General features: G+C 70.0%; 104 protein-coding genes, 2 tRNA genes, 1 other RNA gene and 1 pseudogene. 65 read left to right on the top strand and 43 right to left on the bottom strand.

Annotation, left to right across the window (positions count from 1 at the left end):
• Positions 1-112: 112 nt before the first annotated feature.
• Both ACSEEN_RS21465 and ACSEEN_RS11815 read left to right on the top strand, forming a co-directional pair.
• Positions 113-529, top strand: coding sequence for a polymorphic toxin type 37 domain-containing protein (locus tag ACSEEN_RS21465; RefSeq protein WP_502260912.1), 417 nt, complete (start codon positions 113-115; stop codon positions 527-529).
• A 333-nt stretch (positions 530-862) separates the two neighbouring features.
• The gene (locus tag ACSEEN_RS11815) at positions 863-1645 is read left to right on the top strand and encodes a hypothetical protein (protein WP_440713262.1); all 783 of its coding nucleotides are present in this window, start codon (positions 863-865) and stop codon (positions 1643-1645) included.
• Positions 1646-2141: 496 nt separating this feature from the next.
• Here ACSEEN_RS11815 and ACSEEN_RS11810 read toward each other — a convergent pair whose 3' ends face one another.
• Entirely contained in the window at positions 2142-3395 is a 1254-nt protein-coding gene (locus ACSEEN_RS11810) for an Rv3212 family protein (RefSeq protein ID WP_440713261.1), read from the bottom strand.
• 16 nt (positions 3396-3411) lie between these two features.
• Positions 3412-5040, bottom strand: coding sequence for a DEAD/DEAH box helicase (locus ACSEEN_RS11805; RefSeq protein ID WP_440713260.1), 1629 nt, complete (start codon positions 5038-5040; stop codon positions 3412-3414).
• 297 nt (positions 5041-5337) lie between these two features.
• Between ACSEEN_RS11805 and ACSEEN_RS11800 the strand changes: the two genes are divergently transcribed.
• On the top strand, positions 5338-5997 hold the full coding sequence (locus ACSEEN_RS11800) for a ferritin-like fold-containing protein (protein ID WP_298446312.1): 660 nt from the start codon (positions 5338-5340) through the stop codon (positions 5995-5997).
• A 78-nt stretch (positions 5998-6075) separates the two neighbouring features.
• Complete coding sequence (locus ACSEEN_RS11795; RefSeq protein WP_440713259.1) at positions 6076-6306, top strand: DUF3107 domain-containing protein; 231 nt, start codon at positions 6076-6078, stop codon at positions 6304-6306.
• Between the two features lie 60 nt (positions 6307-6366).
• Here the strand turns inward: ACSEEN_RS11795 and fasR are convergent, their stop codons facing one another.
• Entirely contained in the window at positions 6367-7014 is a 648-nt protein-coding gene (fasR, locus tag ACSEEN_RS11790) for an HTH-type transcriptional activator FasR (protein WP_440713258.1), read from the bottom strand.
• 94 nt (positions 7015-7108) lie between these two features.
• Here fasR and ACSEEN_RS11785 point away from each other — a divergent pair, with 94 nt between their 5' ends.
• The 3 genes from ACSEEN_RS11785 to ACSEEN_RS11775 all read left to right on the top strand — a co-directional run bounded on the left by ACSEEN_RS11785 (position 7109) and on the right by ACSEEN_RS11775 (position 10190).
• Positions 7109-8077, top strand: coding sequence for a DUF3152 domain-containing protein (locus ACSEEN_RS11785; protein ID WP_440713257.1), 969 nt, complete (start codon positions 7109-7111; stop codon positions 8075-8077).
• Entirely contained in the window at positions 8074-9255 is a 1182-nt protein-coding gene (gene moeB, locus ACSEEN_RS11780; protein WP_247864843.1) for a molybdopterin-synthase adenylyltransferase MoeB, read from the top strand. The genes ACSEEN_RS11785 and moeB overlap by 4 nt, the downstream gene beginning before the upstream one ends.
• Positions 9256-9338: 83 nt before the next feature.
• Positions 9339-10190, top strand: a complete 852-nt coding sequence (locus ACSEEN_RS11775) for a TIGR02569 family protein (protein ID WP_247868085.1) — start codon at positions 9339-9341, stop codon at positions 10188-10190.
• A gap of 248 nt (positions 10191-10438) precedes the next feature.
• On the opposite strand, the gene ACSEEN_RS11770 is transcribed toward ACSEEN_RS11775, so the two are convergent.
• Positions 10439-10735 (bottom strand): MGMT family protein, encoded by a 297-nt coding sequence (locus ACSEEN_RS11770; protein WP_247864842.1) that lies wholly within the window; start codon positions 10733-10735, stop codon positions 10439-10441.
• A gap of 3 nt (positions 10736-10738) precedes the next feature.
• Positions 10739-11518, bottom strand: coding sequence for an alpha/beta hydrolase (locus ACSEEN_RS11765; RefSeq protein WP_440713256.1), 780 nt, complete (start codon positions 11516-11518; stop codon positions 10739-10741).
• A 44-nt stretch (positions 11519-11562) separates the two neighbouring features.
• Here ACSEEN_RS11765 and ACSEEN_RS11760 point away from each other — a divergent pair, with 44 nt between their 5' ends.
• From ACSEEN_RS11760 to ACSEEN_RS11725, 8 genes are all read left to right on the top strand, one after another.
• Positions 11563-14886 (top strand): ATP-dependent helicase, encoded by a 3324-nt coding sequence (locus ACSEEN_RS11760; protein WP_440713255.1) that lies wholly within the window; start codon positions 11563-11565, stop codon positions 14884-14886.
• Positions 14879-18235, top strand: coding sequence for an ATP-dependent helicase (locus ACSEEN_RS11755; protein WP_440713254.1), 3357 nt, complete (start codon positions 14879-14881; stop codon positions 18233-18235). The genes ACSEEN_RS11760 and ACSEEN_RS11755 overlap by 8 nt, the downstream gene beginning before the upstream one ends.
• Before the next feature lie 39 nt (positions 18236-18274).
• Positions 18275-19345 (top strand): potassium channel family protein, encoded by a 1071-nt coding sequence (locus ACSEEN_RS11750; RefSeq protein WP_298445121.1) that lies wholly within the window; start codon positions 18275-18277, stop codon positions 19343-19345.
• Positions 19346-19351: 6 nt separating this feature from the next.
• A complete protein-coding gene (nudC, locus tag ACSEEN_RS11745; RefSeq protein ID WP_247864837.1) occupies positions 19352-20293 on the top strand; it encodes an NAD(+) diphosphatase in 942 nt (313 codons plus the stop codon).
• Positions 20294-20538: 245 nt separating this feature from the next.
• Complete coding sequence (locus ACSEEN_RS11740; RefSeq protein ID WP_247868084.1) at positions 20539-20790, top strand: mycoredoxin; 252 nt, start codon at positions 20539-20541, stop codon at positions 20788-20790.
• Between the two features lie 71 nt (positions 20791-20861).
• On the top strand, positions 20862-22907 hold the full coding sequence (locus tag ACSEEN_RS11735) for an ATP-dependent DNA helicase UvrD2 (RefSeq protein WP_440713253.1): 2046 nt from the start codon (positions 20862-20864) through the stop codon (positions 22905-22907).
• A gap of 844 nt (positions 22908-23751) precedes the next feature.
• Positions 23752-23880, top strand: coding sequence for a hypothetical protein (locus ACSEEN_RS11730; RefSeq protein WP_440713252.1), 129 nt, complete (start codon positions 23752-23754; stop codon positions 23878-23880).
• 133 nt (positions 23881-24013) lie between these two features.
• The gene (locus tag ACSEEN_RS11725) at positions 24014-24310 is read left to right on the top strand and encodes a WhiB family transcriptional regulator (RefSeq protein WP_298445661.1); all 297 of its coding nucleotides are present in this window, start codon (positions 24014-24016) and stop codon (positions 24308-24310) included.
• Positions 24311-24435: 125 nt separating this feature from the next.
• Here the strand turns inward: ACSEEN_RS11725 and ACSEEN_RS11720 are convergent, their stop codons facing one another.
• The 3 genes from ACSEEN_RS11720 to ACSEEN_RS11710 all read right to left on the bottom strand — a co-directional run bounded on the left by ACSEEN_RS11720 (position 24436) and on the right by ACSEEN_RS11710 (position 27402).
• Positions 24436-25761 (bottom strand): ABC1 kinase family protein, encoded by a 1326-nt coding sequence (locus tag ACSEEN_RS11720; RefSeq protein WP_440713264.1) that lies wholly within the window; start codon positions 25759-25761, stop codon positions 24436-24438.
• The gene (locus ACSEEN_RS11715) at positions 25649-26686 is read right to left on the bottom strand and encodes a hypothetical protein (protein ID WP_440713251.1); all 1038 of its coding nucleotides are present in this window, start codon (positions 26684-26686) and stop codon (positions 25649-25651) included. Before ACSEEN_RS11715 ends, ACSEEN_RS11720 begins: the two co-directional genes overlap by 113 nt.
• Positions 26687-26775: 89 nt before the next feature.
• On the bottom strand, positions 26776-27402 hold the full coding sequence (locus ACSEEN_RS11710) for a TetR/AcrR family transcriptional regulator (protein WP_298445668.1): 627 nt from the start codon (positions 27400-27402) through the stop codon (positions 26776-26778).
• Between the two features lie 112 nt (positions 27403-27514).
• Between ACSEEN_RS11710 and ACSEEN_RS11705 the strand changes: the two genes are divergently transcribed.
• Positions 27515-28903, top strand: a complete 1389-nt coding sequence (locus tag ACSEEN_RS11705; RefSeq protein ID WP_440713250.1) for an MFS transporter — start codon at positions 27515-27517, stop codon at positions 28901-28903.
• A 19-nt stretch (positions 28904-28922) separates the two neighbouring features.
• Here the strand turns inward: ACSEEN_RS11705 and ACSEEN_RS11700 are convergent, their stop codons facing one another.
• The gene (locus ACSEEN_RS11700; RefSeq protein WP_440713249.1) at positions 28923-30323 is read right to left on the bottom strand and encodes a zinc-dependent metalloprotease; all 1401 of its coding nucleotides are present in this window, start codon (positions 30321-30323) and stop codon (positions 28923-28925) included.
• A 56-nt stretch (positions 30324-30379) separates the two neighbouring features.
• Between ACSEEN_RS11700 and ACSEEN_RS11695 the strand changes: the two genes are divergently transcribed.
• Entirely contained in the window at positions 30380-31423 is a 1044-nt protein-coding gene (locus ACSEEN_RS11695) for a YlbL family protein (RefSeq protein ID WP_440713248.1), read from the top strand.
• Between the two features lie 283 nt (positions 31424-31706).
• On the opposite strand, the gene ACSEEN_RS11690 is transcribed toward ACSEEN_RS11695, so the two are convergent.
• Positions 31707-32192, bottom strand: a complete 486-nt coding sequence (locus ACSEEN_RS11690) for a PPA1309 family protein (protein ID WP_371307027.1) — start codon at positions 32190-32192, stop codon at positions 31707-31709.
• 88 nt (positions 32193-32280) lie between these two features.
• Between ACSEEN_RS11690 and ACSEEN_RS11685 the strand changes: the two genes are divergently transcribed.
• Entirely contained in the window at positions 32281-35250 is a 2970-nt protein-coding gene (locus ACSEEN_RS11685; RefSeq protein WP_440713247.1) for a UPF0182 family membrane protein, read from the top strand.
• Positions 35251-35289: 39 nt separating this feature from the next.
• On the opposite strand, the gene ACSEEN_RS11680 is transcribed toward ACSEEN_RS11685, so the two are convergent.
• Positions 35290-35580, bottom strand: a complete 291-nt coding sequence (locus tag ACSEEN_RS11680; protein ID WP_247864828.1) for a hypothetical protein — start codon at positions 35578-35580, stop codon at positions 35290-35292.
• A gap of 181 nt (positions 35581-35761) precedes the next feature.
• Between ACSEEN_RS11680 and ACSEEN_RS11675 the strand changes: the two are divergent.
• The 6 genes and pseudogenes from ACSEEN_RS11675 to ACSEEN_RS11650 all read left to right on the top strand — a co-directional run bounded on the left by ACSEEN_RS11675 (position 35762) and on the right by ACSEEN_RS11650 (position 40567).
• Positions 35762-37008: pseudogene (locus ACSEEN_RS11675) on the top strand (MlaD family protein).
• An 88-nt stretch (positions 37009-37096) separates the two neighbouring features.
• A tRNA-Met gene (locus tag ACSEEN_RS11670) sits at positions 37097-37173 on the top strand.
• A 174-nt stretch (positions 37174-37347) separates the two neighbouring features.
• Positions 37348-38157: a carbonic anhydrase gene (locus ACSEEN_RS11665; protein ID WP_440713246.1), complete on the top strand. Its 810-nt coding sequence runs from the start codon at positions 37348-37350 to the stop codon at positions 38155-38157.
• Positions 38150-38317 carry a hypothetical protein gene (locus tag ACSEEN_RS11660; protein WP_247864825.1) on the top strand — a complete coding sequence of 56 codons (168 nt, stop codon included), beginning with the start codon at positions 38150-38152 and terminating at the stop codon, positions 38315-38317. The genes ACSEEN_RS11665 and ACSEEN_RS11660 overlap by 8 nt, the downstream gene beginning before the upstream one ends.
• 5 nt (positions 38318-38322) lie before the next feature.
• Positions 38323-38943, top strand: coding sequence for a class I SAM-dependent methyltransferase (locus ACSEEN_RS11655; RefSeq protein WP_247864824.1), 621 nt, complete (start codon positions 38323-38325; stop codon positions 38941-38943).
• An 82-nt stretch (positions 38944-39025) separates the two neighbouring features.
• The gene (locus ACSEEN_RS11650) at positions 39026-40567 is read left to right on the top strand and encodes an LCP family protein (protein WP_247864823.1); all 1542 of its coding nucleotides are present in this window, start codon (positions 39026-39028) and stop codon (positions 40565-40567) included.
• Between the two features lie 340 nt (positions 40568-40907).
• Here the strand turns inward: ACSEEN_RS11650 and ACSEEN_RS11645 are convergent, their stop codons facing one another.
• Positions 40908-41399, bottom strand: coding sequence for a ferritin (locus ACSEEN_RS11645; protein WP_247864822.1), 492 nt, complete (start codon positions 41397-41399; stop codon positions 40908-40910).
• A gap of 146 nt (positions 41400-41545) precedes the next feature.
• Here ACSEEN_RS11645 and ACSEEN_RS11640 point away from each other — a divergent pair, with 146 nt between their 5' ends.
• Positions 41546-41980, top strand: coding sequence for a hypothetical protein (locus ACSEEN_RS11640; protein WP_247864821.1), 435 nt, complete (start codon positions 41546-41548; stop codon positions 41978-41980).
• A 108-nt stretch (positions 41981-42088) separates the two neighbouring features.
• On the opposite strand, the gene ACSEEN_RS11635 is transcribed toward ACSEEN_RS11640, so the two are convergent.
• The gene (locus ACSEEN_RS11635; protein WP_298444672.1) at positions 42089-43471 is read right to left on the bottom strand and encodes an MBL fold metallo-hydrolase RNA specificity domain-containing protein; all 1383 of its coding nucleotides are present in this window, start codon (positions 43469-43471) and stop codon (positions 42089-42091) included.
• A 137-nt stretch (positions 43472-43608) separates the two neighbouring features.
• Complete coding sequence (locus tag ACSEEN_RS11630; RefSeq protein ID WP_298441410.1) at positions 43609-43935, bottom strand: transglycosylase family protein; 327 nt, start codon at positions 43933-43935, stop codon at positions 43609-43611.
• Positions 43936-44207: 272 nt separating this feature from the next.
• Here ACSEEN_RS11630 and ACSEEN_RS11625 point away from each other — a divergent pair, with 272 nt between their 5' ends.
• Positions 44208-46088, top strand: coding sequence for an acetate--CoA ligase (locus tag ACSEEN_RS11625; protein ID WP_440713245.1), 1881 nt, complete (start codon positions 44208-44210; stop codon positions 46086-46088).
• Positions 46089-46123: 35 nt separating this feature from the next.
• Here the strand turns inward: ACSEEN_RS11625 and ACSEEN_RS11620 are convergent, their stop codons facing one another.
• From ACSEEN_RS11620 to ACSEEN_RS11605, 4 genes are all read right to left on the bottom strand, one after another.
• Positions 46124-46759 (bottom strand): TetR/AcrR family transcriptional regulator, encoded by a 636-nt coding sequence (locus ACSEEN_RS11620; protein WP_440713244.1) that lies wholly within the window; start codon positions 46757-46759, stop codon positions 46124-46126.
• 25 nt (positions 46760-46784) lie between these two features.
• Positions 46785-48185 (bottom strand): lipase family protein, encoded by a 1401-nt coding sequence (locus tag ACSEEN_RS11615; RefSeq protein ID WP_440713243.1) that lies wholly within the window; start codon positions 48183-48185, stop codon positions 46785-46787.
• A 150-nt stretch (positions 48186-48335) separates the two neighbouring features.
• Complete coding sequence (locus tag ACSEEN_RS11610) at positions 48336-49553, bottom strand: acyl-CoA dehydrogenase family protein (RefSeq protein ID WP_440713242.1); 1218 nt, start codon at positions 49551-49553, stop codon at positions 48336-48338.
• Positions 49553-50929, bottom strand: coding sequence for an acyl-CoA dehydrogenase family protein (locus tag ACSEEN_RS11605; RefSeq protein ID WP_440713241.1), 1377 nt, complete (start codon positions 50927-50929; stop codon positions 49553-49555). The genes ACSEEN_RS11610 and ACSEEN_RS11605 overlap by 1 nt, the downstream gene beginning before the upstream one ends.
• 143 nt (positions 50930-51072) lie before the next feature.
• On the opposite strand from ACSEEN_RS11605, the gene ACSEEN_RS11600 reads away from it, so the two are divergent.
• Complete coding sequence (locus tag ACSEEN_RS11600) at positions 51073-51588, top strand: NINE protein (protein ID WP_247864814.1); 516 nt, start codon at positions 51073-51075, stop codon at positions 51586-51588.
• Positions 51589-51693: 105 nt separating this feature from the next.
• Positions 51694-52353 carry an MBL fold metallo-hydrolase gene (locus ACSEEN_RS11595; protein ID WP_247864813.1) on the top strand — a complete coding sequence of 220 codons (660 nt, stop codon included), beginning with the start codon at positions 51694-51696 and terminating at the stop codon, positions 52351-52353.
• Positions 52354-52405: 52 nt separating this feature from the next.
• On the opposite strand, the gene hisN is transcribed toward ACSEEN_RS11595, so the two are convergent.
• Positions 52406-53209 carry a histidinol-phosphatase gene (gene hisN, locus ACSEEN_RS11590; protein WP_440713240.1) on the bottom strand — a complete coding sequence of 268 codons (804 nt, stop codon included), beginning with the start codon at positions 53207-53209 and terminating at the stop codon, positions 52406-52408.
• A 20-nt stretch (positions 53210-53229) separates the two neighbouring features.
• Between hisN and ACSEEN_RS11585 the strand changes: the two genes are divergently transcribed.
• From ACSEEN_RS11585 to ACSEEN_RS11540, 10 genes are all read left to right on the top strand, one after another.
• Positions 53230-53583, top strand: a complete 354-nt coding sequence (locus tag ACSEEN_RS11585; RefSeq protein WP_298444578.1) for a hypothetical protein — start codon at positions 53230-53232, stop codon at positions 53581-53583.
• Between the two features lie 30 nt (positions 53584-53613).
• Complete coding sequence (gene prfB / locus ACSEEN_RS11580) at positions 53614-54732, top strand: peptide chain release factor 2 (protein WP_247864810.1); 1119 nt, start codon at positions 53614-53616, stop codon at positions 54730-54732.
• A gap of 46 nt (positions 54733-54778) precedes the next feature.
• Positions 54779-55642 carry a mechanosensitive ion channel family protein gene (locus tag ACSEEN_RS11575; protein WP_247868080.1) on the top strand — a complete coding sequence of 288 codons (864 nt, stop codon included), beginning with the start codon at positions 54779-54781 and terminating at the stop codon, positions 55640-55642.
• A complete protein-coding gene (locus ACSEEN_RS11570; RefSeq protein ID WP_298444575.1) occupies positions 55635-56156 on the top strand; it encodes an Rv3103c transmembrane domain-containing protein in 522 nt (173 codons plus the stop codon). The genes ACSEEN_RS11575 and ACSEEN_RS11570 overlap by 8 nt, the downstream gene beginning before the upstream one ends.
• Positions 56157-56271: 115 nt before the next feature.
• Complete coding sequence (ftsE, locus tag ACSEEN_RS11565; protein WP_247864808.1) at positions 56272-56958, top strand: cell division ATP-binding protein FtsE; 687 nt, start codon at positions 56272-56274, stop codon at positions 56956-56958.
• Positions 56959-56967: 9 nt separating this feature from the next.
• Positions 56968-57873, top strand: coding sequence for a permease-like cell division protein FtsX (ftsX, locus tag ACSEEN_RS11560; RefSeq protein ID WP_440713239.1), 906 nt, complete (start codon positions 56968-56970; stop codon positions 57871-57873).
• Between the two features lie 117 nt (positions 57874-57990).
• Positions 57991-58464 carry an SsrA-binding protein SmpB gene (smpB, locus tag ACSEEN_RS11555; RefSeq protein ID WP_247864806.1) on the top strand — a complete coding sequence of 158 codons (474 nt, stop codon included), beginning with the start codon at positions 57991-57993 and terminating at the stop codon, positions 58462-58464.
• Positions 58464-59228 carry a hypothetical protein gene (locus ACSEEN_RS11550; protein ID WP_298444570.1) on the top strand — a complete coding sequence of 255 codons (765 nt, stop codon included), beginning with the start codon at positions 58464-58466 and terminating at the stop codon, positions 59226-59228. Before smpB ends, ACSEEN_RS11550 begins: the two co-directional genes overlap by 1 nt.
• A 127-nt stretch (positions 59229-59355) precedes the next feature.
• Positions 59356-59729, top strand: a transfer-messenger RNA (tmRNA) gene (ssrA, locus tag ACSEEN_RS11545).
• Between the two features lie 258 nt (positions 59730-59987).
• The gene (locus ACSEEN_RS11540; RefSeq protein ID WP_247864804.1) at positions 59988-60848 is read left to right on the top strand and encodes an SDR family NAD(P)-dependent oxidoreductase; all 861 of its coding nucleotides are present in this window, start codon (positions 59988-59990) and stop codon (positions 60846-60848) included.
• Between the two features lie 30 nt (positions 60849-60878).
• Here ACSEEN_RS11540 and ACSEEN_RS11535 read toward each other — a convergent pair whose 3' ends face one another.
• Together ACSEEN_RS11535 and ACSEEN_RS11530 are read right to left on the bottom strand one after the other, a co-directional pair.
• On the bottom strand, positions 60879-62144 hold the full coding sequence (locus tag ACSEEN_RS11535; protein WP_298442529.1) for a sulfotransferase: 1266 nt from the start codon (positions 62142-62144) through the stop codon (positions 60879-60881).
• Entirely contained in the window at positions 62141-63328 is a 1188-nt protein-coding gene (locus tag ACSEEN_RS11530) for a DUF1214 domain-containing protein (protein WP_298442526.1), read from the bottom strand. The genes ACSEEN_RS11535 and ACSEEN_RS11530 overlap by 4 nt, the downstream gene beginning before the upstream one ends.
• A 126-nt stretch (positions 63329-63454) precedes the next feature.
• On the opposite strand from ACSEEN_RS11530, the gene ACSEEN_RS11525 reads away from it, so the two are divergent.
• Positions 63455-64237 carry a hypothetical protein gene (locus tag ACSEEN_RS11525; protein WP_371307011.1) on the top strand — a complete coding sequence of 261 codons (783 nt, stop codon included), beginning with the start codon at positions 63455-63457 and terminating at the stop codon, positions 64235-64237.
• A gap of 12 nt (positions 64238-64249) precedes the next feature.
• Here the strand turns inward: ACSEEN_RS11525 and ACSEEN_RS11520 are convergent, their stop codons facing one another.
• The gene (locus tag ACSEEN_RS11520; protein WP_298442522.1) at positions 64250-65494 is read right to left on the bottom strand and encodes a neocarzinostatin apoprotein domain-containing protein; all 1245 of its coding nucleotides are present in this window, start codon (positions 65492-65494) and stop codon (positions 64250-64252) included.
• Positions 65495-65953: 459 nt separating this feature from the next.
• Positions 65954-67600: a long-chain fatty acid--CoA ligase gene (locus ACSEEN_RS11515; protein ID WP_298442520.1), complete on the bottom strand. Its 1647-nt coding sequence runs from the start codon at positions 67598-67600 to the stop codon at positions 65954-65956.
• Between the two features lie 150 nt (positions 67601-67750).
• Between ACSEEN_RS11515 and ACSEEN_RS11510 the strand changes: the two genes are divergently transcribed.
• Genes ACSEEN_RS11510 through ACSEEN_RS11485 form a run of 6 tightly spaced genes read left to right on the top strand, consistent with a single transcriptional unit; the run spans position 67751 to position 71803 of the window.
• Positions 67751-68323: a QsdR family transcriptional regulator gene (locus tag ACSEEN_RS11510; protein ID WP_298442518.1), complete on the top strand. Its 573-nt coding sequence runs from the start codon at positions 67751-67753 to the stop codon at positions 68321-68323.
• On the top strand, positions 68323-68628 hold the full coding sequence (locus tag ACSEEN_RS11505) for a hypothetical protein (protein WP_298442514.1): 306 nt from the start codon (positions 68323-68325) through the stop codon (positions 68626-68628). Before ACSEEN_RS11510 ends, ACSEEN_RS11505 begins: the two co-directional genes overlap by 1 nt.
• The gene (locus ACSEEN_RS11500; RefSeq protein WP_298442511.1) at positions 68612-69694 is read left to right on the top strand and encodes an alpha/beta fold hydrolase; all 1083 of its coding nucleotides are present in this window, start codon (positions 68612-68614) and stop codon (positions 69692-69694) included. The genes ACSEEN_RS11505 and ACSEEN_RS11500 overlap by 17 nt, the downstream gene beginning before the upstream one ends.
• On the top strand, positions 69691-70215 hold the full coding sequence (locus tag ACSEEN_RS11495) for a GNAT family N-acetyltransferase (RefSeq protein WP_298442508.1): 525 nt from the start codon (positions 69691-69693) through the stop codon (positions 70213-70215). The genes ACSEEN_RS11500 and ACSEEN_RS11495 overlap by 4 nt, the downstream gene beginning before the upstream one ends.
• 21 nt (positions 70216-70236) lie before the next feature.
• Positions 70237-71001, top strand: coding sequence for an SDR family NAD(P)-dependent oxidoreductase (locus ACSEEN_RS11490; protein ID WP_298442499.1), 765 nt, complete (start codon positions 70237-70239; stop codon positions 70999-71001).
• 13 nt (positions 71002-71014) lie between these two features.
• Positions 71015-71803, top strand: a complete 789-nt coding sequence (locus ACSEEN_RS11485) for an esterase/lipase family protein (RefSeq protein WP_440713238.1) — start codon at positions 71015-71017, stop codon at positions 71801-71803.
• A 140-nt stretch (positions 71804-71943) separates the two neighbouring features.
• On the opposite strand, the gene ACSEEN_RS11480 is transcribed toward ACSEEN_RS11485, so the two are convergent.
• From ACSEEN_RS11480 to ACSEEN_RS11460, 5 genes are all read right to left on the bottom strand, one after another.
• Positions 71944-73713, bottom strand: coding sequence for an oleate hydratase (locus ACSEEN_RS11480; RefSeq protein WP_298442490.1), 1770 nt, complete (start codon positions 73711-73713; stop codon positions 71944-71946).
• 53 nt (positions 73714-73766) lie between these two features.
• Complete coding sequence (locus ACSEEN_RS11475; RefSeq protein ID WP_298442487.1) at positions 73767-74627, bottom strand: 3-hydroxyacyl-CoA dehydrogenase; 861 nt, start codon at positions 74625-74627, stop codon at positions 73767-73769.
• 107 nt (positions 74628-74734) lie between these two features.
• Positions 74735-75322, bottom strand: a complete 588-nt coding sequence (locus tag ACSEEN_RS11470) for an alpha/beta hydrolase (RefSeq protein ID WP_247864790.1) — start codon at positions 75320-75322, stop codon at positions 74735-74737.
• Positions 75323-75611: 289 nt separating this feature from the next.
• The gene (locus ACSEEN_RS11465; protein WP_440713237.1) at positions 75612-75785 is read right to left on the bottom strand and encodes a hypothetical protein; all 174 of its coding nucleotides are present in this window, start codon (positions 75783-75785) and stop codon (positions 75612-75614) included.
• 11 nt (positions 75786-75796) lie between these two features.
• Positions 75797-76090, bottom strand: coding sequence for a hypothetical protein (locus ACSEEN_RS11460; RefSeq protein ID WP_440713236.1), 294 nt, complete (start codon positions 76088-76090; stop codon positions 75797-75799).
• A 187-nt stretch (positions 76091-76277) separates the two neighbouring features.
• Between ACSEEN_RS11460 and pgm the strand changes: the two genes are divergently transcribed.
• The 3 genes from pgm to ygiD all read left to right on the top strand — a co-directional run bounded on the left by pgm (position 76278) and on the right by ygiD (position 79668).
• Complete coding sequence (gene pgm / locus ACSEEN_RS11455) at positions 76278-77927, top strand: phosphoglucomutase (alpha-D-glucose-1,6-bisphosphate-dependent) (RefSeq protein WP_440713235.1); 1650 nt, start codon at positions 76278-76280, stop codon at positions 77925-77927.
• A 19-nt stretch (positions 77928-77946) separates the two neighbouring features.
• Complete coding sequence (locus ACSEEN_RS11450; protein WP_440713234.1) at positions 77947-78696, top strand: DsbA family protein; 750 nt, start codon at positions 77947-77949, stop codon at positions 78694-78696.
• Positions 78697-78891: 195 nt separating this feature from the next.
• Positions 78892-79668, top strand: coding sequence for a 4,5-DOPA-extradiol-dioxygenase (gene ygiD / locus ACSEEN_RS11445; RefSeq protein WP_502260913.1), 777 nt, complete (start codon positions 78892-78894; stop codon positions 79666-79668).
• Positions 79669-79681: 13 nt separating this feature from the next.
• Here ygiD and ACSEEN_RS11440 read toward each other — a convergent pair whose 3' ends face one another.
• From ACSEEN_RS11440 to ACSEEN_RS11430, 3 genes are all read right to left on the bottom strand, one after another.
• A complete protein-coding gene (locus ACSEEN_RS11440; RefSeq protein ID WP_440713263.1) occupies positions 79682-80056 on the bottom strand; it encodes a MarR family winged helix-turn-helix transcriptional regulator in 375 nt (124 codons plus the stop codon).
• A 95-nt stretch (positions 80057-80151) separates the two neighbouring features.
• On the bottom strand, positions 80152-80571 hold the full coding sequence (locus ACSEEN_RS11435; RefSeq protein WP_440713232.1) for an SRPBCC family protein: 420 nt from the start codon (positions 80569-80571) through the stop codon (positions 80152-80154).
• Between the two features lie 43 nt (positions 80572-80614).
• Positions 80615-80989 (bottom strand): cupin domain-containing protein, encoded by a 375-nt coding sequence (locus tag ACSEEN_RS11430; protein WP_440713231.1) that lies wholly within the window; start codon positions 80987-80989, stop codon positions 80615-80617.
• 83 nt (positions 80990-81072) lie between these two features.
• Here ACSEEN_RS11430 and ACSEEN_RS11425 point away from each other — a divergent pair, with 83 nt between their 5' ends.
• Entirely contained in the window at positions 81073-81519 is a 447-nt protein-coding gene (locus ACSEEN_RS11425; protein ID WP_440713230.1) for a MarR family winged helix-turn-helix transcriptional regulator, read from the top strand.
• Between the two features lie 21 nt (positions 81520-81540).
• Here the strand turns inward: ACSEEN_RS11425 and ACSEEN_RS11420 are convergent, their stop codons facing one another.
• Entirely contained in the window at positions 81541-82026 is a 486-nt protein-coding gene (locus ACSEEN_RS11420) for a hypothetical protein (protein ID WP_440713229.1), read from the bottom strand.
• Between the two features lie 138 nt (positions 82027-82164).
• On the opposite strand from ACSEEN_RS11420, the gene ACSEEN_RS11415 reads away from it, so the two are divergent.
• Positions 82165-82237: transfer RNA gene (locus tag ACSEEN_RS11415), tRNA-Ala, on the top strand.
• A 91-nt stretch (positions 82238-82328) separates the two neighbouring features.
• Here the strand turns inward: ACSEEN_RS11415 and ACSEEN_RS11410 are convergent.
• On the bottom strand, positions 82329-83558 hold the full coding sequence (locus ACSEEN_RS11410) for a pyridoxal phosphate-dependent aminotransferase (protein ID WP_440713228.1): 1230 nt from the start codon (positions 83556-83558) through the stop codon (positions 82329-82331).
• Between the two features lie 105 nt (positions 83559-83663).
• On the opposite strand from ACSEEN_RS11410, the gene ACSEEN_RS11405 reads away from it, so the two are divergent.
• The gene (locus ACSEEN_RS11405; protein ID WP_440713227.1) at positions 83664-85079 is read left to right on the top strand and encodes an aminotransferase-like domain-containing protein; all 1416 of its coding nucleotides are present in this window, start codon (positions 83664-83666) and stop codon (positions 85077-85079) included.
• A gap of 126 nt (positions 85080-85205) precedes the next feature.
• Here the strand turns inward: ACSEEN_RS11405 and ACSEEN_RS11400 are convergent, their stop codons facing one another.
• Positions 85206-86144, bottom strand: coding sequence for an amidohydrolase family protein (locus ACSEEN_RS11400; protein WP_440713226.1), 939 nt, complete (start codon positions 86142-86144; stop codon positions 85206-85208).
• A gap of 145 nt (positions 86145-86289) precedes the next feature.
• Here ACSEEN_RS11400 and ACSEEN_RS11395 point away from each other — a divergent pair, with 145 nt between their 5' ends.
• Entirely contained in the window at positions 86290-87081 is a 792-nt protein-coding gene (locus ACSEEN_RS11395) for a helix-turn-helix domain-containing protein (RefSeq protein WP_440713225.1), read from the top strand.
• A 41-nt stretch (positions 87082-87122) separates the two neighbouring features.
• On the opposite strand, the gene ACSEEN_RS11390 is transcribed toward ACSEEN_RS11395, so the two are convergent.
• Entirely contained in the window at positions 87123-87476 is a 354-nt protein-coding gene (locus ACSEEN_RS11390) for a VOC family protein (protein WP_247868078.1), read from the bottom strand.
• Between the two features lie 102 nt (positions 87477-87578).
• On the opposite strand from ACSEEN_RS11390, the gene ACSEEN_RS11385 reads away from it, so the two are divergent.
• Positions 87579-88172, top strand: coding sequence for a hypothetical protein (locus ACSEEN_RS11385; RefSeq protein ID WP_440713224.1), 594 nt, complete (start codon positions 87579-87581; stop codon positions 88170-88172).
• A gap of 14 nt (positions 88173-88186) precedes the next feature.
• Here the strand turns inward: ACSEEN_RS11385 and ACSEEN_RS11380 are convergent, their stop codons facing one another.
• A complete protein-coding gene (locus tag ACSEEN_RS11380; RefSeq protein ID WP_440713223.1) occupies positions 88187-88582 on the bottom strand; it encodes a (R)-mandelonitrile lyase in 396 nt (131 codons plus the stop codon).
• A 323-nt stretch (positions 88583-88905) separates the two neighbouring features.
• Here ACSEEN_RS11380 and ACSEEN_RS11375 point away from each other — a divergent pair, with 323 nt between their 5' ends.
• The gene (locus ACSEEN_RS11375) at positions 88906-90363 is read left to right on the top strand and encodes an HNH endonuclease signature motif containing protein (protein WP_440713222.1); all 1458 of its coding nucleotides are present in this window, start codon (positions 88906-88908) and stop codon (positions 90361-90363) included.
• 207 nt (positions 90364-90570) lie between these two features.
• Here the strand turns inward: ACSEEN_RS11375 and ACSEEN_RS11370 are convergent, their stop codons facing one another.
• A complete protein-coding gene (locus ACSEEN_RS11370; protein ID WP_247864681.1) occupies positions 90571-91278 on the bottom strand; it encodes a TetR/AcrR family transcriptional regulator in 708 nt (235 codons plus the stop codon).
• A gap of 114 nt (positions 91279-91392) precedes the next feature.
• Here ACSEEN_RS11370 and ACSEEN_RS11365 point away from each other — a divergent pair, with 114 nt between their 5' ends.
• From ACSEEN_RS11365 to ACSEEN_RS11355, 3 genes are all read left to right on the top strand, one after another.
• A complete protein-coding gene (locus tag ACSEEN_RS11365) occupies positions 91393-92847 on the top strand; it encodes an MFS transporter (protein WP_440713221.1) in 1455 nt (484 codons plus the stop codon).
• 222 nt (positions 92848-93069) lie between these two features.
• The gene (locus ACSEEN_RS11360; RefSeq protein WP_440713220.1) at positions 93070-94671 is read left to right on the top strand and encodes an ABC-F family ATP-binding cassette domain-containing protein; all 1602 of its coding nucleotides are present in this window, start codon (positions 93070-93072) and stop codon (positions 94669-94671) included.
• Between the two features lie 42 nt (positions 94672-94713).
• Positions 94714-96378 (top strand): FMN-binding glutamate synthase family protein, encoded by a 1665-nt coding sequence (locus ACSEEN_RS11355; RefSeq protein ID WP_440713219.1) that lies wholly within the window; start codon positions 94714-94716, stop codon positions 96376-96378.
• Positions 96379-96414: 36 nt separating this feature from the next.
• Here the strand turns inward: ACSEEN_RS11355 and ACSEEN_RS11350 are convergent, their stop codons facing one another.
• The gene (locus ACSEEN_RS11350; protein ID WP_298442087.1) at positions 96415-97047 is read right to left on the bottom strand and encodes a heme-binding beta-barrel domain-containing protein; all 633 of its coding nucleotides are present in this window, start codon (positions 97045-97047) and stop codon (positions 96415-96417) included.
• Between the two features lie 147 nt (positions 97048-97194).
• On the bottom strand, positions 97195-97659 hold the full coding sequence (locus ACSEEN_RS11345) for a MarR family winged helix-turn-helix transcriptional regulator (protein ID WP_440713218.1): 465 nt from the start codon (positions 97657-97659) through the stop codon (positions 97195-97197).
• Positions 97660-97776: 117 nt separating this feature from the next.
• On the opposite strand from ACSEEN_RS11345, the gene ACSEEN_RS11340 reads away from it, so the two are divergent.
• Complete coding sequence (locus ACSEEN_RS11340; RefSeq protein WP_298442092.1) at positions 97777-98661, top strand: EamA family transporter; 885 nt, start codon at positions 97777-97779, stop codon at positions 98659-98661.
• Here the strand turns inward: ACSEEN_RS11340 and ACSEEN_RS11335 are convergent.
• Positions 98642-99664 (bottom strand): Atu2307/SP_0267 family LLM class monooxygenase, encoded by a 1023-nt coding sequence (locus ACSEEN_RS11335; protein WP_247864668.1) that lies wholly within the window; start codon positions 99662-99664, stop codon positions 98642-98644. The genes ACSEEN_RS11340 and ACSEEN_RS11335 overlap by 20 nt on opposite strands.
• Before the next feature lie 57 nt (positions 99665-99721).
• Here ACSEEN_RS11335 and ACSEEN_RS11330 point away from each other — a divergent pair, with 57 nt between their 5' ends.
• Positions 99722-100987, top strand: a complete 1266-nt coding sequence (locus ACSEEN_RS11330) for a glutaminase (RefSeq protein ID WP_440713217.1) — start codon at positions 99722-99724, stop codon at positions 100985-100987.
• Between the two features lie 147 nt (positions 100988-101134).
• On the opposite strand, the gene ACSEEN_RS11325 is transcribed toward ACSEEN_RS11330, so the two are convergent.
• Both ACSEEN_RS11325 and ACSEEN_RS11320 read right to left on the bottom strand, forming a co-directional pair.
• On the bottom strand, positions 101135-103222 hold the full coding sequence (locus tag ACSEEN_RS11325) for an AMP-binding protein (RefSeq protein ID WP_440713216.1): 2088 nt from the start codon (positions 103220-103222) through the stop codon (positions 101135-101137).
• Entirely contained in the window at positions 103219-104094 is an 876-nt protein-coding gene (locus ACSEEN_RS11320; protein ID WP_440713215.1) for a 1-acyl-sn-glycerol-3-phosphate acyltransferase, read from the bottom strand. Before ACSEEN_RS11320 ends, ACSEEN_RS11325 begins: the two co-directional genes overlap by 4 nt.
• A 92-nt stretch (positions 104095-104186) precedes the next feature.
• Between ACSEEN_RS11320 and ACSEEN_RS11315 the strand changes: the two genes are divergently transcribed.
• The 4 genes from ACSEEN_RS11315 to ACSEEN_RS11300 are packed head-to-tail and all read left to right on the top strand — an operon-like array spanning position 104187 to position 109256.
• Entirely contained in the window at positions 104187-105854 is a 1668-nt protein-coding gene (locus tag ACSEEN_RS11315) for an ABC-F family ATP-binding cassette domain-containing protein (protein WP_440713214.1), read from the top strand.
• Between the two features lie 27 nt (positions 105855-105881).
• Entirely contained in the window at positions 105882-106712 is an 831-nt protein-coding gene (locus ACSEEN_RS11310) for a Cof-type HAD-IIB family hydrolase (protein WP_247864657.1), read from the top strand.
• Positions 106709-108139, top strand: coding sequence for a hypothetical protein (locus tag ACSEEN_RS11305; protein WP_440713213.1), 1431 nt, complete (start codon positions 106709-106711; stop codon positions 108137-108139). Before ACSEEN_RS11310 ends, ACSEEN_RS11305 begins: the two co-directional genes overlap by 4 nt.
• Entirely contained in the window at positions 108129-109256 is a 1128-nt protein-coding gene (locus ACSEEN_RS11300; RefSeq protein WP_440713212.1) for an ATP-binding protein, read from the top strand. Before ACSEEN_RS11305 ends, ACSEEN_RS11300 begins: the two co-directional genes overlap by 11 nt.
• 17 nt (positions 109257-109273) lie before the next feature.
• Here the strand turns inward: ACSEEN_RS11300 and ACSEEN_RS11295 are convergent, their stop codons facing one another.
• Positions 109274-110305 (bottom strand): alcohol dehydrogenase catalytic domain-containing protein, encoded by a 1032-nt coding sequence (locus ACSEEN_RS11295; RefSeq protein ID WP_371306980.1) that lies wholly within the window; start codon positions 110303-110305, stop codon positions 109274-109276.
• Between the two features lie 104 nt (positions 110306-110409).
• Between ACSEEN_RS11295 and ACSEEN_RS11290 the strand changes: the two genes are divergently transcribed.
• Positions 110410-111138 carry a YoaK family protein gene (locus ACSEEN_RS11290; protein ID WP_440713211.1) on the top strand — a complete coding sequence of 243 codons (729 nt, stop codon included), beginning with the start codon at positions 110410-110412 and terminating at the stop codon, positions 111136-111138.
• A gap of 9 nt (positions 111139-111147) precedes the next feature.
• On the top strand, positions 111148-112080 hold the full coding sequence (locus tag ACSEEN_RS11285; RefSeq protein ID WP_298442111.1) for a hypothetical protein: 933 nt from the start codon (positions 111148-111150) through the stop codon (positions 112078-112080).
• The last annotated feature ends 128 nt before the right edge of the window (positions 112081-112208 follow it).

Raw genomic sequence — 112208 nt, 5'->3', positions numbered from 1 at the left:
CGGTCCTGAGACACCGGCCGATCCGTCCGACGGAACCGCAATCACTCCGGCGTTCTTCGGAATCGACGATTTCATTCTGGGCGACACGATTGCGCTCTTGCTCGCCTGGGCGATGGCTTCGCTCATCGCCGAGATGGGCTGGGATTGGGTTCTACACCACCGGGATCAGGTTCCCGACCTCCTCATTGGAAAGCTTCCCGGTTGGATTGGCGATAAGGTCGATAAGGTCAAGGACTGGGTCGGACACTTCTTTTCGGACAACAAGCCTCCTCCGTCTGCTGATCGACCGCACCCAGAATGGGGCAAAGCTGGACATGCGGATCAGCTCCCGAAGGATGGGGATCTTGCGTACGTACCTCCGAAACGAAATGGCGGAAAGCCGAAGTCGGGCAACCAGGGGTCGTATGTCGACGATAAGGGTAGAATTTGGACCTGGGACAAGGGGGCTCATGGCGGTCCGCACTGGGATGTGGTGGATCCTCGTACGAACAAACACGCCAACGTATATCCAGACGGACATGTACGTTAGAATTGGGAAATTATGAAAGATGTGCTAATGGATGATCATGATAACCACGGAGAGGGGGAGTTGGTTGTCTTCGTTCGGGTTAGCGGTTGCGGTGACGAGCTATTTGAAGTCATGGGAAATCCGCATACTTTCCGTGGACTAGTTACGGTTCGAGGACTGTCCGACGGAATTCCGATGTCAGTTCGTGTCGATAGAATTCGAACCGAAGGGTCACCTTATATCCAAGGATGGATTGACGGATATTCAAAGGGAAGTGAACCGCCTCCGGTATCGTCTGACTTTCCGGCCAGGACTCGTCGCCAACGTGAACTGGACTACTACTATTCTGAGCACATGGAACTTCCAGTTGAACGAGCCGGACGATACTCGTTCGAGTTCAAGTGGCTTCCGGGCTGGTCGGACTACACGGGCGATGTGTATGCGAGGGTGGCCGCCGTGCTATCAGGACTTGCCGATGCGAATTCCTGGTGGAGGGATGTCATGTGGACGCCGATCACTGAGCATGCGGCGCCGCCTCTTCCTCTGGAACTTCATACTCCAGACCAAATCCGAGCCGCCTTTGCATGGTTGAATTCACCGTACGAATTGAACTCATTGGTCTGTTCTGACGCGTGTATTCGTCTAGGGAACAGCGGGACTCTTGATGGCTCCGTTGAGCTACTGGTTAAGATTGGCATCGATGAAACGCCGGACCGGGCGGAATGCAGTATTTTTATCAATGTCGAAAATCCGAACGTATTTGGGTCGAGATCACTCCAGGGAGAAGGCGAGGTAGCTGAGTTCTTGCGGACTACGTTGTTCGCGGGAATCTCTGAAGCTCGAGACATCGACTGTGCCTCCGTTTCGTTCGGATCGGCCTTGCGAAACTCTATACTAATTCCAATGACTGACGGCTATGGAGATCAATGTTCTTTTGCCATGCCCGGCTGGTCCCTTTATTTGTCGGAGCGAGCGGGGAGGTTGGACGACATGGATAATCTAAGTCCTGACTACCGAGCCAGCCCACTGCTCAACGGAGCTCTTTTCGAATTTCGTCGAAAAATAGACGAGTTCGATGTCGATGCCGCGAACGCATTGTCGGCGGCACTCTCAGAATCAAAAGAAGGTGACTGCTGAGTCTGTTCCGACAACCGATGTCGGTGGGCGCTATCGGGGTTATTCGATGAGCGGTGGCGAGGTGCCCGCCAATCTATTTGTTCCTTTGATTCTTGGTACATCTGGAAATGGTGAACCTGCCCCCTGGTGGTCGGCGTGACGACCAGTAGGGAATTGAGACCGCCCTCTTCGTAATCGGTGACAACATTGGGCTCTTCAACCCTGAGAGTGCGGAGCTGACGGTGAGGCCGGGCTGGGAGTTCGGCGTCGATGTCGTCGTACTTGATCCGGCCGGCAGCGAGTGTGCGCGTCAGGCCTACGTGCAGGATCCAGACGTGGATCCGGCGCCGTCGACGGCGGCGCCGGCGATGACCGGCGCCTGGCCCGCCGCAGTTGCCGCGGGCGTTGTATGGGATGGAATCTCGATGATCGGCGCGGGGGTGCGTTTCGACTTGGTCTCGCGGGCTCGACCGGCTCAACGGCGGGCGACCAGAACGCGCGGGCGACCTGAACGAGATCAGGACGCGGGCGGGGGACCGAGCACGACCAGCTCGTCCCCGCGCTGCTCGGCCACGTACGGGCCGAGGGTGCGGAGGGAGACGACGCCGGTGTAGCCGCCGCGGTCGACCGGGAGACGGCGCAGCTCGTGGCCGTCGGACGGATCACGGACGCTGATCGCACCCGGGACCGGGACGAGCAGGCCGGTGGCCGTCTCACCCGGCCCGAGGGTGTCGAGAAGCTGCAGGTAGGGCATGCCGTTGGTAGCGTCGAGCACCACCGTCGACCGGCCGGTCCAGTAGGTGATCAGGCCGCTGCCGGTGATCGGATGACTGTCGGCCGGCGGGGTCACGTCACCGTCGACCGTCTTGACGGACTGCTCGCGGGCGTCGGTCCCGAACATCCGGATGGCCGGAACCTTGCCGGTATCGGCACCGCCGTCGTACACGGCGACATTCGTGTCGGTCGCCGACACCACGACCGGCGCCGCGCCGCGACTGGTCGGGGTGATGAGCTGTGAGCCCCACTCGCGGATCTTCTCGTCGCTGGTCAGCGTGGACGCGAGGATGGTGAGCCGGTAACCGGCGTCGCGCTCACACCGTTCGATCAGGGCGACACGGTCGCCGCCGGAGATCGCCGAGAAGATGTGGCACTGCCGCCGGTCAGGCGCCACACCCGGGTTCACCGGGGCGTCGACCCGGCCGTACTCGATACCGCGCACCAGATTGGATCCCCAGGTCTCCAGCCGCGTGTCGCCGGCGGCCAGCGCGAAGGTCCGGTCGTACGAGAGGGTGATCTGCTTGTCCGCGTCGCTGGTGCGGTTGCCCTTGCGGGAGCCGCGGTTCGCGTCGAGCGCCGTCACCTCGCTGCAGCCGCGGCTGTCGCGGTAGACGGCGAGCACGTCGTTGTCGCCGCCCGGCCAAGCCGCGACGGCCGCGCACAGCGCGGCGTCGCGGTGATAGCGCCACAGCTGCTTGCCGGTGAGCGGGTCGTGCCCGGTCACCGTGCCGCCGTCGGCGGTGACGATGGTGGCCTTGCCGATCGCCGGAACATCGGTGGCCGACGACTTCGCGCGCCACAGCTCACGCAGCTCGGTCGGGAGACTCTCGGTCGGCAACGGCTGTTCGGGGTCGGTGCCGGCGGTCGTCAGCTCGGTCGATCGGGCCGGACTGGTCCACCACACGGCGACGCCGCCGGCGATCACGAGCACCACCAGCACCGCCGTGATCGCGAGATCGAGGCGGGTGCGGCGTTCCGGCGCGAGGCGGGCCAACGTCGACGCTGCGGCGCTACTCGGCCGGGCCGGACGCGGCGGCCCCGGCGTCGGCGGTGGTGGCCGCGGTCGCGGAGGTGGACGCGGTCTTCGCGCCGGAACGACGGCGGCGGCGGCGCCGCGGCCGCGAGGCGCCCTCGCCCTGGCCGCCGGTGGCCTGCTCGGTCGCGGCGGTCGCGGCGGTCTCGGTGTCCGGGGCGCCGGTGGTCTCGTCCGGGGCGGCGGAGGCGTCGCCGCCGCGCTGGCCGCCGCGGGTGCGTCGGCGTTCCCGCTTCGGCCGATCGGACCGGGCCTCGCGCTCGCGGCGCGCGGCCTGACGCTCCTCCGAGCTCGCGCCGGCCGGACGGCCGACCCGGCCGGTCGCGTCGGCGGGCACCCCGAGATCGGTGCCGAGGTGCTCGGAGGTGGAGTAGGTCTCCGCCGGCTCCGGCTGGCCGAGGCCGAGGGCCTTGTCGATCAGTTCCCAGCGGTGCAGCTCGTCCCAGTCGACGAAGGTGACGGCGATGCCGGTACGGCCCGCGCGGCCGGTGCGGCCGATGCGGTGCACGTAGGTCTTGTCGTCGTCCGGGCACTGGTAGTTGATGACGTGGGTGACGTCGTCGATGTCGATGCCGCGGGCGGCGACATCCGTCGCCACCAGCACGTCGACCGAACCGTCGCGGAACCGGCCGAGGGCCTTCTCACGGGCCACCTGACCGAGGTCACCGTGCACGGCGCCGACCTTGAAGCCCCGCTCGGCGAGGTCGTCGGCCACCTTCTGCGCGGTGCGCTTGGTGCGGGTGAAGATCATCGTCGCGCCGCGGCCGTCGGCCTGCAGGATGCGAGCCACCAGCTCGGCCTTGTCCAGCGCGTGCGCGCGGTAGACGTACTGCGTGGTCCGCTCGTGCACGGCCGAGTCGTTGGCCTGCTCGGCGCGGATATGCGTCGGCTGGGTGAGGAAGGTGCGGGCCAGGGTGACGATCGGCCCGGGCATGGTGGCCGAGAACAGCATGGTCTGGCGCGGGGTCGGCAGCGCGCCCATGATGCGCTCGATGTCCGGGAGGAAGCCCAGGTCGAGCATCTCGTCGGCCTCGTCGAGCACCAGGATCTGCACCTTGCCGAGCACCAGATGACCCTGCTGAGCCAGATCGAGGAGACGCCCCGGGGTGCCGACCACGACGTCGACGCCGGACTGCAACTCGGCGATCTGCGAGTCGTACGGCCGGCCGCCGTAGATGGCGGTCAGCTTGATGGGCCGATCGGTGCCGTCGGCGGTGGTGACGCCGACGCCCTTGGCGGCGGTGGTCAGATCCTCGTGGACCTGGATGCACAGTTCGCGGGTCGGCACGATCACCAGCGCGCGCGGCGTGCCGTCGAGCGGCCGGAGGTTGTAGTCGGCGGCGTGCACCAGACGGTGCAGCAGCGGCACGCCGAAGCCGTAGGTCTTGCCCATACCGGTGCGGGCCTGGCCGATCAGGTCGGAGCCGGCCAGCGCGAGCGGCAGCGTCAGTTCCTGGATGGCGAAGGTGTGGGTCTTGCCGTCGGCCGCCAGCGCGGCGACGATCGCGTCGTCGATGCCGAGCTCGGCGAAGGTGGGGGACTGGTGGTCTTCGGCGACGATCGTGGTCTGGACGTCGTCGTTCGCGTCGACAGTGGGGGTGGTCATGGAGTTTTTCGTTGCCTCTCGTGTGCGTCATGCACGCACTCGTCAGGCTCCACGGGGTCCCCGGGCTCGGTAGTCGCGGCGGGGTCGGCCGGCGTGAGCGGATAGTCGGTGCGCGCTCAAGTACGACGGGCGCAGCGGGCCTTTCCGGCACGTTGCCGCCTCCGTCTGCCCTCGAGTGTACCGTGACCCACGCCCGGCCCCGGTGAACCGCCGTTCGACAGGCTCGGGAACCACCCTTCGACCTGGCCCGGGGCCATCCGTCGACAGGCTCGAGAACCACCGCCTAGGCTGACTGCCATGCCGAACACCTCCGCAGCCCCGGACAAGTCCGCCGTGACCAAGTTGTACGAGATCTTCCTGGCCGGCGAGTACGCCGCGGTGCACCGCCTGATCGACGAATCGGCGATGGCGCCGGCGGTGGCCGACGGGGTCGCCCTGATCCGGCTGATGGGCTCGGAGATCGCGCACCTGGAACTGCTGGCCGAGCAGGTCACCGGCGCCGGCGGCACGGTCGACGCGGCGATCACCGCGCACCGCGGGGTGTTCGACCGGTACCACCGGGTCACCACGCCGAGCACCTGGCTGGAAGTGCTGGTGAAGCTGTATCTGAGCGACGGCATGGTGGCCGACTTCTACGCCGAGATGGTCGAGACGCTGCCGGGCGAGGCGCGCGAGGTGTTCCGTGAGGTCCTGGCGCACACGGCGTCGTCGCAGTTCGCCCGCGACGAGGTGCGCGCGGCCGTGGAAGCCGATCCGGCGATCGCGGCGCCGCTCACGCTGTGGGGGCGGCGGCTGCTCGGCGAGGCGATCACCCACATGCAGTGGGTGCTGGCCGAGGACGACGACGTCACCGATCTGCTGTTCGCCAGCACCGGTTCGCTGGCCACCGCGACGGCCTTCTTCGACGCGATCGCCGAGCGGCACACCGAGCGGATGGCCGAACTCGGGCTCGGCTGACGACGCCGTTTGCGCTGTCAGTGAACGGGCCGTGGTCAGCGGAGATACACCCGGAACGCTGGCGTACGATCGTGCGTCATGAGCGTTGAGGTCAAGATCGGCATCGAGAACACCGCCCGCGAACTGTCGCTGACGTCCAAGGAGAGCTCCGACAACGTGCACAAGGCCGTGTTGGACGCGCTGGCCGACGGCGGCGTGCTGGAGCTGACCGACGACAAGGGTTCGCGCGTGCTGGTGCCCGTGGGCAAGATCGCGTACGTGGAGGTCGGCACCACGGAGAACCGCCGCGTCGGCTTCGGCCCCGCCTGAGCGACCCGCGACGACGAAAGGCCGCCCCGACGGGGCGGCCTTTTCCGTGTCGTATTCGGGTCAGCCGATGCGCGGCACGCCGGACAGGCCCTGCCAGAGCAGTGCGACGGTGATCTCGACCGCGTCTTCCTTCGGGATCGGACGGTTGGCTTCGAGCCAGTAGCGGGCGTTGACCTGGCTGGCGCCGACCAGACCGGCGGCCAGCATCCGGGAGCGGTGCGGATCCAGTCCGGAGTCGGTCATCACCAGGCCGTAGACGGCGTCGACACACGCCTCGGTGGCGCCCTCGACGCGGCGGATCACGGCGGGGTCCTTGGCGTCGGAGGAGAAGATGAGTCGGTAACCCGAGTTGTCCTCGTCGATGAAATCGAAGAAGGCCTTCACCGCGGCGCGGACCCGCTGATAGTTGTCGGTGGTGGTGAGCAGCGCACGGTTGACGTCGGACACCAGCTTCTCGGCATGCGAATCGACCACCGCGATGTAGAGGTCGAGCTTCGACGGGAAGTGCTGGTAGAGGACCGGTTTGCTCACACCCGCGGCAGAGGCGATCTCGTCCATGCCTGCGGAGTGGTAGCCGCGCTCCACGAAGATCTCGCTGGCGGCGTCGAGCAGTTGGCGGCGCCGCGCGCTCCGCGGCAGACGGGTGTTGGTCCGGCCGTGCGCAGTGGGATCTGCCCCGTGCACGGCGGAGGAACCAGCGGATGGCATGTAGAGCAGCGTACTCGGCCCGACACCTCGTTCGCGCGGGTGTGCCATGGGGTGGATGCACGGTATAGGTGCACGTCTGTGAGACAGTTGTGACGTGACCGGTACACCACCGCCGGGGCCGAGCCGCCCCCGGCGCCCGCGGCCCGACCAGCCGCTGCGCGCCCGATGGGACCCGATCGCCGACCAGTCCGGCACCGCACAGCAGTCGGGCGGCGCGATCGGGCGATTCTTCCGCACCTGGGGCTGGCGCGCCTGGGCGATCGGCGTGCTGGCGGTGCTCACCGTCGCGCTGCTGGTCGTGACCATCGTCGACGACGGTGGGCGCGCCGCGAACGCGGCGGACTCGGTGGATCCGCATTCCCGCAACCTGGACATCACCAAGGAGACGACGCCGGTCGGTGCGCCGTCGACCATCCCGGAGAGCGCCCTGCCGGTCGGGACGCTGCCGGACGGCGGCAGCTACACCACCAAGGGCGAGCAGACCTTCCACGTCGTGCCCGGCACCACCGACAAGATCGGCACCGGCGACGAGGTGTACACGTACACCGTCGAGGTGGAGGACGGCCTCAAGTCGTCGGACTACGGCGGCGACAAGGCCTTCGCCAAACTGGTCGACGCCACCCTCGCGAACCCGAAGAGCTGGATCGGCGGGGGCAAGGTGGCGTTCCGCCGGATCGACAAGGGTGAGCCCGAACTCCGGATCTCGCTGACCTCCACCGACACCTCGCGTGAGCTGTGCGGCTACCAGATCAAGCTGGAGACGTCGTGCTTCTACCCGCCGGAGGTGCGGGTGGTGCTCAACGAGGCGCGCTGGATCCGCGGCGCCACCGCGTTCGACGGCGACGACATCGCCTACCGGCAGTACATGATCAATCACGAGACCGGCCACGGCATCGGCTACGAGCACCACCTCCCGTGCGAGAAGGACGGTGCGCTGGCGCCGGTCATGATGCAGCAGACCTTCGGGACGGCGAACAGCGACATCCTCGCCCTCGATCCGGGGATGAAGGCCAATCGCACCTTCACCTGCCGGCCGAACCCCTGGCCCTACCCGGACAAGTGACCGCGCCGCAGGGACCGCTGCCACCGCTGGTGGAACCGGGTCCGGAGCTGACCGCCGAGGAGATCGCCCGGTACAGCAGGCACCTGATCATCCCCGAGGTCGGCACGGTCGGGCAGCGGCGTCTGGCGAACGCCCGGGTGCTGGTGATGGGCGCGGGCGGGCTGGGCTCGCCGACCCTGCTGTACCTCGCCGCCGCGGGGATCGGCACGCTCGGGATCGTCGACTTCGACGTCGTCGACCGGTCGAATCTGCAGCGTCAGGTGATCCATTCCACCGCCGATGTGGGCCGCCGGAAGACCGCCTCCGCGGCCGAGTCGATCGCCGCCCTCAATCCACTGGTGCGTACCCGGGTGCACGACCTCGCGCTGACCGCCGACAACGCCGTCGAACTGTTCTCCGGCTACGACCTGATCCTCGACGGCACCGACAACTTCGCCACCCGGTACCTGGTCAACGACGCCGCCGCGCTGGCCGGCAAACCGTACGTGTGGGGCTCGATCTTCCGGTTCACCGGGCAGGTCTCGGTGTTCTACGACGACGCCCCCGGCGGTCGTGGACGCAACTACCGGGACCTGTACCCGGACCCGCCGCCGCCCGGGCTGGTGCCGTCGTGCGCGGAGGGCGGCGTCCTCGGCATCCTCTGCGCGACCATCGGCTCGCTGATGGGCACCGAGGCGATCAAGCTGATCTGCGGCATCGGGGAACCGCTGCTGGGCCGGCTGCTGGTGTACGACGCGCTCGCGATGACCCAGCGCACGGTGCGCTTCGGGCGCGACCCCGAACGGGCGCCGATCACCGCGCTGGCCGACGACTACGAGGCCTTCTGCGGCGTCGCCCGGCCGGCGGTGGAGCCCGCGGACGAGGTGACCGCCGAACAGCTGCGGGCGGCGCTGGATTCGCCGTCGCCGCCGGTGCTGATCGACGTGCGCGAGCCGGTGGAGTGGGAGATCGTACGGCTGCCCGGGGCCCGGCTGGTGCCGAAGGGCGCGGTGACCTCGGGTTCCGGGCTCGGTGAGATCCCGCACGACGCCGATGTGGTGCTGTACTGCAAGACCGGGGTCCGGTCGGCCGAGGCGCTGCTGGCCCTGCGGGCGGCCGGCCTGCAACGGGTGCGGCACCTGCGCGGCGGCATCGTCGCCTGGGCCGAGCAAGTCGATCCGGCCATGCCCATCTACTGACCCGCCGTCCGCGGTGTGCGGCGGCGCACGGTGTGGCTTCACCGGGCCGCGGCCTGGTCGTGGGTAATGTTTCGAGGGTGACCATGATTGCCGAGCCGCCGGAGCAGGTGCTGACCACCTTCGGGCTGACCGCGCATCCCCCCATCGCGATGGAGGGCAGCGGGGTGGTCGGCTGGCGCGTCGGGGAAGTCGTGCTGACGCTGGTGCCCGATCATGCGCGCGCGGCGTGGTCCGCCGCGGCCCGGGAGAACCTGTACGTCGAGGGCATGCGGATCGCGCGCCCGCTGCGCGCGAGCGACGGCCGCTACGTGGTCTCCGGCTGGCGCGCGGACACCTACGTCGCGGGCAGTCCGGAGCCCCGGCACGATGAGGTCCTGGCGGTCGCCGACCGCCTGCACGGCGCGCTCGCCAAGCTCGAACGGCCGCGCTTCCTGCTGCAACCGCCGGCCCCGCCGTTCGGCGACGTCGACGTCTTCAACGCGGCCGACCGCGGCGCCTGGGAAGACGTGCCGTTGCGGTCGGCGCGCGCCGCGGGCATGGCCGAGCCGGACACCGAGGACGCGCTGCAATCACTGGCCGCGCTGAAGACCCTCGCCGGCCTGCGCCGACCGGTCACCGCGACCCCGCAGGTGGTGCACGGCGACCTGTTCGGCACGGTGCTGTTCGCCGGTGCCGCGGCCCCGGCGATCACCGACATCGTGCCGTACTGGCGGCCCGCGTCATGGGCGTCGGCGGTGGTCGTCGTCGACGCCCTCGCCTGGGGTGGCGCCGACGAGGATCTGATCGACCGCTGGTCGGACCTGGAGGACTGGCCGCAGATGCTCCTGCGCGCCACCATGTTCCGGCTGGGCGTGCACGCGCTGCATCCGCGGTCCACGTCGGGCGCGCTCCCCGGGCTGCTGCGTGTCGTTGATCGGGTCCGCCTGCTGGTGTAGGGCCGGCCGATCGCAGACCGTCGCACAAGCGGGAATAATGACCGCATCCGCGACAGTCTGCCGCCCGACTCCCCACCCGCTTGGCCGCCCGACCACTCGGTGAGCCGATGACCGCCTATCAGCCGGTTGAGCCGGCGACCGCCTGACCGCCCGTCGAATCGACGATCGCCTCGCCGCCCGTTGAGCCGACGAGCCGCTAGGCGAGTCGTGTCGAAACGCCGCTAAAGCAAGCGCTCCGTCTCGCTACCTCAACCCAGCTGAGCCCGGCACTTCCGCAGGACCACCCGGTCACCGTCGATCGGGGCGCCCTCGGCGCGCAGGAGCTCCAGTTGCTCGCGCGCCTTGTGAACGGCGGGGCGGCCGGAGGCGGCGATCACCCGCTGCCACGGCAGGTCGGCGCCGTCGGTACGGAGGATCCAGCCCACCTGGCGAGGGTTGGTGAGGCCCGCGGCGTCGGCGAGGTCGCCGTAGGTCGATACCTGACCCGGCGGAATGGCGCGGATCAGCGCGCGCACCAGCTCCACCTGTTCGTCGGTGATCGGCACGGCTTACAGCACTTCCCGGATCAGCCCGGCGACCGCCTCCGGGGCGAGGAACGGCACCATGTGCTCGGTGTCGACGTGGTGGACGGTCGTCTCGGGCCGTTCGGCGGCGCAGCGCGCCAGGAAGTCCGCGGTGACGAACGGGGGCTGCACGCGGTCGGCGACGACGATCCGGGTCGACACCCCCTCCGGCGGCAACTGAGCGGGCCGGGCCATCTCGCTCCACGCGGTGGCCGCGGCGGGCAGGCACACCCGCCAGACGACGCCGTCGCCGTCGGGGACCAGGTGCTCGGCGAGTTCGTCGGTCAGGACGTGATCGGGGACTTCGAGCCAGCCCTCGGCGCGCTTGGCGGCCCCGGCGGTCTCCGCGTCCGGGTAACCCCAATGGTCCACCGAGGCCTGCGCCATCTCCAGCGCGAACGACGGATCGAGACCCTGCGCCGGATCGAGTAGCACGAGGGCGCGCACCAGATCGGGACGGGTGGCCGCCAGTCGTAACGCGACCGTGCTGCCGAAGGAGTGGGCGACGGCCACCACCGGTCGCCGGTCGACCGGGATGTGCTGTTCCACGGCGGCGGCGACCGCCTCGGCGTGGTCCTCGATCCGCCACGGCGGCGACCATGGTGAACGCCCGTGACCCAGCAGATCCGGCGCCACGACGCGCACGCCCGGCAGGTCGTCGGCGAGGAGGCCCCACCGCTTGCCGTGCCCGGTGAGTCCGTGGAGGGCGAGCACCGTCGGGGCGTCGTCCGGGCCGAAGAGATGGGTGTGCAGCTCGGCGGTCATGGGCTCCAGACTAGGTTGTCGGAGGCTCGTGATTCCATGTGCACATGGCCACTCCGCAGACTCGACTGATCGCCGCCCCGGCGTCAGCCGGCCTGCCGGTCCGCGAGTGGCCGGAGGCCGCGTCCCGGCTGTTGCGGCCGGGGCACCGGAGCGATCCGGAACGGCCGTGGCATCCCTATCGGGTGCGGGGCGGGCCGGGCACCGGGAAGACCGCGCTGCTGGTCGACGTCGCCGTCGCGCGACTCCTCGACGACGGCGCCGATCCGGAATCGGTACTCGTGCTGACGGCCAACCGGCGGGCGGCGACGGCGGTGCGCGGTGAGATCACCCGGCGCGTCCTGGCCGCCGGGCGGTCCGGGAGCGGTGCGGCGCTGCGGGAGCCGCTGGTCCGCACGGTTCACTCGTACGCCTTCGCGGTGCTGCGCCTGCAGGCCGCCGCGCACGGCAATCCGCCGCCTCGGCTCATCACCGGTTCCGAACAGGACGTGATCCTGCGCGAGTTGCTGGCCGGCGACCTCGAGGACGGCGCCGCCTACTGGCCGGAGTCGCTGCGGCCGGCGCTCGCGACGGACGGCTTCGCGCAAGCCCTGCGCGACCTGCTGATGCGCGCCGCCGAGCGCGGTCTCGGCCCGGAGGATCTGACCGAGCTGGGGCGCCGGCATCGGCGTCCCGAGTGGGTGGCGGCGGGAACGGCGTTCGCCCAGTACGAGGGGACCATGCTGCTGCGGGAGTCCGTCGGCGTCGATGCGCCGGAGGCCGGGCCGCAGGCCGTCGACGCCGCCGAACTGGTGGGCTCGGCGCTGTCGGCGCTGGTCCTGGAACCGCAGCTGCTCGCCGATCAGCGCGCCCGGTTGCGGTGCGTGCTGGTCGACGACGCGCAGCACCTCGATCCGCAGGCCGCCCGCCTCGTGGAGTTGATCGGCACCGGCAGCGATCTGACGGTGATCGCCGCCGACCCGGATCAGTCCATCTACTCCTTCCGTGGCGCCAGCCCGCGCTTCTTCGCCGAACTCCCCGGCGGACGCGACGTGACGCTCACCCGGGGACACCGCGCCGCCGGCGAGGCCGGGCTGGTCGGTCGGGCGCTCGCCGCACGACTCCCCGGCGCCCGGCCGCAGCCCTACCCCGAGGCGGCGCCCGGCGACGGCCGGGCGTCGGTGCGGGTGTTCTCCTCGGCCGCGAAGGAGGCGACCGCGGTGGCGGACCTGCTGCGCCGGGCCCACCTCTTCGAGGGCGTGCCGTGGTCGGAGATGGCGGTGATCGTCCGGTCCGTGCCGCGCGCGCTGCCCGCGCTGCGCCGGGCATTCGCCTCGGCGGGGGTCCCGGTGGCGACGCCCACCAGCGACCTGCCCCTGTACCGTCAGCGCGCCGTCGAAGCCTTCACCGTCGCGCTGGCCGCCGCGGCCGGCACCGAACCGCTCGAGCCGGACGCGGTGCTCACGCTGCTGTCCGGCCCGATCGGTGCCGCCGGCCCCGGCCAGCTCCGGCGACTCCGCCGCGGTATCCGGCGGCTCCACGAGGACGCCGCGGCGGCCGGAGAACCGCTGGTCCCCGGTGCCTCGGAGTCCGGCGGTCCGACCGACTCGCTGACCGCCCTGGCCGCCGCGCTGGGGGATCCGGTGGTCGCCGACGCCTACGTGCGCGGACTCACCGAGTTCGAATCCGAGCCGCTGGTCCGCACGCTGAAAGTGGTGCAGGCCGCGCGCATCGCCGATCGCACCGGGCAGGGCGTCGAAGAAACCCTCTGGCGCGCCTGGCAGGCCTCCGGCCTCGAACGCACCTGGCTGGGCCGGTCGCTGCGCGGCGAGCGGTCGGGCGCGCAGGCCGATCGGGACCTCGACGCGATGCTGGCGCTGTTCGAGGCGGCAGCGTCGTACACCGACAACCTCCCCGCGGGAGGTCTTGACGGATTCCTGCACTACCTGCGGCAGCTGCAGATCCCGCGTGAGTCGCGGACCCCGACGGCCGCCGCCGACGCCGTGCAACTGCTGTCGGCGCACTCGGCGGCCGGCCGGGAATGGGAGGTGGTCGCGGTCGCCGGGGTGCTCGACGGCCTGTGGCCCTCGCTGCGCAGCCGCGGCAGCGTGCTCGGCACCCCCGCGCTGATCGACCTGCTCGACGGCGTGGACGCCGGCGCCCTCGACACGGTGTCGCGCAATGCGGTACTGCTCGCCGATGAACGGCGGCTGCTGCTGGTGGCGTGCAGTCGTGCCCGGCGCACCCTGCTGGTCACCGCCGTCGAGGACGGCACGGGCGACGAGTCGCCGTCGCGGTTCATCCCGGAGATCGCCGACGTCCTCGGCGGGTACGGGGCCGACCACGAGCTGACCGGCGAGGCCGCCGACGAGGTGCCGCTCGACGCCGGGCAGCGTCGCCTGCTGTCGCTGCCGTCGATGGTCGCCGAACTACGGTCGGCGCTGGTCGACCCGGGGACACCGGAGGAGCGACGTGCGGCCGCCGCCGATCTCCTCGCCGAACTCGCCGCGGACGACGTGCCCGGTGCCGCGCCGCACGAGTGGTACGGCCTGCTGGATCCGAGCAGCGACGACCCGCTCTGGACCCCGGAACTGGGACCGCGCACACTCTCGCCGTCGAACGTCGACGCGCTCAGCCGCTGCTCGCTGCGCTGGATGCTGGAACGGCACGGCGGCCGCGACGGCGACGCCGAGCCCGCCGTCACCGGAACCCTGGTGCACACGCTGGTGCAGGCCGTCGCCGGCGAACTCGACCACGCCGAGGTCACCCGGGCCCTGCACGAGATATGGGACCGCGTGTCGTCGCCGGCCGCGTGGTTCAGCGACCGGGAACTGGCCCGCGCCGAGTCGATGCTGGTCAACTTCCGGAACTGGCTCGACTACTCGCGCAGCGAGCTGCGGGAGGCCGCCGTCGAGGTGGGCATCGAGGCCGCGGTGCCACCCGCATCGGAGAGCCCCGACGACGACCTGCCGGTGCGACTCGTCGGCCGGATCGACCGCCTGGAGACCGACGACCTCGGCCGCCCGGTGGTGATCGACGTCAAGACCGGCAAGACGGTGATCACCGCCAACGACGCCGCCGCGCACCCGCAGCTCGCGGCCTACCAGCTGGCACTGCTGCTGGGCGGCGTCGAGGGCTTCGCGCCGGGGACCACCGGCGGCGGGCGCCTGGTCTACGTGGCGTCGGCCAACCGCACGACCGGCGCCGCCGAGCGGGTGCAGGAACCGCTGACCCCGGAACAGGTGGACGAATGGATCGGCGTGGTCCGGCGGGCCGCGCGCGCCAGCATCGGGCCCGGCTTCGTGGCCGCCGTCAACCCCGGCTGCCAGCACTGCGCGCTCACCACGAGCTGTCCGGCCCAACTGCGCGGGAAGGCGGTCACCGATGACTGAGCCGTCGTCCGCCGTTCGCCGGGTCTCGGCGCGGTCGCTCGCCGCGGCCCTCGGACTGCCGTCGCCCACCGACGAGCAGGTCGAGGTGATCGAGGCACCGCTGGAACCGATGCTCGTGGTGGCGGGCGCGGGCGCGGGCAAGACCGAGACCATGGCCTCGCGGGTGGTGTGGTTGGTCGCCAATCGCCTCGTGGCCCCCGACGAGATCCTCGGTCTCACCTTCACCCGCAAGGCCGCCAGCGAGCTCGGCGCGCGTATCCGCCGTCGGCTGTCGATGCTCGCCGGGTCACCCGCCCTGCTCGACTGGGACCCGGGCGGCGACCTGGCCGCGGTGCTGCGCAGCGCCGACGCCGAGGTCAGCACCTACCACGCCTACGCCGGCCGGCTGATCGCCGACTACGGACTGCTGCTGCCGGTGGAACCGTCGTCGACGCTGCTGAGCGAGACCGAACTCTGGCAGCTCGCGTTCTCGGTGGTCACCGCCTGGCCGCACGAGCTGGCCACCACGAAGGTGCCGTCCAGCGTCACCGAGGCCGTCCTGAACCTGTACTCGGAGATGGCCGAGCATCTGGTCGACGACGACGCCCTCGCCGCCGCGGGCAGTGACCTCTACTCCTTGATCGACACCCTGCCGAAGGGGCCCCGACAGCGGGCCGAACCGAGCAAAGCCCTGCGCGCGATACAGGACGTGATCGACGAACGTCGCGCCTTGCTGCCCCTGGTCCAGGCGTTGCGCGCCAAGATGACCGAGCAGGGCGCCCTCGACTTCGGCAGCCAGATGTCGCTGGCGGCGCGGTTGGTCACCACGCATCCGGAGGTGGTCGCCGCCGAACGCGCCGGGATCAAGGCCGTCTTGCTCGACGAGTACCAGGACACCGGCCACTCGCAGCGGCTGCTGCTGTCCGCGCTGTTCGGCGGGACGCGGAACGCACCGCTCGCGGTGACCGCCGTCGGCGACCCGATCCAGTCGATCTACGGCTGGCGCGGGGCGTCGGCCGCCAACCTGCCGCGCTTCGCGATGGACTTCCCGCGCCCCGACGGCGCCGGGTCGTGGGCCGGAGCCCACCGCCGCGAACTGCTCACCAGCTGGCGCAACTGCCGCGGCACCCTCTACCTCGCCAACGAGGTGTCCGCGCAGCTGCGGGCGCGCGGTGTGCCGGTCAGCACGCTCCGCCCGCGCGACGACGCGCCCGAGGGCACCGTGCGACTCGCCCTTACCGAGACGGTCGACGACGAGCGCGCGTGGCTCGCCGGCCACGTCGAAGACGCCTACCGGGCCGCCGAGCGCGACGGCCGCGCGCGGCCGACGGTCGCGATCCTGGTGCGCCGCAACGAGGATTCGGCACCGCTCGCCGCGGTCCTGGAAGCCCGGGGCATCCCGGTCGAGGTGGTCGGCATCGGCGGACTTCTCCATGTCCCGGAGATCACCGACATCGTCGCCACCCTCACCCTCATGGCCGACCCGATGGCCGGCACCGCCGCCATGCGGCTGCTCACCGGGGCGCGCTGGCAGCTCGGCGCCGCCGATCTGGCCGCACTCTGGCGGCGGGCCCGCGAACTCGCGGCGGGGGCCGCCGACCCGGTCACCGGTGTGGTCGCCACCCGCGCGGAACTCGACGCCGCGCTGGAATCGGCGCTGCCCGCGGAGTCGGTGGATGCCGCCGGGATCGGCGATGCGCTGGTCGACCCCGGCGACCGCGACCGCTATACCGCCGCCGGATACCAGCGCATCCGGGCGTTCGGTCGCGAACTCGAACGACTGCGCCGTCGCATCGGGCAGCCGCTGCCGGAGCTGGTCGCCGACGTCGAGCAGACCATCGGGGTCGCGGTCGAGGCGCAGATCCGGGCCCGCCGGATGCGCGGTGCCATCACCGGCCGGGAACACCTCGACGCCTTCGCCGAATACGTCGCCGCCTACGCCGAACGTCCCGGCGCCACCCTGCCCGGGCTGCTCGCGTTCCTGGACACCGCCGAATCGGTGGAGAAGGGCCTGGAAGCCGGTCAGGTCGAGGTGGCCGAGGAACGCGTGCAGATCCTCACCGTGCACGCCTCCAAGGGACTGGAGTGGGACATCGTGGTGGTCCCGCACCTGGCGAAGGGCATCTTCCCGAGCGCCAAGGCCGACACCACCTGGCTGGGTTCGGCCCGCGAGCTGCCGGCACCGCTGCGCGGCGACCTGGCGAGCGGCGACGGCGACGAGGGCTTTCCACCGCTGCCGCTGGGCGCGGTCGGTGACCGGAAAGAACTCGAAGAGGCGATCACCGCGCACAAGGAAGCGATCAAGCAGCGTCGCCTCGACGAAGACCGGCGCCTGCTCTACGTCGCTCTCACCCGCGCCAAACAGACGCTGCTGGTGTCCGCCCACCACTGGTCGGCCACCGGCGACAAGCCGCGCGGCGGATCGGAGTTCTTCACCGAACTCGCCGAACTGGTGCGCGCCGCCGGGTCGCCCGGGCTGGTGATCGACGTCGATGCGCCGCCACCGCCCGAAGGGGCGGAGAACCCGATGACACTCGAACCGGTCACCGCGCCGTGGCCCGTCGACCGGCTGGGGGAGCGGCGCCCGGCGCTGCGCGCGGCGGCCGCGGCCGTCGAACAGGCCCGCGCCGACCGGGCACTGGTCCCCATCGATCCGCCGGACACCGACGACCCCGAGGTCGCGGCCTGGCGGGCCGAGGTCGCGGCCCTGCTCGATGAACGACGCCGCACCGGCGCCGCCGAGGTCGGCGTCGAGTTGCCCGGCCAGCTGTCGGTGAGCCAGCTGGTGGAACTCGGTACCGACGAGCAGGCCTTCGCCGCGCGGCTGCGTCGTCCGGTGCCGTTCCGGCCGAACCCGATGGCCCGGCGCGGTACCGCTTTCCACGCGTGGGTGGAGCGCCGCTTCGGTGCCACGCGGCTCCTGGACCTGGACGAACTTCCCGGTGCCGCCGACGAGAGCGCCGTCGACGACGACCTCGAGGTGCTGCGTGCGGCGTTCCTGGCGTCGCCGTGGGCCGACCGGACACCGCTGGAGGTGGAGGTCGGTTTCGAGACGGTGATCGGTTCGACGGTGGTCCGCGGCCGGATGGACGCGGTGTTCGCCGGCCGGCGTGCGGCGGGCGGCGAGGAGGGCTACCTCGTCGTCGACTGGAAGACCGGTGCGGTGCCCGAGCCGGCGAAACGACCGGCCCTGGAACTGCAGCTGGCCGCCTATCGGGTCGCCTGGGCCCGGCTGCGCGGTGTCGACGTCGACCGGGTGCGGGCGGCCTTCGTCTACGTCCGGCACCACTTCACCCTGGAACCGGAGAATCTTCCCGATGCCGACGAGCTGGCGGAGTTGCTGGCGGTGGGGCAGGCGCCCATCGAGTAGCCTTCGCTGATGTGAGGACGTGCACCCCGGCGGTCGCCGATGCGTGAGCGATTGCGCCGCGCCCGGCGCGGCGACGGAGACCTGCTGGACAAGCCCGATTACGCGCTCGTCGGCATCGTGCGCATCCCCGAACTGGAGCGCAGCCCGGCCCGGGCCATCGGCCGCCGCGTGCTGTGGGCGCTGTTCTCGCTGTTCCTGTGCTCGCTGGTGGTCTACGTCGACCGTTACGGCTACCGCGACGCCAAGGGCTCGACGCTGTCGTACCTGGACTCGCTCTACTACTCGGCGGTCACCCTCTCGACCACCGGCTACGGCGACATCACGCCGATCACCGAGTCGGCGCGGCTGATCAACGTCCTCTTCATCACGCCGCTGCGTGTGCTCTTCCTGATCGTGTTGATCGGAACCACCCTGGAGGTGCTCACCGAGCGCTCGCGGCAGGCGATCAAGATCCAGAACTGGAGGAATCGGGTGCGCAATCACACCGTCGTCGTCGGCTACGGCACCAAGGGCCGGACCGCGACCGCCGCCGTCCTCGCCGACGGCGTGCGGCCCGGCGAGGTGGTGGTGGTCGACGACGATCCCACCGCCCTCGAAGAGGCCGCCGCCGACGGTCTGGTGACCGTGCGCGGCGACGCCACCAAGTCGGACGTGCTGCGCCTGGCCGGCGTCCAGCACGCGGCCGCGCTGGTGATCGCCGCCAACCGCGACGACACCGCCGTGATGGTGACGCTCACCGCGCGCGAACTGAACCCGCGGGCCAAGATCGTCGCCTCGATCCGCGAGTCGGAGAACACCCACCTGATGCGCCAATCCGGTGCCAATTCGGTGGTCGTGTCGTCGGAGACGGCCGGCCGGCTGCTCGGCATCGCCACCATCACCCCGTCGGTGGTGGAGGTGGTGGAAGACCTGCTCAGTCCCGAGGAGGGCTACGCCATCGCGGAGCGGGAGGTGGAGCCGACCGAGACCGGCGGCTCGCCCGCGCACACCAAGGACCTGGTGCTGGGCGTGGTCCGCGACGGCAAGCTGCACCGCGTCGGCGACGCGGAGGTCGAGGCCATCGAAGTCGGTGACCGGCTGCTGTACGTGCGCCAGGGCGAGCGGAGCTGAGTGGCGATGGCGACCTTCGAATTCGTCGAACCCCCGCTGCTGTCGCAAGCCGGCTTCGACCGGGCCGACCATCTCCGTGACGCGACCGACCGACTCGCGCAGGGCTGGTCGACGGCGCGGGTACTGCTGGTCGACGGCGCCGGACGTTACCCGGTCGACGGCGCCGGTGCTCTCCGCTGGGTCACGGCTCCCGGTCTCGGCGCGACGCCGCCGGACGGCGCGGTGTTCCTCGGCCTCGCCGGTGACACCGACGTCTGGGCACTGCGCACCGACGCGGTGCCCGGCCCGGCCGGCGATCCCCGCTCCGGGGCCCATCTGCTCAGCGCCGACGACGCCGGTCTGCTCGCCACCGCGCTCGGTCTGCTGAACTGGCACCGCGGCGCGGCCTTCTCGCCTCGCGACGGCAGCCCCACCACCGTCGGCCGGGCCGGCTGGGTGCGGCTCGGGCCCGACGGCGCCGAGGAGTATCCGCGCACCGATCCCGCCGTCATCATGGTGGTGCACGACGGCGCCGACCGCGTCCTGCTCGGTCGCCAGCACGTGTGGCCGTCGCCGATGTTCTCCACGCTGGCCGGGTTCGTCGAACCGGGCGAGTCGCTGGAACAGTGCGTGCGGCGCGAGATCGCCGAAGAGGCCGGCGTCGATGCCCGCGATCCGGCCTACCTGGGCTCGCAGCCGTGGCCGTTCCCGCGGTCGCTGATGCTCGGTTTCGAGGCGATCGCCGACCCCGAGCAGCCGATCGTCCTGCGCGACGGCGAGCTGGCCGAGGCCCGCTGGTTCACCCGCGATCAGGTGCGGACCGCCCTGGACACCCACGCGGACTGGGGCACCGACACCGAGGGCGCCGACCTCATGCTCCCGCCGCCCGTCTCCATCGCGCGGTCGCTGATCACCAGCTGGGCGCTCGCGCGTACGCATCCCATGGAGTGGCCGGTCCCGCTCGGCTGATCCGCGGCGTCGCCGGGCTTCCACCCGCTCTCCCCGGGCCGCGCCGCCGCTCCCGGCGCCCCTGCTCCGGCGTCGCAGGCCGGTTACCCGGATTCCGTCCCGCCACCGGCATTCCGTTCCATCACCTGGTTTCCGTTCCACCACCTGGAATAGAGCGTGTGGTGCAACGGAATTCGAGTGGATGGACGGAATGCGTCGTCGGTGCGCCGCGGTGCCCGGCGGGATCGGGCCGGGCTGGCGTTAGACTGGCCGACGTGGCCGATCTGACTGTCTACACGACTTCCTGGTGCCCGTTCTGCGTCCGGCTGAAGGCGAGCCTGAACCGCAACGAGATCCCGTACACCGAGATCGACGTCGAAGCCGACGCCGATGCCGCGGCCTTCGTCGAGAGTGTGAACGGCGGGAACCGGGTGGTCCCCACGGTGAAGTTCGCCGACGGCTCCACCAAGACCAATCCGGGCATCGGTGAGGTCATGTCCGCGCTGGGCCTGCTCTGAGCTGTCCGCCGTCATTCCGCCGGGCCGATCGGGCCGCCGCGGTTGTCGGTACCCCGTGAGACGGTGAACGCATGACCCTTCGACGGAGCTCAGGGAGCGAGCGGAGTTCAGGGGGCGAGCGGAGTTCAGGGGGCGAGCGGAGTTCAGGGATCCGGGACGGGCTCGACCCCCAGCAGCTCGAGGCCGTCCTCGCGCCGCGCGGCCCGGTCTGCGTGCTCGCCGGTGCCGGCACCGGCAAGACGCGCACCATCACGCGCCGGATCGCCTCGCTGGTCGACTCCGGACAAGTGAATCCCGGCCAGGTTCTCGCGGTCACCTTCACCGCCCGCGCCGCCGCCGAGATGCGGCAACGACTCGCCGCGCTCGGGGTCTCGGCACCCGGGCAGCAGGTCTCCGCGCTCACCTTCCACGCCGCGGCGCTGCGGCAACTGCGCTACTTCTGGCCGCGGGCGTTCGGTGACGTCCGCTGGGAGTTGATGGACAGCAAGTTCCCGATGGTGCGGCGCGCGGCGCGCGACGCGGGTCTGGACACCGCCGACCGCGAGCTGATCCGCGATCTGGCGGCCGAGATCGAATGGGCCAAGTCGTGCCTGATCGGCCCGTCGGACTATCCGAAACGGTCGACGGGCCGCGACCTGCCGATGAAGGCCGAGATCATCGGGCAGGTCTTCGCCGCGTACGAGGAGGCCAAACTCGGTGCCTCGCGGGAATGGTTCTTCGATTTCGAGGATCTGATCATCTACACCGCCGAGATCCTGCACAGCGAACCGCAGATCTCCGAGGAGTTCCGGTCGCGGTACCGCAGCTTCGTCGTCGACGAGTACCAGGACGTGACGCCGGTCCAGCAACGTCTGCTCTCCGCCTGGCTCGGCGGCCGCGACGACCTGACCGTGGTGGGCGACGCCAACCAGACCATCTACAGCTTCACCGGCGCCACACCGCGGTATCTGCTGGACTTCACCCGCGCCTACCCGGACGCCACCCTGGTCCGGCTCGAACGCGACTATCGGTCGACGCGTCAGGTGGTGTCGCTGGCCAACGGGGTGATCGGCCAGGCGCGCGGCCGGGTCGCGGGCACCCGGCTGGAACTGCTCGGCATGGCGGGCGACGGCCCGGACCCGGTGTTCGCCGAGTACCCGGACGAGAACTCGGAGGTGGTCGGTGTCGTCGCCGAGGTGAAGCGGCTGCTGCGCGCCGGAGTTCCGGCCGACGAGATCGCGATTCTGTACCGGATCAACGCCGTCTCGGAAGGCTACGAGGAGGCGCTCGCGGCCGCCGGTATCGACTACCGGGTGCGCGGTGATCTCGGCTTCTTCGAGCGGCCGCAGGTCAAGGCGGCGCTGCGGAAACTCGGCGCGCTCGCGCAGGGACCGCCCCCGCCGATGGAGGCCGCCCAGGCGGTGCGAGTGGCGTTGCGCCCGCTCGGCTACGCCGAGGCCGAGCCGCCGGGCGCGGCGGCGCGGGCCAACTGGCAGCAGATGGTCCGGCTGGTGGAACTGGCCGACGAGATCCTGGCCGAGCGCGGCGGCCTGGAGTTTCCGGGACTCGTGTCCGCGCTGGCCGATCGTGCACGCACCGGCGGTGATACCGAGCGCGGCGTCACTCTCGCCTCGCTGCACGCGGCGAAGGGCCTGGAATGGGACGCCGTGCTGCTCACCGGGCTGCACGAGGGATCGATGCCGCTCGGGCGGGCCTCCGGCACCCCCGAGGAGGTCGAGGAGGAGCGCCGCCTGCTCTACGTGGGCGTCACCCGGGCGCGCAAGCACCTGCATTTGTCGTGGAGCCTGGCCCGCACCGAGGGCAGGCCGGCGACCCGTCGTCGTTCACGATTCCTCGACGGCCTGGTGCCCACGGAGCGGTCGCGCGCCGCGGAACCGGCCGCGCCGACCGGGCCGGACAGGGCCGTGCACGATGCGCTGCGCGAGTGGCGCACCGACTACGCCGAGGCCGCGGGCATCAGCGAACCGAACGTGTGCAGCGGCAACGTCCTCAAGCAGCTGGCGCGGGTGCTGCCGTCGACCCCCGACGAGCTGCGCCGCATCAGCGGGATGAACCCGGAGCGGGTCGAGCAGATCGGCGACGCCGTCCTGTCGGTCATCGCGGCCCACCGAAGCTAGGCCGTGTCTCCCAAATCTCTTTCCGGTCCTCGGCGGCCCGCGCAGCGCCCGGCGGCATTGTCGTCGGTCGGCATGGCGCCGCTATGCTTCCCTCCTCCGCCTTGCCGGCCGCCCAGCGGATCCACCGATGCCTACGGAGAAGATTTGAGAGACGCGACCTGGTGCCGCGTGCCGAAAATTCATCGACGGTATGCCGCGGCGAGATGAACGCCTGGCGGCGTTGTCGTCGGTCGGCATAGCGCCGCTATGCTTCCCTTCTCCGCCTTGCCGGCCGCCCATCTGACTCACAGCAACCATTCGACAATTTTCGACACGCGACACCAGCGGTACCGCCGAAGTCGCCTTCCGGCACTCGGCCATCCGCCGAACGCCGGGCGGCGGACGTGGTGTGTCGGGCGTCGGTGATTCCGAACCGGCGAGACCTTGAATCGCCCGCGCCCGGGTGGCCTCGGTTCGGCAGAATGCCGAATCGGGGTTCGTGGCGGGCATCGATTCGGCACTCTGCCGACGGCGTCGCCCGGGCCGGCCGGCCGGCGGAGCGGTGCCGCCACCTTCTCTCGAGCCCGCCGAGCCGACCGGCGAAGCGGCGCCGAAAGGGACCCGCCGCGACACCCGGCGCGCAGGGGCGACACCCGAACAGCGCGCGACACCCGCGGTCGTCGCGTGTACGACGGCTGTCGTGTCCGCCCGCGGGCTGTCGCGATCGCGGCTCGACCGGCGCGGGGTCTACGCATCGCCGCAGGTCAAAAATAGATTGCGCGCTTTCGTGGCGGAGGCGTAGCGTGGTCGTCGTTGTTCCATGAGGGAACACGAGGGAATCGATCCGAGGAAGGAGTCGCCCGCGATGAAGAAGATCGCCGTCATCTGGCAGCACGAGCATCTGGCAGCAGCAGTGCCTGCTGACGCAGCGCGAGCGCGCCGGCGATTCCCCGTGGCCCGTCTGTCGGGCCGTCCCTCGTTGATCGAAACGTAGACGGCTCCGCAGACATCTGACTACCGGCCCCGGCGAATCGCGTCAGCGAATCCCCGGGGCCGAACTCTTTCTTCACCGGCCGCACGGGCTTCGCGCACGGACCACCCAGCCATCCCCGCGAAAGACCCAGCACATGACCATCACCGAACTGACCACCCCGATCACGGGGACGCCGGAGGAGTCTCCGGCGACCCACCGAATAGACCTGCCGTGCCAGAGCGGCGACGCGGACCTGTGGTTCGCCGAGGAGCCCGCCGCACTGGAGACGGCCAAGAGCCTGTGCCGCGCGTGCCCGCTGCAGGCCCCGTGCCTCGCGGAGGCCGTCGACCGCGGCGAGCCCTGGGGCGTGTGGGGCGGCGAGATCTTCGATCGCGGCGTCATCATCGCCCGCAAGCGGCCGCGCGGCCGCCCGCGGAAGAACGCGAGCTGACGAATTCGGACCCGTGACGTGCCCCTTCCGGGGGTGCGTCACGGGTCCTTTTCCATGTCGCGGGTCGTCCGGGACGGGCGACCCGGAAACAGACCCGCGACATGGCGGCGACGGGGAAACGCCGATCACGCCTCGGCGGGGAGTTCCTCCTCCAGACCGGGCACCCAGCGGTACATGATCGCGCGGTAGGGCGCCTCGGCGTCGAGCTGCGCGGCGATGCCGACGCAGCCGAGGAGCACCCGGAACACCATCACGTACTCCTTCGGCAGGTTCATGTGCCGGGAGGTCTTGTAGACGTCGCCGGTCATGTCCGTCGCCTTGCCCGCCGCGCGCTGCAGCCACCGGCGGGTGAAGTGGAACGAGTCGCTGTACAGCGGATCGACGTAGGGCTGCAGGTACTTCGCGAGATCCTGCGACGACACCTTCGCCGCGTACGCGGCGCGGATGAAATCGTGATCCACCAGCATGTCGCGCAGTTCGTCGTACCGCTTGTCTCGGGCCAGCGCGAGGATCGGCCCGGTCTCCGGCGGCAGACCGTTCGGGTACTGGCCGATCGCCCCGAAGTCGAGGACGCCGAAGCGTCCGTCGTCGAGGACGAAGAAGTTCCCCGGGTGCGGATCGCCGTGCAGCAGACCGACGCGCGACGGGGAGGAGAACTCGAAGGTCGTCATCTTGGTGGCGGCGTCGTTGCGCTGCGCGCGGGTGCCGTCGGTGATGATCTTGCTCAGCCGGGTGCCCTCGATCCACTCGGACACGATCACCTTCGGCGCGCTGGCCACCACCTTGGGGATCACGAAGTCGGGGTCGCCGTCGAAGGCCCGCGCGAAAGCCCGCTGGTAGTCGGCCTCGGCGAGATAGTCCAGCTCGTCCTCGGTACGGTCGATCAGCTCGTCGATCATCGCCTTGGCGTCGGTACCGGGGGAGAGCTTCTGGATCAGGCCGGACATCCGGCTCAGGGTCTTGAGATCGGCCTTCAGCGCGTGGTCGGCGCCCGGGTACTGCACCTTGACCGCGACCGGACGGCCGTCGGCCCACACCGCCTTGTGCACCTGGCCGATGCTCGCCGACGCCGCGGGGGTCTCCTCGAACGACGCGAAGCGTTCCCGCCAGCGGGTGCCGAGCTGCTGGTCGAGCACCTTGTGGACGGTCGCGATCGGCATCGGCGGCGCCTCGGCCTGCAGTTTGGTCAGCGCCTCGCGGAAGGGCTCGCCGAACTCCTCGGGGACGGCGGCCTCCATGATCGACAGCGCCTGGCCGACCTTCATCGCGCCGCCCTTGAGCTCGCCGAGGACGGCGAACAGCTGCTCGGCGGTCTTGGCCATCACCTCGGCGCTGACCTCATCCTTGCTCTTGCCGGCCAGCCGCTTGCCGAATCCGGCCGCGGCCCGGCCTGCCATGCCGAGCGGCAGCGCCGCCAGCTTCGCATTTCGACGGCCCTGCCCCCGTGTGATCTCGTCGCTCAACGCAGTCCTTTCGCCTGCTCCGAGGATAGTGGACGGCCGGGCCCGGCGGCGGGTAGCAGCAGTCGCACGCGGGGTGCACCGGTGCGGCGAGCAGATCCGTTCCGGCCGGTTGCACGCGCACCCGCAGACGATGTCCCAGCGTCTGCGGCGCGGCACCGGCCGGGTCGGCGAGCCGTGCGGCCAGTCCGGCGATCTCCTGTCGCGCCATCAGGGCGGTCAGCGCGACGGTGACGGGGTCGTCGCCGCCGGGGGCGGTGGCGAGCCGGGTCGTGAGCAGCGGCCACTCCGGGTCCAGGTCGCAGCGGTGCAGGTCGGCGCAGCGCAGACAGCTGGAATGCCCGGGCAGGACCAGCGGGCCGATCATCCCGGCGCCGTCCTGCACGACCACCGGCAGGTGCGGCAGCCGCGCGGTCATCAGCCCGGCGGCGACCGCGGGGTCGGCGCCGAGCCGGTCGGCGAGCACCACCAGCCGGCAGTCGAGGTGCTCGAACCGGGACACCGACGACGGGCCGAGCGGGTCGCCGACGACGACCAGCCCGGCGTCGGTCAGTTCGTCGGCGAGTCGCCGCGCCAGCGCGTCGTCGCCGAGGATCCGGACCCGCAGACCGGCGTCGTACGGCGCCGCCGGAAGGCGCGCTTTACCCGCGGTCACCAGCCGGTCGAGCAGGACGCTGAACGACGCCGCCGTGAGCCCCGCGGCGCGCACCTTGGCGCGCAACTGGTCGCGGTAGAGGGGCCGGCGCAGTGCGCCGAGCACGTCGGCGACGACCGAGGGGATCGCGGGCGGGTCGAGGTGCACGATCAGCGCGGTCGACGGGTCGTAGCCGATGTGCAGGCTGCCGTCCTCGCGGACCAGCACCGGGGTGCCGGGGACCAGGACGGGCAGTGCGCGCTGCGAGTTCGGGATGTTCATGGCGTCAGCCTGACACCGGAGGCGGCCGGCCGTCGACGTCGTTGTCCACACCCTGTGGACAACATCGGCGGTGCCGCGGAACGTGCCGGTCAGCGCGCGAGGGCACCGTCGATCAGGTCGGTGATCACCTCGCGGAGGTCGAAGCCGCGGGACAGCTCGCTCCACTCCGGGAGCAGGGCGGCCACGGTGGGGTAGTCGGCGGCGAGATCGCCGGAGTCGGCGCGCTGAAACCAGAGCCGCTGGTCGTCGGGCCGCTGGGACATCGAATACTGCCAGCCGACCTCGGAGGCGACGAGATCCCAGCTCGCGCGCCACAGCCCGAACGCCCGCCGCCGGTCGAGCCCGGCTTCTCCGGCCGCGGCCAGGAAGCTGTCGGTGAGGATCAGCGCCGACCGGCCGGTGGTGCGGCCCTCGCGCAGCACGGTGATGATCCACGGGATGCGGAGCAACTGCGTGTACATCTCCATCGCCACGCCGATCATGCGGTCGCGCGGACTGCCGTCGGGGATCGACCACGAGATCCGCGCGGCCAGCTCGTCGAGGACGAGGGCGAGCAGCTCGGCCTTGTTCGGCACGTAGTGGTACAGCGACATCGGCTTGGAATCGAGCTCGGTGGCCAGTCGGCGCATGCTCAGCGCGTCGATGCCGTCGCGTTCGATCAAGGCCAGGGCGGCGTCGACGATCGTGTCGCGGTCGAGACGGGGAGTGGGCGGCATGGATGCATCATCGCGCATGACGACCGGCCTCTTGCGAATCACCGTGAGTAAGCCTAGCCTAACGTACGCGTACGTATTCGTACGCGTACGTGCAACGGATTCGGAGACTCGCATGACGGTCGCACCCACCCGACAGCAGCATCACGGCACCTTGCTCGCCACGGTGTTCTTCCTGAACTTCCTGGTGGCACTGGACATGTCCCTGGTCAACATCGCCCTCCCCGCGATCCGGACCGAACTCGGATTCAGTGCGACCGGGCTGCAGTGGGTGGTCACCGCCTACCTGCTCACCTTCGCGGGCTTCATGCTGCTCGGCGGGCGGCTCGGCGACCTCTGGGGCCGTCGCCGGGTGATCCTCGCCGGACTGGTGGTCTTCGGCGCCGCGAGCCTGCTCGGCGGATTCGCCGATACGCCCGGCGTCCTGATCGCTGCCCGCGGCCTGCAGGGACTCGCCGGGGCGCTGCTGGCGCCGGCATCGCTCGCGCTCGTCGCGACCGTCGCCGACCCGGTCCAGCACAAGCGGGCGATGGGGGTGTGGGCCGCGGCCGGCGCCGCCGGCGGCGCGGTGGGCGTGGTGCTGAGCGGGTTGCTCACCGACTGGTTCTCCTGGCGCGCGGTACTCCTGGTCAACGTGCCGCTGGTGCTGATCGCCCTGATCGCGGCGTTCACGTCGGTTCCCGCGGGACACGAACGGGGCGCCGGCCGGCTCGACGTGGTCGGCGCCGTCCTGGTGACGGCGGGAGTGGCAGCGCTCGTGTACGGAGTCAGTTCCGCGGGCGACCACGGCTGGGGCTCGGCGCGCTGCCTCGTCGGCCTGGCGGTCGCGATCCTCCTGCTGGCCGCCTTCGCGGCGGTGGAACGGACGACGCCGCATCCCCTGATGCCGCCGTCGCTGGTGCGCCGCCGCTCCATTCTGGGGGCGAACCTGTTCGGGTTCATGCTCGCCGCCGGTCAGCTGGCCGCGTTCTACTTCGCCTCGCTGTACGTCCAGACGGTCTGGAACGTCGAGCCGGACATCGCCGGCACCCTGTTCCTGCCGTTCTCCTTCTGCGTGTTCATCGGCGTGGCGGCGGCACCGAAGCTCGCCGCGCGGATCGGGCCGCGCAACGCGATCGCGGTGTTCGGCGTGTGCGCGGCGATCGGGTTGTGGCTGTTCTCCCGGATGCCCGCCGACTTCGACTTCTGGGTCGGCATCCTGGCGCCGTCGGTGGTCTGCGCGATCGGGGTGGGCGGCGCCATGGTGCTGGTCGGCGCGATCGCCACCGAAGGGGTGGCGCCGGAAGACGTCGGCGTGGCCTCCGGAGTGGTCAACTCATCCCGGCAGCTCGGCGGCACCATCGGGCTCGCGGTGCTGGTGACGATCGCGAGTGGCGCGGGCACCCCGCGGGACGGCTTCTCGATCGGCTTCGCGGTCGGCGCGCTGTTCCTGGTGGCCGGAACCGTCGCGGCCTGGTGTGTGCTGCCGGCCCGGGAGCGTGCCGCCGAGGCGGCGGTCCGCTGAATCGGGCGCGGCGGCACGGTCACGACTCGCCGTCGTCCTTCTTGCGCTGCTCCTCGGCGATGGTGCGCTCGAGTTCGGCGATCGGGTCGTCGAACGTGCCGGTGCCGCCGCCGATCACGCGGTCGATGAAGCCGGCGGGGCTGTCCAGATCCTCGGCGTCGGGCAGTAGATCGGGGTGCGCCCACACGCCGTCGCGGGTGGCGACGTCGGCCGCCTCGGTCAGCTTGCGCCACAGGTCGGCGGCCTCGCGGAGCTTGCGCGGGCGCAGGTCGAGCCCGATCAGGGTCGCGAAGGTCTGCTCGGCGGGTCCGCCGGAGGCACGACGGCGCCGCATCGTCTCGGTGAGCGCTGCGGTCGACGGGATCCGGTCGCCGAGAGCGGCCGAGACGGTGAGTTCCACCCAGCCCTCGATCAGCGCGAGCAGCGTCTCCAGGCGGGCCAGCGCGGCCTGCTGTTCGGGCGTGGTCTGCGGCTCGAACGCCGCGGCCTGGCCCATCAGCTCCTCCATCTTGGCGGGATTGCTGAACAGCTCCTGCGGGTCGAGTCCGGCACCGAGCTGGTCCAGACCGCTCATGTCCAGGCGGATTCCGCGGGCGTAGTCCTCGACCGTCGACAGCAGACGCTGCCGCAGCCAGCCCGCCCCGGAGAACAGCCGTTGGTGGGCCGCCTCGCGGGCGGCGAGGAACACCACGATCTCCTGCCCGGGCAGATCCAGCCCCTCGGCGAACCGGGCGATCGCCTCGGGCAGCAGCGCGCCGGTGCCGTGCGGTGCCAGCGGCAGGCCGATGTCGGTGGAGGTCAGCACGTCCTTGGCGAGGTGGCCGAGGCCCTGGCCGAGCTGGGTGCCGAACATCATTCCGCTCATCCCGGCCATCATCGGCAGCATCGGGCCGGCCATCGCCTTGGCATCCTCGGGCAGGCTGTCCTGCCAGGTGCCTTCCAGGGAGCCGGCGATCGGATCGCACAGCGTCTGCCAGGTCGGCAGGGTCTGCTCCAGCCAGTCGACCGGCGTCCAGGCCGCGGTCGCGGTGATCCCGGCCGGCAGGGCGGTCTGCTCGTCGAGCCACAGCTCGGCCAGTCGCACGGCGTCGGCGACCGCCCGCTCCTCCGACTCGAGCATCGGGCGGAAGTCGCCGATCTGCTGGCGCGCCAGCCGGGTCGCCAGCTCGTAGTTCACCGGTCCGGTGCCGCCGCCCGCGACCGGCATGCCCATCCCGCTGAACATCTGGCCGAGCTGGGTGAACACCTGACCGAGCATGTTCGGGTCGAATCCGGCACCCGCGTCGCCGCCGAGCGCCCCGAACGGATTCCCCGCCGCACCGAAGGGGTTGTTCGAGGCGCCGGAATCGCCGGGCTTGTCGTTGTCTCGATCGTCGTCGCGGCCGTCTGACGAGGAGAAACCGAAGGGCAAGTCGCTCATGCCACGACAGTACCGGCCGTGCGGCGTCGTCGCCGTCGTCCACTACTCTCGATCGAATGAAGCTGAACCCTTCGCGCCGGCGCGTGGTGACCCTCGGCGTCTCGGTGCTGGTTCTGATCGTCTTCGTGGTCGTCGGCAGCACCGCCCGCGTGCCCTACGTGGCGCTCAGTCCCGGCCCGACCGTGAACACGCTCGGCATGCACGACGGCAAGCCGGTGGTCCAGGTGACCGGCGGTGCCGACGGCAAGCCCGACGGGCACCTCAATCTGACGACGGTCTCGCTGACCGACGGCCTCACCCTGTTCCAGGCGCTCGGCATGTGGTTCTCCGGCACGTACCAGCTGCAGCCCCGTGAGCTGTACTTCCCGAAGTCCAAGTCGGACGAGCAGGTGCGCCAGGAGACGGCGCAGCAGATGTCCAGCTCGGAGGACAACGCGACCGGCGCCGCGCTGACCTACCTCAAGCGGCCGACCGCGGTCGGTGCCGCCGGACCGATCGCCGACGACAGCCCCGCCCAGGGCAAGATCGAGGTCGACGACATCATCGTGAAGATCGGCGACGTCCCGGTGTCCACTCCCGACGACGTGCAGAAGCAGATCCGCGCACACGCGCCGGGCACGGAGGTGCCGATCACGGTGAACCGCAAGGGCACCGAACTGGTGGTGCCGGTGAAACTGGGTGCGCGGCCGGACGACCCCAAGGTCGCGTTCCTGGGCATCACCCCGAAGGTGGTCAGCGCCGACCCGAACGTGCGCATCACCTACAACGTCGGCGACATCGGCGGCCCGTCGGCCGGCCTCATGCTGACCCTCGCGGTGATCGATTTCCTGACCCCGGACAACCTGGCCGGCGGCCGGTTCATCGCGGGCACCGGCACCATCGTCCCGGATGGGACGGTCGGGCCGATCGGCGGCATCACCCACAAGCTCAAGGCCGCCAAGGACGCGGGCGCCGTCGCCTTCCTGGTCCCGGCGGAGAACTGCGCCGAGGCCACCGGCGACGCGCCCAAGGGGCTGGAACTGATCAAGGTCGACACCCTCGGCGGCGCGGTGACCGCGCTCGGCGAACTCAAGGACGGCAAGCCCCGCCCGCACTGCTGACCCCGGGCACAGCGCTGGATCATTCTGCCCTGAGCCCTGAGCCCTGAGCCCTGAGCCCTGAGCCCTGAGCCCCTGCCCCCTAAGGCCCCGCTGAGCCGCTGCCCTCCTGAGTCGCCCGGAGCCCTCAGCTCCCTGAGCCGCCCCGAGGCGATAGCCGAGGGGCGAGTCGAAGGGACGCTCCTTCGACAGGCTCAGGCGGCGGGGCAGGCTCAGGCGGCAGGGGCAGGCTCAGGGTGCGAGAGCAAGCTCAGGGAGCGGGGCAGGCTCGGGGAGCGGCACGGGTTCAGGCGTCGGTGACCTCCTCGAACGTCGCGGCCAGCGCGTCGAGCAGTTCCGGCGCGAGGTCGTCGTGCGTCCGCAGGTGATTCGGGTCGTCGGGATCGTCGGCGTCGGGCTCCAGCGCCAGCAGGGCGACCCGTGACCCGGTGCGAAGCACGCCGCCGATGAGGCGCGCACGACGTCCCTGCGACTCGTCGCCGCCGGGCGGCACCACGGTGATCTCGGTGACCAGCGCGCAGCCGGCGACCGGTTCGGGCCAGCCGATGGTCGCCAGCAGTTCCTCGGTGGAGGCGCCGGGGCGGCCGGCTTCCTGGAGGACCGGGCTGAGCGCGGAGTCGTCGTTCTCGTCGACCAGTTCCGGGGCCTGCTCGGCGAGCACGGCGGTCGGGACGAGGGCGAACAACTGGTCGGGCGACGACCAGGGAAGTCCGTCCGCGTAGGCGGCGCATTGGGCGAGGGCGTTGCCGAGATCGGCGCGGGAAAAGCTCACCCCACCATTGTGGCCGGTGACCTTTTTGAGCGAATCAGTAAGGTGGAGACAATCTCTGCTCCCCGAGCCCCAAATTGGAGTGAACGACGTGGTGGGTACGCGCGGTCCGGTCGGACGGCCGACGTTGTCTCGGCGAACCAAGATCCTGATCGCGGTGGTGGTCGTGCTGCTGATCCTGGTGCTGATCACACCGCGGATCGTGAGCCTGTGGACCGACTGGCTCTGGTACTCCGACATCGGTTACCGGTCGGTGATGTCGACCATGGTGACCACGCGGCTGCTGACCTTCCTGGTCGTCGCGCTCGGTGTCGGCGTCCTGATCTTCGCCGCGGTCTACGTGGCCTATCGGGGGCGCCCGCCGTACGTGGTGCCGTCCGGGCCGTCCGACCCGCTGGCCCGCTACCGCGAGGTGGTCGGCCGCCGGCCCAAGGTGACCGCGCTGATCCCGGCCGTGGTGGTCGGGGTGCTGGCCGGGCTGGTGGCGCAGGCGTCGTGGACCACGGTGCAGACCTTCCTGCACGGCCAGTCGTTCGGTGTCACGGACCCCCAGTTCAACCTCGACATCGGTTTCTACGCGTTCACGCTGCCGTTCGTGCGACTGCTGCTCGACATGCTGTTCCTCGCGCTGGGAGTCGCCTTCCTCGCGAACCTGCTGACCAACTACATCTTCGGCGGAATCCGGCTCGGCGGCGGCGGGCGCCGCGGGATGATCAGCGGGCCCGCGAGGGCGCAGCTGGCGGTGATCGCCGGGCTGTTCGTGCTGACCAAGGCCGTCGCCTACTGGTTCGACCGCTACGACCTGCTCACCAGTGACCGGCGCGGCGACATCTTCACCGGCGCCACCTTCACCGACGTCAACTATGTGCTGCCGTCCAAGCTGATCCTGATGGTGATCGCGATCGTCTGCGCGGTCGCGTTCTTCTCGGCGATCTTCCTCCGTGACCTGCGTATTCCGGCGCTCAGCGCGGTGCTGATGCTGGTCACCGCGCTGGTGATCGGGGTGATCTGGCCGGCCGCGATGGAGCAGTTCTCGGTGAAGCCGAGTGCCGCGGACAAGGAACGCGAGTTCATCCAGCGGAACATCACCGCGACGCGCGACGCGTACCACATCCGGCCGGGCAAGGACATCACGATCGATGACGGCTGGGCGCGTACGCCCGCGGATCCGGCCAAGGTCAACTCCGATGCGGCGACGATCAGCAACATCCGGATCCTCGACCCGAACGTCCTGTCGGCGGCGTTCCAGCAGCGCCTGGCCCTGCGCAACGTCTACGGGTTTCCGGCGCAACTGTCGGTGGACCGCTACGACGTCGACGACCAGCAGCGCGACTTCATCGTCGCCGCCCGCGAACTCGACCCGAAGCGGCTCGGCGAGAACCAGAAGAACTGGATCAACCAGCACACGGTGTTCACGCACGGCGACGGTTTCGTCGCCGCGCAGGCCAACAAGGTGGTCAGCGACGGCGCGACCGGTTCGGCCGCCGAACGCGGGGGCGTCCCGGACTTCATCGTGTCGGATGTCAACGCCGTGAAGACGGCCACGGAAGCCGGCAAGAAGGCGCCCTTCGGCGTCACCCAGCCGCGCATCTACTTCGGCGAGCTGATCGCCAGCTCCGCGCCCGATTACGCGATCGTCGGTTCCACCGAGGAGCCTCGCGAGTACGACGGCGAGGGCGTCCAGTACCGCTACTCGGCGGATTCGGGGGTGGCGCTGAGCAATTGGGGTGTCCGCCTGATGTACGCGCTCAAGTACGGGGAGCGGAACTTCCTGCTGTCCAACGCGCTCAACGACAAGTCCCGGATCCTCTACAACCGCGACCCGCGCGACCGCGTCAAGAAGGCCGCGCCGTGGCTGACCGTCGACTCCAAGACCTACCCGGCGGTGATGGCCGACGGGTCCATCAAGTGGATCGTCGACGGGTACACGACGCTGCCGAAGTACCCCTACTCGCAGCCGACCTCCCTGCAGAACGCCACCGCCGACTCGCGGCAGGCGAGCAGCGGCACCACCGGCCGCACCCAGGCCGACGAGCAGGTGTCGTATGTGCGGAACTCGGTGAAGGCCACCGTCGACGCCTACAGCGGCAAGGTGGAGCTGTACCAGGCCGACGACACCGATCCCGTGCTCAAGACGTGGATGAAGGTGTTCCCGGGCACCGTGAAGCCGAAGTCCGATCTCGACAAGCAGCCGGACCTGCGGGCGCACCTGCGCTACCCGGAGGACCTGTTCAAGATGCAGCGCTCACTGCTGGCGCGTTACCACGTGAACGACGCGTCGACCTTCTTCCGTGCGGACAACTTCTGGTCGGTGCCCGCCGATCCGGATCCGGACCTGCAGGGTCAGCCGCGGCAGCCGCCGTACTACTTCACCGCGTCGGCGCCGGAGAAGCAGAGCCTCGCGCAGTTCCAGTTGACCGGGTCGCTCAACTTCTTGAACCGGCCCAACCTGTCCGCCTACATGACGGCGAACTCGGATCCGAACGGGTACGGGCGGATCACCCTGAAGACGTTGCCGACCGACACGTCGACGGTCGGTCCCACGCAGGCGGGCGCGACGATGCTGGCCGAGCCGCGGGTCACCGAGCAACTGAAGCTGCTGGAGAACACCAAGGTGACGTACGGCAATCTGCTCTCGCTGCCGGTCGGTGGAAGCGGCCTGCTGTACGTCATGCCGATCTACACAGCGGCGAGGGGCGGTGACGGCGCGATGCCCAGGGTGGCGCGTGTGCTGACGTACTACAACGCCACCGCGGGTGAGGGGAAGGCGCAGGTCGGCATCGCCACGACGATCGGGGACGCCCTCAAGCAGGTCGGTATCGATCCGGGTGCGGCCACGCCGAGTGACGTCCCGGCCGACGGCGGCGACCAGCAGCCGACGCCGCAACCCACTCCGCAGCCGGGCGGGGACGATCCCGGCCGGGACGCGGCCGTCGACCAGCTGGGCAAGGCTCTCGACGCGGTCAGTGCCGCGCAGGCGAGTGGCGACCTGGGCAAGCTGGGCGATGCGCTCAAGAATCTGAACGACGCGATCGCGAACTACAAGAAGTACGAGAAGTAGTCCGCGTTCGCCCGGCGCCCGGGCCGGTCGCGGCGGAGGTCAGCCGCGGCCGACCTTGGCCAGGTAGCGCTTGATCTCGGCGTTGGTGTTGTCCGGCAGCATCGGCGAGTGGTGCAGGTGCCGGGTGAGCCAGGTGAAGATCGCTGCGGTGGTCAGCAGCAGTGACAGGGCGATGATCCCGTAGGCGATGTTCATCGGCTTGTGGTCGGGGAGCTGGGTGAGCGTGATGACCCAGAGTGCGGAGAAGGCACCCCCGATCAGCAGGGTCGTGAACCCGATCATCGCCAGCGGGTGCCAGCCGTGGCTTTCGTGAGCGGTATGGGTGGCCATGGTGTCCTCCTTCACCTCGGTGGTGCATCTCCACCCTAGCCCTCACGTGAGACAAATCACAGAGAGCCCTCACTGGAAAGCCGCTCACGATCGGCACCCTTCGGGTAAAGCGAACGAAGCATGACGTTCTACGGTGGCAACGTCGTCGGTCGTCGGGGACCGACCTTACCGAGGGGCTGTCGTGCCACCGCTGAGTCGATTCGTGAAGATCCAACTGGTCGTCATCCTGGTGCTCGGGCTGGCCGCCACCGTGTTCGCCGGCGTGCGGTACGCGAGGCTGGGGGAGGCGGCCGGAGTCGGCGTCTACCGGGTGACGCTCGGCGCGACCGACCCGGCGGCATCTTCGCCGGCGCCGAGGTGACCTACCGGGGTGCTCCGGTGGGTCGCGTCGACGGTCTGCGGCTCACCCGCGAGGGCGTCGACGTGGATCTGCGGCTGCGGACCGCGGCGGGGCGGATTCCCGAGTCGGCGGTCGCCGTCGTCGCGAACCGGTCGGCGATCGGTGAGCAGTACGTGGACCTGCGGCCGCCGTCGGCGAACGGGCCGTTCCTGCACGACGGCTCGCGGATCGAGGGGATCGTCATACCGCCGGTGCTGCAGAACGTGATGTCCGACGTGATCGCGCTGACCGAATCGGTGCCGGTCGACGACCTGCGCACCGTCGTCACCGAGCTCGGCAAGGGTTTCGACGGCCAGTCGGACAACATGGCGCGGCTCGCCGACTCGCTGATCGCCCTGGCCGATACCGGCGCGGAGAACATCGGGCACACCGTGTCGCTGCTGCAGGCGTCGGACGTCGTGCTGTCGACGCAGGCCGAGCAGTCGGACACGATCGAGGAGTGGGCTCAGGGGGTGCGGAAGATCACCGCCCAGCTGGCGGCCTCCGACCCCGCGCTGCGCCGGACCCTGGGCGCCGCGCCCGCGGCGTCCTCGGAGCTGTCGAACCTCCTGCGCAAGCATGTGGCAGCGGGCACCGCGCTGATCCACGCGCTGGGACAGACCGCGCACACGATTCAGCCGGCCACGTACTCGACCGGCATGCTCGTCTTCATGCTGTCGAGCCTGTCCGCGGGGAGCCACTCGACCAACCTGGGCGACGGCCAGATCCGCTTCGGCCTGGTCCTGGAGACCGAGAACCCGCCGTCGTGCACCCGCGGCTATGAGAGCACGTGGGCGATGATCGCCGAGATGAAGCGCAAGGACCCGAGCTTCGACCCGTCGTACGACGACTTCCCGTTCAACCGGGACGCCGACTGTCATGTACCGGTGGGCAATCCGACCGGCGTGCCCAGCGCCGACCGTGCGGCGCTCGCCAACCCGGCGTACCCGCAGCCGTGGGACTCCACGCCCAAGAAGATGCCCGACACGCTGAACCTGAACCCGCTCGCGCAGCAGCTCGCCCTGCTGATGGGCGTGGCGCAGAAGTGAGCTTTCGGTGCGCTACGTGTCGTCGATCACGTTGTCCCGTAACCGATTTGCATAGTCCGTTTGCCCGTGTGTAACGTAGTCCTCGCAACGCGGGGTGGAGCAGCTCGGTAGCTCGCTGGGCTCATAACCCAGAGGTCGCAGGTTCAAATCCTGTCCCCGCTACCAACGACGAAGACCCGCACCGGAAACGGTGCGGGTCTTCGTCATTTCACCCGTCTCCTGGGCCTTAGTGCCTCGATTCCGTGCCGCTCACCGATCACCGGGATAGTGTCGATCACCGACAACTGAGACGAGGGGGGCGACACGATGGCGACAACGCCGGAGTCTGGCCGAAGAGAAGTGCTGTGGATCGAGCGTCCGGAGGGGGAACTGCGTCCGCAGCCGTCATCGGATGCGGAGGCTCGCGAACGGCTGGACGCCGGTAGCGCGGGGTTCGCCTCCGTCGGGGCGGCGGACACCGGGCGCCTGGAGGTGTCGGTGGGGGCCGGCGCGTTCGGGCTGCCCCGTACTCCGGGCGCAGGTCTCCCGCAGGAGCCGTTCGCCGCGGTGCTGGCCTGCTCGGATGCCCGGGTGCCCGTCGAGCTGGTGTTCGGCCAGGCCACCAACGACCTGTTCGTCATCCGCGTCGCGGGCAACGTCCCGGGGACCGAATGCGTCGGCAGCCTGCACTACGCGATGGCCAACATGGCCTCGGTCAAGCTGGCCGTGGTCCTCGGGCACTCGCAGTGCGGCGCGGTGACCGCCGCCGTCGACGCGCTGCTGGCCCCGCAGACCTACCTGCAGGTGGTGCACGACCCGCCGCTGCGCGCGATCGTCGACTCGCTGCTCGCCGGCGTCCGGATGGCGGCACTGGCCCTGGAGGCCGAGTTCGGCGCCGACGTGTCGTCGGCCGGCGGCTTCCGCGACGCGCTCATCGCCGTGTCGGTGGTCGCCAACGCGGCCATCACCGCGACGATGCTCGACCGCGACCTGGACCGGCCGGTGGTCTATGGCGTCTTCGATCTGCACGAGCGCACCGTCGGCGTCGGCAGCCGGGACGGGTGGTCGCCGGGTCTGCTCGCCGCACCCGCGGACGACGCGGCCCTGGCGGCGCTGCTCACCGCCGCGGCCGCCGCACAGGCGGACAAGTTCACCGCCGACCGTGGCTGACGACGCGGCCGCCCGGGCGTTCCTGACCGGACTGGGCGGCGCGCTGGTCGCCACCGCGATGCCGACGACGACGGTCGAGGAGACACTCGACGCCCTCGCCGACAGGTGCGGTCCCGGGTTTCGGAGGCCTGCGGGCAGGTCGAGGGTTGTGACAGGCTGACCGGGATGGGATCACTGGACACCGTGCGAGACGCGTACGGCGCCGCGGCCGCGGCGTACATCTCCGCGGTCGGGAGCATCGACGACGTCGACGACCGGGATCTGGCCCTGGTCTCCGAATGGGCGCGCGGCGCCGACGGCCCGGTCGTGGATGCGGGGTGCGGGCCCGGGCAGTGGACGCGGCACCTCGCCGGACTGGGTGTCGACGTGACCGGCGTCGACCCGGTTCCCGAGTTCCTCGCCGCCGCGGTCGCGGCGGACCCGCGTGGGCGCTACCGTCTCGGGCGGGCCGAGGAGCTCGGCGCCGCCGATGGTGAACTCGGCGGTGTCCTCGCGTGGTACTCGCTGATCCATCTACCGCCGGAGGAGATGGCCGGTGTGCTCGCCGAATTCGCCCGCTGCGTCGCGCCGGGTGGCGGGCTGCTCCTCGGATTCTTCACCGCCGATCGACAGTCGCGGTTCGACCACGCGGTCTGCCCGGCGTACTACTGGCCGGTCGAGCTGCTCGCCGCGCGCGTCGCGGCCGCGGGTTTCCGGGTGGTGCGTACGGAGACGCGCACGGACCGGCCGGAGCGGTCGCACGGCGCGCTCGTCGCCGTCCGGAACAACGCGGACGATGTGAAGTAGGCCGCACGGACGGTGGCCCACCTCGGGCTCTTTGTCCGGTCATCAGTGGACTCTCAGGTGAGTGCCCGAGAATCGGGCGGTTATGACTTCCTTCGACGACGGTGACGCGCGCCCTTCGGCGGGCGAGATGCTGCGCCGGGCGCGGGCCGCGGGGCAGCCCGTGCCGCGCTGGCACTCGATGGACGACGTCGTGCCGGATTCGGGAGCGCGGCCGGCCCGACGGGCCCGCCATCGTGCGCCAGCCGCCGACGAGCCGGTGCCGGCCGAGATCACCGCGCCGGAGATCGTCGCACCGGAGATCTCGGCGTGGCGCTCCGCGGCGCCCACCGAACAGATCCCGCAGACCCCGGTCGCGGCACCGGAGGAACCGTCGGGGCACCGGCGGCCGCGCCCCCGGGGACGCCGGGCGGCCGGGCTGGCGCTGCGGACGGTCGTGGCGGTCGGCTGCGTCGGGATCCTGACGCTGACCGGTATGGCCTGGGCCGGTGCCAATCGCGTCTTCGGCGGATTCACCATGTCGCACGCGCTCGGTTCGGGTCCCCGATCGACCGACGGCGCGGAGAACATCCTGCTGATGGGCCTTGACACCCGGCGTGATCAGGACGGTAATCCGCTGCCGCAGTCGATCCTCGATCAGCTGCACGCGGGCAGCAGTGACAACGGCGGGTATAACACCAACACCCTGATCCTGGTACACATCCCGGCGGACAAGACGAACATCATCGCGTACTCGATCCCGCGCGACGACTACGTGAACGTCGACGGACTCGACGTCCCGCAGGCCAAGATCAAGGAGGCCTACGGGCGGCGCAAGGCGGCCACCGAGGACCAGCTCCAGGCGCAGGGTGTCACCGACGCGTCCGAGCTGGAACACCGCGGCCGCGAGGCGGGCCGCGCCGAGACGATCGAGACGGTCCGAGCGCTGACCGGCGTGCCGATCGACCGCTTCGCCGAGGTGAGCCTCGTCGGCTTCTACGACCTGGCGAAGTCGCTGGGCGGTGTCCAGGTGTGTCTCAATCGGGCCGTTCAGGACGACTACTCGGGCGCGAATTTCCGCGCCGGCGTGCAGACCCTCAACGGCTCGCAGGCCGTGGCCTTCGTCCGGCAGCGGCACGGCCTGGACAACGGCGACCTGGACCGGACACATCGGCAACAGGCGTTCATGCTCTCCGCGCTGCACAAACTGCAGAGCGTCGGGACGCTCTCGGACGTCGGCAGGCTGAACGCGGCGGTCGCGGCCGCGCAGAAGGACGTCGTGATCTCCGACGGCTGGAACCTGCAGCAGTGGGCCGGACTGATGAGCTCGGTGTCCGGCCAGCACATCAGCTTTCGGACGCTGCCGGTGAAGGGCTACGCGACGGTCGACGAGCAGTCGGTCAACATCATCGACCCGGCGGAGATCCGCGGCATCGTGCAGCGCGCCTTCGGCGTCGCGCCGACGCCCGGGCCGGCCACGTCCACGACGGCCGTGGCGGACGGCGGCACGACGGACGGATCCTCGCCGGACGGCGGCACCGGTTCGCCGACGACGATGGACCCCGAATCGCTCCTCACGCCCGGGGACGCCCCGCCCGACAACGGCGGCGCGGTCACCAACACCGACGCCATCCCCTGCGTGAACTGACACCGTTGCCCGGACCGGGCTCGTCGCCCTCACGCGGCGACTGGCTGACCACCGGAGGCTGAGCCGCAGCGACCCCGTCGAGCCGAGGCTCCGCCCCCGGTGTCGACCGGCCACGGGCGGCGTTTTCGTACCGCGACACCCGCGGGGTGCCCGCGACACCCGTTGCGTCCGCGACACCATGTTGACGACCAGTGCGCGGGAGTCGCTTCCCCGCTCGGGTGTCGCGTCGGCAGTCCGGCTGTCGCGGACCGCGGCGGAGTGCACATCGATGCGCAAGCGGCCCCGTCCGGAGAAGAATCCGGGCGGGGCCGCTCGAGTTTCCCGAGGGCTGCGGGAGGTGTCAGGCCTGGCCGGACAGTTCGTCGTCCAGGCGGAGGATTCCGGGGCCGTCCTCGTTGATCAGCTTGGCGCGGCCGAGGATCTCGCGGACCGTGGCCTCTTCCTCGACCTGCTCGGCGATGAACCAGTCGATCACCGTGCGCGAGTCGATGTCGACGGTCTCCTGTGCCAGACGGAACAGGTTGCGGATCGACTCCGAGACCTGCTCCTCGGCCTCGAGGGCGACCTCGAAGGCCTCGGCGACGGTGTTGATCTTGATCGACGGCATGTGGATGTCGCCGATGATCGGGTGGTTGTCCCGATCGGTGAGGTGCTTGATCAGCCGATCGGCGTGCGTGAGCTCTTCGGCGGCGTGGCGCGACATCCAGCCGGCGATGCCGGGGAGATCCTTGAGCTCGAACTCGATGGCCAGCTGGCGGTACAGCATGGACGACTCGAATTCGAGGGTGATCTGCTTGTTGAATGCGATTTCGAGGTCTTCGTTCATCTTCATGTCGACTACGCTAACCATCATTTCTCCTCTGCGATAGCAAGATTTGTCTACCCTAAACACCCTCTGAACTGGGAAGATATGTACATCCTATCCTAATTTAGGATGCCCTGGTAAGCATTGGTCGCGACCGCTCGTAGGCTGAACGAATGCACTTGGAATTGGCGACGCAGGTGGCGTTGATCGCGGCCGGATCGATCTTCGTATGGGGACTACTGCTCGGCGTATGGAAATTCGCGCAGATCGCCGTCAGTCCGGACGGCTGCGCGCACGTCTACGTCGACATCGCGCACCGTGCCGCCCTGATGTACTCGTTCGCCACGCTCCTGCTGGCGGCGCTGGTGCAGTTCAGCGCCTGGCCGACCTGGGTGAACGTCGCCGCCCTCGCCGTCGTCATCGTCTTCTTCGCCGGGGCCATCGCGTCGTACTGCGTGCACGGCTGGCGCCAGGACACCACGAATCAATACCACCCGCGCGACGCCGGGCTCGTCGCCGCCACCGTCGCGCTGATCGTCGGTGAGGTGGGTGGCACCGTGGTGATCCTCGCCGGGTTCATCGTCGAGCAGTCCCGCACGTGGACATAGGTCGATCGGCTGACCCGACTGTGGCGTTAGCGCCCCGGCCGGAGACGCTTTTACGCAGGTCGGCGGCCGCGGTCGGCGGGCGATGGCGGAATGTACGTCACGGTCCAGTCAACGAGGTGTGCGCCGGCCGAGCGAGTACACGCGGTTCGGGACCGAGACCGACGCCTCCCAGCCGAGTTCCCTCTGCATCCGCAGGCGCAGCGAGTCCGCGGCGTTGGGCTCGCCGTGCACGATGAAACTCTGAGCCGGAGCGCGGGTGAAACCGGTCATCCAGCGGATCAGTTCATCGCCGTCGGCGTGCGCGGAGAACATGTGGAGGTCTTCGATACGCGCGTTGATCGGCACCCATTCGCCGTAGAGCTTGAGGAAACGGGCGCCATCGGCGAGCGCGCGGCCGCGGGTGCCGACCGATTGGTAGCCGGCCAGCACGATGGTCGTGGCCGGGTCGGCGGCGAAGGCGGCGAGGTGATGCAGGATCCGCCCGCCGGTGGCCATGCCGCTCGCCGACAGCACGATCTTCGGTGAGCGATCGGCCGAGATCGCCTTCGACGACTCGGTGTCGCGCGTGTACTTCGCGATGGCGAACATCTCGTCGGTGAGGGCCGGGTCGAGCTTGTGGTCGCCGGGGAAGGTGCGCAGCAGCTCGCTCGCGCTGATCGCCATCGGCGAGTCGACGTAGATCGGCACCGCCGGGATGGTCCCGGCCCGCCGCAGCTGCCACAGGTAGTAGAGGATCAACTGGGTCCGGCCGACGGCGAACGCCGGGATCAGCACGGTGCCGCCGCGGTCGGCGGTCTCGGTGACGATCCGCGCCAGGACGTCCAGCGGCGACGTCGTATCGCGCAACCGATCGCCGTAGGTGGACTCGGTGACCAGGACGTCGGCCTCGGTGATCGGCTCGGGGTCGTGCATGAGCGGGTCGTCGTACCGGCCGAGATCCCCGGTGAACGCGACCGTGGTGCCGCCCCACGCGACGGTCGCCGTCGCGGCACCCAGGATGTGCCCGGCACCCCGGAAGATCACCTCGGCGCCCGGCACCGGCGTGAACGGCCGGTGCGGCGGGTGCACCTCGAAACGGGGCAGTGTGGCCTCGACGTCGTCGGTGTCGTAGAGGGGGAGCGCGGGGTGGTGTTTGCTGGCCTTGCGCTGGTTGACGAAGTCCGCGTCGCGTTCCTGGAGGTGAGCGCTGTCGCGCAGGATGATCTCGGCGACGCTCCGGGTGGCCGGTGTGCAGTGGATCGCGCCGCGGAAGCCGTCGCGGATCAGCCGCGGCAGGTACCCGCAGTGGTCGAGGTGTGCGTGCGTGAGGACCACGGCGCCGATACTCCCGGCGTCGACCGGCAGCGGCCGCCAGTTGGCCTCCCGAAGATTCTTGATGCCCTGGAAGAGTCCGCAGTCGACGAGTAACGCCGTTCCGCCGGATTGAAGCAGATGCTTGGACCCGGTGACGGTCCCGGCACCGCCGAGGGAGGTGAGAGTGAGTCCGGCCATGAGTCCGAGCGTATTCGGTCCGGATACGACGACGGGGCCGGTCCCTCGGACCGGCCCCGTCGTGAGGTCGTGGGGGCGCTCACCCCTCGGTAGCGCCCCGCCGGAGTCCCGCCGCGGCGGGGCTCAGCTGTGCGGGCTCAGGAGTAGAACAGCGAGCCGCAGGTCGGCCACGCGCCGATGCCCTGGCTGGCCAGCACGTTCTCGGCGACGCGGATCTGCTCCTCGCGGCTGTTCTCGTTCGGCATGCCGGAGCCGCCGTTGGCCTGCCAGGTGCCCAGCGAGAACTGCAGGCCGCCGTAGTAGCCGTTGCCGGTGTTGATGGCCCAGTTGCCACCGGACTCGCACTGCGCGACGGCGTCCCAGTTGCCGCTCGCGGCGGAAGCGTTAGCGGCCAGGGCGGTCATCGGCGCGATCGTCAGAGCGCCGGCGATGGCGGCGCGGGTGGCGAGCTTGGTGATGCTCATGGTCGTTCCTCCTCGTCTTCACCGGGCCGAAGTGCCCGGCGATTTCGAACCGGCGACGACGTTACGGAACGCAAACGCAAAGGTCACACCGTGTTTTGTGACCCACGACACGAAACGCTAACTTTTGCAAGCGGGCATTTCCCAGGATTCTCGCAGGTCATCGGAAGGAAGCGGTTGTAATCATTCCGTGATCTTTGACTGTCCAAATGTGAGACAGTTCATGGTCCGGAAGTGGCTCCCGTCACCCGTCCGGACCCACTAGCGTGAGGCGCGTGGGCGCCTATGTAGACGAATTTCAGCGAAGCATCGATCAGCCGGAGGAGTTCTGGCTCGACGCCGCGAAGGCGATCGACTGGATCACGCCGCCGGCCACGGCGCTCGACGATTCGGCGCCACCGCTCTACCGGTGGTACCCCGGCGCCACGCTGAACACGTCCGTCAACGCGCTCGACCGGCACGTCGCGGCCGGTCGCGGTGACCAGCCCGCGCTCATCTGGGACTCGGCGATGGTCGGCGAGCAGCGCACCTTCACCTACGCCGAACTGCTCGACGAGGTCGCCGTCTTCGCCGGCGCACTCGCCGCGCGCGGCATCGGGAAGGGCGACCGCGTCGTCATCTACCTGCCGATGATCCCCGAGGCCGCCATCGCGATGCTGGCCTGTGCGCGTATCGGCGCCTTGCACTCGGTGGTCTTCGGCGGCTTCGCGGCACCGGAACTGGCCACTCGTATCGACGACGCCGGGGCCGTCGCCGTGATCACCGCGTCGGGCGGCCTGGAACCGGGCCGCACCGTCGAGTACCTGCCGATGGTGCGGGCGGCCATCGAGCTGAGCGAGGCCGCGCCGTCGACCGTGATCGTGAAGGACCGGCCGCAGGTGGCCGGCAGTGCCGCCGACTACGGCTGGCTGGACTGGGAGGAGGCGGTGGCCGCCGCGGAGCCGGCCGCGCCCGTCGAGGTGGCCGCCACCGATCCGCTGTACGTGCTGTATACCTCCGGGACCACCGGCAAGCCGAAGGGCGTGGTGCGCGACAACGGCGGCCACGCCGTGGCGCTGGCCTGGTCGATGCGGAACGTGTTCGGCATCGAGCCCGGTGAGACCTGGTGGGCCGCGTCGGACGTCGGGTGGGTGGTCGGCCACAGCTACATCGTCTACGGTCCGCTGCTGATCGGCGCCACCAGCGTGATGTACGAGGGTAAGCCGGTCGGCACCCCGGATGCGGGCGCGTTCTGGCGGGTGATCAGCGAGCACGGCGTGGTCGCGCTGTTCACCGCGCCGACCGCGATCCGGGCCATCCGCAAGGCCGACCCGGAGGCCACCGAACTCGCGAAGTACGACATGTCGGCGTTCCGCACGCTCTTCGCCGCGGGCGAGCGTCTGGATCCGGACACCTTCTTCTGGGCGTCGGAGAAACTGGGCGTGCCGGTGGTCGACCACTGGTGGCAGACCGAGACCGGCTGGCCGATCGTCGCCAACCTGCGCGGCCTGGAGGAGATGGAGATCAAGGCCGGCTCGCCGAGCGTGCCGGTGCCCGGGTACCGCGTCGAGGTGGTCGATGCCGAGGGGGCGCAGGTTCCGGCCGGGACCGAGGGCAACATCGTCGTCGGCCTGCCGCTGCCGCCCGGCACGCTCGCCGGTCTCTGGCGCGACGACGACCGCTACCGGTCGTCGTACCTGAGCGCCTTCCCCGGCTACTACCTCACCGGCGACTCCGGCTACTTCGACGCAGACGGCTACCTGTACGTGCTCGGCCGGTCCGACGACGTGATCAACGTCGCCGGCCACCGGCTCTCGACCGGCAGCATCGAGGCCGTCGTGGCCGCGCATCCGGCGGTCGCCGAATGCGCCGTCGTCGGCATCCGCGACGACCTCAAGGGCCAGCGGCCCAGCGGCTACGTGGTCCTCAAGGCGGGCGTGGAGATCGCCGACACCGATCTGCGCGAGGCGCTGGTGAAGATGGTGCGCGAGGAGATCGGCGCGGTCGCCACCTTCCGCGACGTGACCGTCGTGCAGGCGCTGCCCAAGACGCGCTCGGGCAAGATCCTGCGTAAGACGATGCGCCAGATCGTCGACGGCGAGGAGTATGCGGTGCCGTCGACTATCGAGGACCGCTCGGTGCTCGACGAACTCGCCGAGCAACTCGGGCCGAAGTAGGGCTTCGACGGGGCTCAGCCGGCTGGGGACGGGGCTCAGCTGGCTGGGGACTCGCCGAGGATGCCCGGCCGCAGCAGCGTCCGCATCGCGTGGACCAGGTCTTCTTCGGTGATCGACGCGTCGAGGGTGCGTTCGACGACGACGGCATTGACCGCGCCGATGTAGGCGGCCCACTGCAACGGGGTGGTCGACGCGATCGTCAGGCCGCGGTCGGCGCCGGCCGCCACGGCGGTCTGCAAGACCTCGCCCCAGCGGGCGCGGCGCGCGTGGCGGTGGGCCTCGAAGACCGGGCTTACGCCGACCACCTCGATGAAGCTGATGCGGGCCAGGCGCGGGTCGTCATACATGCCGACGAAGGCACGGATGCCCTCATCCAGCACCTCGTCGAGGCCGCGATTCGCCGCGATCTGCTCCAGGACGACGCCCGCGACGCGTTCCATGGTCTTGTCCTGGACCCGGTCGTAGAGGGTGCGCAGCAGATCTTCGCGATCGCTGAACTCCTGGTAGAACTGCCGCGACGACAGGCCCGCCGCCTTGCAGACCTGGGGTACCGAGGTGGCCGCGTACCCGTGCGTACCGAACAGCTCGACGGCCGCGTCGAGGAAGCGCTCCCGGCGCTGCCGGGCGCGGTCGGCCACCGCCTGGCCCCCGTAGGTGCGTTGCTGCGTCACGGGGACCAGGGTACGGGGAACGGACTTACTTCCCGCGGCCGATCGCCGCGCCGAACAGCGAGGCGATGTTGGTGCCGACGGTCGCCGAGAAGGTGGGCCACCAGCGGGCGTCGGTCGCCATTGTCAGCTCGTCGCGGGTGGTGCAGCCCTGCGCCGCGGGCTTGCCGTCCAGCCGGTCCTTGAGCCACAGCACCGCGAGGGGGGCTCCGGAGATCTCGGCGATACCGTGCTCGGACAGATGGTCGCGCGTATAGGTGACCTGGGCCCCGGGTTTGCGGCAATAGGTGTGCACCAGCGTATTCACCTGGCCCACCGGGATGACCTCGTCGAGCTGGCTGTTCCAGATGTACATCGGCATGTCCGGGACCGCTTTGCCCATGCGCGTCTCGTCGAGCACCCGCTTGACGGGCGGCGCGTTCACCGGATCGCCGGGCCAGTTGAGGAAGCCCTTGTTGTTCAGGAACGGGAGCACCATCGCCTGGTGCTGTACGCACAACGGGTCTTTGGCCGCGATGACCGCCTTGCCGACCGGATTCACATGGGTGTCGAGGAAGCGCTGGAAGTACGGGTACTCCCGGCCCAGGCCGATCACCGCGCCGAGGATGAGTCCACTGGTCGCGCCGTTCTGGGCGGCGTTCAGGACCACCTTCAGGTCGGCCGGGACCCCGCCTTCGGCCGCGCCGAGGATGTTCAGCTCCGGTGCGTAGCTTTGCTTCAGCTCTGCGGCGTGCCCGGTGACGATGGCGCCGCCGGAGTAGCCGTACATCCCCATCGGCGACCGGTCGTCGATACCGATCGGTCCGAAGCGCTTGGCCGCGCGCAGGCCGTCGAGGGTGATCCGGGCGCCGAGCGGACCGGCTCCGTACGCGTGTCGGGGGCCCTCGTGGTCGGGCAGGGCGACCGCCCAGCCCTGCGCCAGCATGCCCTGCATGATGATCGACTCGGCCGGGATCACCACCTGGCCGACGGCCGCGGCCGCCGACCACTGCTGAACCGCGTACGACGGTGCGCAGTAGCCGGCGAGCGAGTCCTCGGCCAGCTGCATCGACACGATCTTGCGCGGTCCCTTGATGGTGCCGCGGGGCTTCAGCAGCGTCGTGACCGCGGCGATCGGCTCACCTCGGCTGTTGGTCGACCGGTACGACAGCTGCCACGCGTCGACATTGAGCGGCACGACGCCGAAGGTGGCCGCGTTGATCCGGCGCGCGGCGATGATCTCGCCGGGCTTCTTGGACGCGTACGAGCTCTTCGACGGCTCGTAGAAGGCTCGATCGAGCTCCTGGGGGAGCGCCACCGGCGGCGCGGGTGCCACTTTCACGGACTGCGTGGCCGATGACGGCTCGGCCATGGCGACCGGAGCCAACAGGCCGGCGCCGAGTGCCGCGACGGCCCCGACCGCCGTCGCCGCGAGAATCTGGAGTTTCACGTCTGGTTCCCCTTGTAGACACGGGTATGAAAGCACAGTGAAACAACGATGTTTCACTATGATCGGAACGATACCCAGAAAGTGACCGGAAACACAACGACGCCCGGTCCGTGATGAGGCGGACCGGGCGTCGTCGACGGCGAAGCGGCGCTACTTGAGATCGGCGCTCGACTTGCCCAGCACGCGCCGGGCGATGATGAGCTGCTGGATCTGCTGGGTGCCCTCGAAGATGTCCAGGATCTTCGAGTCGCGGGCCCACTTCTCCAGCAGCGTGCGTTCGGAGTAGCCGAGGGTGCCGGCCAGCTCGACGGCCTTGTTGGTGATGTCGGTGCCGGTGCGGCCGGCCTTGGCCTTGCTCATCGACGCCTCGAGCGAGTTGGGCAGCTTGTTGTCGGCCATCCACCCCGCGCGCAGGGTGTGCAGATAGCCTGCCTCCCAGTCGGACTCCAGCCGGATGAACTCGGCGACGGCGGCTGGCTGATCGGCGGCCGGACGGTCGTAGTCGATCTCCAGGCCGGCCTCTTCGAGCAGTCGCCGAAGCTCCTCGAGCGACGCCCGCGCGACGCCGACGGCCATCGCGGCCACCAGCGGGCGGGTGTTGTCGAAGGTCTGCATCACGCCGCCGAAGCCCTTCTTGACGTCCACCTCGGGCGAGCCGAGGAGGTTGTCCTTCGGGATACGGCAGTCCTCGAAGCGGATCACCGCGGTGTCCGACGCCCGGATGCCGAGCTTCTCCTCGAGCCGGACGATGGTGACGCCCGGATGCTCGCGCGGAACCACGAAGCTCTTGATCGCGGCGCGGCCGAGGCTACGATCCACCGAGGCCCAGACGACGATGTGGGTGGCACGTGATCCGGCGGTGACGAAGATCTTCTCGCCGTTGATCACGTAGTCGTCGCCGTCGAGCCGCGCGGTGGTGGTGACGGCCGCCGAGTCCGAGCCGAAGCTGGGCTCGGTGATCGCCATCGCGGCCCACACCTTGCCGAAACGCTCGAGCTGTTCGTCGGTGGCGACGGCGGCGATCGCCGAGTTACCCAGGCCCTGGTAGGGGATGGTGAGCATCAGGCCGACGTCGCCGAACGAGGCCCACATCGAATTGAGGATCGCCGACATGTTGCCGCCGTTGGCGACGGCACCCTCGGGCCGTTCCTTCTTCTCGTCACCGCGCCCGCCCGCGGCGCCGGCACCGGCGGCACCGGCGTCGGCCAGGCCGTCGTACAGGGCCGCGAGGGTGTCGAGTTCGACGGGGTACTCGTGCTCGGCGAGGTCGTACTTACGGGAGATCGGCCGGAACACCTGCAGTGCGGCCTGCTTGGCCTGGTCGATGTTCGCGGCGAACTTGTTCGGGAGTTCGAGGTTGATCGCCATCAGAGCACCACGATTCCCTCGCCGATGCCGGCGCCGCGCAGGTCGCGGTACCAGCGCTCCACCGGGTGCTCCTTGGTGAAGCCGTGGCCGCCGAGTAGCTGAATGCCGTCCAGACCGATCTGCAGGCCCTTGTCGATCGTGAGCTTGCGGGCCAGTGCGGCCTCGCGGGCGAACGACAGACCCTGCTCGGCGCGCGACGCGCCGCGCAGCGTCACCAGACGGATCGAGTCGGTTTCGGTGGCCATGGTGGCGACCATGAACGCCACCGCCTGGCGGTTCGAGATCGGCTCGCCGAAGGCCTCGCGCTCGTTGACGTAGGGGATCACGTAGTCGACGACGGCCTGGGCGGTGCCCGCGGCCAGCGCCGACCAGCCCAGGCGGGACAGCCGCACGACGTCGGCGTAGGCGACCTCTGCGGCGTCGCCTTCCTGCTCGCCGAGGATGGCGGTGGCCGGCACCGCGACGTTCTCCAGGATGAGCCTGCCCATTCCGGCGGCGCGCAGGCCCATCCCCGGATCGGCTTCGACGGACAGCCCGGCGCTGTCGGACTCGACGATGAACAATGCGGGCCGCCCGTCGAGCATGGCGCCGACCAGGAACAATTCGGCGCCGCCGGCGTTCGGCACGAAGCTCTTGACGCCGTCGAGGCGGTAGCCGCTGGGCACCCGGGTGGCCTTGGTCTTCAGATCGAAGGCGTCGAACAGCGGGCGCGGCTCGGCGATGACCACCGCGGAGGCGGGCACCTGGTCGCCGGCGAAGTCAGGGAGGTAGGTCTGCTGCTGGCCGTCGCTGCCGAAGTTGGTCAGTGTGGTGGCCACGCCGCTCGGGGCGAGCAACGGCAAGGCCAGGCCCATGTCGCCGTACGCCATGGCCTCGGCGACCAGTGCGTTGGTCACCACGCCGCGTTCGGCCGCGGCGCCGTCGAAGGCCTCCGGGACGTTGATCATCGTGATGCCGAGCTCGGCGGAGCGGGACACGATGTCGTCCGGGGCGGTAGCGTTCTTGTCGGCCTCGTAAGCGGCAGGCCGGAGGATCTCGGTCGCGAAGTCCTTGACGGTCTCGGCGATCATCGCCTGCTCGTCGTCGGGAGTGAGGTTGAAGTACCCCTTCGACGCGATCACCGGGCGCTGCGGGTCGCCGCCGCCGGGCTTCGGCGCGAACGCGCGGTTCGCCGCCCCGAGGGTCTTGAAGCCGGTCTTGGTGGCCTCGTACGCGACGCGGTTGATCGGCTCGCGCAACTTGTACTTGTCGGCGAACTCGGAACCGGTGACGGCGGTCAGCGCACGCATCGCGGCACCGATCGGGCTGCGCTTGTGCTGCTGGGCGCCGACGGAGGTGGTGTCCCGGGGGGCGCGGGGTGCGGTCTTTTCGGTCATGCCTGCACTTCTCTCGACGTTGGTGAGACGGGTTTCGGAAGCGGATCTTACTCCGCGGTAAGAACGACCTTACTCCGCGGTAAGGACGATGTCGAGGGTGTCCCCTCTGGCGGGGTGATGGGTCAGACTCTATTCTTTCTCGCATGACGCAACCGCCGAACAGTCCGCCGCCGAACGGTCCCCAGGGCCAGCCGCAGGGCCACCCGAACCAGGGCGCTCCCCAGGGCCCGCCGCCCGGCTACCCGCAGGGCTACGGCCAGCCGCAGTTCGCCGCGAGTCCGGTGAACGCGGGCAGCGGCAGCTACATCCTCGCCCTCAACGGCCAGGAAGTCGGCCCGCTCGGCGTCCAGGATCTGCGTTCTTTCACGCTCGACGGCCGCGTCCGCTCGAACTCGCAGGTCCGCGATGCCCAGGGCGGCGGCTGGTTCGAGGCCGGCAACATCCCGGGCCTGTTCTCGGACAAGGAATGGCTGACCGCGACGCTGCTCTCGTTCTTCGTGGGCGGCCTCGGTGTCGACCGCTTCTACCTCGGGCAGACCGGCCTCGGCGTCGCCAAGCTGCTGACCTGCGGTGGTCTGGGCATCTGGACGATCATCGACTTCATCCTGATCGTGCTCCGCAAGGTCCCCGACAGCGACGGGCGCGCCCTGCGCGGCTGACACCCCGCCTCTGTACCGGCAGCCGCCGCGATCGTCCCCTCGGGGAGGATCGCGGCGGCTTCTTTTCACCGCCCCTCCGCGCCGGTCTTTGGCAGGATCGAGGACATGAAGGTCACCTCATTCGGTCACTCGTGCGTCCTCGTCGAACTCGCCGGAACGGCGATCCTCTTCGACCCCGGCAACTTCTCCTCCGGTTTCGAGGGCCTCACCGGTCTCGATGCCGTCCTCATCACTCATCAGCATCCCGACCACGCCGACACCGCGCGGCTGCCCGCGCTCGTCGCGGCCAACCCGGGGGCGGTGCGCTACGCCGATCCGCAGACCGCCGCGCAGCTGAACTCCGGCGGTGCGGCGGGGGACTGGTCGGTCCTGCGGCCCGGGGAGAGCGTCGTGCTCGGCGACGTCACCGTGCGGGGGTCCGGCGGGCGGCACGCGGTGATCCACCCTGAACTCCCGGTGGTCGACAACACCGTGTACCTGCTCGACGCCCCCGGCCGCCCCGCGGCGTTCATGCACCCCGGCGACAGCTACTACATCCCGTTCGAGCGGGTCGACGTGCTCGCGCTCCCGGCCGCCGCACCGTGGATGAAGCTCAGCGAGGCCGTCGACTATCTGCGCGGCGCCGCGCCGCGGGCGGCGTTCCCGATCCACCAGGGCGTGCAGTCCGACGCCGGGCGGGCGATCCACAACGCCCGGATCGACGAGATGAAACCCGAGGGGACCGAGTTCGTGATCATCGCACCGGGGGAGTCCCGGGAGTTCTGACCTCCGCCGTGGACCGCTTTCGGCATCCGGCGGAGGACGGATTCTCCGCGCGCTACCGCAGGGCGGCGAGAACCTCGTCGTGCAGCAGGCCGTTGGTGGCGACGGCGCTGCCGCCGGCCGGCCCGGGCGTGCCGTCGAGTGCGGTGAACCGTCCGCCCGCCTCGCGGACCAGCACGTCGAGCGGCGCGAGGTCCCAGAGCGACACCTCCGGCTCGGTCGCGATGTCCAGGGCGCCCTCGGCCAGCAGGCAGTAGCTGAAGAAGTCGCCGTAGCCGCGGACCCGCCACACGGCGTCGGTCAGGTCGATGAACTCGTCACGGATCCCGCGGTCCGCCCAGCCGGACAGGCTCGCGAACGAGAGAGAGGCCGCCGCCAGATCGCCGACCTGCGAGACGCCGAGGCGGCGCGGCTCGCCGCCGCCGACCGCGGCGAAGGCGCCCTGCCCGGACACCGCCCACCAGCGTCGGCGCAGGGCGGGTGCGCTGACCACGCCCACCACCGGGACGCCGTCGTCCAGGAGCGCGATCAGGGTGGCCCACACCGGGACGCCGCGCACGAAGTTCTTGGTGCCGTCGATCGGGTCGATCACCCACTGGCGGCCACCCGGCACCGCGTCGCCGCCGAACTCCTCGCCGAAAACGGCGTCCGCGGGGCGCTCGGCGGCGAGCAGATCGCGCAGCAGGCGCTCGCAGGCCAGGTCGGCGTCGGTCACCGGGGTCAGGTCGGGCTTGCTGTCGACGCGCAGGTCGATCGCGCCGAACCGGTCGGTGGTGAGGGCATCGGCAGCGTCCGCGAGACGCAGCGCCAGGTGCAGATCCGCGGTGCGGGCATCGTCGCCGGGCGGGGTGGAATCCATGATCACCTAGGGTAGACGGCATGGGGACCTGGTTCACGGTTGCGTTCATCATCCTGCTCGTCGCGACGCTCGTCATGATGCTGGCGCGCCGGTCCGGCCGAGGATTCGCGCAGGGCGCCCCCGGCGCGGGCTACGCGGCGGGAACGCTCACCATCACCGGCGTCAGCGGGGCCGGGGCCCGCGACAAGAACGAGCAGGCGTACTTCACCTTCACCGGCACCATCGTCGGCCCGCAGACCGCACCGACCGAGGTGTACGGCACTCTCGCGCTGGGACCGGCCGATCAGGAGCCGAAGATCGGCGACGACAAGCCGGTGATCTACAAGCCGGGCAAGACGGCGACGAGCTGGCGATTCGGCACCTTGGAGGGGTAGGCACGCCGCGAGTCGGTACGCTGGCATGCTGTGCACCCCGATGTCTCCGCTGATCTCGACGCCCTGAACACCACGCTCACCACGGTGGAGAAGGTGGTGGATCCGGACGAGCTCCGCAGCCGGATCTCCGAGCTGGAGATGCAGGCCTCGGACCCCGAGCTGTGGAACGACCAGGACCACGCGCAGCAGGTCACCAGCCGGCTGTCGCGGGCGCAAGCCGAGCTGCGCCGCGTCACCGACCTGCGCTCCCGCCTGGACGACCTGCCCGTGCTCTACGAGCTGGTCGAGATGGAGGAGGGCGACGCGCAGACCCAGGCGCAGGCCGACGCCGACGCCGAGCGCGCGCAGTTGCGCAAGGAGATCGAGGCGCTCGAGGTCACCACCATGCTGGCCGGTGAGTACGACTCGCGCGAGGCCGTCGTGAACATCCGGTCCGGCGCCGGTGGCGTCGACGCCGCGGACTGGGCGCAGATGCTGATGCGCATGTACATCCGCTGGGCCGAGCAGCACGACTACTCCGTCGAGGTCTACGACACCAGCTACGCCGAGGAGGCAGGCATCAAGTCGGCCACCTTCGTGGTCCACGCGCCCTACATGTACGGCACCCTCTCGGTGGAGCAGGGCACCCACCGCCTGGTGCGGATCAGCCCCTTCGACAACCAGGGCCGCCGCCAGACGTCGTTCGCCGAGGTCGAGGTGCTGCCGGTGGTGGAGACCACCGACCACATCGACATCGACGAGAACGAGGTGAAGGTCGACGTCTACCGGTCGTCCGGGCCCGGCGGTCAGTCGGTCAACACCACCGACTCGGCGGTGCGCCTGACGCACATCCCGACCGGCATCGTCGTCACCTGCCAGAACGAGAAGAGCCAGCTGCAGAACAAGGCGTCGGCCATGCGCGTGCTCGCCGCCAAGCTGCTCGAGCGTAAACGTCAGGAGGAGCGGGCCCAGATGGACGCCCTCAAGAGCGACACCGGCGCGAGCTGGGGAAACCAGATGCGGTCGTACGTGCTGCACCCGTACCAGATGGTGAAGGACCTGCGGACCGGCGTCGAGGGCAACAATCCGACGCAGGTGCTCGACGGCGACCTGGATCAGTTCATCGAGGCCGGCATCCGCTGGCGGATGGACGACGATGGCGAGTCCTAATCCCGGTGCCACACACCTGAGCACGGCGCTCGGGCTGCCCGAGTGGATGGCCTATCTCGAGGAGCAGCTGGCCACGCGCGGTCTGGCGATCATGCTCTGGATCGTCGGCGGCATCCTGATCGCCCGGTTCCTCCGGTGGATCGCCGACAGGTACGAGGCCCGGGTCGACCGGAAGTTCCATCACTCCGACGCGATCGTGCAGACCGAGGACGCCAAACATCGGCGTGCCCTGGTCGACGTGGTGGTGTGGACGCTGGTCGCCGTCGTCGGCGTGATCGTCTTCTTGCAGGTCATGGAGCTGCTGAACATCAAGACCTCCAGCCTGGTGGGTCCGACCGCGGTGATCGGCGCCGCGCTGGGTTTCGGTGCGCAGCGGGTGGTGCAGGACGTGCTCGCGGGCTTCTTCGTGGTGGCCGAGCACCAGTACGGCTACGGCGACATCGTCCGGCTCACGGTCGGTTCCTCGGCGCTTGCCGAGGGCACGGTCGAGGACGTGACGCTGCGCGCCACCAAGCTCCGCACCAGCGACGGCGAGCTGATCACCGTGCCGAACGGCCAGGTGATCAAGGTGAACAATCTGTCGCGCGAGTGGGCGCGGGCCGTCGTCGACGTCCCCGTCCCTGCCGACGCGGACATCTCCGTGGCCACCGACGTCCTGCGTGACGTGGGTGAGAAGTTCTTCGCCGACCCGGCCTGGCACAAGCTGCTGCTCGACGCCCCCACCCCGCTCGGCGTGACCGACCTGGAACTCGACGCGGTGACCGTGCGCATGGTCGCGCGGACCCTGCCGGGCAAGCAGTTCGAGGTGGGGCGCGCGCTGCGCGTGAAGATCGTGCAGGCGCTCGCCCGCAACGGCATCATCGTCACGGCGACCACCAACGGCCACACGAACGGGGGTGGCGATGAGTGACGGCGGTTCGGCACCGGAGACCGGCGACGACGGGATCGCGACCGCCGCGCCGGGCGAGACCGTCGAGGCCAAGAAGACGGCCGTCGCCGAGGAGGCGCCGCACAAGTGGCGCGACCGCTGGCGGCGGGTCAGCCACATCTACCGGACCCGGGTGCGCACCACCACGGTGCTGCTGGTCGCGGTGTTCATCGGCGGCATGATCCTGTACCTGTTCTCCGCGAGCCACTACGGGACCATCCCGCAGCCACACCAGCCGCGGCCCGCGGCCACCACGCCGGCCCCGACGACCGAGCCGAGCCGCAGTGTGGAGCCGTCGAGCACGCCGCCGAGCACCAGCAGTTCGGAGCCGTCCGAATCGCCGTCCACCGGCGGACCGGAGACGTCGACGTCGTCCGGGAACTGGCGCGATCTGATCCCGGGCGTGCGTCCCACGACGCCGTCGAGCAGTGCGCCGCCGACGTCGTCGTCACCCGCGCCGCGGGCCGGTGCGACGGAGACGTTGCCTTCCGGCTAGAGCGCGGGGGATGGGGTCTCGGGGCCCGCGAAGTCGAGATCATGCGTCGCCGCGATCGGCACGCCCCGGCGCCGCCTGAGCGGGACTCTCAGGCGGCGTCGTTAGACTCCGTGCTGTGATCAAGCTGTCCGACGTGACGATGCAGTACCCGAAGTCCAGCCGGCCCGCCCTGTCCGACCTCACCCTCGACATCGACCGCGGCGAGTTCGCGTTCCTGATCGGACCGTCCGGGTCGGGCAAATCGACCTTCTTCCGTCTTCTCCTGAAAGAGGACCGGCCGACGGCCGGCGACGTCTGGGTCGGCGACTTCCACGTCAACAAGATCAAGGCGCGCATGGTGCCCAAGCTGCGCCAGTCCATCGGCTGCGTCTTCCAGGACTTCCGGCTGCTCCAGCAGAAGGACGTCGCGGCCAACGTCGCGTTCGCCCTCGAGGTGATCGGCAAGCCGGCGTCGACGATCCGCGAAACCGTGCCCGAGGTGCTGGAGTACGTCGGCCTGTCCGGCAAGGCCGATCGCATGCCGCACGAGCTGTCCGGCGGCGAGATGCAACGCGTCGCGATCGCCCGCGCCATCGTCAACCGGCCGGCGGTGCTGCTCGCCGACGAGCCGACCGGCAACCTCGATCCGGAGACCTCCGAGGAGATCGTCGAGGTCCTCGACCGCGTCAACCGGCGCGGCACCACGGTGGTGATGGCCACCCACGACCGGCACATCGTCGACTCGATGCGCCGGCGGGTCATGGAATTCGACAACGGACGGCTCGTGCGCAACGACGAGACCGGCGTCTACGGGATCGGCTAGGAGGCGAAGATGCGAGCAGGATTCATTCTGAGTGAGGTCTTCACCGGCTTCCGGCGGAACCTCACGATGACCGTGGCGATGGTGCTCACCACCGCGGTGACCCTCGGCATGCTGGGCGGCGGCCTCCTGGTGATCCAGATGGCCGACAAGAGCCAGAAGATATTCCTCGACCGCGTCGAGATGCAGTTCTTCATCAACAAGGACGTCAGCGCCCGGGACACCAACTGCACCGAGGACCCGTGTGCGGTGGTGAAGAAGGAGATCGAGGCCGAGCCCGGCGTCGCCTCGGTCACCTATATCAGCAGGCAGCAGTCGTTCGAGGCGGCGAAGAAGTCCTGGGAGCAGGACAACCCGGAGATCGCCGAGCTGATGAGCCCGGACTCGTTCCAGGCGGCGCTGCGCGTCCGCGTCTCCGACCCGAAACAGTTCGGCCGGATCCTCGACAAGTTCCGCACGGCGGAGGGCATAGACGGTGTCCTCGACCAGCGCGAACTGGTCAAACGTATCTTCAGCGTGCTCGACGGCGCGCGCAACGCCGCGTTCACCATCGCCGCCGTGCTCGCCGTGGCCGCGATCCTGCTGATCGTGAACACGGTGCAGATCGCGGCGTACACCAGACGCACCGAGGTGTCGATCATGCGGCTGGTCGGTGCCACCCGCTGGTACACCCAGCTGCCGTTCCTGCTGGAAGCGGTGCTCGCCGCGATCGTCGGTGCGCTCCTGGCCATCGGCGGGCTGTTCGCCGCGAAGGTTTTCTTCTTCGACAAAGCGCTCGGCGACCTCTACGGTGTGAACATCCTGGCACGCATCACGACGGCCGACGTCTGGTACGTCTCCCCGTGGTTGCTGCTGACCGGCGTCGTGCTCGCGGGTATCACCGCGTACGGCACGCTGCGGGTCTACGTCCGGGAGTAACGCCGATCCGACGGAGGAGGTTCGGGGTTTCGGCCGGAGGCCGTCACCGGAAAGAACAGCCTTCAGTCGTCCATCGTTGCGCATTGCGCAACACTGCGATCAGAGAAGGAGTCTGCGGTGCCCAGGGAGAAGGGCCGGTCGGTGATCGCCACCAACCGGAAGGCGCGGCACAACTACACCATCCTCGACGAGTACGAGACGGGGATCGTGCTGCAGGGCACCGAGGTGAAAGCGTTGCGCGACGGCAAGGCGTCGCTGGTCGACGCGTTCGCGACCGTCGAAGACGGCGAGATCTGGCTGCACGCGCTGCACATCGCCGAATACGGCCACGGGTCGTGGACCAACCATCCGGTGCGCCGTAAGCGCAAGCTGCTGCTGCACCGCGGCGAGATCGACCAGCTGATCGGCAAGCTGCAGGACGGCAACCTCACGCTGGTGCCGCTCGACATGCACTTCACCGACGGCTACGCGAAAGTGCAGCTCGCGCTGGCCCGCGGCAAGCAGGCGCACGACAAGCGCCGCGACATCGCCGAACGGACCGCCAAGCGCGAGGTGGAGCGCGAACTCGGCCGGCGCGTCAAGGGCATGTGATGGCCGTGCGGCGCGCGCTCGTGGCGGTGCTCGTCGCGCTGCTAGGCCTGGCCGTACTGACCGGTTGCGGCGAGAAGCCGGCGCGGGAGCACCGCGCCGCACCGCCGCCGCCCGGCTGGCTGATCGCCGTGCCCGACGGCTGCCTGGTCACGTCCGGTGACGTGCGCGCCACTGTCGACGTCCTCGCCGGCCGCCGGCTGGCCCAGGCCGGCTACCGCGACATCTACCTCGCCTGCGACGGCGACCCGCGCCTCATCACCGACGACGACCGCGACTACGTCGCCGACCACGGCATGTCGCTCTGGACGGTCCGCACCGACGACGAGCGCGTACGCGACGCCGTCGACGCCGCCCAGCCGCAGACCGGCCTGCGGACCGCGCTGACCCGGGCGGTGATGTCCGGCCACCCGCTCACCGTCTCCGGGGACGCCTCGGCGACTCTGCCCGAGGAGAACCTGCCGCTGCTCATCAACCCGGCGGTGCTGGCCGTCGCCCGCGACCAGCGCCCGGCGGCCGGTGCCCGCGTCGCCGGCGACCCGGGCGTCTTCTCCCGCGCGATCGGGACCACCGGGCTGCTGGTCTCGCTGACCAACACCGGTGATGAGCCGGTCGTGCGCTCGGTGGCGATCGCCGACCTGAATCTGGCGGGCGACGACTCCGTTCCGGCCACCGACCTGTGGACCGGCGACCGGTACCGCTCGGCCGCCGGCCGCCTCTCGGTGGAGCTGGCCCCCGGCGATTCGGCGCTGCTCCAGATCGGCTGATCTCGACTTCGCTCGATCGTCGCGGACTCTGCTCGATCATCGTGGGGAACCACCCGCTGAATATCGGGATGAATTCTCGGGGCGATCGCGTTACCATAGGTAGTCCGTCAAAGCGGCGGGCTACCTCGGGGCTGATCGGTTTCGACTACGTGCATCGAGGTAGGGGAAGCGTGTCGGTGCAGGCTAGAGACCACCGTAAGCGTCGCAGCAACCAATTAAGCGCCGATACCAATCAGCGCGACTACGCTCTCGCTGCCTGATCAGCGAGGCTAGTCTGTCGGCCCGGATCTCTGTTCCCGGATCCGGATGCCGGCATCAGCTAGGGAACTCACCGTCGTTCGCCGGTCGCGGGCGGGGACGGGACATCCAACAGCGACTGGGATCGTCATCCCGGCTTGTTCGTGAGACCGGGAGATCCAAGTAGAGACGGAGCGGACTGCACACGGAGAAGCCCTACCGAAGTGACGGAGGACCCGGGTTCAATTCCCGGCAGCTCCACCGAAGGACCGGCCCCTCACCCACTCGGGTGAGGGGCCGTTTCCGTCCCGCGAACGGGCAGAACCGTCGATACTGGGTGGGTCGGCCCCGGAAAGCGACAGTCGGTCGGAATCCGCGACAACCGCCCGAAGAGCGACGCCCGCAGGTGTCGCGTCTCGCCCGAGTGTCGCGGCCGGCGGCCGAGTGTCGCGAAGCGGCGGGCCCGCGGCGCGCCGGATCGGAAAACGGGCGGGCGGGTGGAGGAGTGGAGGGGAGACGACCATGAACCTGAGCGAACTGCGGGGACAGCGGGCGATCGTGACCGGGGCGACGCACGGGATCGGGATGGCCACCGCGCGGGCACTCGCAGGGGCCGGGGTCCGGGTGACGCTCGCCGTGCGCGACGCCGAGCTCGGACGGCAGCGGGCCGCGGAGTTCGGGGGCGACTGCATCGTCGAGCACCTCGACCTCGCCGATCTCGACTCGGTGCGCGACTTCGCCGGGCGGATCGACGGCGACGTCGACCACCTGATCAACAACGCCGGAATGTTCCCGCACCGGCACGACCACACCGCCGACGGCTTCGAGATCGCGATCGGCACCAACTTCCTCGGCCCGTTCGCGCTCACCACACTGCTGCTCCCGCAGGTCACCCGGACGATCGTGTGCGTGGCATCCGACGCGCACAAGGCGGCCACCCTCGACCCCGGCGACCTCGACCTCGACCGGGCCCGCTGGAATCCGGCCCGCGCGTACGGGCGATCGAAGCTCGCGGTGATGCTGTTCGGGCTGGAACTGGACCGGCGCCTGCGGGCGGCCGGGTCGCCGGTGCGGGCGATGCTCACGACCCCCGGCTGGGTGGCCACCAACATCTCCAGCAAACCCGGCTTCGGCTGGGCCCATCGCGCGGTGCGCGGCACGGCCGGACTCCTCGCGAACGACGAGGACGCGGGCGCCGCGACCACCCTCTACTGCCTCGCCGAGCCGATCCCGCCCGGCAGCTACGTCGGGGTCGACGGGTTGTGGACGCTGCGCGGCGAGCCGGTGCTCCTCGGCCGGTCGCGCACGGCGTGCGACTACGCGCTGGCCGGGCGGCTGTGGGCTCGGGCGGAGGAGTTGACGGGGGTGTCGTCCGGGCTCTGAGCCTCCGGGTTCGAGCGGTTTGGCTTCGACTCACCCCTCGCCCTGCGGGGCGCGGGGCGGCTCGGCCGGCGGATCGGCGGTCGTGGGGAAGTACGACCGGTAGCGTGCGTACGCCCGCGACACCTCGTCCTCGGTGAGGCCGAACTCCGCCAGCGAATACCGGTGCACGCCGTGCGCGTGTTGGGCGTGCGACTCCCGGTGCTCGGCCATCTCGGAGCGCACCTCGTCGGTCAGCGGGAAGCCCGCGGCGTCGTAGATCCGCGCGACCTGGGCCATCGGGTCGGCGACGAGGTCGTCGTACCGCACGTCGAGGAACACCTCGGGCCGCCGCTCGCGGACGTCGAGCGCCCGGTTCACCATGTCGACGTTCCGGGCGAGCCAGTGCCGCGCCACCGCCTCGGCGTCGACCTCGTCGGAGAACATCGAATGTCCGTGGGCCAGCATCGACGAGAACGACGCCGTGGTGCGCACCGGGTCGCGATGCGTCTGCACGATCACCGCGCCCGGGAACACGTCGAGCAGCACGTCGAGATGTTCCAGATGCGCGGGGGTCTTGAGCACCCAGCGCGGCCGGTGGTCCTGCCGGGCGAGTACCTGGAGCAGCAGCTTCAGGTACTCGTATGACGCGTGCATGTCCTGCCCGGCGAGCCACCGCGCGTACGACGGCACGCGCAGCATGGCCTCGGGGACCTGCGAGAGCAGCGAGTACTCCTGCAGCAGGACGTCCTCCTCGGGACCGTCGGCCTCCACCGCGTGGATCGCGAAGAACCGCGGATTGAGGTACCGCAGCGCCCATTCGGCGGCGCGGGTCTGCGCGATCCGCAGCCGCGGCCGGCCCGGCTTCTCGCGCCTGCCGGGCAGCAGGTGCACCACCTCCCACGACTGCACGGCGCGCACGTCCGGATCGGCGGCGATCAGCCGGTGCAGCATCGTCGTGCCGCTGCGCTGCAGCCCGGCGATCACGATCGGTGGTTCGATCGGGATCTCGGTGATCTCCGGGTGGGCGGCCACCAGCGCGGCCACCCGGAGTCTGGTGGTGAGCAACCCGTGCAGCCGGGCCCGGATCACCAGCGAACCGAAGAAGCTCAGGTGCGCCTCGTCGATGATCGACGAGGTCAGCATGTCGAGCGCCTCATCGACGTCGGGGTCGTCGGGCCAGGGCAGACCGGTCGCCGCGGTGGCTCGTCGCCGCAGCGCGTCCGCGCCGAGGTCGACGGTCGCGCCGCGTCGTGCCAGCAGCCGCCCCGCCGCGTTGAGAGCGGCGATCGGACGGCGCTGGAAGGGCTGGAAGGTCACGGCAGACCGGGCACGTCGGCCACCGGCACCACCCGGGTACGCGGCTGCGGGTGCGAGGCGGCCTTGATCCACCGGAAACTCATGGCGCCGCACTCGTGCCCGGTGGTCTCGATCCAGTTGGGCACTCCCGGATCGGTGTGGGCGACGACGATCCGCACGCTCCCGTCGGCCCGGTACTCCGCGGTGTGCTTGTTGACGTGGATCCGGTGGTACCGGTAGTCGAGCGATTCCAGCCAGTGATTGTCGAGCTGGAAGTTCCAGCCCTCGCAGTCGGGGACCTGCGCGTCGATCACCAGGGCTTCGTCCGGCGCCAGCCGCCAGTAGGAGTGGTAGTAGACGATGTTCGGATCGCCGCCGGCCTTCAGCGAACGGTCCGGGTCGAACATCGGCAGTTCGTTGGCGTGCCCGGCGAACTCCTTCGCCCACTTCGCGAAGAGCATCGACGCCCCGGCGACCAGCAGGCTCGCCTTGCCCAGACCGGCGTCGACCTGCGCGCACGTCAGCGGCGCCGGTGCCTGCGCGCCGTCGAGAAGTTCGATGGACAGCTCGGCCGGCACCTCCGTGGTGCGGTCGGCGAAGGTCTGCCGCACGATCAGCAACCCGGTCTCCGGCGTCATCGGCAGCCAGTTTCCGGGATGCTCGCGGGCGCTGACGACCAGCTCGAACCGGCCGTCGTCGCCGATCTCCAGTTCGGTGGCCTCGACGTAGCCGGTGGTCGGCATCTGGCCGCCCTGGCCGTAGTCGCCCGCCTGCGTGCCGAAACCGAGGTAGTCGACGGTGCCGCGGGTCCCGGTGATCAGGTACTCCAGCCCGCCGTCGATCGAGGCGTTCATGTAGTAGTTGTCGGGGTTGTCCGAGCCCATCTTCGCGGTCTCGTGCACCATCCGCCGCAGGACCGGCGCCCGGACGTCGCCGTATTCGACGAACGCCTCCAGCCCGGCGCGCGTGAGCCGGCTCAGATAGCGGTAGCCCTCGGCCTGGGTGAGGGGATCGGCCGGGGTGCCGGGGAAGACGATCGCGGCGCCCGCCGCCTTCAGGGTGTCGCAGAACTCGTCCCACGACGTCCCGCTGACCACCCGCTGCTCGGCGACGCTCTCCGGGGTCTGGCCGCGCAGCCGCAGCCAGGTCAGCCGGGCTTTCTTGAATCCGCCGAGCGCACCCGTCGCCAGCGTCCGTCCGTTCATGGTCGGTCCTTCATCGTCGAGCATGTCCTGCGATCGAGTGTGTCAGAACGCGGGCATTCCGGGACGCGATGACTACCATCGACGCGAACGTCTCGCATCGATCGACACGACAGGGGGGCGACGGCGATGACCGACGCGCAGCAGAACGGCCCGCACGAACAGTCCGAGGGGGAGACGCAGGCACCGCCGTCGGTGGAGCCGCCCATTCCGTCGCAGCAGGTCTACGCCCCGCCCGGCTACGCCCCGCCCGGTCACGCCCCGCAGGGCTATGCACCCCAGGGCTCCGCGCCCGCGTCGCAGACGTATCCGCAAGCCGGAACTCCGGCCCCGTACCCGGCGTACGCACCCCAGTTCGCACCGATGAAGCGGCCGAAGCTCAACACCGGTCTGACGCGTATCCTCGGCGGTCTCACGATCGTCGCCTGGCTGCTGGTCATCGCGTTCGGGTTCCTGAACTTCACCCTGATCACGCCGCACGCGAGCGGGGTGGCGTCCACGGCCGACGGCTGGGGCCGGTGGACGCACCAGGGACCGGCGCTCGAACTCTACGACGGCGCTTCGGCGTCGTTGCTGATGGTCGCCATCATCCCGGTCATCCTGCTGGTGCCGACGCTGCTCGGCGCCGTGTTCATCCTGTGCAATGTGGGACGGCGCGCGTTCTTCATCGTGGACGCCGTCTTCGCGGCTCTCGCCACCGCCGCGATCGGCTACTTCGTGGCGCGGCCCGACGACACCACCCTGGTGTCCGACACCCGATCGAACGACTACATCATGTCGCACTACGACTTCGCGACCGGCGCGGGCGGCTACCTGATCCTGGTGACCTGCATCCTGGTGATCATCATGTCGATCGCCGGCGCGGTGCTGGCGCGCACCGGACCGTGGCAGCCGGCCGCCACCACCGGATAGACGCGGAACGGATCAGTCGCGCGCGAACCAACCGACGACGCCGAAGATCACCAGCGTGACGGCGATGAGGATGCTGATCAGGACCCAGTTCCAGGTCGGCCCGGAATCGGCGGGGTTCGCCGGCAGCGGCTGGATCTGCACCGTGGGAACCGCGAGCTTCTCCGGCGTCACCGTGCCACTGTCCTCGGCCGGATTGAACAGGGCGTTGGTGCCGACGGTGAACCCGATCTCGGTCACATTGCCCGAGCGCTCGTTGGTGAAGTGCACGCGGTAGGAACCCAGGCCCTGGTCGAAGTCGGACATCAGCAGCACCGTGGCGTTGCCGTGCTCATCGGCCACCACGAACGGCTGCGCGCTCAGCCCGTCGGGGCCGTCCACCTTGATCAGGTAGCGGTCCAGCGGCTGCGCGCCGGTGATGTCGATCTTGGCGGTCTCCGACTGCAGGATCTGCGGCCGGTCGACGGCCAGCATCGTCGTGTCCGAGGGATCGAACGCGATCGGTGCCCACGCGTCGTTGCGCTGCGCGACGGCGGCGGGATCGGCCGGGTAGGCGGCGATGAAGCAGGGCACCTTGAGGCAGTTGACGTCGTGGATCTTCGGATAGACCTTGAGGGTCGTGGTGAACCGGCCGCGCGCATCCGGCGTCACCGTGACCGGGTCGGCGTGCAGCACGGGCCGTCCGGCGATCGGCCGGGCGACGGTCTGCGCCACCTGCAGTGCGCGGCCCTTGGCGAACCCGCTGCCGGCGACCGTGACCTGGGTGCCCGCGCGCAGATCGGTGTGCGGGGTGACGACCAGCGTGGGAGCGGTGCCGGTGCGGAAGGAGATCGGCGTCGACCGGATCTGGCTGCGGTCGGCGCCGCGGGCCCGAGCCGGGATGGTCGTGACGAAGCAGCGGGTCTTGCCGCAGTCGATCCGCGCGAAGCTGCGGCGCACCGAGAGCGTGGTCGAGAATCCGCCCTGGGCGTCGGTGGTCACCCGCGTGCGGCCGGAGTGGGCGACCGGGATACCCGTGTTGGGCAGCGCGATGGTCTCCATGACCAGCAGCGGAGTGTTCTTCGCGAAGCCGCGGCCGGACACCGTCACGGTGTCGGTGGCGTTCAGGTCGGTCGACGGTGTCACGGTCAGCGCGGCGCCCGCGGCGGGCTCGGCGGCGACCGGACCGGGCCCGGCGGCGACGGTCAGCACGCCCAGCAAGAACGCCACCAGCACGAGGGACAACCGCCGAACGAGCCCAGGGGTGGACTGCGGACGCATACTTCTGTCTCCTCGCGGCAAGAGTTCTCCTGATCGAGGTAAGCATAGGCAAGGTCGCGGCGAATCATCCTCTTCGGGCCGGGATCTGTCCCGGTATGCAGCAAACATGGCCCGAATCCGTCGCTACGTGAAAAGGCCCCGATCGCCGGACGGCGGTCGGGGCCTCTTCTGGCAACCGGCTACTTGGTGCCGGAGAAGACGTGAAGGAGCGTCTCGAGAACCTGCGGGTTGTCCTGGATCAGAGCCCAGAGTTGCTGGTCAAACATGGAGATCAGTTCCTCTCGTTCATCTGTTTGTACGACTACGAATCTAGCGGCGCCGGGCGGCCGCCGCAGGGATACAGATCACATCCGGTCCGGACATCCGGTGTTCGCTTCCGGTGCTGCGGGCCTGTGACCAGCGCAAACCCCCAGTCCGGCGGCCGGTCTGGGGGTTTGCTGAGAATGCCGTCGCCGAGTGTCAGAGTTCGAGACCGTTGATCACCTCGTACAGTCCGTCGGCGTACGCCTGGCGGACCTTCTTCTTGTCGAACTTGCCGACCGACGTCTTCGGGACCTCCTCGCCGAACGACCACCGCTCGGGCACCTGCCAGCGCGGCACCCGCTCCTCGAGCCATGCGCGCATCGTGGGCACGTCGAGCGTCGAGCCCTCGGTGGTGACGGCCAGCACGAACGGCCGCTCATCCCACTTCGGGTCGGGCACGCCGATCACGGTGCACTCGAGGATCTCCGGGTGGCCGGCGATCACGTTCTCCAGGTCGACCGAGGAGATCCACTCGCCGCCGGTCTTGATGATGTCCTTGGTGCGGTCGACGATCGTCATGTACCCCTGCGGGCTGATGGTGGACACGTCACCGGTGCGCAGCCAGCCGTCGTGGAACTTCGACGGATCGGACACGTTCCCCTCGGGCGAGTAGTACGAGCCGGTGATCCACGGGCCGGACACCTCCAGCTCGCCGCTGGTCACCCCGTCGTTCGGCAGCACATTGCCGTCCGAGTCGACGATGCGGGCGGCCACCGCGGCCGGGAAGCGGCCCTGGGTGATCCGGAACGGGAAGGCCTCTTCCGGGTCGGTGACGTCGGCCGGCGGATGGGCGACCGAGCCCAGCGGGGAGGTCTCGGTCATGCCCCACGCATGGACGATCGGCGCGTTGAACTCGTCGAACTTGCGCACCATCGACGGGGGGACGGCCGAGCCGCCGACGGTGACGCTGCGCAGGTGCGAGATGTCCTGCGGATGGGATTCGAGCAGCGCGGCGACGCCGGACCAGATCGTGGGCACGGCCGCGGCCATCGTCGGCCGGGCCTCCTTCATCATCGCCAGCAGCGGCTCGGGCTGCAGGAAGCGGTCCGGATGGAGCAGGCTGGCGCCGGCCATCATCGCCGCGTACGGCATGCCCCAGCTCATCGCGTGGAACATCGGCACGATCACCAGCGCGAGGTCGGAGTTCGCCAGTGCCATGCCTGCGGTGGAGATCACCTGGAACGAATGCAGATAGATCGAGCGGTGCGAGTAGACGACGCCCTTGGGGTCGCCGGTGGTGCCGGAGGTGTAGCACATGGCCGCAGCGGCGTGCTCGTCCAGCTCGGGCCAGTCGTACTCGGTCGATTCGCCCTCGAGCAGGTCGTCCCAGGCGCGCACGGTGACGCCCTCGGGCGCGCTGAACGCGTCGGCGGGGCCGTTCACGACGACGACGTCGGTCACCGACGGCACCTGCGGAACATAGTTCTGCAGGAGCGGGGCCACGCTGGCATCGACGAAGACCACCTTGTCCTCGGCGTGGTTCATGATGAACACCGCCTGCTCGGGTGAGAGCCGCAGGTTGAGCGTGTGCAGGACGGCGCCCATCGAGGGAATGGCGGCGTAGAGGGCCTGGTGCTCGTTGTTGTTCCACATGAACGTGGCGACCCGGTCGCCGATGCCGATGCCGAGTTTCGCCAGCGCGTTCGCCACCCGCGCGGCGTTGTCGCCGATCTCGCTGAACGACTCGGTGCGCAGTCCCGATCCGGTCCACGTGCTGACGGTGGCCTCCGGGAAGAACTTGCGGCTGTGCTCCAGCAGGCTGGAGATCGTCAGCGCGCCTTCCTGCATCGTCGACTGGATCATGTGTGCGGACTCCTTCGTTGGGTGAGGCCCTCGGCAATCGGGCCATCTCAGTGAGCTACCTCACGGTATCCGTTACCGTGGTGAGGGCGGAGCGGACTGCAACAAAATCGCCGAATGTCGCAGACGCCGGGACGGTGAGACGAGGTGCGCATGACCACAGTGCAGTCGCCCGATGTGGTGGTCCTGGCGCGCCGCGCCTTTGTCGAGTCGGGCCGGATCGACATGGGTGCTCTCGCGACGGCGGCCGGCATCAACCGCAGCACCCTGTACCGCCGCTACAAGGATCGCGACCGGCTGCTCGGCGAGGTGATCTGGACGATGGCCGCCGCCGCGCTGGACGACGCGTTCGCGCGCGCCACCGGTCCCGGCGGTGCGCGCATCGCCGACGCGATGGGGCGGTTCGCGACGAGTTCGGTGCGTTCGGCGCCGTTCATGGACTTCCTGTGCCGCGAGCCGGACCGGGCGCTCCGCGTGGTCACCAGGCGCGCCGGCGGCGTCGCGGGCCGGATCGTCGACCGCATCGAAGGCGAGGTGACGGCCGAGGTGGAGGCCGGGCGGCTGGCCGTCGTGCTGCCGCCGCACGACACCGCGTACGTGCTGCTGCGCATCACCGAGTCGTTCGTGTACGCCGACGCGCTCGCCGGGGAGAGTCCCGATCCCGCCAAGGTCCGGCAGGCGTGCGCCGCACTGCTGGGTGTTCACGAAGGTCTGAGGAGGAGCTGATGGTCTCGCTGCGCGGGCTGTACGACACGATCGAGAAACGGGCCACCCCGGTGATCGAGGACCTGGTCCATTCGGACGGGTTCAGTGACGTCGCCACCACGGCGATGAAGCTGCGCAAACGGGCGGGCCGAGTCTTCGAGAACGTCGCCGCCGACGTGCTGCACACGGTGAATCTGCCCGCGGGCAGCGATGTGCGCCGGTTGCGGCGCCAGATCGGTGAACTGGACTACGAGATTCGTCGCCTGCGTCTGGAACTGGCGGAGCGCGCCACCGAGAAGGAGGCCGGCGATGGCACTGATTCCTGACCCGCGCGGCATCGTCGACCGGGTTCGGCAGGAGGTGGAGCGCAACGCCCTGCGGGCCCGCAACGGGATCAAGATGGCCGTCGGCGCGTCCGAGCCGCCGACCGGGGTGACGCCGCGCGACCCGGTCTGGCGCAACGGGCGGGCCACGCTGTACCGCTACCGGAACGACGACGTGACCCACGGCCCGCCGCTGCTCATCGTGTTCTCGCTGTTCAGCCGCGCGTACATCCTGGACCTGACGCCCGGCAACAGCTTCATCGAACATCTCCTCAAGGCGGGATTCGACGTCTACCTGATCGACTGGGGCGAGGCCGACGAGCGCGACGCCCGCAACGGCCTCGAGTACTACGTCGACGGCGTCATCCCGGCCGCGATCCGTGAGGTGTGCCGCCGCTCGCACTCCGGTGAGGTCAATATCCTCGGCTACTGCTTCGGCGGGGATCTGACCCTGATGCACGGCGCGCACCATCCCGACGCACCGATCCGCAGCCACACCGTGGTCGCCTGTCCCGTCGACTTCGACCGGATGCCGCTGCGCGACGCGTTCGGCGGCGGCACCGCCGCCGACGTGGACGAGATACTCGGCGACGACGGCAACATCCCGGCGAACGTCGTCTTCAGCGCCTTCCGGAGTCTCAAACCCGTGGCCGAGGTGACCGGTTACGTCGACCTGCTGGAGAAGCTGTGGAGTGACGACTACGTCGCCGCGTACCAGGCGATGAACGGCTGGGCGACCGATCACGTGCCCCTCGCGGGCGCCACCGCGCGGCAGCTGCTGGGCCTGATGGGCGACAACGCGCTGATGCGCGGGAACGTGGTGCTCGGCGGCGACCGGATCGACCTGAAGGACGTCACCGTCCCCTTCCTGGCGGTGCTCGGCGAGAAGGACCACATCGTGCCGCTGGACGCGGCGCGGCCGGTGCTCGACCTGATCGGTTCCGAGCAGAAGACCGAGCTGTGCCTGCGCGGTGGGCACATCGGGCTGGTCGTCGGCCGGACCGCCGCCAAGACGACCATCCCCACGATCATCGAGTTCCTGAAGAAGCAGAGCGAGGCGCTGGTATGACCATCCGGAAGTTGACGGACACCGACGGCGAGGCGCTGCGGACGCTGTGGGGGAGCCTGTCCGAACGCGACCGCACCCTGATCCGCGAAGACCTGACCGATCCGGGCCTCTTCGATCAGTTGCTGGCCGGCTCGGACTACCGGTGGGCCTGCGAGGACGACGGCCGGCTGCTCGGCTACGCGACCGTGCACCGGTTGCCCGGCTGGTCGAACCACGTCGGCGAGCTCCGCCTCGTCGTCTCCGCCGACGCGCGCGGCCGCGGGTACGGCGCCGAACTGGCCAAGGAGGCGATGCGCTCGGCGTTCAGCGACGGGGTGACCAAGATCGTCATCGAACTGCCGACCGACGCCGAGGGGGCGGTGGCGCTGTTCAGCAGGCTCGGCTTCACCGGCGAGGCACTGCTGCGCGATCACCTGAAGACGCGCGACGGCGATACCCACGACCTGCTGGTGCTGGCGCATCACATCGAAGACGGCATGAACACCATGGCCTACACCGGCATCGCCGATGAACTGGTCTGAGCGACGAAACGAGGAAGAAGCATGACAGTTCTGGACAAGTTCCGGCTTGACGGCAAGGTGGCGCTGGTGACCGGTGCGTCCAGCGGCCTCGGCGTGGGCTTCGCGAAGGCGCTCGCCGAGGCCGGCGCCGACGTGGTGCTGGCCGCGCGCCGCACCGACCGGCTCGCCGAGACCGCCGACGCGGTGCGGGCTCTGGGCCGCAGGCCGCTGCCGGTCGGCTGCGACGTGTCCGACCCGGCCGCATGTACGGCCGCGGTCGAGGCCGCGATCGCCGAATTCGGGAAGGTCGACATCCTGGTGAACAACGCCGGGATCGCCAGCTCGGTGCCGGCCACCCGGGAGGATCCGGCGGAGTTCCGCCAGGTGATCGACGTGAACCTGAACGGCACCTTCTACATGGCGCAGGCCTGTGCGCGCGTGATGCAGCCGGGGTCGTCGATCGTGAACCTCGCCAGCATCCTCGGCATCACCAGCGTCCTGATGCCGCAGGCGGCCTACAGCGCGAGCAAGGCCGCGGTGATCGGCCTGACCCGCGACCTGGCGCAGCAGTGGACGCCGCGCAAGGGTATCCGGGTCAACGCCCTCGCCCCCGGCTACTTCGATTCGGAGATGACCGCGGAGTTCGACGAGGGCGTGCTGGAACGCTACGTGATGCCGCGCACCCTGTTCGGGCGCCTCGGAGGTGTGGGCGAGCTCGACCCGGCGCTGCTGTTCCTGGCCAGCGATGCGAGCAGCTACCTCACCGGGGTCACGCTGCCGATCGACGGCGGCATGCTGGTCAGCTGAGAAAGGACCGATCATGACCACGACGGTGTCCAAACTGTCCGGCAGCAACGTCAAATCGCCGAGACTCCTGAGGTGGGCGTCCGACGGCCCGCGCGCGACCATGGAGTTCGCGACCTACCTGTCGACCTGGCCGGCGATGCTGGCCGCCCCGGTGAGCGACGACCTGCAGCCGATTCTGGTGCTGCCCGGGCTGGGCACCGCCGACGTCGCCACCGTGCCGCTGCGCCAGACCCTGCGCCGCCTCGGCTATCCGACCTACGGGTGGAGGCTCGGCGTCAACATCGGGCCGAGCGCCAAGATCACCGCGGGCATGCGTGACCGGCTCGCCGAGGTCTACGAGCGCCACCAGGCCCCGGTGTCGGTGATCGGGTGGAGCCTCGGCGGCATCTATGCCCGCCAACTGGCCCGGGAGACACCGGAGATGATCCGGCAGGTGATCACCCTCGGCAGCCCGATCAAACTGGAGCGCCACAGCCAGAGCAACGCCCGGCACCTGTACAACCTGCTGCGCCGCTTCCACGTCACCGATCTGCAATTGCCGCTGGAGGCCGATGCGCCGCCGCTGCCGATGCCGTCGACCGCGTTCTACAGCCGGACCGACGGCATCGTCGCCTGGCAGGCGTGCCGGGACAACCCGGGACCGATGGCCGAGAACATCGAGGTGCTGTGCAGTCACTTCGGGTTCGGGCACAATCTGCCGACGGTGTGGGCGATCGCCGATCGTCTGGCGCTGCCCGCGGCCGAGTCGCCCGCGCCGTTCCGCCCGCCACGCTGGATGCGGTACGCCTATCCGGGACGCTGACGCCCGGGCCGTCGTCCCGTTCGGCGCACCACGCCGGGACCGCCGGGACGCGATTCGGCGAACACCGCCTCGCAGCGTGCATTCGACGACGGCCGCGTCCCCCGGCGGGAGTGACGCGGCCGTCGTCGTACGGCCGGAGCTTACGGCTCGGCGATCAGGTTGTAGTCGGTGATCAGCTTGCCGACCTCATTGTCCTGGAACTTCGCGTACACCCGCTCGCGCAGGAAATGCGGACCGGGCAGTTCCACCTCGGCGCCGTCGCGCAGGCGCGAGGTGGCGTTGAGGAGTTGGCGGACATCGTAGGTCGATCCGAAGACCTCCGGGACCGCGCGCTCGATGTCGAGGAGGGTGTAGACCGCCTCCATCGGCGTGCGCACCGAGTACTCGGTGGTGAAGATACAGTCGCGCGTCGGGCTCTCGGAGAACTGGCCGATGAAGGCGAAGTTCACCGAGCCGGCCGGCACCACGTCTGGCCGGTCACCGGACTGGCGCGGCATGAAGAACGCGGTGACGTACGGCATCATGCACGGGACGGCCTTCGCGCCGGTCGCCGCGAGTTCGTCGATCTGATCGGTGGGGACACCCATCTGGTACAGCCATTCGCGGGTGATCTCCTCACCGGTGCATTCGGCCATTGTCTTGTCGACGTAGTCGCCCTTCTTGTCGGGGAACAGGCCGTAGACCCAGACGACGATCTGGTCTTTCGGTTGCTGCTTGAAGTGCGGCTGCCGGTTCACCGTCCAGCTCAGCAGCCAGCTGGAGTCCTTGGCGGTCACGATGCCGCCGGTCACCACCTTGCCGCTGAAGGGATCGCGCTTGCAGATCTTGCGGATGTACTCCGGGATCCGGGTGTCGAGCGTGGTCACCGTGCACGACTCCCACTTGGTGGCGTCGATGTCGCCGCCGAAGACGTTCGGACGACCGAATGCCGGATCCTTCGCGGCGATCCGCCGCCACAGATCCCATGCCGGCGCCGGCCCGCGGTTGAGCTTGGCCGGGGTCTGGTGATCGCCCTCGTCGGAGTTCTCGGTGAGCGAGCCGATCGTCATGAACAGCAGATCATTCGCCGAGAGCTCGGTCGTACCGTCCTCACCCTTGCTGGTCCAGTGGATCCGCGTGGCCTGTTTGCGGGTGCCGTCGACGTCGAAGTCGACATCGGTCACCGTCGTGGAGAAGCGGAACACGACCCCCTGATCCAGGAGCCACTTGTAGAGCGGCAGGACCAGCGACTCGTACTGGTTGTACTTGGTGAACTTGAGCGACGACAGGTCCGGCAGACCCTTGATGTGGTGGATGAAGCGATGCAGGTACAGCTTCATCTCCAGCGCGCTATGCCACTCCTCGAAGGCGAACATGGTGCGCCAGTACAGCCAGAAGTTGCTCGCCAGGAACTCCGTGGAGAAGAAGTCGCTGATCTTCACGTTCGCCAGTTCCTCGCGGGTGGCGAGGAACATGCGGACCAGATCCTTCTGCGAGGCGTCGTCCATGTCGAACTTGCCGTCGGTGTGCGCGTCCTGGCCCTGCTTCTCGGTCACGCGGCACAGCGAGAAGTTCGGGTCGTCCTTGTTGAGCCAGTAGAATTCGTCGAGCACGCTGGCACCGTCGATCTCCAGCGACGGAACGGAGCGGAAGAGGTCCCAGAGACACTCGAAATGGTTCTCCATTTCGCGGCCGCCGCGGATCACGAAGCCCTTCTCGGGCTCCTTGATACCGTCCAGGGCGCCGCCCGGTAGATCGAGTTCCTCGAAAACGGTGATCCTGTCGCCGGACATCTGGCCGTCCCGGATCAGGAACGCGGCGCCGGAAAGCGACGCCAGTCCGGATCCGACGAACCAGGCCGTCTTGTCGTCTACTCCGGCCGGCTTGCGCGGTCGGGCGAACGCCTCGTAGTTGCCTGCGTCGTGATGCATGGATTCCCCTCTGTGGATTGTTCGGTCGGCGCTGATCGCCCGATGGTGGGTGGCTATTTCGCGGAGTAGTCGTAGAAGCCGCGCCCGGACGCGAGACCCAGGTAGCCCTTGTCGATGTAGTCGGCCTTGAGCCAGGCGGCGAGCTTCTGCTGCTCGGCATCGCCGGACATCATGATGTTGTACGGCGTGTTGAGGCCGATGATGTCGTAGATCTGGAACGGTCCGAGCGGAGCGCCGGTCGCGATGCGCCAGACCTCGTCGACGGACTTGGGATCGGCGTAGTCGCCGGCGGCCAGCTCGGCGGCGGCGCTGAGGAAGGGCACCAGCAGTGAATTGAGGACGTAGCCGGCCTTCTCCTTGTGCATCGGGATCGGCACCATGCCGATCTCGGTGGCGCACTCGACCGCGGTGTCGAAGGTCTCCTTGCTGGTCTTCTCGGTACCCATGATTTCGCAGGTGTTGAACTGCCAGACCCGGTTGGCGAAGTGCATCGCCAAGAAGCGGTCCTCGCGGCCGGTGGACGGCGCGATGTCGCTGGGCAGCAAGGTGGAGGAGTTGGTGGCGAAGACGGTCTTGGCGGGTGCCACCTCGTTCAGCTTCGTGAAGGTCTCGTCCTTGATCTTGAGCACCTCGGGTACGGCCTCGATCACCAGGTCGGCATCGCCGGCCGCGGTGGCTAGGTCGGCGGTGAAAGTGAGGCGCCCGAGGGCCGCGTCGACCGATTCCTGGGTGGCGCCGGAGACTTCGGCGAGGTACGTCTTGGCCAGATCGCGGGCCCGATCCTTCGCTTTGGCGAGGATCTCGTCGTTGAGGTCGTAGGCGGTGACGGTCTTGCCCTTGTATGCGGACTGGAAGGCGATCTGCAAGCCGAGAACGCCGGTGCCGAGGACGGTGAGGTTGGTGATTGTCGACATGTGGTCCACGCTATCGGCGGGACGGCGGCGCTAGGCGACGGGCGACTCCCGCTACCGATACCGTGACGCTGGCCCAGAATGGGGTCTATCGAACTACTCGCGGAAGGTCACTCGTCCCGCATGGCGCGCGCGACGAAGCGAAGCGCCTCGCCCTGCCACAGCCCGATGTGATCGAGCATGGCGTGGCCGCCGTTCGGCACCGAGATGAAGCGCGCGTCCAGCCCGCGCGCGGCGAGCTCGGCGATGCCCTTCTCGGTGCGCCGAGGCCGGGTCAGGGTGTCGTTCTCGCCGTGGATCGCGAGCACCCGCGCGCCGTCGTGGATCTGCCGCCAGTCCGCGTACTGCCACCAGGGGGCGAGCGCCAGAATGTCGGTGACCTGTTCGTCGGCGCCGAGCTGCGCGACGATCCGGCCGCCCATCGAATGCCCGATCAGGGCGATCGGGGTGTCCGGGTACGTGCGCTTGAGCCGGTCCAGCGCGTTGCGCGCATACGGCATCGGGCTGGCCTGTCCACCGTTCCAGCCGTACACCCGGTAGGTGGCCTGATGGACCCGGACCGACCGGGGGAACCGGGCCTGGATCGACAGGCTGAACGGGTACATCCGCATCGACGGATGCTGGGTGCGGGAGAACGGCTGGTAGCTGAAATCGGTGCCGCCCGGCAAAACGAGGACGGCGAGCTTGGGGGAGGCCATTCCTGCACCCTATTACCCGGCTCGGTTCGCCGGTCGGCGGAGTCGGGGGTCGCACCATGTCTGGCGATCCCGCACCATGCCGGTCTCCCTTCGACCGCGGGTCGTCGCTCCGCTCCGCCACGCTCGGGATCGCCGAGTCGAGGCCACCCGCTCACCCCGTGCCGAACGCCGGTTGTGGCCGGGCGTCGCGCAGAACATCGGCCGTCTCGGGGCCGCGGACGGCGATCTTCCCTCGGCGGTGCTGAGGCGGCCGGTCTTCTGCGGATCTTCTCGGCCCGCGCGACCTCCACTATGCGGGCAGTCGGCCCTCGGCGACGTCCAGCACCCACTGCTCCACTTCGCGGCCCTGCTTCCTCAGAGCGGTGGCGCGGAGCTTCGCTGCGGCGCGGCGCGCGCCCGGGCTGTTGCCGCGGAGTTCCCAGTCGGCGTTCTCGCGCTGACGCCTGCTCTCTTCGAGATCCACCGTCGCCTCCCTCATCGCCGACTCTCCGTGAATGCCACGACTATATCAATCTCACTGGCCGTGACCAGCGGCGATCGGGTCAGTGAATCGAGTGTTTCCATACCGACCTGCTGATGGCTCGGCTCGTCGGCGAGGGCGAGTTCGATCGCCCACTGCCACCGTTTCCACCATTCGGCGCGGGCCTGTTGCTCGGCGCGTTCCCGGCGATCGTGGTGCTCGGATCGTTGACGTTGCCAGAGCGTCGCGATGACGCCGAAGCCGGCGGTCAGACCGACGACCAGAGTCACCCACTGTTGCGCACCCATCGTCCACCCCCTCTGGTATCTCGACTACGACTCACAGCGTCGTCGATACGCGCGGGCGGCGACAGGTGCCGGGAGCGAGTCTGTGGACAACCCGGTTCGTCCACAAGAGGGCCGGGGTGGGACTTGCGTTCGCGGACCATGTCTGAGGCGCTGAGCAATCGGCGAGACAGTGGCAGAATCGGCAGGTATGGCGCACCCGCGGGCCGGCGCACCGGCGCTCGAAGAAGACCTGATCGACGTCGATGCCGTGCGGCGCGCGTATTACGACCTGGCGCCGGACCCGGCGAACCCGGACCAGCGCGTGGTCTTCGGCACCTCGGGCCACCGGGGGAGCAGCGTGAACGCGGCGTTCAACGAGAACCACGTGCTCGCGATGACCCAGGCGATCGTCGACTACCGCAACGCCGAGGGGATCGACGGGCCGGTGTTTATCGGGTTCGACACGCATCTTCTCTCGATCCCGGCGTGGCGCAGCGCGCTGGAGGTCCTCGTCGGGAACGACATCGCCGTGTTCACCGCCACCGGCGACGCGTTCACCCCGACCCCGGCGGTGAGCCGGGCCATTCTGGCGTTCAACACCACCCTCGACTCCGTCGAGTCCGGCCGGGCGGACGGCATCGTCGTGACGCCGTCGCACAACCCGCCCGCCGACGGCGGTTTCAAATACAACCCGCCGAGCGGAGGGCCGGCCGACGGGTCCATCACCTCGGTGATCGCCGCGCGCGCCAACGAACTCCTGGAGGCCGGGCTCGACGGCGTCCGCCGCGTCTCGTTCGAGGAGGCGCGCCGCAGCCCATTGGTCACCGACTACTCGTTCATCGACACCTATGTCGCGGCGCTGCGCGACGTGGTCGACATGGACGCGATCAAGGCGGCCGGATTCCGGATCGGCGCGGACCCGCTCGGCGGCGCGTCGGTCGCCTACTGGGGGGCGATCAAGGACTACTACGGGCTCGACGGGATGACCGTCGTCAACCCGGACACCGACCCGGCGTTCAGCTTCATGACGCTCGACACCGACGGCAAGATCCGGATGGACTGCAGTTCCGCGAGTGCGATGGCGTCGCTGATCGCGCAGCGGGCGTCGTACGACATCGCGACCGGCAACGACGCCGACGCCGACCGCCACGGCATCGTGACGGCCGACGCCGGCCTGATGAACCCGAACCACTATCTGGCCGTCGCCATCGACTACCTGTTCACGCACCGGCCGGGCTGGGCGGAGAACACGGCGGTCGGAAAGACGCTGGTGTCGTCGTCGCTGATCGACCGGGTGGTCGCCGGGATCGGGCGCGATCTGATCGAGGTGCCGGTCGGTTTCAAGTACTTCGTCGACGGCCTGGCGGACGGGACCATCGGCTTCGGCGGCGAGGAGAGCGCGGGGGCGTCGTTCCTGACGTTCGACGGCCGGCCGTGGTCGACGGACAAGGACGGGATCCTGCTGGATCTGCTCGCCTCGGAGATCCTCGCGGTGACCGGGAAGACGCCCTCGCAGCGGTACGCCGAACTCGCCGAGCGCTACGGATCGAGCGCGTACGCGCGGATCGACGCGCCGGCGAACCGGGAACAGAAGGCCCGGCTCGCGGCGCTGTCGCCGGAACAGGTCGAGGCCACCGAACTGGCGGGGGAACCGATCACCGCGATCCTCACCGAGGCGCCCGGCAACGGCGCGGCGATCGGCGGGCTGAAGGTGACCACGGAGAACGCCTGGTTCGCGGCGCGGCCGTCGGGCACCGAGGACGTGTACAAGATCTACGCGGAGAGCTTCCTCGGCGCCGAGCATCTCGCGCAGGTGCAGGCCGAAGCGCAGCGGCTGGTCGACTCGGTGCTCGGGTAGCACCGCTACAGTCGGACACGTGAGTAAGAAGCCGTCGCCGACCGGACAGACCGCACGTCACGAGCCGAGAGCGACCTCCAGTCGTTCGACGTACGTCCTGGTCGGCGCCGGTGTGCTGGTGATCGTGCTGATCGTCGCCGGGGTGCTGTGGCGGGCCAACAAGAAGTGGCCGCCGGTCGATGAGAAGGTGCTGGCGCAGAACTCGTCGTTCATCGTGGGCGATCGGAACGCGCCGACCACGGTCGACGTCTTCGAGGACTTCGGCTGCACGCACTGCAAGACGTTCGAGTCGACGTCCGGTCCGGCGCTCGCCGCCGCGGTGCAGGCGGGCAGCCTGCGCGTGCGCTACCACCTGCTGATGATCCGGGACTCCGGGTCCGGCGGCTACTCGTCGCGCGGGGCGGGCGCGGTCCTGTGCGTCGCCCGGCACGGCTCGGCGGACGGCGGCGATTCGGCGGAGGTCTTCACCCGGCTGCACGCCGACCTGTTCGCCAAGGCGGACGGCGAGTCGGGCAAGGGGCCCGACAACGCGCAGATCGCCGACCTCGCGGCGCAGGCCGGCGCCAACGAGGCGACGCGCACCTGCATCGCCGACGGTGCTCTCATCGGTGAGGCGAAGGCCATGGCGAAGACCTCCACCACACAGTTGGAGAACTCCAACAAGGGAGTCGTCGCGACGCCGACGGTCCTGGTCGCGGGCGAGCCGGTCGACATCGACGACGGCGGCCGATGGGTGCAGAAGCTGGTCACCGGAGGACCGTCGAGCTAGGCCATGTCTCCTAAATCTCTTTCCGGTCCTCGGCGGCCCGCTGAACGCCTGGCGGCGTTGTCGTCGGTCGCCCAGCGGATCCACCGATGCCTTCGGAGAAGATTTAGGAGGCACCGCCTAGATCCGGCGTACCGTCGGTTCCGTCACCGAAGTGAAGGAGGTCCGATGACCACGGTGCAGCCCGACGCCGCGCTCATGCCCGCCGCGTTCCTCGGTCACGGGAGCCCGATGAACGCGATCGAGCACAATCGCTACACGGAGGCGTGGTCGGCGTTCGGCCGGTCGATCCCGACCCCGCGCGCGATCCTGGTGATCTCGGCGCACTGGTACATCAACGCGTCCGCGGTGACCGCGATGCGCCTCCCGCGGACCATCCACGACTTCTACGGCTTCCCCCGCGAACTGTTCGACGTCGACTATCCCGCACCCGGCGCGCCCGACGTCGCCGAGGCGGTCGCCGACATCGTCAAGCCCACCTGGGTCGGCCTGGACGTGGACAGCTGGGGGATCGACCACGGTACCTGGTCGGTGCTGCGCCATGTGTTTCCGGACGCGTCGATCCCGGTGGTCCAGCTGTCGCTCAACGCCTTCGAGGGCCTGGACTACCACCTGGAACTCGGCCGCCGGCTGGCACCGCTCCGCGAGCAGGGCGTGCTGATCATCGGCAGCGGCAACATCGTGCATAACCTGCGGGCGCTCGACTTCTCCCAGCCGGACGGCGGTTTCGCCTGGGCCCGGCGCTTCGACGACGCGGCCGCCGAGCTGCTCGCCGACCGGTCGTCGGAGATTCTGACGCTCGATGCGCACCCGGACTTCGCGAGCGCGGTGCCCACCCCCGACCACTTCCTGCCGCTGCTCTACGTCGCCGGCCTCGCGGACGGCCGCCCGCTGGACCAGCTGATCGAGGGGTACAACGCCGGATCGCTGTCCATGACGTCGTACACCCTCGGGCTGAACGGCTCCGCGGCCTGACCGGGGCGGTCCGCTATCCGGGTCCGGGGCTCTCCGCGTCGAGCGTGATCAGCGAGCGGGTGAAGCCCGGCGCGGCGTCACCGAGCACCGCGAAGTAGCGGCGATCCGCATCCTCGACGGCTGCGTTGGCCCGATTCACCAGGCGGATGCCCTCCGCGGTGATGGTGAGAGTGCGGGCCCTGCGGTCGGCCGGATGCGCGTGGCGCTCGATGAGACCTTTGCCCTCCAGCGCGCGAAGGACCTGAGAGGTCATCATGTGGTCGGTCCCGGCGTGCTCGGCGAGATCGCGTTGCGTGACGGTCGCGGTGTCCTCCATCGAGGCGAGTACCGCGAGGAGCACGAACTGCACGTGGGTGAGATCGAACGGCGCCAGTGCGTGGCGGATCATGCGCTGCCACGAGTTCGTGACCCGCCACAGCATCAGCCCCGTGCTGGTCTGCGGATCGGGGTACGCGGTGTCGAGTGCTCCGCGGCGATCGTGCGTCACGCCGCATCCAGATGAGTGAGCAGCCCGGTCACGTTCGACCGTGCCGAGTCGCGCAGGCTCCTGCCGAGGAGCCGCTTCCACAGCGGAGCGAGTGGTCCCTCGACACCCACGACGACCTCGACGTCCGCGCCCCGCGCTGCCGGGTCGGCCCGGTGCTCGAAGATCAGTCTTGCGCCCGGCAGTGCGGAGGCCGTCGTGAACAGGCGGCCGGGTTCGTATGCCGTCACGGTGAATCTCGCGGCCGGACCGGATACCGGACGTAGGCGCCCGGACGCGCCGAGGTGCGCCTGACCGGTGAAGGTCACCTCGCGGACCGCGATGTCCCACTGCGGCCAGCTCTCCGGGGCGGCCCATCGAGCGAACACCGCCTCCGGCGAGTGGGAGGTGTGGGCGGTGCAGGTGTCGAGGATGATCATTCATTTAGTATGCGCGCTTACTATTTCTCGCGCAAAGTTCGTGCTATTGGGCCCAGGGCGGCGCGATCCGTGCGCCGTCATCGGCCATCTGCGCCCGCATGCCGCGCACGGTGGTGGCCCAGAGACTCGCCGGCCGGTCGGCGGTGTTGCTGACGCGCAAGCGCGTTCCCGACGGGACCAGGACCGCGTCGCCGGTCCGGGCGGTGAAGCGGTCGTCGTCGATCTCGACCTCGAGCGATCCGGACAGGATGTGCAGCACCTCTTCCTCGGTCATCGAGTGGGCCGCGCCGTCGGAATGCGGCGGGAAGTCTGCGCGCCAGGCGGCCAGTCGGGTGGCGCCGGTCGTGCCGTTCGCGAAGGCGCGGAATGTCACGCCGTGCAGGTCGTAGGTGGCGCTGGGGTCGGTCAGGTGTGGCATGGCGGTCTCCCTTGAGGCTTATGGTCAACTAGGTTGACTATAGATCGACAACTAGATTGACCACAAGGGTTAGGCTGGCGGTCGTGGACGACGTCGCGATGCCCTTCCTACTCCTCTCCGCCTTCCGCGGCATGGTCGACGCCGTGCACGCGCGCCTCGACGACGCCGGGTTCTCGGGCGTGCGGGCGACGCACGGCTTCGCCATGCAGGCGCTCGGCGACGGCTGCAGCAGCGTCGAACTGGGGGAGCGGCTCGGGGTGTCGAAACAGGCGGCGGCGAAGACGGCGGCAGGGCTGGAGGAGCTGGGGTTCCTCGCGCGTGAGCCCCATCCGGTCGACGGGCGTGTCCGGGTTCTGGTGCCGACGGCTCGCGGGCGGGAGATGCTGCGGCTGTCGGGAGAAGCGTTCACCGCGGAGGTCGGTCGTTGGCGGGCCGCGGCGGGCGACGACGCGGTGGACACGACGCTGCGCGCCCTCGCCGTCACCCCGTGGGGTCCACGGGGTGCGAGCGACTTCGGCGGCTGGCTCTGACCGCCGATCGCGGTCAGGCGGTCAGTAGGTGCGGATCTTCACCGCGGGTTGTGCGAGGTGCGGGCGGTCGGTCGTGACGCTGAACCGGACGGTGCCGCGGCCGGTCGTGACGTGCTTGCTGAATCCGCTCTGATTCTCGCCCAGGCCGGGCAGGTTGCCGCGCGCCAGGCCGCTCACCGCACCGTGACGTCCGGTGGTGAGATTGGTCCAGTGGACGGTCGCGCGCACCGCGCACGGCTTCCCGTCGCCGGAGATTCCGAAGAAGCCGCCGCTCACCCCGAAGTCGACGGTCCCGGGGGCCTCGCTCGCCGCGCGGGCGAAGCCGGTCACCTCGCCGGCGCAGGCCGGACCGTAGGCGATGGTGGGTGTCTGGGCGGTGCGCGCATCGCGCCCGCCCGGCACGAACGGCGCGGCCCCGGCGGTGGCCGTGGCGGGTGCGAGGATCAGGGCGGTGCCGAGCGCCGCCGCGACGGCGGCGCGTCGGGTGTTCCGGGTCCGTGTGCTCATGGTGACTCCCTGTGATTCGTTCCCTCTCTTCGAGGGTAGTGGGAGTCGTGAACAGGGGTCGTGACCTGGTGATTTGGTTGTCGTTCGCGTGGTCGGGTAGTTTAGCTAACGCACCCGCGAGGGTGAACAACTGAACACGGGGCTATGGCGCAGCTGGTAGCGCACCACACTGGCAGTGTGGGGGTCAGGGGTTCGAGTCCCCTTAGCTCCACCCTGAAAGGGCAGGTCAGAAGTATTTTCTGACCTGCCCTTTTCGTTGTCCTGAACTGCGGTGGCCACAGCCGAACAGCCGCGTGCTTGGCCTACCGTCGCCGGCGGTCGAGGTATCCGGCGATCGACTCGATCGCCCGTTCCAGGACCGGCGCCTCGGGCAGGCAGACGATCCGGAAATGGTCCGGTTCGGGCCAGTTGAATCCGGTGCCGTGGGTCACCAGGATGTGCTCCGATCGCAGGAGATCGAGCACGAACTTCTCGTCGTCATCGATGCCGAAGAGTTCGGTGTCGATCCGGGGGAAGCAGTAGAGCGCTCCGCGCGGCGGCACGCAACTCACTCCGGGGATGGCGTTGAGCGCCTCGGAGGTCAGTGCGAGCTGCTTCTCCAGGCGACCGCCGGGATCGACGATGCCGGCGGGCAGGGGCGAGCCGGGCAGGCCGGCGCCGAGGGCCAGCGGTATCGCGTGCTGGCCGGCGCCGTTCGGGCAGATGCGCATGTTGGAGAGCAGGGTGAGGCCTTCCAGGAGGTCACCGGCGCGATGGACCGGACCGGTGGCGACCACCCAGCCGGCGCGATACCCGCAGACGCGGTACGCCTTGGACAGGCCACCGAAGGTCAGGCACAGGACGTCGTCGCCCGCGGCGCGAGCGGCGTGGTGATGGCGGGCGTCGCCGAAGACCAGTTCCTCGTAGATCTCGTCGCTGAGCAGGACCAGCCCGTGACGACGGGCGATGTCGGCCATCCCGCGGACGGTCTCCTCGCTGTACACGGCGCCGGTGGGATTGTTGGGGTTGATGATGACCAGTGCGGTGGTCTTCGGGGTCACCTTGGACTCGATGTCGTCCAGTGACGGGTTCCAGCCGTTCGCCTCGTCCGCCCGGTAGTGCACCGGCACGCCGCCGGTCAGGTTCACCGCACCGGTCCACGTCGGGTAGTCGGGCGCGGGCACCAGGATCTCGTCGCCGGGGTCGACCATCGCCTGCAGGACGAGCGTGATGAGTTCACTGACCCCGTTGCCCAAGAACACCTCGCCCGCCGACACGTCGGCCACGCCGCGGCGCCGATAGTGGTCGGTGACCGCCTCGCGAGCGGCGGGAATCCCGCGCGAGTCCGAATACGCCTGTGCGGCGCCGAGGCCGGCGGCGACGGCCGTCACGATCTCCGGTCGCGCATCCAGCCCGAACGGGCGCATGTTCCCCAGATTGAGGCGCAACACGTCGTGCCCCTCCTCTTCGAGGCGCATGGCCTCGGTGAGGATCGGACCGCGAACGTCGTAGCGCACGTGCCGTAGCCGTGCGGACTGTCGAAACATCGTCATGCCGCTATTTCACCGCCATAGTGGCGAAGGCAGAAGATCCACTATCGCCGATTTCGTAGGACCACTTGGCGGATCGGTCACGACCTGTCGGCCTATGCTTGCGTCATGGCCCGCACGACCCGCGCCGAACCGCTGGTTCTCGACGACGTGTCGGGAACCGCCGATCTGGTGAAAGCGATCGTCGACGGCATCGCCGGCGGCGCGCTCGCCGACGGGGATCGGCTTCCGTCGACCCGCACGCTCGCCGCGCAGGTCGGGCTCTCGCGGGGCACCGTCGTCCGCGCGTTCGACGAACTCGCCGCCGCCGGCTTCGTGGTCGCCGCCCACGGCTCCGGTACGCGGATCAGCGCGGGGGCGTCGCAGGCGGCTCGTGCTGGGGCACGGACCCGCGGCGGCGACGATGAGGTGGCGGCGTCCGCGATCGAGCCTCGTCAGGGACGATCACGTCGCGACCTGCGCCCGGGGATTCCCGATGCGGAGCTGGTGGATGGACGGGCCTGGCGCCGGGCGGTCCGGACGGCCGCGGGCCGGGGTCTCGCCGGGCTGAATCCGTGGGAGGAGCCGAGCCCGGGGCTGCGGGCGGAACTGTCCGGGCATCTGCGCCGGCATCGGGGCATCGTCGCCGCGGACCCGCTGCTGTTCGACAGCTCGCGATCGGCGATCGCCGCACTGTGCGCCGCGTTCGTCGCCGACCGGCCCGACGCTCGCACGACGCCGTTCCACATGGAGGACCCCGGGTACCGCGGGGCCCTGCTCATGGCGCGGGAGCAGGGGCTCGACGTCCGCTTTCAGCGCACCGACGACGACGGTTTCCGCGTCGCCGATCTCGGTGACGAGCCCGGGGTCGTGTTCACCACGCCGGCGCACCAGTATCCGCTCGGCCACCGGATGAGCGTCGAGCGGCGGGTGGCGCTGGTCGACTGGGCGCGGCGGACGGGCTCGCTGGTGATCGAGGACGACTACGACGGCGAGTTCCGCTACGGCGTCGCGCCGCTGCCCGCGCTGGCGACTCTGCCGGGGGCCGCCGAGCACGTCGCCTATGTCGGTACCTCGTCCAAGTCGCTGTCGCCGGATCTGCGGGTCGCGTGGTGCGTGCCGCCGGCCGCGCTGCGGCGATCGGTCGAACGATGGCTGGCCGTGCACCGCCGCGGGCCGTCGTCGCTCCCCGCCGATGCGCTGGGAGAGTTCCTCGGCTCGGGGGCGATGGATCGCCATCTCGCCCGGGCGGCACGGGTGTACAGCGATCGCCGGGCCCGGCTGGTGACGGCGCTCCATCGGGAGTGCCCCGGCCTTCCGGTGACCGGCGTGGAGGCCGGGCTGCACCTGTGCGTGCTCCTCGCGGGGCACGACGACGAAGCGGTGGTCGACGCGCTCGATCGCGATGGTTGGCGCACACGGTCGCTGAGCAGTCAGTCGTCGGTGCACGCGATCTCCGGTCTGGTGCTGAACTATGCCCGGCTGAGCGCGCGCGACGCCGCGGAGTTCGCCGTGTCGTTGCGCCGCACTCTGCATGACCTGTGACGATCCACTGCGGACCACCAGCGGAAACCCCGCTTCGATCTGGATCGAAGCGGGGTTTCCTTGCGCGCTGTAGCGCGGCCCGGTCGCGGTTCCGGCTGGCGACGACAGGCCGGCTCGGCGTCCGGCTCAGCGGTAGCGGTCGAACACTCTCCGGGCGTTGCCGGAGTTGATCGCCGCGGCCTGCTCCGCGGTGAGCCCGGTCTCCTCGTCGAGGGCTCGGGTGAACTCCCGGGATACCGCGGCCGATGCGTACGGGTAGTCGCTGCCGAACAGAATCCGCTCTGGGTCGGCGAACTCGGCGAACGACCCGAAGGCGTACCGCCCCGAGGAGAGCGCGGTGTCGAAGTAGAACAGCCTGAACTGGGCGAGCAGCTCATCGGCCGTCGGTCCCTCGGGCTGCAGAGCGGGCTGGAGCTCGCAGAACCGCAGCACCGAGTACGGCACGAAGCCGCCGGCGTGCGACAGGATGATCTTCACGTTCCGGTAGCGGGTGAGGACCCCGTTGAACACCATGTGCACGGCGTTGCGGGTGGTGTCGAACGGGTAGTCGACCAGCGGCCCCGGGATTCCAGGCAGGGGAGCGAGTGGTCGTGCCGGGTGCACGAAGACCACCGCGGAGCGGTCGTCGAGGACTCGCCACAGGGGTGCCAGAGCGGGGTCACCCAGGTACATCCCGCCGTAATTGGACAGGAGAACCACCCCGTCGGCGTGCAACTCGTCGAGTGAGTACACGGCCTCGGCGGCGGCGGCCTCGACGTCCGGAAGCGGAACCGTGGCGAGGTTGCCGAACCGGGGGCCGTGGTTCGCGACCAGGCCGGCGGTGTACTCGTTCACGCGACGGGCGATGCCGGGGCGTTCCACCGAGGACCACCCGGTGACGCTGGGCGCGGTCAGCGACAGCATGCTCGTTTCGATGGCGTTGTCGTCCATGAACCGCAGATGCGCGTCGGGACTCCAGGCCGGCAGCGCCCAGCCCGACGGATCGCCGCCGTGCTCGGCCAGTGCTTCGCCCCAGAACGGCGGGATGACGTGGGTGTGGACATCGATTCGATTCGGTGTGTTCATGAGACCAATATCCGTCCGTCGGCGGGCCTCCGGGAGGGGAGCGATTCGTACCCCCTCGGAATCCGGCGATACCCGCGCCCGTGACCGATCATGCGCCGCTTCACGCCTCCGGTATCCGGTGAATCGCTGCGATAGTGTGCAGGTCATGAGTGGTGCCCGCGACCCTCGACTCCGGGAATTGGGGGCCTTCCTCCGCGCCCGCCGAGCCGACCTGCACCCCGATGCCGCCGATCCCGCTGTCGGGCGCAGGCAGGTGGCCGGGCTCCGCCGCGAGGAGGTCGCCGAGCGGGCGTTCATCAGCCGCGAGTACTACACCCGGATCGAGCAGGGCCGGATCGCGCCCAGCCGCGCGACGCTCGACCAGCTCGTCGTCGCGCTGGCGCTCGACGACGATCAGGCCCGGTACGCGCGGCGGTTGCTCGCGGAATCGGGCCAGGGTCCGCCGCCCGAATCGCGCCTGCGGGACCACGCGGTTCCGCCCGAGCCGATCGGCCGGCTACTCGTCGCGCTCGGCGGCCTCCCCGCAATGATGATCGGCCCAGGCACGTCCATCCTCGCCTGGAACGATGCGGCGGCCCGGATGTTCATCGACTTCGACAGGGTGCCCGTGGAACGCCGCACCTACGTGGATCTGCTGTTCGACGACGCCGTCTTCCAGAGCCGGTTCCGCGACCTGGACGCGATGCGGGACGTCGTGGTCGGTGTGCTGCGCTCCACCGCGACCGCACATGCGGGGGCCGACGCCGGCGCCGAGTTGGCGGACCGGAGTGTGGCGTTTCGGGAGCGCTGGCGACGGTTCGGCGTCGCGCAGCCACGCCAGCAGCTCGGGATCCCGTTCCGGGACCCGGAATCGGGTGACATCGAGGTCGATCAACTCGTCCTCGGCCTGGAAGACCCGGCGCAGCGGTTACTGGTGTACCTGCGTTCGGGGGCCTGACCTCCGCGAGCGCTCGACGCGCGCGGCGCCGTCGGCGACGGCTAGCGGGGGAGCGGGCTGTAGAAGACCAGACCGTTGCCGTCCTTGTCGTAGACGACGGCGCGGCGCTCGTGGGCGTCGTCGTACGGCGCGGTGACGATGCCGCCGCCGGCCTCTTCGATGGCCTTGGCGGCGCCGTCGACGTCGTCGGTCTTGATACCCACGACCACCTGGCCGGGGATCGGATGGTCCACCTTGGTCGCGAGGGCGACGGTGATGCCGTTGCCGTCGAGGGCGGCGTAGTGGGCGCCGTCGCGGAACTTGAGGGTGAAGCCGAGGGTCTCGGTGTAGAGCTTGATCGATTCGTCGAGGTTCTCGGTGGACAGCAGGATCTGCCGGGTCTGGAATTCAGTCATCATCTACCTCCATGTAGGTGCCCTGACCGAAGGCTAGCGCGGCTCGCGGGGCGGCAGGAGGATTGGGGTCGCGCGGATCATTTCTTCAGCGGAGGGAGGGGCATGCCGGACGACGCCGGAGCGGTGCTGTGGTGGCTGCCGGTCGGGGCGGGCGGGCGCGTCGTCGTGCACACGAGCGGCTGGTGGGAGTCGTATCGCGCGTGGCGAGAGCACCGTCGGCCGGCGCCGCTGTTCCATGCTGCATTGGAGGTGACCGCTGGTGACACGCGGTACGTGATCGAGATGGCCCCGGCATGGGGCGGCCCGGCCGGCCCGTGCGGCGTGGTCGCCACCGGTCCGGTGGGTCTCCGGCCGCTCGGGGCGCTTCGATCGTTCCGGTACGAGGTGCGGTGCTGGCCGAACGGGGTGATCCCGGATCTGCGATGGGCGGTCGGCGGGCCGATCCGGCTGCCGATGTCGGGGGAGCGTGCCCGTCGCGTCGTCGACCGGGTGTCCGAGGTGCCCCGGTTGGTGTGGGGACGCCACGAATTCGCGATCGGCGACATGTGGAACTCGAACTCGCTGATCGCCTGGTTGCTGCTGACATCGGGAGTCGACGTCGCCCGGCTGCGGCCGCCCGGCGGTGGTCGTGCGCCGGGCTGGCGGAGCGGCCTCGTGGCGGGCGGCGATCAGGGCGCGGCGGCCGGGCAGATGTGAGGCACGGTGGGGAGTCAGGCGCGGTACTCGTCGTCGGTGACGTGGTCGAGCCAGGTGACCACCTCGCCGTTCTCGTCGGCCTCCTGCATGGCGACATGCGCCATGAACCGGTCCGGAGTGGCGCCGTGCCAGTGCTCTTCACCGGGCTCGATATAGACGACGTCGCCCGGACGGATCTCCTGCACGCCGCCGGTTCGGGTGGCGACCAGGCCGATCCCGTCGGTGACGTACAGGGTCTGTCCCTTGGGGTGGTGATGCCAGGCGGTCCGCGCACCGGGGGAGAAGCGGACGTGCGCGCAGCCGATGGCGGTCTGCTCGTCAGGGTTGCGGATGCCGTCGATCTGCACGGTGCCGGTGAACCACTCGGACGGCCCGGCGCCGGTCCGGCCGCCGCTCTTGGTGAACTTCATTGCGGTCCCCTCTGATCGCTTCCGCTTCCTGCATACGCCGATCCCGCGGACACGGCAAAGGCGGCGGTGAAACGGCGCGGTGAGACCGGGATGCGTCCGCGCGGGGGCGGGGTCATCGAACCGAGAATTGTCGGTGACCTGCTCTAACGTGTCGTGCGAGGGGTTCGCCGAAGATGCGTATTCGAACACTTGCGCTAATGGTGCATTCGGACATATATTGAGGGTGGGAACGCAGTAGCGATAGTTGAGTGGCATGAGACTCATCGAGAGATGCTCGACCGACTGGGCGATGCTGCGGCGGCACGACGTCATCTGGGGGATGGATGAACGCGGTGGAATTGACCGATCTGGCCGACCGGCTGGCGGATGAGTTGACCATGGCGACCGATGGAGCGCCGCCGGGCACCCTGGCGGCCCTGTTCGAACGGCCTCGTCCGGCAGGCGACGATCGGGAACTGCTGGCGGTGACCGCGGCGGCGCTGCGGCTGCGGACCATTGCCGATCACGTACTCGCGTGCGCGTGTACGGCCATGGAGCGGGCCGAGCTGCCTGCCCGAAAGCGGGTGTGTTCCGCGGCCCGGATCCTGATGGGCCTGGGTGCAGCGCCCGCGGTCGCCCATCGTGCGGCCCGGTTGGGTCGGGCCGCGGCCGATCCGCGGTTGGCGCCGGTGACACGCGGAATGCGGGACGGTGCGGTGTCGGCCGAGCGCGCTGACGCGGTGGCGGCCGGGCTGGGGCACGTCATCGGTCGGGTGCAGATCGACGACGATGTGGCGGCGACGGTGGTGGCGTCGCTGATGGTCCAGTCGTGCCCGGCGCGAGTGAAGGACAAGGCGCGGGCCTGGGCGATCCGGCTCACCCCCATCGAATCGGACGACGGCCGTCCGCCGGTGGCCGAGCGCGACGAACTCAATGAGATGACGCTCGATCGCACCGATGACGGGCGATTCTCGGTGACCGTCGACCTCGACGTGCTCGCCGGCGAGGAATTGTCGGTGGCCCTGGATCCGCTGACCCGCCCGGTGCCGGAGCCCGACGGGTCGACGGACAGACGCTCGTCGAAGCGGCGGCGTGCGGATGCGTTCATGCAGATGGTGCGGTCATACCTGGCGCGAGGTGAGCGTCCAGAATCGGGCGGCGTGCTGCCGCATGTGTGCCTTGTGGTGCCGATGGGGATCACCGTCAACGGTCGGCTGACCGACGGCGCGGAGCCGAACAGCGGCCGACGTCGCCGAGAGGGGGGCGATGGTGCGGCAGAAGTCTTCCGGATTCCACTCGCCGACATCGACGGTCCGCGGGACCGGGTGGCTGGTGACGGAACGGCGGGTGTTCCGGTGCTGGGTTTCGGCGGGCCCGTCTCCGCGCGGACGGCGGAAATGGTGATGTGCGAGGCCTCGGTCGCCGCGGCGATGGTCGACGCGGACGGGGTGCCGCTGAGTGTCGGCCGGGAGAAGCGCCTGTTCCCTCCGGGCATCCGGAAAGCGCTGGTGATCCGTGATGGCGGCTGCGCATTCCCCGGCTGCGGGCTGCCGCCGAGTTGGTGTGACGCGCACCATTGCATGCCGTGGTCGCACGGCGGGGAGACGTGTCTGGACAACGGCGTCCTGCTGTGCCGCCGCCATCACGGTCTGGTTCACCACGGCGGGTGGGAAGTGTTCATCGGCCATGACCGGCATCCCTGGTTCGTGCCGCCCGCGGATCCGGATCGCCCGGGCCGGCGGTGCGAGCCCACCTGCGCGAACAACCGAAGAACGCTGACGATTCTGCCGGGCGCGGCCTGAACTCCGGGGCCGGTCGTGCCGGGTCCGCTCGCTTCGGCCGCGCCGGGGCCGGCCGTCGGTTCGAGACGGGGGGCGTTGAGGCCGGGGCGGCGGGTTGAGGGTGCCAGGCTCCGTTCGTCGGATGCCGGTTCAGTGGCGGAGCGGTTCTTCGTCGCGCGTGTTGTTTGAGAATTTCATATGGGGCCGCGGTGTCGGCTGCCTCCGGTGTCACGACCCCGCGGTCGCCTGCCGGCGGAGCCCGGTGAGGAGGAGATCCAGGCCCGCACGGAACTGCACGGCGTCCTCGTGCCCGGCGAACTCGTCGACGATGTAGTGCATGAACGGGTATTCGCCCGGGTCCAGGGCGCGCCACAGGTCCGCCTCGGCGGCGATGTACTCGTCCCGGCTGACGGTTCCGTCGGCCACCTCGGGCGGCGGTTGCTGGCCGAGGTCCGCAGCGGTGCCGATCACGAAGCCGAGTACCGCGGAGGTGGCGTGGAAACTGTCACGGGGATTCATGCCGAGTCGCATCACCTGCTCGCCGAGGAGTTCGTAGAGCCGCAGGCCGGAGGGCTGGGCGCCGGTGTCGCGCATGAGGTAGGCGCCGAGCCACGGGCGGTCGGCGACCGTGTCGAACAAGGTGACGGCGATCGACCGCAGGTCGTCGATGGGGTCGTCGGCGCCGGTGAAGCCGTGCGTCGCCTCGACGACGCCGGCCAGGACGTGGTCGGTGGCCTTGTCCAGGAGCTCGTCCTTGCTCGACACGTACCAGTAGATGCTGGCCACGCCGCCGCCGAGTCGGGCGGCGAGGGCCCGGAAGGTGAGGGCGGGCTCACCGGCCTCGTCGAGCAGGGTGACGGCCTCGGCGATCACCGCCTCCATCGAATGGGAGGCTCGCCGCCGGCGGCGGGTGGCGGAGTCGGGCTGTGCGCTCATACCCCCATGATTCCCTGTCCCGAGCGGGTCTTGCGTAGAACCGAACACCGTTCTATTCTATCGAACAGCGTTCCATTACCGAACGACGTTCGATACCGATTGGGGGTGCCCGCCATGACTCCCACCGCCGAAGCCGCGCCGGCCCGCACATACACGTCCCTGAAAGCCGCGTGGATCCCCCTCGCCGCGCTCTGTCTCGCGTTCTTCGTCGAGATGGTCGACAACACACTGCTCACCATCGCCCTGCCCACCATCGGCCGCGATCTGGGCAGCGGCACCATCGCCCTGCAGTGGGTCACCGGTGCCTACTCGCTGACCTTCGGCGGCCTGCTGCTGACCGCTGGATCGGCGGCCGACCGGATCGGCCGCCGCCGCGTCCTGCTGTGGGGCCTGGCCGCGTTCGGGCTGATCAGCATCGGCGTGATCTGGGTGGAGTCGTCCGGCTCGCTGATCGCACTGCGCGCCGCCCTCGGCGTGGCCGCCGCCGCGATGGCGCCGGTCACCAACTCGCTGGTCTTCCGCCTGTTCGAGACCGAGAAGCTCCGCATGCGGGCGATGACCCTGATGATCGTCGTGGGGATGAGCGGTTTCATTCTCGGCCCGCTGATCGGCGGCACGGCGCTCGCGCACATCCGCTGGGAGTGGCTGCTGCTGGTCAACGCGCCGATCGCGCTGCTCGCGTGGCTCGGAGTGCGGGCCGGCGTCGCGTCGGACCGCCCGGACGACCTGACCACCGAGAAGCTCGATCTCCCGGGTGCGATCCTCTCGATCCTGGCGATGGGCTTCGCGTGCTACACCCTGACCGCGGGCGTCGAACACGGCTGGGCGTCGGCCGTGACGCTCGGGTCGATCGCCGCCGCGATCATCGCGCTGGCACTGTTCATCTGGCACGAACGCCGCACCGACGAACCCATGCTCGATCTGAGCTTCTTCACCAGCGGCACGGTGCGCGGCGCGGCGATCGCCCAGATCGGTACGTCGATCGCGATGGCCGGGGTGATGTTCGGGCTGATCCTGCACTTCCAGTACGCCTTCGGGTGGAGCCCGATGAAGGCGGGACTGGCCAATCTGCCGCTGATTCTCACGATGATCGTCGGCACCCCGGTGTCGGAGTGGCTCGCCAAGACCTTCGGGCACCGGATCGCCTGCCTGGTCGGCGCCGCTCTGCTGGCGGGTTCACTCGCCGGCATGGGCTGGGGCGTGGAGCACGGCTACCTCGCGATCGCGATCTTCATGGTGACCCTGACCCTCGGCCTGCGGACCATCATGACCATCTGCGCGGTGGCCCTGGTCAGTGCCATGCCGGAGAACAAGACGTCGATCGGCACCGCCCTGAACGACACCGCGCAGGAGGTCGGCACCAGCATCGGCACCGCCGTCGTCGGCACCGCCATCGCCGCCCTGGTGACCACCGCGCTGCCCGACGGCCGGTGGAGCAGCGAGCTGGTGTCGTCGTTCTTCCACGGCGAGCGTGTGACCTATCTGGTGCTCGCGGCCGTCGTCGGTCTCGTGGCCGCGGCCGGAGCCCGGACGCTGACCGACTCGCACTCGGTGGACGAGCCGATCTGAGCCGAAGCCGGGTGCGCCGGACACGACCGGAGAGAAAACCGATTGCCGCCGTGTCCGGCCGCCCGCTATGGTCGACGAGACCCCCGTCCCCGACCGAGGAGTGATCTCGCAGTGCTGGTTCACGACCGTCCCCCGCGCACGACCACCCGTGCGCTGACGTCGTAGCAACCGCCCGCGCGCAGGTTCCCGTCGTCAGCGCCGCTGACGATCTTCAGGAGCCTCATGTCCACCGTTCACCCCTCCGTTGTTCTCACCGACGTCTCGTTCGCCTGGCCCGACGGCCGCCCCGTGCTCCGCGGCCTCACCGCGTCGTTCGGCGCGGGCCGCACCGGCCTGATCGGCGACAACGGCACCGGCAAGTCCACGTTGCTCGCGCTGATCAGCGGTGCCCTCACCCCGGACCACGGGGTGATCGACGTCGACGGCCGCGTCGGCCTACTCCCGCAGCAACTGGTACTCGACACCGCCGCGACGGTCGCCGATCTGCTCGGCGTGCGCCCGCAGCTCGACGCGCTGCGCGCCATCGAGTCCGGCGACGCCGATCCCGTGCACTTCGAGACCCTCGCCGACCGCTGGGACGTCGAGGCGCAGGCCCGGGCCGTGCTCGACGCCCTCGGCCTGGAATCGGTCGGCCTCGACCGGCCGGTCGGCGCGCTGTCCGGCGGCGAGACGGTCCTGACCGCACTGGCCGGATTGCGCGCCGCGGGCGACGACGTCGTGCTGCTCGACGAGCCGACCAACAACCTCGACCGGCCGGCACGCCACACCCTGTACGACATGCTCGAACGCTGGCCGGGCGCGCTGATCGTCGTCAGCCACGACGTGGCCCTGCTCGACCGGATGGACGAGACCGCCGAACTCCGCGCCGGGTCGCTGACCGTCTTCGGTGGGCCGTACTCGGAGTACCGCGCGCTCCTGGACGCCGAGCAGGCCGCGGCCGAGCAGGCGCTGCGGACCGCCGAGCAACGTCTCAAGGTGGAGAAGCGCCAGCGTATCGAGGCACAGACCAAGCTCGCTCGCCGGGAGCGTACGGCTCGCAAGGACTTCGAGAACAAGCGCAGGCCGAAGATCGCGATGAACCTCCGTAAGGGCGACGCGCAGGTCTCCGCGGGCAAGCTGCGCGGCGAACTCGACGACAAGGTCGATGCCGCGCGGGACGCCGTCCGGGTGCAGGCCGAGCGGATCCGCAAGGACGCCGGGATTCGCATCGAACTGCCCGATCCGGCGGTGCCCGCCGGTCGCCGGCTGGCGGAGTTCGGTGACGGCGCCGGAACGTCGATCGTCGTGCGGGGGCCGGAGCGGATCGCGCTGACCGGCCGCAACGGCATCGGCAAGACCCGGCTGCTGGAGTCGCTGATCCACGCCGGGAAGGCCGCTCCCGGCGACCTGAGCGGCACCGCGCTCACCGACCGGATCGGCTACCTGCCGCAGCGGCTCGATCACCTCGACGACACGGCGAGCATCGTCGACGTCGTCGCGGCCGCCGCGCCGCGGACCGCACCCGACGAGCTCCGCGCGCGGCTCGCGCAGTTCGGGTTCCGCGGTGACGCGATCCACCGGTCCGTCGGCGACGTGTCCGGCGGGGAGCGGTTCCGTGTCGCCCTGGCCGGGCTGTTGCTGGCCGACCCACCGCACCAGCTGGTGGTGTTCGACGAGCCGACCAACAACCTGGATCTCGCCAGTGTCGACGCCCTGGCCGGGGCACTCGACGCCTACCGAGGCGCGATCCTGGTCGTCAGCCACGACGATGCCTTCCTGAACCGGCTGCGGATCGGTACGCGGCTTACTCTCAACGAGGATGGACTGCGCGTCGTGCGCGAGTGACGGACGCCGTGCGGCCCGCGGCGTCGAGAGAGGGGTTCTGCGATGATGAGATGGCTGGCGGTCGCCGCGTTGTGGGTGCTCGGTGCCGCGTCGATCGCGCTGGTCGTCGTGGAGTCGCCGTGGTGGCTGTTCCTGACCGTTCCGCTGCTGCTCATCGCGGTGACCGGCGCCCACGACCTGTTGCAGCGACGGCACAGCATCCTCCGCAACTACCCGGTCCTCGGGCACTTCCGCTTCCTCCTCGAATCGGTCCGCCCGGAGATCCAGCAGTACTTCATCGAACGCGACTACGACGGCACCCCGTACGACCGCAACACCCGTACCACCATCTACGAGCGGGCGAAGGGCGTGAAGGACGTCGACCCGTTCGGCACCGAGCGCGACGTGTACCGCCCCGGCTACGAGTTCGTATGCCACTCGATCGCCGCGCAGCCGGCGCCCGAGGGCGTGCCGCGGGTGCGGATCGGCGGGCCGTCGTGCGCGCAGCCGTACGACATGGCGATCTTCAACGTGTCGGCGATGAGCTTCGGCGCGCTCTCGGCCAACGCCATCCGGGCGCTCAACGGCGGTGCGGCCAAGGGCGGCTTCGCCCACGACACCGGGGAGGGCGGCCTCAGCCCGTATCACCTGGAAGCCGGCGGCGACCTGATCTGGGAACTGGGCACCGCGTACTTCGGCTGCCGCACGCACGACGGGCACTTCGACGCCGCGGCGTTCGCGAAGAAGGCCGCCGCACCGTCGGTCAAGTGCATCTCCATCAAGCTGTCGCAGGGGGCGAAACCGGGACTCGGCGGCGTGATGCCCGGATCCAAGGTGACCCGGGAGATCGCCGAGATGCGGATGGTCGAGGCCGGTACCACCGTGGTCTCGCCGCCGTCGCACAACCGCTTCCACACCCCGGAGGGGCTGTGCGAGTTCATCGCCGAGCTGCGCGAGCTCAGCGGCGGCAAACCGGTCGGCTTCAAGCTCTGCGTCGGCTCGCGCAGCGAATTCCTCGGCATCTGCAAAGCCATGGTCGCCACCGGCATCGCACCGGACTTCATCCTGGTCGACGGTGCCGAGGGCGGCACCGGCGCGGCGCCGATCGAGTTCGAGGACAGTGTCGGCATGCCGCTCACCGAGGGCCTGATGACCGTGCACAACGCGCTCGTCGGCGTCGACCTGCGCGACGACATCCGGATCGGGGCCGCGGGCAAGGTGGCCGAGGGCTTCGACATCGTCAAACGCGTCATCCAGGGCGCCGACTTCACCCTGGCCGCTCGCGCGATGATGATGGCCGTCGGCTGTATCCAGGCGCAGCAGTGTCATACCAACCGCTGCCCGGTCGGCGTCGCCACCCAGGACCCCAAGCGCGCCCGTGCGCTCGACGTGCCCGACAAGACCGAGCGCGTCTACCGGTTCCAGCAGTCAGTGGTCGAGAACGCCAAGCAGTTCGTCTCCTCGATGGGCCTGAAGAGCTTCGACGACCTGCACCCGGCCATGCTCATGCGCACCGTCGGGCCCAACCACTCGCTGTCGTACGCCGACCTGTACGAGTGGCTGACGCCCGGTCAGCTGCTCTCGGATCCGCCGGCCTCGTGGCTCGACGATTGGGCGGCGGCCCGGGCCGACCGATTCGTGCTGTCGTCGCTCCAGGTGGACGATCCGACCGACCGGCCGCCCACGCACATCATGATGACCTCGCCGCACAATTCGCTCGCGGTCTGACGCCCACCCCGCATCGGCCGGGCCGCGGTGCGGGACTCAGCCGGCGGCGGTGCCGGGGTGATACCGCTTGACCCGCCGCAGCGTGTTCCGGTCGGTGTGATGCATCTCGGCGCCGGTGGCGGCCAGCCGCAGCCGCAGATCCGAGGTGTAACTGAACGTGTCGTCGTCGACGATGGTGAAGGTGCTGGTGAAGTCGCGGATCTCGGCGCGGTTCATCAGGTAGCGGTTCTGCAGGATACCGTACGACGGTTCACCCGGCTTGGCGTCGAAGTGGAGTTCGCGGGACTCGGGACCGGCGTCGCCGCCGGCCAGGATCGCGATACCGCGGCCGAACACGACATTGCGGATCACCTGCCCGTCGGCCTTGTCCCACAGCAGGAAACCGATCTCGTCGTGGAACGGATCCATCGACTCCTCGCCGTGCCGCCACGCCGTCATCGAGTAGTTCAGGCCCCACAGCTTCTGTCGGCCGTTCTCCTGAATCGGGATGGGCCGGAAGACGGCGCGCTCGAAGTACGACGTGTGGCTCGTTTCATCGTCGTCGTTGTGATACGAGAGGTCGACGCCGGCGTCGCCCTCCCACTCGCCGACGAGCGGGGTGAGCGGACCCAGTTTGCGGGGGCCGCGGATCTGGGCGGGGTCGATCGCGGGGTCGGCTGACGTGGTCATGACTGCTGCCTCCATGCTTCCGCCGCCGACAGCTCCGTCGTTCGGTCGGCGGGGCTGTCGGCGACCGGGAAATCTGCTGACCCTTGAAGTCTTGCATAGTGCAATGGATTTCTCGGCCGGATCGGGCAGATCGGGCTTTCGTGGATCTCAGACGGGCAGCCGGGACGGGCTGTGCTCCCCGAGCAGTTGGTGCAGCGCCTCGAGGCCGGCGGCGCAGCGGTCCCGCACCGCGGGATCCATGCGTTCCAGGACGCCGGACAGTTCGGCGCGGCGGCGCGCGATCACCTGCTCGATCAGCTGCCGGCCGGTGTCACTCGGACTCAGCGTCACCACACTGCGATTGGCCGGGGCGTCGCCCCGCACCAGCAGGCCCGCGGCCTGTAGGCGGGTGGCCAGCCGGGTGACCGACGATCCGGCGACCCCGAGGGTCTGCGCGCATGCGGTGGAACTCATCGGCCCCGATTCACTCAGCGCCAGCAGCAACCGGAACTGCGGAATCGACAGCCCGGATTCGTCGACGCTGCGCAGGGCGAGTCCGACGAGATCGCGGGTCGCGGTCTCGAACGCGGCCAGTTCGCTTCGGGAGGGCGTGTTCGGTCCGTCCGGCGTCATGCACGCGAGTATGGCACGACTTTCGACTCACCCGGATCGGTCGCCACCGGAGCTTTGTCGCCCGCGGCGGGCGGGTGATAGTCCTGTCCCGTGTTCGCCGGACGACAGGCCCGTGGTGTGGGGCTATCACTGCTGGCCAGCGTTCTGTTCGGAGTCACCTTCTTCGCCGCGGGCGTGGTCGACGCGGCCCCGGAGGCCGTGTTCGGCTGGCGCGGGGTGGTGACCGCTCTCTGCTATGGCGCCGTGCTCCTGGCCGCTCCGGCCCGGCGGCGGGCCCGCGACCTGATCCGGCGGTGCGCCGCCCGCCCCGCGCTGGTGGCGGTGCTCATCGTGAACGCCGCGCTGATCGGGGTACAGATGTGGCTGTTCGTCTGGGCGCCCGCGCACGGATACGGCCTCGATGCGTCGCTCGGCTATCTGCTGTTCCCGATCGGCATGGTGCTGGTCGGCCGGATCGGCTTCACCGAGTCGGTGACCGCGGCGCAGTGGACCGCGGTCGGCATCGCGTGCGTCGCCGTCGGCGTCAAACTGGTCGCCAGCGGGTCGCTGTCGTGGCTGTCGTGCGCGGTCTTCGCTGCGAACGTGGGGTACTTCGCGCTGCGCCGCCGGTTCCGGCTCGAGGGTCCGGAGGTCTTCGCCGCCGAGGTGTTCATCATGGCACCGATCGCGGTGGTGTTCATCGCGCTCTATCCGGCGGTGCCGTCCGTGAGCGCGGCGCTGATGGTGCTCGGAATCGGGGTCGGCGGCACCATCGCGGTGTCGGCGTATGTCGCCGCCGCCGGCCTGCTCAGCTTCCCGATGTTCGGGCTGCTGAGCTACGCCGAACCGGTCGGGCTGTTCGCGGCCTCGCTGCTGCTGGGGGAACACCTCGACGCGGCCGACGGCGTCACCTACGGTCTGCTGGCCGTCGCGCTCGCCGTCCTCGCGGTCGCGGGGTTCCGCGGACGCGGCGCCGCGGTGACCGCGGTCCCGCTCGACACCGTCACGCCAGCATGTCCTTGACCAGCGGGACCACCTTCTCGCCGTAGAGCTCGATGGAGCGCCGCTGCACCGCGTGCGGGACCGGCTGGTCGTACTTGAAGTCGAAGCGGTCCACCTTCAGCGTCCGCAGGGTGCGGGCGATCTTCGCCGCGACCGTCTCCGGCGACCCGAGGTAGAGCGAGCCCTCGGTGATCTCGTTCTCGAACTCGCCGGGTCGGGGCGCCGGCCAGCCGCGTTCGGCGCCGAGCTTGCGCCGGAAGGCCATCCAGCCGTCGTAGGCGAGTTCACGGGCCTGCTCGTCGGTCTCGGCGACCAGCCCGGGGGAGTGCAGCGCGACCCGCGCCCGGGGGACACCGATCTGATCCTGGGCTCGCTCGAACAGGTCGATGTACGCGGCGAAGCGCCCCGGGTCGCCGCCGATGATGGCCAGGAACAGCCCGCATCCGTGCGCGGCGGCGCGCACCACCGATTCGGGCGTGCCGCCGACGCCGACCCATACCGGGATCGGCGCGTCGGTGGTCGGAAACACCCGCTGGTCGGTCAGCGCCGCCCGGGTGGAACCGCTCCAGGTGACCGGCTGCGACCGGACGAGTTCGACCAGCAGCTGCAGCTTCTCGTCGAACAGGATCTCGTAGTCGGCCAGATCGTAGCCGAACAGTGGGAACGACTCGATGAACGAGCCGCGCCCGGCGACGATCTCGGCGCGCCCCTCGGAGATCGCGTCGACGGTGGCGAACCGCTGGTACACGCGAACCGGATCGTCGGAGCTGAGCACGGTCACCGCCGAACCGAGGCGGATCCGCTCGGTGCGGGCGGCGATCGCGGCCAGCACGGTCTCCGGGCTGGAGACGGCGAAGTCGGGGCGGTGGTGCTCGCCGACGGCGAAGAAGTCCAGGCCCGCCTCGTCGGCGACGATGCCGTCGCCGACGAGATCACGGATCACCTGCGGATGGCTGGTCGGCCGGCCGGCTTCGTCGTGGGTGACGCCGCCGAAGGTGTCCAGGCCGAATTCGATCTCGCTCATATCGAGGATCAATCCGGGCGCCGCCCCGGATATTCCCGCGCACCCTACGCTGGGTGCGTGCGTTCACCGATCCCGGACTATCTCGCCGCGGCCCTGCAGGCCGTCGAACCCGACACCAGCGGTGCGGTGGCCGACTACATCCCGCAACTCGCCGTCGCCGACCCCGATCTCCTCGGCGTGGCCGCCGCGATGACCGACGGCTACCTGTACGAGGCCGGGGACACCGGCGCCGAATTCAGCATCCAGTCGATCTCCAAGCCCTTCGTCTACGCCCTCGCGCTGGCCGGCCGCGGGTTCGACGCGGTGCTGGACAAGGTGGGCGTGGAGCCGACCGGCGATGCGTTCAACCAGATCTCGCTGGAACCGGGCACCGGCCGGCCCCGCAATCCGATGATCAACGCCGGCGCGATCGCGGTGCACACGCTGGCCGCGCCGGAGGGTGCCGATCCGGCGGCGCGATTCCAGGTGGTCCTGGACGGGCTGAGCGCCTTCGCCGGGCGGCCGCTCAGCGTCGACGAGGCCGTCTTCGAATCCGAGCTCGCCCACGCCTTCCGCAACCGGGCGCTGGCGAACCTGTTGCGCGCCAACGGGATCATCGACGAGGACCCGCTGATCGCCGTCACCGGATACACCCGGCAGTGCTCGATCAACGTCACTACCAACGACCTCGCGATGATGGCGGCGACCCTCGCCAACCAGGGTGTCAACCCGCGCACCGGCGTCGAGGTGGTCGGTTCCCGGGTGGTCCGGCAGACGTTGAGCGTGATGTCGACGTGCGGCATGTACGACGGCGCCGGCGACTGGATGGTGCGCGTCGGCGTGCCCGCCAAGAGCGGGGTGGCCGGTGGTTTGATCGGCGCGCTGCCCGGCCAGATCGGCATCGCGACCTTCTCCCCGCGGCTCGACCGGCACGGCAACAGCGTCCGCGGTGTCGAACTCTTCCAGCGCTTCGCCGCCGACATGAGTCTGCACCTGATGGAGGCGGTGTCGGCGCCGCTGTCGGTGATCCGCGGCGCCGAGCTGATCGACGGCCCCGAACCCCTCTACGTGGTCACGCTGCAGGGCAGCATCCGGTTCGCCGGCGGCGAGCGGGTGACGCGGGAGTTCGAGCTGAATCCGCCGCCCTGCCGCCGGGTGGCGATCGACCTGAACCGGGTGTACCGCCTCGGCGATGCCGCGCGACTCCTCCTGGTCGAGACTCTGCACCGGCTCGTCGCCGACGGCCACGTGGTCTACCTGGTCGACGGGGACCGGCGTATCGGTCCCGACGACGTGGGCGACCTCGACGTCCAGCTGGCCGGGAGCATCGACGAGATCGGCTGACCGGGCCGCCCTCCCTTCGGCTCGATCCCGCCTGGCGGCTCGATCGGCTCAGGGGGGCGGCGGGGCCGACGGTCCGGGAAACGGCGCGGGCGACGGTTCGGGAGAGGTTGAGTCCGACGGTTGGGAAGGTACCGCGGAGCCGACGGCTCAGGGGGCGGGGACCGGCAGGGCGGCGAGCTCGCGGCGAAGGACCTTGCCGGTCGCGTTGCGGGGGAGCTCGTCGACGAAGACCACCTCGCGCGGCGCCTTGTAGCCGGCGAGCGAGGTCTTGACCAGGGCGATCAGCTCGTCGCCGGTGACGCTCTCGCCGTCGCGCAGGCTGACGAAGGCGCGCAGGCGCTCACCGAACATCTCGTCCGCGATCCCGATGCAGGCGGCCTCGGCGACGGCCGGATGCGAGGCGAGGACGTCCTCGACCTCCTTGGGGAACACGTTCTCGCCGCCGGAGACGATCATGTCGTCGTCGCGGCCCTCGACGAAGAGGCGCCCGGCGGCGTCGAACCGCCCGACGTCGCCGGTGGCCGCGAGCCCGTGCAGGCGAGTCTTGTCGCCGCCCCCGGTATAGCCCTCGAACAGCTGCGAGTTGCCGACGAAGATCCGGCCGATCCGTCCCTGCGGAACCTCCACGCCGTCGTCGTCGTACAGCCGCACCGTGGTGCCGCGCGTCGGCCGGCCCGCGGTGCCGGGCGCCGCGCGCAGGTCGGCGGGCGTCGCGATGGTGGCGTTCGCGACCTCGGTGGAGCCGTACAGGTTGTAGAGATTGTCGCCGTACTCGTTCATCCAGTGCTCGGCGAGGCCGGCCGGGAGCGCCGAGCCGGAGGCGGCGACCACCCGCAGCGACGACAGATCGTACCGTTCGCGGGTCTCCGGCGGCAGATCCAGGATCCGCGACAGCATCACCGGCACGACGATCAGCGCCTCGATCCGCTGCTTCTCGATCGCGGTCAGCCACTCCTCGGGGTCGAAGCGGCGGCGGCATACCATCCGCCCGCCGAGACCGAGGGTCAGCAACAGGTTCGACAGGCCCCAGGCGTGGAAGGCGGGCGCCGCCAGCCCGATGCGCATGCCGGCGTGCAGCGGGATCCGGTCGAGCAGTGCGGCCGGTGCCTCCAGCGTCGGCATCGCACCGCCCGAGGTGGCTCCGCGGCTCGCGCCCTTCGGGGTACCGGTGGTGCCCGAGGTCAGGATGATCACCCGGCCGCCGCGGCCCGGTGACGGCAGCGGCCGGTCGCCGTGTTCAGCCGCCAGGCCGGTCAGCGTCGGTTCGTCGCGGCCGGGCGGATCGTCGACCAGCACGGTGCGCCGGTGCTCCGTGGCCCCGGCGACCAACTCGGTGAATTCGGAGTCGTAGACGACCACCGACGCGCTCTCCCGCCGGCACACGTCGGCGATCTGCGGGCCGGAGAAGCCGGTGTTGAGCAGCAGCACGTCGCCACCGGCCTTCGCGATCGCGCCGGTGGCCAGCAGGAACCCGCGGCTGTTGCGGGCCAGCAGCGCGACGGCGTCGCCCTCGGACACGCCGAGGGCGCGCAGGCCGGCCCCGATCCGGGACGACTGCCGGTCGGCCTCGGCGTAGGTGAGCACGCCGTCGTCGTCGATCATCACCTGGCGCTGCGGGTCGCGTGCCGCACCGACGGCGATCAGCGCACCCGGGCTCAGCCCCCAGCTGCGCGCGGCGAGCGCGATGCGCACGGCGCGGTCGGGCCGCATCGGCGCGATGATCCCGGCGCGGGTGAGGACGGCCAGGTGACCGGCTTCGTCGATGAGCCGCTGCGGCAGCGGCGGCTGGCCGTCGGCGTCCGGTGCGCCCTCGACGGTGGACTTCATCGCGGCGAGGACGCTGTGCACCAGCGACCGCATCGCCGGGTAGGCGACGAAGTCGGCGACACCGCCGAAGATGCCGGGCGCGTCGTACGAGAGGCGCAGCGTGAGCCGGGTGCCGCCGGGGACCGGCCGCAGCCGCATCCGCAGGCGATGCGAGATGCCGGTGTACGACGCCCACGCCATCTCGCGGGGCGGCACGGCCTCGGTGATGATGGCGTCGCCGCCGACCATCGCACCGCTCATCATCAGCATCACCCGGTAGCGGGCGTCGAGCACCGGCGGCTGGCCGGGGGTGTGCGGGGTGACCGTGAGGGTGCCGTTGCCGAAGCGGGAGACCGCCGCCGGGTCGGCGCAGAGCTTCCAGACGCGCTCCACGGGTGCGGCGATGACGTCGCTGTGCTCGATCTTCATCCGATCACCGGCAGTCTCCGCTCGGACTGCAGGGCGCTGAGCACGTCCTGCATGGTGGCGACGAGGTCGGTGTAGACCACGTCGAGGTCGGGGTCGTCGCCGTAGGCGGCCCGCAGGTCGATCGGCGGCAGGTAGGCGATGGTGATCTTGGCCGGCAGCGGCAGGAAGGGCGCGAACGGCAGGGTCAGCCCGAACGGCGCGGACAGCACGATCGGCAGCACCTTCAGCCGGAACAGCCGGTCCAGGTGCAGCAGCTGGGCCAGCCGGTCGCCGCGCGTCAGGAAGAGGGCCGTCTCCTGGCCGCCGATGGTCACCTGCGGGACGACCGGCACGTCGTGCCGCAGGGCCAGGCGCAGGAAGCCCTTGCGGCCGCCGAAGTCGATGATCCCGGACTGGCTGGTGGGGCGGTAGACCTCGTAGTCGCCGCCCGGGAACACCTGCAGCAGGCCACCCTCGGCGAGCACGGTGTGACCGTTCTCCGGATCGGCTTCGACGGTGCCGAAGCGCCGCAGGATCGGGGCGAGCGGCGAGTTCAGGACCATTCGGTGAGCGAGCTGGAAGAACGGGCGCTCGACGCCGCAGTACGAGGTGACCGCCAGCTGGCTGATCATCACCTCCGGCGACATGATGCCGCCGGTGTGGTTGCCCACGATCAGCGCCGGGCCGGACTCCGGGATGTGGTGCAGTCCCCGCACGTCCGGCCGGTACCAGGTGCTGATCAGCAGCCACAGACCGGGAAGCAGCTCGCGGATCGCGTCCGGATCGCGGTCGTCCAGATCACCCCGGCGGAGCCGCGGCAGCAGCCGGCCGGCCTGTCGGCCGGCCGCCCCGAGGAGCGAGGAGAGGGTCGGCGACTTCTGGTCGGGCTCCATGCACAGCTTCCCTTCACGGTGACTGCCGTCACATCGTGGCTACATGTTACTCAGTGGTCATCGGTGTGACCGCCGAGTGCGACGATGGGGAGGTGACCGCAACTCTCGTCGCCAAGGATCTGTCCGGCGGATACGCGCATCGGGTGCTGTTCGAACACCTCGACCTGACCGTCGCGCCCGGTGACGTCGTCGGTGTCGTGGGGGCCAACGGCGCCGGGAAGACCACCCTGCTGCGCATCCTCGCCGGGGACCTCGCTCCGCTGGCCGGGAGCGTGTCGTGCGCACCGGCGGATGCGTTCGTCGGGTGGCTGCCGCAGGAACACGAGCGCGTCCCGGGGGAGACCGTCGCCGGGTACGTCGCACGGCGCACCGGCTGCGCGGCCGCCGCCGAGGCCATGGACCGGGCCGCCGGACTGCTCGCCGAGCCGGATCCGCCGGCCGGCGCCGACGACACGTATGCCGCCGCCCTCGACCACTGGCTCGCCACCGGCGCCCCCGACCTCGACGACCGGCTGCCGCAGGTGCTCGCCGATCTCGGCCTGGACATGGCCGGTGACGAACCGATGACCGCGCTGTCGGGCGGGCAGGCGGCGCGTGTCGGGCTCGCCGCGCTGCTCTGCTCGCGGTTCGACGTGGTGCTGCTCGACGAGCCGACCAACGACCTCGATCTCGACGGCCTCGCCCGGCTGGAAGAGGTGGTGCGCGGCATGCGCGGCGGCGTGGTTCTGGTCTCGCACGACCGGGAGTTCCTGTCGCGCAGCGTCACTCGCGTGGCCGAACTCGACCTGGCCCAGCACACGAACACCGTGTACGGCGGCGGCTACGACAGCTTCCTGGAAGAGCGGGAGACCGCTCGCCGGCACCGTCGCGAGGAGTACGAGGAGTACGCGAACCGGAAGGCCGATCTGGTGGCCCGCGCCCGCACCCAGCGCGAATGGTCCAGCCAGGGCGTGCGGAACGCGATGCGCAAGGCCCCCGACAACGACAAGATCCGCCGTCGTGCCGCGACCGAGTCCAGCGAGAAGCAGGCGCAGAAGGTGCGGCAGATGGAGAGCCGGATCGCCCGCCTCGAGGAGGTGGTCGAGCCGCGTAAGGAATGGGTGCTGGAGTTCAGTATCGGCTCGGCGCCGCGCTCGAGTTCGGTCGTCGCCACCGCCAACGACGCCGTCGTCCGCCGCGGCGACTTCACCCTCGGTCCGGTGTCGCTCCAGGTCGACGCCGGCGACCGGATCGGGATCACCGGACCGAACGGCGCGGGCAAGTCGACGCTGCTGCGGCTGCTGCTCGGTGAGATCGCGCCCGACGAGGGCGCCGCACACCTCGGCGCGAGCGTCGCGATCGGTGAGGTGAACCAGTCGCGCAGCCTGTTCACCGGCCCGGCGCCGCTCGCCGCGCGCTTCGAGGAACTGATGCCCGACTACACCACCGAGCAGGTCCGCACGCTGCTGGCCAAGTTCGGCTTGCGCGCCGACCACGTCGACCGGCCGGTCGACGGCCTCTCGCCCGGCGAGCGGACCCGCGCCGCGCTCGCTCTGCTCCAGGCCCGCGGCACCAACCTGCTGGTGCTCGATGAGCCCACCAACCATCTCGACCTGCCGGCGATCGAGCAGCTGGAGCAGGCCCTCGAGGGCTACGACGGGGCGCTGCTGCTGGTGACGCACGACCGCCGGATGCTCGACGCGGTCCGCCTCGATCGCCGCTGGCACGTCGAGAACGGCCGGGTCACCGAGTCGTCACCGATCACCGGACGCGGCGTGTGAAGATCCGCGGAGTGTGAAGATGTCTGTGTGCCTGCATTCGATCTGCCGAACCAGCCCACCGATGTCCGTCTCGTCGTCGCCGACATGGACGGCACGCTCCTGGACGACGCCGGGCGCGTGCCCGACGACTTCTGGCCGCTCCTGGACCTGATGCGCGCGCGGGGGATCGCGTTCGTCCCGGCCAGCGGCCGCCAGTTCTACACCCTGCAGAGCCTCTTCGAGCGCTCCCCGGACGGGATCTCGTACATTGCCGAGAACGGGAATCTGGTGGTGCACGACGACCACCGCCGCGTTACCGCGCCCTTCGATCGGGAACTGGCCGCGGAGGTGATCGGTACGACGCGCGCGGCCGACCGCGATCTCGGCCTGGTGGTGTGCGGGGTGAGCGGCGGCTACGTCGAACGTGGTGACCTGCCGTTCCTCGACGAATCCGACAAGTACTACCTGCGGCTGACTCTGGTCGACGACCTGCTCGGCATCGACGACGAGCTGCTCAAACTCGCCGTCTTCGACTTCGACGACGCCGACGCGGCGGCCCGCCGGCACTTCGCCCCGTTCACCGAGCGCTGCCAGGTGGTGGTGTCCGGGCCCAACTGGATCGACCTGATGGCGCCCGGCGTCAACAAGGGCGTCGGTGTCCGGGCGCTCCAGGAGGATCTGGGGATCGATCCCGCGCAGACCGTCGTCTTCGGCGACTACCTCAACGACCTGGAGATGCTCGACGCCGGCGACGTGTCGTACGCGATGGCCAACGCCCACCCGCGGGTGGCCGAGCGGGCGCGCTACCGGGCGCCGAGCAACGCCGACGGGGGCGTCGTCTCGGTGCTGCGGGCGCTCCTGGACGACGGCGCGTCGTGACCGGCGACGCGGTGCCGCCGACCGACGGCGCCAGGACCGCTGACGACCCGGCCGGTGACGACACGGCCGCTGACAACCCGGCCGCTGACGACCCGGCCGGTGACGACGCGACCGGCGACGACGCGGCCGTCCTGCGCGAGCGCGTCGCCGAGTTGGAGGCCCGCAACGCCGCGCTGACGGCGGCCGCCGCGCCCCGCTCCCATCGGGGCCTGCGCACCACCGCCTGCCTGGTGCTGGCCGTCGTCGCTCTGCTGCTCACGCCGGTCGCGGTGGTCGGTACGTGGGCCCGGTTGCAGATGGTCGACGCCGACCGGTTCGTCTCCACCTTCGGTCCGCTCGCCTCGGACCCGGACATGCAGAAGTTCCTCACCGAGACGGTGTCCGACCGGATCGAACAGCAACTCGATCTGCCGGCGCGCGTCGGCGAGCTGTTCGACTCGCTCCAGGACTCCGGGATGCCGCCGCGTGCCGCGAGTGCCGTCGGTCTCCTGGAAGCGCCGACCGTCGCCGGCCTGCGGGGCTTCATCGACAACACCGTCGAGCGGGTGGTCACCTCCGACCGCTTCGCCGATCTGTGGGCGGCGAGCCTGCGGCTGAGTCACCAGCACGTGGTCGCAGTTCTCGAAGACGACCCGAAGGCTATCGCGGAGCTGTCCGACGACGGCGTGCTGTCCTTGCGGCTCGATCCGGTGATCGACGCCGTGAAGCAGCAACTGGCCGGTCTCGGCCTGCCGTTCGTCGACCGCATCCAGATCACGAATCAGATCGGGAACATCCCGATCGTGCGGTCGCGGTCGCTCGGGCTGGCGCGCACGGTCTACACCACCGCGGTGATCGGCGGCTACTGGCTGCCGTGGGTGGTGCTCGCACTGCTCGCCGGGGCCGTGCTGATCGCCGTCTCGCCGCGCCGCGCCCTGTCCGGGGTAGCGGCCGCCTTCGCCGTGGTCTGCGGGTTCCTGATCTTCGGTCTGTGGATCGGCAAGACGGCCTTCGTTCACGCGGTCAGCCCGCGGCAGGTGCCCGGCGCGGTGGCCGACGTCCTGTTCAGCCAGGTCACCACCGTCATGCAGGCCACCGTCGTCGCCCTGACCGTCTTCGGAGCGCTGGTCGCGATCGCCGCGTGGTTCGCCGGGCCGGCCCGCCCGGCCCGCGCGATGCGGGAGGTCGCCACGGGCGGTTTCGGTCTGCTGCGCGGCGCGCTCGACGCGCACGGCGGCGACACCGGCCGCGTCGGCGCCTGGGTGCAGCAGTGGCGCTTCACCGTCGTGATGCTGGCCGTGATCGGCGGTTGTGCCGCCCTCGTCGCTGCGCGGCCGGTGACGCTCGGATCGGTCGTCTGGTTCGTCGTCGGGCTGTCGGTACTGGTGGTCGCGATCGAACTCATCCGGCGCCCGGTTCCACCTACGATGATCGACCATGACGGCTGAACTCCCGATCGGCACGCTCCTGGGCACCGACGACCCCGCCCACCTGCTGGCGCCGCGGCTGAACCGGCACACGTTCTGGTGCGGACAGAGTGGTTCGGGCAAGACCTACGCCCTGGGTGTGCTGCTGGAACAGGTGCTGTTGCACACCCGATTGCCACTGGTGATCCTCGACCCCAACTCCGATTTCGTGTCGCTGGGCCGGACCCGTCCCGGGATCGCGCCCGAACTCGCCGAGGAGTTCACGAGCCGGGACATCCGCGTCTGCCGCCGGTCCCCGGGCGACGGCGACCCTCTGCACGTCCGCTTCGTCGACATGAATCTGGCCTCGCGCGCGGCCGTCATGCAGATCGATCCGATCGCCGACGCCGACGACTTCAACGCCATGCTGCGCGGGGAGGAGAGGCTGCGCGGGGCCCTCGCGCAGATCGACGACGCCCTGCTCGCCGGGCAGCGGTCGGGGCTGCGGCCGTCTCTCGTGCACTGGTTGCGGACCCAGACCGATCCCGAGTTCGAGCGCCTCGCGATCCGGCTGGAGAACCTCGGGATCGCCGACTGGCAGTTGTGGGCGTGGGGGCAGACCGCACTGCCCGACATCATCGACGAGCGGCCCGACACCACGGTGATCGACCTCGGCGGCTTCGATACGGCCGACGAACCGCGGGCGGCGGCGCTCGCCGTCCTCGATCACCTGTGGGCCCGCAGGCACGACCGCATCGGCCGGCTGATCGTGATCGACGAGGCGCACAATCTATGCTCACCGGCCCCGGCGACACCGATCGAGCGCCTGCTCACCGAACGGATCGTGCAGATCGCCGCGGAGGGCCGCAAGTACGGCCTGTGGCTGCTCATGTCCACGCAGCGGCCGTCGAAGGTGCACCCGAACGCGCTGTCCCAGTGCGACAACCTCGGGCTGATGAGGATGAGTTCGCCCCGCGACCTCGCCGAGCTGGGGTCGGTCTTCGGCTACGCGCCGGACGAGTTGCGGAGCCGCGCGACGTCGTTCGCGCAGGGTGAAGTGCTGTTCGCCGGCGGTTTCGCTCCCGAGCCGATGCTCGTGCAGGTGGGTGCCCGGCTCACCGAAGAGGGCGGCTCGGACGTACCGATTCCGCTGCGCTGAGCGGTGGTTCGCCCCCGTCAGGGCACCAGGACGGCGCGGCCGATGACTCTGCCGTCGTGCAGGTCGTCGATCGCCCGCTGGAAGTCCTCCAGCGGATACGTGGTGTAGTCGATCCGGATCTTGCCCGCGGCGGCCAGCGCCAGCACCTCCAGCAGGTCGGACCTGGTGCCACCGTAGGAACGCTGCACGTCGACGCCCCACGGCGCCAGGCCCACCGCCCGCATCGGGAAGGCGCCGCCGCCCAGGCCGACCAGGCGGACGAGTCCTTCCGGGGCGATCACCGCGGCCGCGGTGTCGACGGTGGGCTGCACGCCGACGAAGTCGAGCACCACGTCCGCGCCGTAGCCGCCGGTCAGTTCGAGGATCTGCGCCGCGGTGTCCGGGCCCGGCGCGAACGTGAGGTCCGCACCGAGTTCGGCGGCGTGCGCGAGCTTCTTCTCGTCGTTGTCGATGGCGATCACCCGCGCGGCCGAGATCGCCTTGACGATCTGCAGCCCGACGTGGCCGAGGCCGCCGATCCCGAGTATCACCACGGTGGCGCCCGGCGTGAGACGGCGGCGCACGGAGTTGATCGCGTGCATCGGGGTGAGACCGGCGTCGGTCAGCGGACCGGCGCCGACCGGGTCGATGTCGCCCAGGGGGAGCACGTGCCGGGCCGGGGCGATGACGTAATCGGCCATGGAACCGTTCAGGCTGATGCCGGGGGTGGTCGGAAAGTCGTCGCGGCCGCCGGCCACCTCGCACGCGTTGTCACGGCCCTCGACACAGGCGCGGCAGTCGCCGCAGCTCCACAGCAGGTTCACGATCACCGGTGCACCGATGTCGTGACCGGTCACCCCGCTGCCGAGCGCGTCGACGTATCCGGCGCCCTCGTGCCCGAGGGTGATGCCGAAGGCCGGCCAGGCGTCACCCATGCCGATGAGGTGCAGGTCGGAATGGCAGAGTCCGGCGCCGGCGACCTTGACGCGGATCTCGCCCGGGCCGGGTTCGGGGACGGGCGTCTCTTCGAGGGTGACGGTGCTCGGGCTGGTCAGCTTGACGGCGCGCATGGGAGGGCCTTCGCGATGGTGGGACGGGGTATGCGACTACGACCATAGGTTCGGTGCGTGGCATCCGTCACGGGTACGCGGGGGTAGCCGCGGGAGATGCGACGATGGTGCGCGTGAAGATGATCGCGCGGCGGGAAGTGACGCTGGCCGTGATCCTTTCCGCGGCCGCCGGGTACCTCGATGCCGTCGGATATGTGTATCTCGGCGGCTTCTTCGTCTCCTTCATGAGCGGCAACACGACCGAACTCGCGACCGGCGTCGCGCACGGCGACTGGGCGCCGGCGCGGCTGGCCGGCACCCTCATCGGGATGTTCTTCGCCGGTGCGGTCCTCGGTGCGCTGCTGAACCGGATCAGCGACGGGCGCACGGTGGTCCTCGCCGGCACCACGATTCTGGTCGGGCTGACCGCGCTCCTCGGCGACCTGAGCCGATCGACGTGGCCGGTGGCGCTGCTGCTCCCGCTGGCGATGGGCGTGGTCAACGCGACCTTCCTCAGCTCCGGCGAGGCCAGCATCGGCCTCACCTACATGACCGGTGCCCTGGTCAAGGCCGGTCAGCGTCTGGTCGACGCGATCTTCGGCGGACCGCGCCGGCTGTGGGCCCGTCATCTCTCCCTGTGGGCCGCGCTGCTGGCCGGAGGCGTGATCGGCGCCGCGATGCTCGGCTGGATCGGACTCGGCGGCGCCCTCTGGCCGATCACCGGCCTGCTGGCGGTGATCACGCTGATCGTCGCGCTGGACCGGCGACGGCGCGGCGTGTTCGGCCTCGGGACGCGGCAGGTGCGCCCGGTGACGACCGTGGTCGCGCCGTCCGACTCCGATACTCGACAGTAGGCTGTGACCATGGACGATTCCCGCGACGACCTCGCCGCCCGCCTGCTCGACGCCCAGGTGGCCTTCGGGATCCGTCAGCTCACCGACGACACCGAATTCGCCGGGCTCGTCGAAGAAGAGATCGAGAACTTCTTCGCCGAGGGCGGCGTGCTGCCGATGGAGAAGGTGATGCCCCGCGAACTGGTCCAGGAGGTGGCGCGCAAATACACCCTGCAGTTTCCGGTGGAGGGAGCCATTCCGGAACTGGCCGGGCAGGTCGCGGCGCGCCTGTATCGCAGCGACATCCACGAGCGCACCGTCGTCGATCAGGTGATCGAGCCGCGGCGGTTCGACGAACTCGCCTCGACGGTCGTCGACCTGCGCCTCTCGCAGCGGGCCATCGAGCAGGTCCTGGAGAGTCCGGCGACCACCGACACCCTGGTCGAGCTGATGCAGCGGGCCGTCGAGGACCGGTTCGGGCAACGGATCGGCCGCCGGCTGTCCCGGCTGGTGGAGCGGGTCACCCGCAGCGGTACCGCGATGGTGATCGAGTCGACGCGCGAGGATTCCGGGGAACTGCTGCTCGACGCCGTGCGCGAGTTCTGGCACGGCCGCTCCGGCGGCACCGTCGGCGGTTTCCGGGAGAGCGTCTCCGAATCGGACGTCGAGGACGTGGTGGTCATGGCCTTCGAGTTCTGGCGCGACTTCCGGCAGTCCGACTACTTTCAGACGCTGCTCGCCGCCGGTATCGACGAGGTCTTCGACACCTACGGCGCCACCCCGATCGCCGACGTGATCGAGGACCTCGGTATCGGCGGCGACGACCTCCGCGAGGAGGCCCTGCGTTTCGGTCCGCCGGTGCTGGCCCGGCTCGACCGCGACGGCGTGCTGGAACAGATCCTGCGCCGCCGCCTGGCCCCGTTCTTCGCCTCCCCGGAGTTCGCCGCCTGCCTGCAGGCCTAGCTGTACTTCCCCGACACGTTGTGAACATCTGAGGTGAAGTGAAGACCTCCGGGCAGGATGTGGGTTACCACACTGACATCAAGCCACGGAGGTCTTCATGGTCCACGCTAACGCACCCTTGACGCCGG

The sequence above is a fragment of the Gordonia marina genome (assembly GCF_052036135.1).
In the GTDB taxonomy this organism is placed as follows: domain Bacteria; phylum Actinomycetota; class Actinomycetes; order Mycobacteriales; family Mycobacteriaceae; genus Gordonia.
This window is presented reverse-complemented; position numbering and strand designations above follow the sequence as displayed.

What these genes read in the sequence shown, in the direction of transcription:
- ACSEEN_RS11380 (WP_440713223.1), bottom strand. Translation starts at nt 88,582, where the DNA reads ATGAAGTTCACCAAGAGCGGCGGCCGGACCGGCGCCGGGCCGTCCGAG.
- ACSEEN_RS11400 (WP_440713226.1), bottom strand. Translation starts at nt 86,144, where the DNA reads ATGAACACACCGAATCGAATCGATGTCCACACCCACGTCATCCCGCCG.
- ACSEEN_RS11645 (WP_247864822.1), bottom strand. Translation starts at nt 41,399, where the DNA reads ATGAAGATGAACGAAGACCTCGAAATCGCATTCAACAAGCAGATCACC.
- ACSEEN_RS11500 (WP_298442511.1), top strand. Translation starts at nt 68,612, where the DNA reads ATGGCACTGATTCCTGACCCGCGCGGCATCGTCGACCGGGTTCGGCAG.
- ACSEEN_RS11630 (WP_298441410.1), bottom strand. Translation starts at nt 43,935, where the DNA reads ATGAGCATCACCAAGCTCGCCACCCGCGCCGCCATCGCCGGCGCTCTG.
- ACSEEN_RS11515 (WP_298442520.1), bottom strand. Translation starts at nt 67,600, where the DNA reads ATGATCCAGTCGACGATGCAGGAAGGCGCGCTGACGATCTCCAGCCTG.
- ACSEEN_RS11480 (WP_298442490.1), bottom strand. Translation starts at nt 73,713, where the DNA reads ATGCATCACGACGCAGGCAACTACGAGGCGTTCGCCCGACCGCGCAAG.
- ACSEEN_RS11550 (WP_298444570.1), top strand. Translation starts at nt 58,464, where the DNA reads ATGGCCGTGCGGCGCGCGCTCGTGGCGGTGCTCGTCGCGCTGCTAGGC.
- ACSEEN_RS11355 (WP_440713219.1), top strand. Translation starts at nt 94,714, where the DNA reads ATGATGAGATGGCTGGCGGTCGCCGCGTTGTGGGTGCTCGGTGCCGCG.
- ACSEEN_RS11395 (WP_440713225.1), top strand. Translation starts at nt 86,290, where the DNA reads ATGAGTGGTGCCCGCGACCCTCGACTCCGGGAATTGGGGGCCTTCCTC.
- ACSEEN_RS11730 (WP_440713252.1), top strand. Translation starts at nt 23,752, where the DNA reads ATGAAGAAGATCGCCGTCATCTGGCAGCACGAGCATCTGGCAGCAGCA.
- ygiD (WP_502260913.1), top strand. Translation starts at nt 78,892, where the DNA reads ATGCCCGCCGCGTTCCTCGGTCACGGGAGCCCGATGAACGCGATCGAG.
- ACSEEN_RS11695 (WP_440713248.1), top strand. Translation starts at nt 30,380, where the DNA reads ATGAAGCTGAACCCTTCGCGCCGGCGCGTGGTGACCCTCGGCGTCTCG.
- pgm (WP_440713235.1), top strand. Translation starts at nt 76,278, where the DNA reads ATGGCGCACCCGCGGGCCGGCGCACCGGCGCTCGAAGAAGACCTGATC.
- ACSEEN_RS11610 (WP_440713242.1), bottom strand. Translation starts at nt 49,553, where the DNA reads ATGGCGATCAACCTCGAACTCCCGAACAAGTTCGCCGCGAACATCGAC.
- ACSEEN_RS11285 (WP_298442111.1), top strand. Translation starts at nt 111,148, where the DNA reads ATGGACGATTCCCGCGACGACCTCGCCGCCCGCCTGCTCGACGCCCAG.
- ACSEEN_RS11815 (WP_440713262.1), top strand. Translation starts at nt 863, where the DNA reads ATGGAACTTCCAGTTGAACGAGCCGGACGATACTCGTTCGAGTTCAAG.
- ACSEEN_RS11775 (WP_247868085.1), top strand. Translation starts at nt 9,339, where the DNA reads ATGATTGCCGAGCCGCCGGAGCAGGTGCTGACCACCTTCGGGCTGACC.
- ftsX (WP_440713239.1), top strand. Translation starts at nt 56,968, where the DNA reads ATGCGAGCAGGATTCATTCTGAGTGAGGTCTTCACCGGCTTCCGGCGG.
- ACSEEN_RS11605 (WP_440713241.1), bottom strand. Translation starts at nt 50,929, where the DNA reads ATGACCGAAAAGACCGCACCCCGCGCCCCCCGGGACACCACCTCCGTC.
- hisN (WP_440713240.1), bottom strand. Translation starts at nt 53,209, where the DNA reads ATGGATTCCACCCCGCCCGGCGACGATGCCCGCACCGCGGATCTGCAC.
- ACSEEN_RS11485 (WP_440713238.1), top strand. Translation starts at nt 71,015, where the DNA reads ATGACCACGACGGTGTCCAAACTGTCCGGCAGCAACGTCAAATCGCCG.
- ACSEEN_RS11540 (WP_247864804.1), top strand. Translation starts at nt 59,988, where the DNA reads ATGAACCTGAGCGAACTGCGGGGACAGCGGGCGATCGTGACCGGGGCG.
- ACSEEN_RS11715 (WP_440713251.1), bottom strand. Translation starts at nt 26,686, where the DNA reads ATGAACATCCCGAACTCGCAGCGCGCACTGCCCGTCCTGGTCCCCGGC.
- ACSEEN_RS11405 (WP_440713227.1), top strand. Translation starts at nt 83,664, where the DNA reads ATGGCCCGCACGACCCGCGCCGAACCGCTGGTTCTCGACGACGTGTCG.
- nudC (WP_247864837.1), top strand. Translation starts at nt 19,352, where the DNA reads ATGGCGACCTTCGAATTCGTCGAACCCCCGCTGCTGTCGCAAGCCGGC.
- ACSEEN_RS11350 (WP_298442087.1), bottom strand. Translation starts at nt 97,047, where the DNA reads ATGACCACGTCAGCCGACCCCGCGATCGACCCCGCCCAGATCCGCGGC.
- ACSEEN_RS11435 (WP_440713232.1), bottom strand. Translation starts at nt 80,571, where the DNA reads ATGATCATCCTCGACACCTGCACCGCCCACACCTCCCACTCGCCGGAG.
- ACSEEN_RS11470 (WP_247864790.1), bottom strand. Translation starts at nt 75,322, where the DNA reads ATGGCCTCCCCCAAGCTCGCCGTCCTCGTTTTGCCGGGCGGCACCGAT.
- ACSEEN_RS11365 (WP_440713221.1), top strand. Translation starts at nt 91,393, where the DNA reads ATGACTCCCACCGCCGAAGCCGCGCCGGCCCGCACATACACGTCCCTG.
- ACSEEN_RS11510 (WP_298442518.1), top strand. Translation starts at nt 67,751, where the DNA reads ATGACCACAGTGCAGTCGCCCGATGTGGTGGTCCTGGCGCGCCGCGCC.
- ACSEEN_RS11570 (WP_298444575.1), top strand. Translation starts at nt 55,635, where the DNA reads ATGAGTGACGGCGGTTCGGCACCGGAGACCGGCGACGACGGGATCGCG.
- ACSEEN_RS11585 (WP_298444578.1), top strand. Translation starts at nt 53,230, where the DNA reads ATGGGGACCTGGTTCACGGTTGCGTTCATCATCCTGCTCGTCGCGACG.
- ACSEEN_RS11495 (WP_298442508.1), top strand. Translation starts at nt 69,691, where the DNA reads ATGACCATCCGGAAGTTGACGGACACCGACGGCGAGGCGCTGCGGACG.
- ACSEEN_RS11460 (WP_440713236.1), bottom strand. Translation starts at nt 76,090, where the DNA reads ATGGGTGCGCAACAGTGGGTGACTCTGGTCGTCGGTCTGACCGCCGGC.
- ACSEEN_RS11635 (WP_298444672.1), bottom strand. Translation starts at nt 43,471, where the DNA reads ATGGCCGGACTCACTCTCACCTCCCTCGGCGGTGCCGGGACCGTCACC.
- ACSEEN_RS11795 (WP_440713259.1), top strand. Translation starts at nt 6,076, where the DNA reads ATGAGCGTTGAGGTCAAGATCGGCATCGAGAACACCGCCCGCGAACTG.
- ACSEEN_RS11290 (WP_440713211.1), top strand. Translation starts at nt 110,410, where the DNA reads ATGGTGCGCGTGAAGATGATCGCGCGGCGGGAAGTGACGCTGGCCGTG.
- ACSEEN_RS11475 (WP_298442487.1), bottom strand. Translation starts at nt 74,627, where the DNA reads ATGTCGACAATCACCAACCTCACCGTCCTCGGCACCGGCGTTCTCGGC.
- ACSEEN_RS21465 (WP_502260912.1), top strand. Translation starts at nt 113, where the DNA reads ATGGCTTCGCTCATCGCCGAGATGGGCTGGGATTGGGTTCTACACCAC.
- ACSEEN_RS11430 (WP_440713231.1), bottom strand. Translation starts at nt 80,989, where the DNA reads ATGCCACACCTGACCGACCCCAGCGCCACCTACGACCTGCACGGCGTG.
- ACSEEN_RS11600 (WP_247864814.1), top strand. Translation starts at nt 51,073, where the DNA reads ATGACGCAACCGCCGAACAGTCCGCCGCCGAACGGTCCCCAGGGCCAG.
- ACSEEN_RS11420 (WP_440713229.1), bottom strand. Translation starts at nt 82,026, where the DNA reads ATGAGCACACGGACCCGGAACACCCGACGCGCCGCCGTCGCGGCGGCG.
- ACSEEN_RS11390 (WP_247868078.1), bottom strand. Translation starts at nt 87,476, where the DNA reads ATGACTGAATTCCAGACCCGGCAGATCCTGCTGTCCACCGAGAACCTC.
- ACSEEN_RS11370 (WP_247864681.1), bottom strand. Translation starts at nt 91,278, where the DNA reads ATGAGCGCACAGCCCGACTCCGCCACCCGCCGCCGGCGGCGAGCCTCC.
- ACSEEN_RS11520 (WP_298442522.1), bottom strand. Translation starts at nt 65,494, where the DNA reads ATGCGTCCGCAGTCCACCCCTGGGCTCGTTCGGCGGTTGTCCCTCGTG.
- ACSEEN_RS11595 (WP_247864813.1), top strand. Translation starts at nt 51,694, where the DNA reads ATGAAGGTCACCTCATTCGGTCACTCGTGCGTCCTCGTCGAACTCGCC.
- ACSEEN_RS11530 (WP_298442526.1), bottom strand. Translation starts at nt 63,328, where the DNA reads ATGAACGGACGGACGCTGGCGACGGGTGCGCTCGGCGGATTCAAGAAA.
- ACSEEN_RS11760 (WP_440713255.1), top strand. Translation starts at nt 11,563, where the DNA reads ATGGCCACTCCGCAGACTCGACTGATCGCCGCCCCGGCGTCAGCCGGC.
- ACSEEN_RS11525 (WP_371307011.1), top strand. Translation starts at nt 63,455, where the DNA reads ATGACCGACGCGCAGCAGAACGGCCCGCACGAACAGTCCGAGGGGGAG.
- ACSEEN_RS11765 (WP_440713256.1), bottom strand. Translation starts at nt 11,518, where the DNA reads ATGACCGCCGAGCTGCACACCCATCTCTTCGGCCCGGACGACGCCCCG.
- ACSEEN_RS11325 (WP_440713216.1), bottom strand. Translation starts at nt 103,222, where the DNA reads ATGAAGATCGAGCACAGCGACGTCATCGCCGCACCCGTGGAGCGCGTC.
- ACSEEN_RS11505 (WP_298442514.1), top strand. Translation starts at nt 68,323, where the DNA reads ATGGTCTCGCTGCGCGGGCTGTACGACACGATCGAGAAACGGGCCACC.
- ACSEEN_RS11345 (WP_440713218.1), bottom strand. Translation starts at nt 97,659, where the DNA reads ATGACGCCGGACGGACCGAACACGCCCTCCCGAAGCGAACTGGCCGCG.
- fasR (WP_440713258.1), bottom strand. Translation starts at nt 7,014, where the DNA reads ATGCCATCCGCTGGTTCCTCCGCCGTGCACGGGGCAGATCCCACTGCG.
- ACSEEN_RS11335 (WP_247864668.1), bottom strand. Translation starts at nt 99,664, where the DNA reads ATGAGCGAGATCGAATTCGGCCTGGACACCTTCGGCGGCGTCACCCAC.
- ACSEEN_RS11650 (WP_247864823.1), top strand. Translation starts at nt 39,026, where the DNA reads ATGACTTCCTTCGACGACGGTGACGCGCGCCCTTCGGCGGGCGAGATG.
- ACSEEN_RS11320 (WP_440713215.1), bottom strand. Translation starts at nt 104,094, where the DNA reads ATGGAGCCCGACCAGAAGTCGCCGACCCTCTCCTCGCTCCTCGGGGCG.
- ACSEEN_RS11300 (WP_440713212.1), top strand. Translation starts at nt 108,129, where the DNA reads ATGACGGCTGAACTCCCGATCGGCACGCTCCTGGGCACCGACGACCCC.
- ACSEEN_RS11640 (WP_247864821.1), top strand. Translation starts at nt 41,546, where the DNA reads ATGCACTTGGAATTGGCGACGCAGGTGGCGTTGATCGCGGCCGGATCG.
- ACSEEN_RS11710 (WP_298445668.1), bottom strand. Translation starts at nt 27,402, where the DNA reads ATGCCGCCCACTCCCCGTCTCGACCGCGACACGATCGTCGACGCCGCC.
- ACSEEN_RS11705 (WP_440713250.1), top strand. Translation starts at nt 27,515, where the DNA reads ATGACGGTCGCACCCACCCGACAGCAGCATCACGGCACCTTGCTCGCC.
- ACSEEN_RS11755 (WP_440713254.1), top strand. Translation starts at nt 14,879, where the DNA reads ATGACTGAGCCGTCGTCCGCCGTTCGCCGGGTCTCGGCGCGGTCGCTC.
- ACSEEN_RS11800 (WP_298446312.1), top strand. Translation starts at nt 5,338, where the DNA reads ATGCCGAACACCTCCGCAGCCCCGGACAAGTCCGCCGTGACCAAGTTG.
- ACSEEN_RS11375 (WP_440713222.1), top strand. Translation starts at nt 88,906, where the DNA reads ATGAACGCGGTGGAATTGACCGATCTGGCCGACCGGCTGGCGGATGAG.
- ACSEEN_RS11700 (WP_440713249.1), bottom strand. Translation starts at nt 30,323, where the DNA reads ATGAGCGACTTGCCCTTCGGTTTCTCCTCGTCAGACGGCCGCGACGAC.
- ACSEEN_RS11655 (WP_247864824.1), top strand. Translation starts at nt 38,323, where the DNA reads ATGGGATCACTGGACACCGTGCGAGACGCGTACGGCGCCGCGGCCGCG.
- ACSEEN_RS11295 (WP_371306980.1), bottom strand. Translation starts at nt 110,305, where the DNA reads ATGCGCGCCGTCAAGCTGACCAGCCCGAGCACCGTCACCCTCGAAGAG.
- ACSEEN_RS11680 (WP_247864828.1), bottom strand. Translation starts at nt 35,580, where the DNA reads ATGGCCACCCATACCGCTCACGAAAGCCACGGCTGGCACCCGCTGGCG.
- ACSEEN_RS11440 (WP_440713263.1), bottom strand. Translation starts at nt 80,056, where the DNA reads ATGATCCGCCACGCACTGGCGCCGTTCGATCTCACCCACGTGCAGTTC.
- ACSEEN_RS11805 (WP_440713260.1), bottom strand. Translation starts at nt 5,040, where the DNA reads ATGACCACCCCCACTGTCGACGCGAACGACGACGTCCAGACCACGATC.
- ACSEEN_RS11735 (WP_440713253.1), top strand. Translation starts at nt 20,862, where the DNA reads ATGACCCTTCGACGGAGCTCAGGGAGCGAGCGGAGTTCAGGGGGCGAG.
- ACSEEN_RS11490 (WP_298442499.1), top strand. Translation starts at nt 70,237, where the DNA reads ATGACAGTTCTGGACAAGTTCCGGCTTGACGGCAAGGTGGCGCTGGTG.
- ACSEEN_RS11750 (WP_298445121.1), top strand. Translation starts at nt 18,275, where the DNA reads ATGCGTGAGCGATTGCGCCGCGCCCGGCGCGGCGACGGAGACCTGCTG.
- ACSEEN_RS11410 (WP_440713228.1), bottom strand. Translation starts at nt 83,558, where the DNA reads ATGACGATGTTTCGACAGTCCGCACGGCTACGGCACGTGCGCTACGAC.
- ACSEEN_RS11575 (WP_247868080.1), top strand. Translation starts at nt 54,779, where the DNA reads ATGGCCTATCTCGAGGAGCAGCTGGCCACGCGCGGTCTGGCGATCATG.
- ACSEEN_RS11725 (WP_298445661.1), top strand. Translation starts at nt 24,014, where the DNA reads ATGACCATCACCGAACTGACCACCCCGATCACGGGGACGCCGGAGGAG.
- ACSEEN_RS11360 (WP_440713220.1), top strand. Translation starts at nt 93,070, where the DNA reads ATGTCCACCGTTCACCCCTCCGTTGTTCTCACCGACGTCTCGTTCGCC.
- ACSEEN_RS11385 (WP_440713224.1), top strand. Translation starts at nt 87,579, where the DNA reads ATGCCGGACGACGCCGGAGCGGTGCTGTGGTGGCTGCCGGTCGGGGCG.